General features: G+C 36.8%; 95 protein-coding genes, 18 tRNA genes, 1 rRNA gene and 2 riboswitches (1 of these 116 cut by a window edge). Of the genes, 5 read left to right on the forward strand and 109 right to left on the reverse strand.

The features are described from left to right. The 18 genes from ISU02_RS11430 to ISU02_RS11510 all read right to left on the reverse strand — a co-directional run. Positions 1-663, reverse strand: partial view of a RelA/SpoT family protein gene (locus tag ISU02_RS11430; protein ID WP_194701979.1) — the 5' end (the start) only. The gene continues 1,515 nt to the left of window position 1, outside the view; only the first 663 of its 2,178 coding nucleotides appear in the window; its start codon is at positions 661-663; its stop codon lies beyond the left edge, outside the window. 162 nt (positions 664-825) lie between these two features. Beyond that, positions 826-1,344: an adenine phosphoribosyltransferase gene (locus ISU02_RS11435; protein ID WP_194701980.1), complete on the reverse strand. Its 519-nt coding sequence runs from the start codon at positions 1,342-1,344 to the stop codon at positions 826-828. Positions 1,345-1,355: 11 nt separating this feature from the next. Continuing rightward, a complete protein-coding gene (gene recJ / locus ISU02_RS11440) occupies positions 1,356-3,680 on the reverse strand; it encodes a single-stranded-DNA-specific exonuclease RecJ (protein ID WP_194701981.1) in 2,325 nt (774 codons plus the stop codon). After that, entirely contained in the window at positions 3,681-4,103 is a 423-nt protein-coding gene (locus ISU02_RS11445) for a LapA family protein (protein ID WP_194701982.1), read from the reverse strand. A gap of 126 nt (positions 4,104-4,229) precedes the next feature. Continuing rightward, complete coding sequence (secF, locus tag ISU02_RS23935) at positions 4,230-5,120, reverse strand: protein translocase subunit SecF (protein ID WP_228727793.1); 891 nt, start codon at positions 5,118-5,120, stop codon at positions 4,230-4,232. 5 nt (positions 5,121-5,125) lie between these two features. Then, the gene (gene secD, locus ISU02_RS23940; protein WP_228727794.1) at positions 5,126-6,421 is read right to left on the reverse strand and encodes a protein translocase subunit SecD; all 1,296 of its coding nucleotides are present in this window, start codon (positions 6,419-6,421) and stop codon (positions 5,126-5,128) included. 12 nt (positions 6,422-6,433) lie between these two features. Beyond that, entirely contained in the window at positions 6,434-6,940 is a 507-nt protein-coding gene (locus ISU02_RS11455; RefSeq protein ID WP_194701983.1) for a gamma carbonic anhydrase family protein, read from the reverse strand. Continuing rightward, complete coding sequence (gene scfB / locus ISU02_RS11460; protein ID WP_194701984.1) at positions 6,937-8,301, reverse strand: thioether cross-link-forming SCIFF peptide maturase; 1,365 nt, start codon at positions 8,299-8,301, stop codon at positions 6,937-6,939. Before scfB ends, ISU02_RS11455 begins: the two co-directional genes overlap by 4 nt. Positions 8,302-8,376: 75 nt before the next feature. Then, entirely contained in the window at positions 8,377-8,517 is a 141-nt protein-coding gene (gene scfA / locus ISU02_RS11465; protein WP_069872587.1) for a six-cysteine ranthipeptide SCIFF, read from the reverse strand. A gap of 246 nt (positions 8,518-8,763) precedes the next feature. After that, positions 8,764-10,176, reverse strand: a complete 1,413-nt coding sequence (locus ISU02_RS11470) for a glycoside hydrolase family 1 protein (RefSeq protein WP_194701985.1) — start codon at positions 10,174-10,176, stop codon at positions 8,764-8,766. Continuing rightward, positions 10,177-12,066: a beta-glucoside-specific PTS transporter subunit IIABC gene (locus ISU02_RS11475; RefSeq protein WP_194701986.1), complete on the reverse strand. Its 1,890-nt coding sequence runs from the start codon at positions 12,064-12,066 to the stop codon at positions 10,177-10,179. Between the two features lie 89 nt (positions 12,067-12,155). After that, positions 12,156-12,989: a PRD domain-containing protein gene (locus tag ISU02_RS11480; protein WP_194701987.1), complete on the reverse strand. Its 834-nt coding sequence runs from the start codon at positions 12,987-12,989 to the stop codon at positions 12,156-12,158. Positions 12,990-13,272: 283 nt separating this feature from the next. Then, on the reverse strand, positions 13,273-13,809 hold the full coding sequence (locus tag ISU02_RS11485; protein WP_194701988.1) for a GNAT family N-acetyltransferase: 537 nt from the start codon (positions 13,807-13,809) through the stop codon (positions 13,273-13,275). 91 nt (positions 13,810-13,900) lie between these two features. After that, positions 13,901-14,701, reverse strand: coding sequence for a hypothetical protein (locus ISU02_RS11490; RefSeq protein WP_194701989.1), 801 nt, complete (start codon positions 14,699-14,701; stop codon positions 13,901-13,903). 61 nt (positions 14,702-14,762) lie between these two features. Continuing rightward, on the reverse strand, positions 14,763-15,725 hold the full coding sequence (locus ISU02_RS11495) for a hypothetical protein (protein WP_194701990.1): 963 nt from the start codon (positions 15,723-15,725) through the stop codon (positions 14,763-14,765). Between the two features lie 25 nt (positions 15,726-15,750). After that, on the reverse strand, positions 15,751-16,401 hold the full coding sequence (locus ISU02_RS11500) for a GntR family transcriptional regulator (protein ID WP_194701991.1): 651 nt from the start codon (positions 16,399-16,401) through the stop codon (positions 15,751-15,753). A 194-nt stretch (positions 16,402-16,595) separates the two neighbouring features. Next, positions 16,596-18,086, reverse strand: coding sequence for an alanine/glycine:cation symporter family protein (locus tag ISU02_RS11505; RefSeq protein WP_228727795.1), 1,491 nt, complete (start codon positions 18,084-18,086; stop codon positions 16,596-16,598). Positions 18,087-18,115: 29 nt separating this feature from the next. After that, on the reverse strand, positions 18,116-18,886 hold the full coding sequence (locus ISU02_RS11510) for a dimethylarginine dimethylaminohydrolase family protein (protein ID WP_194701993.1): 771 nt from the start codon (positions 18,884-18,886) through the stop codon (positions 18,116-18,118). A 274-nt stretch (positions 18,887-19,160) separates the two neighbouring features. Between ISU02_RS11510 and ISU02_RS11515 the strand changes: the two genes are divergently transcribed. After that, positions 19,161-19,472, forward strand: coding sequence for a helicase-related protein (locus tag ISU02_RS11515; protein ID WP_194702070.1), 312 nt, complete (start codon positions 19,161-19,163; stop codon positions 19,470-19,472). Positions 19,473-19,652: 180 nt separating this feature from the next. Here the strand turns inward: ISU02_RS11515 and ISU02_RS11520 are convergent, their stop codons facing one another. The 52 genes from ISU02_RS11520 to ISU02_RS11780 form a co-directional block, all read right to left on the reverse strand. Further along, positions 19,653-20,198: a DUF5673 domain-containing protein gene (locus ISU02_RS11520; RefSeq protein ID WP_194701994.1), complete on the reverse strand. Its 546-nt coding sequence runs from the start codon at positions 20,196-20,198 to the stop codon at positions 19,653-19,655. A gap of 61 nt (positions 20,199-20,259) precedes the next feature. Then, positions 20,260-21,084, reverse strand: a complete 825-nt coding sequence (locus ISU02_RS11525) for a hypothetical protein (protein WP_194701995.1) — start codon at positions 21,082-21,084, stop codon at positions 20,260-20,262. A gap of 24 nt (positions 21,085-21,108) precedes the next feature. Then, on the reverse strand, positions 21,109-21,588 hold the full coding sequence (locus ISU02_RS11530) for a cupin domain-containing protein (protein WP_194701996.1): 480 nt from the start codon (positions 21,586-21,588) through the stop codon (positions 21,109-21,111). Positions 21,589-21,616: 28 nt separating this feature from the next. Beyond that, positions 21,617-22,333, reverse strand: a complete 717-nt coding sequence (locus tag ISU02_RS11535) for an SDR family NAD(P)-dependent oxidoreductase (protein ID WP_194701997.1) — start codon at positions 22,331-22,333, stop codon at positions 21,617-21,619. Positions 22,334-22,451: 118 nt separating this feature from the next. Beyond that, positions 22,452-23,096 (reverse strand): hypothetical protein, encoded by a 645-nt coding sequence (locus ISU02_RS11540; protein WP_194701998.1) that lies wholly within the window; start codon positions 23,094-23,096, stop codon positions 22,452-22,454. 133 nt (positions 23,097-23,229) lie between these two features. Then, positions 23,230-23,706 carry a tetratricopeptide repeat protein gene (locus ISU02_RS11545; protein ID WP_194701999.1) on the reverse strand — a complete coding sequence of 159 codons (477 nt, stop codon included), beginning with the start codon at positions 23,704-23,706 and terminating at the stop codon, positions 23,230-23,232. A 35-nt stretch (positions 23,707-23,741) separates the two neighbouring features. After that, on the reverse strand, positions 23,742-24,521 hold the full coding sequence (locus ISU02_RS11550) for an aminoglycoside adenylyltransferase domain-containing protein (RefSeq protein ID WP_194702000.1): 780 nt from the start codon (positions 24,519-24,521) through the stop codon (positions 23,742-23,744). A gap of 64 nt (positions 24,522-24,585) precedes the next feature. Then, a complete protein-coding gene (locus ISU02_RS11555; RefSeq protein WP_194702001.1) occupies positions 24,586-25,140 on the reverse strand; it encodes a class I SAM-dependent methyltransferase in 555 nt (184 codons plus the stop codon). Between the two features lie 161 nt (positions 25,141-25,301). Beyond that, entirely contained in the window at positions 25,302-25,856 is a 555-nt protein-coding gene (locus tag ISU02_RS11565) for a Type 1 glutamine amidotransferase-like domain-containing protein (RefSeq protein ID WP_194702003.1), read from the reverse strand. Between the two features lie 72 nt (positions 25,857-25,928). Continuing rightward, positions 25,929-26,870: an aminoglycoside phosphotransferase family protein gene (locus ISU02_RS11570; RefSeq protein ID WP_194702004.1), complete on the reverse strand. Its 942-nt coding sequence runs from the start codon at positions 26,868-26,870 to the stop codon at positions 25,929-25,931. Positions 26,871-27,820: 950 nt separating this feature from the next. Further along, the gene (locus ISU02_RS11575) at positions 27,821-28,066 is read right to left on the reverse strand and encodes a hypothetical protein (protein WP_194702005.1); all 246 of its coding nucleotides are present in this window, start codon (positions 28,064-28,066) and stop codon (positions 27,821-27,823) included. Positions 28,067-28,425: 359 nt separating this feature from the next. Next, a complete protein-coding gene (gene yajC, locus ISU02_RS11580; RefSeq protein WP_194702006.1) occupies positions 28,426-28,737 on the reverse strand; it encodes a preprotein translocase subunit YajC in 312 nt (103 codons plus the stop codon). A 74-nt stretch (positions 28,738-28,811) separates the two neighbouring features. Continuing rightward, positions 28,812-29,942, reverse strand: a complete 1,131-nt coding sequence (tgt, locus tag ISU02_RS11585; protein ID WP_194702007.1) for a tRNA guanosine(34) transglycosylase Tgt — start codon at positions 29,940-29,942, stop codon at positions 28,812-28,814. Between the two features lie 58 nt (positions 29,943-30,000). After that, entirely contained in the window at positions 30,001-31,023 is a 1,023-nt protein-coding gene (gene queA, locus ISU02_RS11590) for a tRNA preQ1(34) S-adenosylmethionine ribosyltransferase-isomerase QueA (RefSeq protein ID WP_194702008.1), read from the reverse strand. Between the two features lie 327 nt (positions 31,024-31,350). After that, positions 31,351-33,156, reverse strand: a complete 1,806-nt coding sequence (locus tag ISU02_RS11595; RefSeq protein WP_194702009.1) for a SpoIID/LytB domain-containing protein — start codon at positions 33,154-33,156, stop codon at positions 31,351-31,353. A gap of 24 nt (positions 33,157-33,180) precedes the next feature. Beyond that, positions 33,181-34,212, reverse strand: coding sequence for a Holliday junction branch migration DNA helicase RuvB (gene ruvB / locus ISU02_RS11600; protein ID WP_194702071.1), 1,032 nt, complete (start codon positions 34,210-34,212; stop codon positions 33,181-33,183). 25 nt (positions 34,213-34,237) lie between these two features. Then, on the reverse strand, positions 34,238-34,837 hold the full coding sequence (gene ruvA / locus ISU02_RS11605; RefSeq protein ID WP_194702010.1) for a Holliday junction branch migration protein RuvA: 600 nt from the start codon (positions 34,835-34,837) through the stop codon (positions 34,238-34,240). Positions 34,838-34,862: 25 nt separating this feature from the next. Further along, positions 34,863-35,579, reverse strand: a complete 717-nt coding sequence (locus ISU02_RS11610) for a radical SAM protein (RefSeq protein ID WP_194702011.1) — start codon at positions 35,577-35,579, stop codon at positions 34,863-34,865. Between the two features lie 188 nt (positions 35,580-35,767). Next, the gene (locus ISU02_RS11615) at positions 35,768-36,274 is read right to left on the reverse strand and encodes a nitroreductase family protein (RefSeq protein WP_194702012.1); all 507 of its coding nucleotides are present in this window, start codon (positions 36,272-36,274) and stop codon (positions 35,768-35,770) included. A 124-nt stretch (positions 36,275-36,398) separates the two neighbouring features. After that, positions 36,399-37,937 (reverse strand): YjjI family glycine radical enzyme, encoded by a 1,539-nt coding sequence (locus ISU02_RS11620; RefSeq protein WP_228727796.1) that lies wholly within the window; start codon positions 37,935-37,937, stop codon positions 36,399-36,401. Between the two features lie 340 nt (positions 37,938-38,277). Beyond that, positions 38,278-38,535, reverse strand: coding sequence for a PspC domain-containing protein (locus tag ISU02_RS11625; protein ID WP_194702013.1), 258 nt, complete (start codon positions 38,533-38,535; stop codon positions 38,278-38,280). A gap of 108 nt (positions 38,536-38,643) precedes the next feature. Continuing rightward, positions 38,644-41,079, reverse strand: coding sequence for a homocysteine S-methyltransferase family protein (locus ISU02_RS11630; RefSeq protein ID WP_194702014.1), 2,436 nt, complete (start codon positions 41,077-41,079; stop codon positions 38,644-38,646). Then, a complete protein-coding gene (locus ISU02_RS24325) occupies positions 41,079-41,813 on the reverse strand; it encodes a vitamin B12 dependent-methionine synthase activation domain-containing protein (protein ID WP_194702015.1) in 735 nt (244 codons plus the stop codon). The genes ISU02_RS11630 and ISU02_RS24325 overlap by 1 nt, the downstream gene beginning before the upstream one ends. A 32-nt stretch (positions 41,814-41,845) precedes the next feature. Then, entirely contained in the window at positions 41,846-42,733 is an 888-nt protein-coding gene (gene metF, locus ISU02_RS11640; protein ID WP_194702016.1) for a methylenetetrahydrofolate reductase [NAD(P)H], read from the reverse strand. A 19-nt stretch (positions 42,734-42,752) separates the two neighbouring features. Then, positions 42,753-43,469 (reverse strand): UPF0280 family protein, encoded by a 717-nt coding sequence (locus tag ISU02_RS11645; RefSeq protein WP_194702017.1) that lies wholly within the window; start codon positions 43,467-43,469, stop codon positions 42,753-42,755. A gap of 41 nt (positions 43,470-43,510) precedes the next feature. Then, positions 43,511-43,681, reverse strand: a complete 171-nt coding sequence (locus ISU02_RS11650) for a 4Fe-4S binding protein (RefSeq protein ID WP_194702018.1) — start codon at positions 43,679-43,681, stop codon at positions 43,511-43,513. 76 nt (positions 43,682-43,757) lie between these two features. Beyond that, positions 43,758-44,909, reverse strand: a complete 1,152-nt coding sequence (locus ISU02_RS11655; protein WP_194702019.1) for a homocysteine biosynthesis protein — start codon at positions 44,907-44,909, stop codon at positions 43,758-43,760. An 83-nt stretch (positions 44,910-44,992) separates the two neighbouring features. After that, positions 44,993-45,100, reverse strand: a riboswitch (SAM riboswitch). A 169-nt stretch (positions 45,101-45,269) separates the two neighbouring features. Continuing rightward, the gene (locus ISU02_RS11660; RefSeq protein WP_194702020.1) at positions 45,270-46,478 is read right to left on the reverse strand and encodes an aspartate kinase; all 1,209 of its coding nucleotides are present in this window, start codon (positions 46,476-46,478) and stop codon (positions 45,270-45,272) included. Positions 46,479-46,595: 117 nt separating this feature from the next. Further along, a riboswitch (SAM riboswitch) is annotated at positions 46,596-46,705 on the reverse strand. 215 nt (positions 46,706-46,920) lie between these two features. Next, on the reverse strand, positions 46,921-47,070 hold the full coding sequence (locus ISU02_RS11665; protein WP_194702021.1) for a hypothetical protein: 150 nt from the start codon (positions 47,068-47,070) through the stop codon (positions 46,921-46,923). A gap of 69 nt (positions 47,071-47,139) precedes the next feature. After that, on the reverse strand, positions 47,140-49,017 hold the full coding sequence (locus ISU02_RS11670; RefSeq protein WP_323985038.1) for an ABC transporter ATP-binding protein: 1,878 nt from the start codon (positions 49,015-49,017) through the stop codon (positions 47,140-47,142). Positions 49,018-49,051: 34 nt separating this feature from the next. Then, a complete protein-coding gene (locus ISU02_RS11675) occupies positions 49,052-50,794 on the reverse strand; it encodes an ABC transporter ATP-binding protein (RefSeq protein WP_194702022.1) in 1,743 nt (580 codons plus the stop codon). A gap of 638 nt (positions 50,795-51,432) precedes the next feature. Further along, positions 51,433-52,086 (reverse strand): class II aldolase/adducin family protein, encoded by a 654-nt coding sequence (locus tag ISU02_RS11680; RefSeq protein WP_207736269.1) that lies wholly within the window; start codon positions 52,084-52,086, stop codon positions 51,433-51,435. A gap of 115 nt (positions 52,087-52,201) precedes the next feature. Continuing rightward, a complete protein-coding gene (locus ISU02_RS11685; protein ID WP_194702023.1) occupies positions 52,202-53,224 on the reverse strand; it encodes a protein-glutamate methylesterase/protein-glutamine glutaminase in 1,023 nt (340 codons plus the stop codon). A gap of 3 nt (positions 53,225-53,227) precedes the next feature. Beyond that, positions 53,228-54,040, reverse strand: a complete 813-nt coding sequence (locus ISU02_RS11690; protein ID WP_194702024.1) for a CheR family methyltransferase — start codon at positions 54,038-54,040, stop codon at positions 53,228-53,230. Between the two features lie 73 nt (positions 54,041-54,113). After that, complete coding sequence (locus ISU02_RS11695; RefSeq protein WP_194702025.1) at positions 54,114-56,936, reverse strand: methyl-accepting chemotaxis protein; 2,823 nt, start codon at positions 56,934-56,936, stop codon at positions 54,114-54,116. A gap of 14 nt (positions 56,937-56,950) precedes the next feature. Continuing rightward, positions 56,951-57,415: a chemotaxis protein CheW gene (locus ISU02_RS11700; protein WP_194702026.1), complete on the reverse strand. Its 465-nt coding sequence runs from the start codon at positions 57,413-57,415 to the stop codon at positions 56,951-56,953. A gap of 18 nt (positions 57,416-57,433) precedes the next feature. Continuing rightward, entirely contained in the window at positions 57,434-59,689 is a 2,256-nt protein-coding gene (locus ISU02_RS11705) for a chemotaxis protein CheA (RefSeq protein WP_194702027.1), read from the reverse strand. Between the two features lie 167 nt (positions 59,690-59,856). Beyond that, on the reverse strand, positions 59,857-60,534 hold the full coding sequence (locus ISU02_RS11710; protein ID WP_194702028.1) for a M48 family metallopeptidase: 678 nt from the start codon (positions 60,532-60,534) through the stop codon (positions 59,857-59,859). Positions 60,535-60,586: 52 nt separating this feature from the next. Further along, positions 60,587-61,288 carry a lysophospholipid acyltransferase family protein gene (locus ISU02_RS11715; protein WP_194702029.1) on the reverse strand — a complete coding sequence of 234 codons (702 nt, stop codon included), beginning with the start codon at positions 61,286-61,288 and terminating at the stop codon, positions 60,587-60,589. A 78-nt stretch (positions 61,289-61,366) separates the two neighbouring features. Beyond that, positions 61,367-62,233 (reverse strand): aldose 1-epimerase family protein, encoded by an 867-nt coding sequence (locus tag ISU02_RS11720; RefSeq protein ID WP_194702030.1) that lies wholly within the window; start codon positions 62,231-62,233, stop codon positions 61,367-61,369. A gap of 410 nt (positions 62,234-62,643) precedes the next feature. Then, positions 62,644-63,945, reverse strand: a complete 1,302-nt coding sequence (locus ISU02_RS11725) for a response regulator (RefSeq protein WP_194702031.1) — start codon at positions 63,943-63,945, stop codon at positions 62,644-62,646. 145 nt (positions 63,946-64,090) lie between these two features. Next, entirely contained in the window at positions 64,091-65,182 is a 1,092-nt protein-coding gene (locus ISU02_RS11730; protein ID WP_194702032.1) for an ABC transporter permease, read from the reverse strand. Beyond that, positions 65,169-65,972, reverse strand: coding sequence for an ABC transporter ATP-binding protein (locus tag ISU02_RS11735; protein WP_194702033.1), 804 nt, complete (start codon positions 65,970-65,972; stop codon positions 65,169-65,171). The genes ISU02_RS11730 and ISU02_RS11735 overlap by 14 nt, the downstream gene beginning before the upstream one ends. Further along, positions 65,969-66,988: an HlyD family secretion protein gene (locus ISU02_RS11740; RefSeq protein ID WP_194702034.1), complete on the reverse strand. Its 1,020-nt coding sequence runs from the start codon at positions 66,986-66,988 to the stop codon at positions 65,969-65,971. The genes ISU02_RS11735 and ISU02_RS11740 overlap by 4 nt, the downstream gene beginning before the upstream one ends. 25 nt (positions 66,989-67,013) lie before the next feature. Further along, positions 67,014-67,631 carry a TetR/AcrR family transcriptional regulator gene (locus ISU02_RS11745; RefSeq protein ID WP_194702035.1) on the reverse strand — a complete coding sequence of 206 codons (618 nt, stop codon included), beginning with the start codon at positions 67,629-67,631 and terminating at the stop codon, positions 67,014-67,016. A gap of 250 nt (positions 67,632-67,881) precedes the next feature. After that, positions 67,882-68,367, reverse strand: a complete 486-nt coding sequence (locus ISU02_RS11750) for a PTS sugar transporter subunit IIA (RefSeq protein WP_194702036.1) — start codon at positions 68,365-68,367, stop codon at positions 67,882-67,884. 103 nt (positions 68,368-68,470) lie between these two features. Further along, entirely contained in the window at positions 68,471-69,841 is a 1,371-nt protein-coding gene (gene nagE / locus ISU02_RS11755; RefSeq protein WP_194702037.1) for an N-acetylglucosamine-specific PTS transporter subunit IIBC, read from the reverse strand. 185 nt (positions 69,842-70,026) lie between these two features. Then, a complete protein-coding gene (locus ISU02_RS11760) occupies positions 70,027-70,860 on the reverse strand; it encodes a PRD domain-containing protein (protein ID WP_207736277.1) in 834 nt (277 codons plus the stop codon). Between the two features lie 162 nt (positions 70,861-71,022). After that, a complete protein-coding gene (locus tag ISU02_RS11765) occupies positions 71,023-71,238 on the reverse strand; it encodes a hypothetical protein (RefSeq protein ID WP_194702039.1) in 216 nt (71 codons plus the stop codon). A gap of 81 nt (positions 71,239-71,319) precedes the next feature. After that, complete coding sequence (locus ISU02_RS11770; RefSeq protein ID WP_323985039.1) at positions 71,320-72,069, reverse strand: TSUP family transporter; 750 nt, start codon at positions 72,067-72,069, stop codon at positions 71,320-71,322. 44 nt (positions 72,070-72,113) lie between these two features. Then, positions 72,114-73,292: a flagellin lysine-N-methylase gene (fliB, locus tag ISU02_RS11775; RefSeq protein ID WP_194702040.1), complete on the reverse strand. Its 1,179-nt coding sequence runs from the start codon at positions 73,290-73,292 to the stop codon at positions 72,114-72,116. Further along, complete coding sequence (locus ISU02_RS11780) at positions 73,292-74,434, reverse strand: metallophosphoesterase family protein (RefSeq protein WP_194702041.1); 1,143 nt, start codon at positions 74,432-74,434, stop codon at positions 73,292-73,294. Before ISU02_RS11780 ends, fliB begins: the two co-directional genes overlap by 1 nt. Before the next feature lie 89 nt (positions 74,435-74,523). Here ISU02_RS11780 and ISU02_RS11785 point away from each other — a divergent pair, with 89 nt between their 5' ends. Next, positions 74,524-74,904, forward strand: coding sequence for a bacteriohemerythrin (locus ISU02_RS11785; protein ID WP_194702042.1), 381 nt, complete (start codon positions 74,524-74,526; stop codon positions 74,902-74,904). Positions 74,905-74,930: 26 nt separating this feature from the next. On the opposite strand, the gene ISU02_RS11790 is transcribed toward ISU02_RS11785, so the two are convergent. The 17 genes from ISU02_RS11790 to hflX form a co-directional block, all read right to left on the reverse strand. Then, the gene (locus ISU02_RS11790; RefSeq protein WP_194702043.1) at positions 74,931-76,583 is read right to left on the reverse strand and encodes a glutamine--tRNA ligase/YqeY domain fusion protein; all 1,653 of its coding nucleotides are present in this window, start codon (positions 76,581-76,583) and stop codon (positions 74,931-74,933) included. Between the two features lie 526 nt (positions 76,584-77,109). Continuing rightward, positions 77,110-78,810, reverse strand: coding sequence for a GGDEF domain-containing protein (locus ISU02_RS24330; protein WP_194702044.1), 1,701 nt, complete (start codon positions 78,808-78,810; stop codon positions 77,110-77,112). A 148-nt stretch (positions 78,811-78,958) separates the two neighbouring features. Next, a complete protein-coding gene (locus ISU02_RS11800; RefSeq protein ID WP_194702045.1) occupies positions 78,959-79,561 on the reverse strand; it encodes a class I SAM-dependent methyltransferase in 603 nt (200 codons plus the stop codon). Positions 79,562-79,726: 165 nt separating this feature from the next. Next, a complete protein-coding gene (locus tag ISU02_RS11805) occupies positions 79,727-80,164 on the reverse strand; it encodes a J domain-containing protein (RefSeq protein ID WP_194702046.1) in 438 nt (145 codons plus the stop codon). 26 nt (positions 80,165-80,190) lie between these two features. Beyond that, positions 80,191-80,370 (reverse strand): hypothetical protein, encoded by a 180-nt coding sequence (locus tag ISU02_RS11810; protein ID WP_194702047.1) that lies wholly within the window; start codon positions 80,368-80,370, stop codon positions 80,191-80,193. A 52-nt stretch (positions 80,371-80,422) separates the two neighbouring features. Then, positions 80,423-81,256: a VanW family protein gene (locus ISU02_RS11815; protein WP_323985040.1), complete on the reverse strand. Its 834-nt coding sequence runs from the start codon at positions 81,254-81,256 to the stop codon at positions 80,423-80,425. A gap of 20 nt (positions 81,257-81,276) precedes the next feature. Beyond that, positions 81,277-81,894 (reverse strand): class I SAM-dependent DNA methyltransferase, encoded by a 618-nt coding sequence (locus ISU02_RS11820; protein ID WP_194702048.1) that lies wholly within the window; start codon positions 81,892-81,894, stop codon positions 81,277-81,279. A 949-nt stretch (positions 81,895-82,843) separates the two neighbouring features. After that, entirely contained in the window at positions 82,844-83,560 is a 717-nt protein-coding gene (locus tag ISU02_RS11825) for a YebC/PmpR family DNA-binding transcriptional regulator (RefSeq protein WP_194702049.1), read from the reverse strand. Positions 83,561-83,904: 344 nt separating this feature from the next. Further along, on the reverse strand, positions 83,905-84,603 hold the full coding sequence (locus ISU02_RS11830) for an HAD family hydrolase (RefSeq protein WP_194702050.1): 699 nt from the start codon (positions 84,601-84,603) through the stop codon (positions 83,905-83,907). Continuing rightward, the gene (locus ISU02_RS11835; RefSeq protein ID WP_194702051.1) at positions 84,581-86,032 is read right to left on the reverse strand and encodes a CehA/McbA family metallohydrolase; all 1,452 of its coding nucleotides are present in this window, start codon (positions 86,030-86,032) and stop codon (positions 84,581-84,583) included. Before ISU02_RS11835 ends, ISU02_RS11830 begins: the two co-directional genes overlap by 23 nt. Before the next feature lie 10 nt (positions 86,033-86,042). After that, positions 86,043-87,440 (reverse strand): extracellular solute-binding protein, encoded by a 1,398-nt coding sequence (locus ISU02_RS11840; RefSeq protein WP_194702052.1) that lies wholly within the window; start codon positions 87,438-87,440, stop codon positions 86,043-86,045. Positions 87,441-87,452: 12 nt separating this feature from the next. Continuing rightward, entirely contained in the window at positions 87,453-88,283 is an 831-nt protein-coding gene (locus ISU02_RS11845; protein ID WP_194702053.1) for a carbohydrate ABC transporter permease, read from the reverse strand. Between the two features lie 9 nt (positions 88,284-88,292). Continuing rightward, entirely contained in the window at positions 88,293-89,162 is an 870-nt protein-coding gene (locus ISU02_RS11850) for a carbohydrate ABC transporter permease (RefSeq protein WP_194702054.1), read from the reverse strand. A gap of 196 nt (positions 89,163-89,358) precedes the next feature. Further along, entirely contained in the window at positions 89,359-90,156 is a 798-nt protein-coding gene (locus ISU02_RS11855) for a DeoR/GlpR family DNA-binding transcription regulator (protein WP_194702055.1), read from the reverse strand. A 240-nt stretch (positions 90,157-90,396) separates the two neighbouring features. After that, positions 90,397-90,786 carry a CoA-binding protein gene (locus tag ISU02_RS11860; protein ID WP_194702056.1) on the reverse strand — a complete coding sequence of 130 codons (390 nt, stop codon included), beginning with the start codon at positions 90,784-90,786 and terminating at the stop codon, positions 90,397-90,399. Between the two features lie 43 nt (positions 90,787-90,829). Further along, complete coding sequence (locus tag ISU02_RS11865) at positions 90,830-91,474, reverse strand: YigZ family protein (RefSeq protein WP_194702057.1); 645 nt, start codon at positions 91,472-91,474, stop codon at positions 90,830-90,832. 5 nt (positions 91,475-91,479) lie between these two features. Beyond that, positions 91,480-92,760, reverse strand: a complete 1,281-nt coding sequence (gene hflX, locus ISU02_RS11870) for a GTPase HflX (RefSeq protein ID WP_194702058.1) — start codon at positions 92,758-92,760, stop codon at positions 91,480-91,482. Positions 92,761-92,925: 165 nt separating this feature from the next. Between hflX and ISU02_RS11875 the strand changes: the two genes are divergently transcribed. Further along, complete coding sequence (locus ISU02_RS11875; RefSeq protein ID WP_194702059.1) at positions 92,926-96,351, forward strand: transglycosylase domain-containing protein; 3,426 nt, start codon at positions 92,926-92,928, stop codon at positions 96,349-96,351. A 145-nt stretch (positions 96,352-96,496) separates the two neighbouring features. Here the strand turns inward: ISU02_RS11875 and thiI are convergent, their stop codons facing one another. Further along, complete coding sequence (gene thiI, locus ISU02_RS11880; RefSeq protein ID WP_194702060.1) at positions 96,497-97,681, reverse strand: tRNA uracil 4-sulfurtransferase ThiI; 1,185 nt, start codon at positions 97,679-97,681, stop codon at positions 96,497-96,499. 78 nt (positions 97,682-97,759) lie between these two features. Further along, on the reverse strand, positions 97,760-98,923 hold the full coding sequence (locus ISU02_RS11885) for a cysteine desulfurase family protein (RefSeq protein ID WP_207736278.1): 1,164 nt from the start codon (positions 98,921-98,923) through the stop codon (positions 97,760-97,762). 190 nt (positions 98,924-99,113) lie between these two features. Between ISU02_RS11885 and ISU02_RS11890 the strand changes: the two genes are divergently transcribed. Further along, positions 99,114-100,103 (forward strand): asparaginase, encoded by a 990-nt coding sequence (locus ISU02_RS11890; RefSeq protein ID WP_194702061.1) that lies wholly within the window; start codon positions 99,114-99,116, stop codon positions 100,101-100,103. Positions 100,104-100,359: 256 nt separating this feature from the next. Here ISU02_RS11890 and ISU02_RS11895 read toward each other — a convergent pair whose 3' ends face one another. Then, complete coding sequence (locus ISU02_RS11895; protein ID WP_194702062.1) at positions 100,360-101,418, reverse strand: HD-GYP domain-containing protein; 1,059 nt, start codon at positions 101,416-101,418, stop codon at positions 100,360-100,362. A 183-nt stretch (positions 101,419-101,601) separates the two neighbouring features. Between ISU02_RS11895 and ISU02_RS11900 the strand changes: the two genes are divergently transcribed. After that, positions 101,602-102,579, forward strand: a complete 978-nt coding sequence (locus tag ISU02_RS11900; RefSeq protein WP_194702063.1) for a ribonuclease H-like domain-containing protein — start codon at positions 101,602-101,604, stop codon at positions 102,577-102,579. Positions 102,580-102,903: 324 nt separating this feature from the next. Here the strand turns inward: ISU02_RS11900 and ISU02_RS11905 are convergent. From ISU02_RS11905 to rrf, 19 genes are all read right to left on the reverse strand, one after another. Next, positions 102,904-102,979 (reverse strand) — tRNA-Phe (locus ISU02_RS11905). Positions 102,980-102,986: 7 nt separating this feature from the next. Beyond that, positions 102,987-103,063: transfer RNA gene (locus ISU02_RS11910), tRNA-Ile, on the reverse strand. A 25-nt stretch (positions 103,064-103,088) separates the two neighbouring features. Beyond that, a tRNA-Pro gene (locus tag ISU02_RS11915) sits at positions 103,089-103,165 on the reverse strand. Between the two features lie 30 nt (positions 103,166-103,195). Next, positions 103,196-103,271, reverse strand: a tRNA-Trp gene (locus ISU02_RS11920). A 23-nt stretch (positions 103,272-103,294) separates the two neighbouring features. Beyond that, positions 103,295-103,371, reverse strand: a tRNA-Ile gene (locus ISU02_RS11925). A gap of 12 nt (positions 103,372-103,383) precedes the next feature. Continuing rightward, a tRNA-Ser gene (locus ISU02_RS11930) sits at positions 103,384-103,475 on the reverse strand. Positions 103,476-103,483: 8 nt separating this feature from the next. After that, positions 103,484-103,572: transfer RNA gene (locus tag ISU02_RS11935), tRNA-Ser, on the reverse strand. Positions 103,573-103,577: 5 nt separating this feature from the next. After that, positions 103,578-103,653 (reverse strand) — tRNA-Lys (locus tag ISU02_RS11940). A 9-nt stretch (positions 103,654-103,662) separates the two neighbouring features. Continuing rightward, a tRNA-Gln gene (locus ISU02_RS11945) sits at positions 103,663-103,737 on the reverse strand. 6 nt (positions 103,738-103,743) lie between these two features. Next, a tRNA-Val gene (locus ISU02_RS11950) sits at positions 103,744-103,819 on the reverse strand. Between the two features lie 60 nt (positions 103,820-103,879). Continuing rightward, positions 103,880-103,953 (reverse strand) — tRNA-Gly (locus ISU02_RS11955). A gap of 5 nt (positions 103,954-103,958) precedes the next feature. Continuing rightward, a tRNA-Tyr gene (locus ISU02_RS11960) sits at positions 103,959-104,043 on the reverse strand. A gap of 7 nt (positions 104,044-104,050) precedes the next feature. Next, positions 104,051-104,126 (reverse strand) — tRNA-Thr (locus ISU02_RS11965). A gap of 89 nt (positions 104,127-104,215) precedes the next feature. Beyond that, positions 104,216-104,292 (reverse strand) — tRNA-Asp (locus tag ISU02_RS11970). Positions 104,293-104,326: 34 nt separating this feature from the next. Beyond that, a tRNA-Glu gene (locus ISU02_RS11975) sits at positions 104,327-104,401 on the reverse strand. Positions 104,402-104,421: 20 nt separating this feature from the next. Beyond that, positions 104,422-104,498, reverse strand: a tRNA-Met gene (locus ISU02_RS11980). An 82-nt stretch (positions 104,499-104,580) separates the two neighbouring features. Continuing rightward, positions 104,581-104,669, reverse strand: a tRNA-Leu gene (locus ISU02_RS11985). A 4-nt stretch (positions 104,670-104,673) separates the two neighbouring features. After that, positions 104,674-104,748, reverse strand: a tRNA-Asn gene (locus ISU02_RS11990). Between the two features lie 5 nt (positions 104,749-104,753). Further along, positions 104,754-104,870, reverse strand: a 5S ribosomal RNA gene (gene rrf, locus ISU02_RS11995). Between the last annotated feature and the right edge of the window lie 315 nt (positions 104,871-105,185).

Below are 105,185 nucleotides of genomic sequence, written 5' to 3' on the forward strand. Positions count from 1 at the left end.
GTTGAGTTTAGCCAAGTAATCATTGATAATAGATTCGCGCTCTGTCCTCTTTTTATCCACTTTTTTAACCAGATCCAAGTATCCCTCGGGATCTAAATACTTCAAACTCAGATCTTCAAGTTCCCATTTGATTTTAAAAATCCCCAGTCTATTGGCAATGGGCGCAAATATTTCTAGAGTTTCTTCCGCTTTTTCCTTTTGCTTTTCAGGTGGCATATTGCCAAGTGTTCTTATATTATGAAGTCTATCTGCAAGTTTTATCAAGATCACTCTAATATCACTTGACATGGCCAGAAACATTTTCCTTAAATTCTCAACTTGTCGCTCTTGTTTTGTCTCATAATTGATGACAGCCAATTTAGTGACCCCATCTACCAACAGCGCCACATCATCACCAAATTCAGTTCTTACATCTTCAAGTTTCACCGTAGTATCTTCAACAGTGTCATGCAATAAAGCTGCAATAATCGTCTCTTCATCCATTTCAAGTTCAGCAAGAATCAGTGAAACGTTAGCAGGATGACTGAAAAAAGGCGTTGTTCCATCTTTACGCATCTGCCCTTCATGAGCGATTTCTCCATATTGATAAGCTTTTGCAATTCTATCCAAATTCACATAGGGCGCAAATTGTTTTACTCGCGTCAAATAGTCTTCTAAGTTCATAAGCACACCATTATTTCTTTCCTATAATTAAGCCATATTGGAACCTCGGTGAAACCCTTTTTGGCTCAAATTTTGTTGTCTATAATAATAGTTCGCATAGGCTTACCTTGCGAACTACTTATATATATTGTAACGATTACCGTTTAAATTTACAACTCTTTTTTATGACTCAAAAGGGATAACTGAAAATACTTCATAGCCCTCAAGTTTTTCTCTTCCATTTAAAAATTCTAATTCCATTAAAAATGCAAGTCCAACGACTTCGCCACCGAGTTTTTCAATGAGTTCGCAAGCAGCTTTGGCAGTGCCTCCAGTTGCAAGCAAATCATCCACGATCAAAACACGATCTCCAGCTTTAATCGCGTCTTTATGGACTTCTAAAGTGTCCACGCCATACTCAAGTTCATATTGATGTTTTATGGTTTCATATGGCAACTTACCAGGTTTTCTAATGGGTACGAATCCTTTCTTAGTCAATACAGACATTGGCGCTCCTAATAAAAATCCACGAGCCTCTGGACCAACTATGACATCATACTCAACCCCCTCCAGCATCTTAATACAAGCATCAATCGCCTGCGCGTAAGCCTGTCCATCTGCTAATAGTGTTGTAATATCTTTAAAACTGATACCTGCTTTTGGAAAATCCTCAACCACTCTAATTTTAGACTTAAAATCCATCTGACTGCCTCCTAATAATGCGCCTCTCTGTGAGGCCCCCATATTTTTTTATAAAGCGGTAAAGCTTCTAAATCAATCCGCTTTTCTGGTTTGGCTAAAACGCGAAGACTTACAATACCACTTTTCTCTGAATATTGAATCAAATTCATATCCATTAATAAATCCAAACAAATCAAGCACTTTGGCATGGTCAAATTCAACTGATGCGCTTTTTTCTTGAGCTCAAATTGAGTTAACGAACCTATATTTTTATAAAAATGCATCAAATCATTTCTGCTGGGAATGTGGATTGATAAATTCCAATTTTCTTCTAATACAATCGCAGCAGGTATTTGATTCATCGTACTTTCATAAGGCATGAACACAACATCCATATGGCCTTTCACGCACTCTTTAACATCGAGTTCATTGAAATGTAAAGCATATGCATAAAAATTGCGTTCAAAAAAATAATCTTTTAATCGAATCATTCCTTCAATAGAATACACAAAGAGTGTCTTATTTTCAGGGGCAAAGCATATTATATCAAAATCTGACTCACTTGTAAATTTACAGATATTCTTTTTGGGCGTGCCTGCTTCAATAAAATTAGAAACCGCTTTCATCATTTTAAGTTCTAACAATTCACTCATGGGCATATGGGCTTTGACTACATCCTTAACCATGAACTGAATAGTCTCAACACCCATGAAATGATTGATCTCTAAATTCAAAAGCAAATGCAGCTTATCTTGTTTTCTTAAGTAACGACTTAAATGTGCATTGTTAAAGGACAAGGCATCATATACCCTGACCCCATCATTGACAATCATTTTGAGATGAGTTTGTTCCTTACCGATGCATTTAAAGTCTTCCAATATCAAATTTTCAAATGTGAATTGAGGTTTTGGATTTGAAAGTCCAAAGGGCTTTAAAGCATCAATCTCTTCTATGAGCTTATGATTGACCATTTGTGGCTTAAGAATACCATCCGTTTTACGTCTTCGTGTGAGCATTTCAAAAGAAATGTTGGATTCACTGTATTCTAGAAGTCCCTGCTTAAGCAATGGCACATGATCTGCTTTCAAGGTCAAACCCGCTGCTTGTTCATGGCCTCCAAATTTCTCATACAACCCTTTAAACTGACTCAAAACCTCGAATATGCTGATACCATCGACACTTCTTGCAGACCCTTTTGCCAAACCATCTTCCATGTTGAGAATGACCACAGGTCTAGAAAATCGATCGCAAAGCTTAGAAGCAACAATACCTATAATGCCAGTATGCCAAGCCTTGCCCACCACAAGCAATATCTTTTCTCTTTCAAGATCAATATCCGTCTTTATAAAATTGAGGGCTTCTTCTAAAATCAGTTTTTCCCTTGATTGTCTTTCAGCATTGAGTTCACTTAAAGTTTTAGCAATGGACTCTGCTTTCTGAACATCATCCGTTAAGAGCATCTCCACAGCAATTTTGGGATCACCAATTCTACCCGATGCATTTATCCTCGGTGCCACAATAAAGCCAATATGTCCAGCATTGATTTCCTTTCCTTGAAGATTAGCTTCTTTGACAAGAGCTCTAATCCCTGGAATTTGAGATGACATCATCTGCTTAAGACCCAATTTAGCAAAAATTCGATTTTCATCTCTCAGTGGTACAATATCCGCAATGGTTCCAAGAGCAACAACGTCCATAACGGTGGGGGCAAATTCAATAAAAGCATCTCCCATAAGCGCTTGAATAAGTTTTAAAGCGACACCGCAGCCACAGAGCATCTCAAAGGGATAACCTTCGATTTTAGGATTCAGTATGGCCAATGCCTCCGGTAGTGTCTCTTGGCATTCATGGTGATCCGTGACAATGACATCTATGCCGAATGTTTTGGCATATTTCACTTCTTCAACAGCTGTGATGCCACTATCCACAGTTATAATCAATGAACCTTGCATCTCGTGAATCATTTCAATGCCCTTACGACTGATGCCGTAACCTTCGTCATGTCGATCGGGAATATAATAAGATACGTCCAATCCTATATATTTAAAATAACGACACATGACTGTGATACTTGTAATGCCATCTACATCATAATCCCCATAAATCCATATTTTTTCTTTTGCGCTAATAGCCTTTTTTATTCGATCGACAGCAACAGTCATATCTTTCAATAAAAATGGATCGTGCAAATTCTCTAGCTTTGGTGAAAAAAAAGTATTCGCTTGTTCAGCAGTGGTCATGCCACGATCCAACAACAACTTTGTAATAAGTGGTTCCGTATTAAAAATCTTGCTATATTGCTTTATATGGTCTTCTTCAATATTAATCGAATGCCATATTGAGTTTTGAAAAATCATTTAGTCACCGTTTTCTAAATTGTTATTTTGTGCAGTTTCATCATTCGGCATGGTTTCAACAGCAGGTGTATTTTCTCGAGCTCTTAAAGTTTCATTTGCCTTTAATTCATTAATCAAAGCTTCTTTTAGCGATACTTTTTCTTCAAGTTCCTTGATATAAGCTTCCTTTTGAATCAGTTTCTTTTCAAATTCTGTATTTTTTTTGTTCAATTCCTTCATTTGCTTATTGGTTCTTAATTTCTTAAATGCATCGAAGAACCAAATAATAAGCGCACCGATTAGAGCTGAAGCTATAATGACAATCGCCAGTGATAATTCTACTTTGGCAAAAAAGAAACTCACTGTAACAACAGATGCATTAAAAAGTGCAAAAGCTGCAATAACAATGGCAAAAATAAGTGTTAAAACGACATTTAATTGCATATAAACCTCCTTTACAAATATGTTTCGCTGTTTAAAAAAGCGTTATAATCAAACCCACCTGTTTAGTTGAAAGTTTTGATCATAACGCTTAAGATGACATTTGTTATCTACAGATATTCAATATGATTAATTAGCAGCATATGAGCCTTTACGTGCAATTTTATTTCTAACAATTGCCCATACAGGACTTGCAATAAAGATCGAAGAATAAGTACCTACAGCAATTCCTGTCATAAGTGGTAAAGCAAATTCCCTAATAGATTCAACACCTAAAAAGTAGAGCGCACCGATTACAAGTAAAGTCGTAAGCGAAGTATTGATAGATCTTGTGAGCGTCTGATTAATTGATTTATCTGCAACTTCAAAGTGAGATTTTCCTTTTGATCTTTTAACATTTTCTCTTACTCTGTCAAAGACAACAATGGTATCATTGATTGAGTAACCCACAATAGTCAATATCGCCGCAATAAAAGAGGAGTTTACAGTCAAATTGAAAATAGAATACACTGAAATTAAAATCAATATATCGTGAAGCAATGCCACAATTGCAGCCACGCCGAAAATCAACTCAAATCTAAACCAGATGTAGATGAGCATGAAAATCGCCGCAACACTTATTGCCATTAAAGCTCGGTTTCTAATCTCTGATCCAATAGCCGCACCAAACTGTTCTGCGCTTCTAAAATCAGAATCTTGTAAATTGTATTTTGTCTTTAGTACATTAAAAATTTGTGCTCGGTCTTCATTGGATAAAGATGACTTCGTCTTAATGATCACTTCATGTTTTTGCTCCCCAGCATGAACAATTTCTGGCGAGAGATCAAATTCTTTTATGGCATCACTTACTTCGCTGACGCTAACCGTCTGATTGAGGTTGATTTGCATCATTGTACCGCCAGTGAAATCTATCCCAAAATTAAGACCTCTTGTAAGCATCAAAACGAGGCCAATTAAGATGACAGCACCTGAAATGCCAAACCATAATTTATATTTTGGTGTAAATTTAATTTCTTTCATTTCAGCTACCCCCTTGATCCATAGAGTTTTTTACGATCTGTGAAACCAAGCGATAGTTTCAATAACGTTTTAGTGACGACAACTGCTGTGAACATACTTGAAACAATACCAATCATAAGTGTAACTGCAAAACCTTTGATTGGCCCTTCTCCAAATATAAATAGGATAACAGCTGCAATAAAAGTCGTGACATTTGAATCTATAATGGTTCTCATCGCTCTGTGGAAACCACCATCAATAGAAGCTCTAAGCGATTTTCCAACAAGCATTTCTTCTTTTAATCTCTCAAAGATAATGACGTTGGCATCCACCGCCATACCAAGAGATAAGACAATACCTGCAATCCCTGGCAATGTTAATGTTGCATTAAATCCGATCATGACATAAAGCACAATCGTTGCATAAAGGACGAGTGCTATAGATGCAATGATACCTGGTATACGGTAATATACAAGCATGAATAAAACCACTAGTATCAAACCAATCTTAGCAGCATTAATGGCTGATTTAAGTGAATCCAGTCCCAACGTCGGCCCAATTACAGAAGTTTGAATCTCTTCTAATTGAACGGGAAGTGCACCACCTCTAATGAGTGTTGCAAGTTCGTTTGCAGCTGCAAGTGTAAAACTGCCTTCAATGACTGCACTATTATCTGTCAAAACCTTCTTTACTGTTGGTGCAGAAATTACTTTCCCATCCAATAAAATCGCGATCTGTCCAATCTGAGTACCGTCATTTGTTGCCGCTCTTGTACCTTCTGTGAATAAATCTGTACCTGTAGAATCAAATTTTAAAGCTACTACCGGTTGATTGTATGAATTCGTTGAAACATACGCATCGTCAATGTTTTCGCCTGTTAAAACGGTTTCAGACTCGAACATATCACTTGTCATTCCTGAATAAGCTGGTGTATCACCAGTTACTCTGGCAAATTCAAGTTGCGCTGTTTTACCGATCATATTGATCGCTTCTTGAGCATTGCTCACACCCGGTAATTCTATCCTAATGCGTTTATCCCCTTGAATCGTAATAATAGGTTCTGTCAATCCAAGTTCATTAACACGTTTTCCAATAACTTGCTTTGTCTGTTCCATTGTCTTAATCAAATCTGTTCCTGTTTCGTCTGTCTTTGCTTCGTAAACGACCACGACGCCACCTTTGATATCAAGGCCTAATTTCATAGAATCATTTACTGATCCCAAAGTGTAACTGCCGATAGTTAACCCATTCATCGCCACAAATGCAAGACCTGCTATGAGTGCAACAACTAGGAAAAACAAGATCGTATTTTTTCCTTTCATCTAGCTTCCTCCCTATTTTGATTTATGATGTTGTGACAATTCCACATATTCTATGGCAGATTGCTTAATCTGTTCAATTTCTGCGTCCGTTAGGGTTCTCACGATTTTTCCCGGAGACCCCACGACTAATGAATTGCTTGGAATTCTCTTATTTGGTGGAATTAGAGCCCCAGCTCCAATGATGCAATTTCTTTCTACATAAGCACCATCTAGAACGATTGCTCCCATGCCAATCAATACATGATCTTCCAAAGTACAACCGTGTACGATTGCGCCATGACCGATTGAGACATACGGTCCAATCGAAACTGGAAAACCATGACTGGTGTGGATGACGACTTGATCTTGAACATTTGTATAATTTCCAATAAAAATGGGTTCGACGTCACCCCTAACTACTGTATTATACCAAATGTTCGCACTTTCTTCTACTATTACTTCTCCTATAATATCAGCACTTTCTGCTATGAAGCAACTCGGCTGAATTTGAGGTCTTTTGGATTTGAAATCTTTAATCATAACGTACCCTTTTCTTCATTTAATTTGCCATAAATGTATATGGAACATTCAATACGTTTTTTCTCCAGTTCACACCCTAAATCATAAGGCACATAAATGTCTTTATTAAAATTATAGGCATTCGCATGACAGCCGCCACTACAGTAAAATTTCGCCCAGCACTCGCGACATTTTTCTTTATTATAGACATGCGCATTTTTAAATTCATTTGTTAGGCCAAAGTCTAAAAGGCCTGCCATGACATTACCCATCTTAAAGTGCTCGTCTCCAACAAATTGATGACAAGGATAAATATCTCCCACAGGTGTAATGGCCAGATATTCAGAACCTGCACCACAACCGGATAGGCGTTTCACCACACAGGGTCCTTGTTTCATATCAATTGCAAAGTGGAAAAAAGAAAACTCTTTTTCAGTGCCTTTTCTTTCAATCAAAGCATCTGCAAGCTCATCGTATTGCTTGTTGATGAACTCTATATCTGCTTCAGAAAGTGCATAGTGATCATCAGGATGTGCTACAACAGGTTCTATCGATGTCGACTTAAATCCCAAATCCGCTAAGTGCAAAACATCTTTAGCAAAATCTTTATTGTACTTCGTAAAAGTCCCTCTCACATAATAAGATTTACCCTTACGGCTTTCCACTAATTTCTTGAACTTAGGGACGATCACATCATATGTACCGCCACCTGAAATTGTGTATCTCATCTTATCATTGACTTCTTTTCTGCCGTCAATGCTGAGGACGACATTTTCCATATGCTCATTCACATACGCCATAATTTCATCGTTGAGCAATACACCATTTGTAGTCAGTGTAAATCTAAAGCGTTTCTTGTGTGCTTCTTCTAAACTGCGACCATACTCAACCAATTGTTTAACCACCTCAAAATTCATAAGGGGTTCCCCACCAAAGAAATCCACTTCTAAGTTTCTCCGGTTACCCGAGTATTGAACGAGCAAGTCTAAAGCCTTTTTACCGACTTCAAAGGACATCATTGAACGATCGCCTTTAAAATCACCCTGAGACGCAAAACAATAAGCGCATCTTATGTTGCAATCATGCGCAATATGAAGACACATGGCTTTAATGACTGGACTTCTATTTTGAAATTCAATAGAATTGACATATTGGTCATCAGTAAACAGCATCTCTTGTTCTATTAACTCATCTATTTCATCAATTGTTTCCTTAATCATTTCTTCTGGATAGCGGTCCATCAAATTTTTAACGACGTTTACCGGAGATGTTTTGGGATAATATTCAAGTACATCAGATACGATTTCATCAACCACATGTACCGCACCACTATTCACATCAAGGACAAAGTGTAGATCGCCTTGCTTAAACTTATGAATCATTAAATCCTCCATTTCTAGAGCTCACCTAAAGGCATGAAGAAAAGCAGCTTCAAGCTGCTTTCTAAACTGAAGCTATTATTTATTTTCACATTCTTGATTTCCAACAGTACAAGAAGTTTTACAAGCTGATTGACAAGATGTTTGACATTCCCCGCAACCACCATGTGCAGCAGAACTTTTTAATGTGCCACTGTTTAATGTTTTAATATGTTTCATCTCATTTCCTCCTTAACGTTTCATTGACTTAATCTGTCAATTCTTAGTGAAAAGAAAACACAAATCATTATACCATACTTTTTTTAGGATGAAAAGCAGTAAAGTCGATGTTCAAAAAGTTGACGTTTTCCACAAGAATCGCCACCAATTAATTGGGCAGGTCCACCTGTAGAATTATTTTCCACTAAGTCTTCCTGCCCTTTTTATTGTACCTTTATTATGAGTATTTTGAAATTAGATTATAGACTATAGTTCTTGACCATTCGTTTTGATTACATCTTTATACCAATAAAAACTATCTTTTTTATACCTGTTCAAAGTGCCATTACCATAATCGTCCATATCTACATAGATAAAACCATATCTTTTTTTCATTTCACCAGTGCCAGCACTCACAAGGTCTATACAGCCCCAACTCGTGTACCCCATCACTGGGATGCCGTCAATTTCAATGGCTTTTTTTACTTCTTTTAAATGCGACTTAAAATAATCTATCCTATATGGATCATGAACAATCCCCTCTTCAAGGACATCAACTGCTCCCATACCATTTTCCACAACCATCACAGGAATTTGATAACGATCATAGAACAAATTAAGTGCATACCGCAAGCCGATAGGATCTATTTTCCAATCCCATTCTGTTGCTTCCAAATAGGGATTCAAATAACCTGTATCAAATGCATGCTTATGATTTGCCTCTAACGGCGTATTTTTGCCGCATACCAATGAAAAATAATAACTGAAAGATATAAAATCAACTTTACCACTTAACAGTATCTCACTGTCACCTTCTAAAATTGGCAGTTCAATACCTTTTCTTTCAAGTTCCTTTACCTTGTAGGCTGGGTAGTAACCTCTACATTGTACATCGCAATAAAACAGAGCATTATGCATATATTCCATATTTCGAATAACATCTTCTGGATCACAAGTATTGGGATAAGAAAAAACACCCCCGAACATCATGCCAATTTTATTATTAGAATCTATTTCATGTCCTAATTTAACTGCTTGAGCACTGGCAATGAATTGATGATATGCTGCAATCATTTTACTTTCTTCATCAGTGACTTTCAATCCAGCACATTTCCAAGTTGAAAAAGATATACAATTGATTTCATTAAAAGTGATCCAGTGCTTAACCTTGCCCTTATAGCGGTTAAAAATCGCTTTACAATAACGGAGATAGTCATCTACAACCTCGCGATTTAACCAAGATCCCTTATCGAGGAGACCCAAAGGCATTTCATAATGGCTAATGGTTACAAGAGGTTCAATTCCGTATTTCAAACATTCATCAAATACAAAATCATAGTGTGCCAACCCTGCCTCATTGGGTTCCGTTTCATTTCCAGTTGGAAATATTCTAGACCAAGCAATGGACATTCTATAACAAGTAAAACCCATTTCAGCAAAAAGAGCGATATCTTCTTTATATCTATGATAGTGATCAATGGCTTTATGGCTTGGATAATATTTTCCTTCTATAATGCCATCGGTTATTTCTCTTCTCACCTTATGGGAACCGTTTGTGATCACATCAGAGATACTTGGCATTTTACCACCTTCATTCCAAGCCCCTTCGCATTGATTTGCCGCTGTTGCTCCACCCCATAAGAAATCTTTTGGAAATCCGGAATCTGATTTATTCAACATTTATAGGTGTCCTCCTTCTATTACTGTCAATAAATTGTCTTGTGCATTTACGGTTTCAACATTCTCTTTCATAACATCCATATAATCTGTTGAATTTGTAACAACGATGATCACCGCTGAATCCACACTTCCGCTTTCCAATTTTTTTAAATCAAAATTGACCAGTACATCCCCTTTTTTAACACGATCACCTTTAGCTACTTTTGCTTTAAAAGTATCCTCAAGGCTTGCTGAATCAATGCCTATGTGAAGCAATAAATCTACGCCTTCTTTTGATTTAATCCCCACAGCATGTCCTGATGGAAAAACAAATTCGACTGTACCTTCTACTGGTGATACCAGTTGATTGCTTTCTGGTCTTATTGCAATGCCATCCCCCATTGATTTTGATGAAAAAACTTTATCCTTTAATTGTTCCAACGGTACTATACGACCGCTGACTGGCGCAACAAAGTTGACCGTTTCAATCGCACCGATTTTAAGCTTCTCGTTGATTGAAATCTCATCATTTTTTTCTTCAAATCCAATGAGATAAGTAAATATAAAACCACAGATTGCCGCAACTGCTGTTCCTATGATTATCCCCCAAAAACCTCTTCCGAAAGTGCCATTGGGTTCAATGTAAGACGGGATTCCAAATAAACTGTTCGCCGATATGAAATAACATTTGGTGTTAAATATTCCCAGTACAATACTGCCAACTGCCGCCCCTAAATTTGCTGCAATAAAGGGTTTTTTAAGTGGAATTGTGATGCCATAAATAGCTGGTTCTGTAATGGCGGCGACTAATATTTGAAAGAATGAGGCGATACTCAAATCTTTCATTTTCTCATTTTTAGTTTTAAAGAATACTGCTAATACTGCCCCGCCAGTTGCATAAGCTGCGATACTTGCAACTGGGTAAATATAATCATAACCATAGACCGATAAGTTATTGATACTAATTGGCAAGAGTCCTTTGTGTAAGCCAAACATAACAAGCGTTTGCCAGAAAAATCCAAGAACAGCTGAAGTCAACACGTTATTAATTTCAAAGAGATTTGTAATTACAAAACCAACTGCATTACAACCTAAAGTTACAATCGGTCCAAGTATAATTAAGCCAAGTAAAACAGATACCACAAGCACAATACAAGGTAAAAACAATTTTCTAATCAATTTAGGCAAAAATTTCTCAAAGGTCTTCGAAACTTTGCTTGCAAAATAAGTGGTTACGATCACAGGAATTACAGATGATGTATAATTCATCAACACAACCGGAATGTTCATAAATGTCAATTGTACTTTCGATTGCAATAGTGTTCCCTCAAATAAAATTCTTATAGGCTCATTCGAAACTGCCTTTACCAGATCAGGATACATGAAAGTTGCCCCAATTGCCAATCCAATAAACGGATCTATTCCAAACTTTTTAGCAGACGTATACCCTAAGAGAACTGGATAAAAATAGAAGATAGACATTCCAATTGCATTTAGTATGAGATAGGTACTTGAAGCTTTATCTAAAACATTGATTGCAACAGCAAGTGCAATTAAGCCTCTTAAAATACCACTTGCTGCTAATACACCCATTGTTGGTCCAAAAATGCTTGTGGTTAAATCCAAAAAGTTATTTGATTTTTTCGATGCCTTTGACGATTTTGATGATTCTCTATTGAGAAGTTCTTGAATAGCATCATAAACTTCAACAACCTTCTCACCAATGACCACTTGATATTGCCCACCGCTGTTTAATGCTGTAATAACACCTGGAAGTGCCTTTAACGCTTCCGTATTTGCTAACTCAGATTTTTCAATTCTAAATCTTAATCTGGTAGCACAATGCGTAACACTAAGAATATTTTCGCTTCCACCCACTAAATCAATAATTTTTTGAGCAAATTCTTTCATTTTAAATTTCTCCTTAATTTTAAGATTTATGTTTGGATATTGCCTTCTTTCAAAGTAACACTCCAATGTTTAATGTGTAATTCCAATATTTAATGTGTGATTTTTTGGATATGAATTGTCAAATAAATGAGTTCATCACAGTTAATCTTGTAATCATAGCTTTTTTGCAAATAACCATTAATTTTTTGTGCACATTCAAACGATTGTCTATAGTTCGTTTTGATCTGTTGAAAGAGAAAAGTATCTTCTGCCTCCTCGGAATACCCGTTGATCACTTTATTTACAAAATATTGCAAATGCACGATAAACCGATTGTATGAAATAGAATTTTCACTGAGTTCTATACCAAAATACATTCGCACAATATCAACAATTTCCTTGATAAGAGTCGTTTGTTTCATGGTCAAATCCATTGTTGCCAAAGAATTACTTCTTTCAGCATTTAAAAGATGCAATACAATTGAACTTGCTTCATCTTGATGTAACTTAACATCCATGCTCTTCTCAATCATTTCAACACATTGCAACCCAATAGAATAATATGCAGGATAAAGGTATTTAATTGCACTTGAAAGTGGATTTTTTACAAATATTCCATCCTTAGAACGATCAATAACGTAGTGAATGTGGTCAGCCAGTGACGGATAAATTGAATCGCCTACATCTATTTTCAAAGTGTCTCTTGCAAACTCAACCATTCTGAATATCAGGTCAATTTCTTCAGAAGTAAGCGTGTTGAATATATTTGCCACCTCCTTGAATTTTTCTTTCTCTTTCAACACAAATCGTTTGCATATTTTATCTGTGTTAATCTCATCCCCATACTTCTTTTTAAACCCAATTCCAGTACCTAAAACGACTGTTTCTTTACCACCTTCACAAACTAATACAACATTATTGTTAAATACTTGAACAATTCTCATAGTTCCCCCCTTTCTTAGCACAAAAAAATACCTAAGCGAAAAAATTATAACATTTGCTAGAAAAGTTATAATTAAAAGCTTAGGTATTGCCTATGTGATAGTAACAACCCTATTGATTATGACATCATTATAATAAACTTCAGCTGACAAGTCAACCCCTTTTATCTGGTCTTTATGATTTAAGCCGTAAAGACATAGACGTATTGAAATATCTGGTTTGAAACATTTATATGTCAGTGCACTGTTTAAGGCAGTTTTAATTTTTTATGATTCATATGATTTTTTATTTCACTTTAACGATCTTATGATCTAATATCTTGCCCATTACAAGGGTGTTTAAATAAGTGTTATTTCCAATAAAATGGTCTGCAATTTTCTTGCCTTCTATCTTAAAACCATATTTTTCATAAAGCTTTATCGCTCTAATATTTTCTTCTACAACTTCTAGTGAAAGTCTTTTCAACTCCGTTGATTCAGCCCATTTCAATAACTCAGTCATCAATTTAGAGCCGACTCCAGTCCCCCAGTAATTTTTATCTACACCGACGATGAGGTCCCCAACATGACTAATTCTAGCCAATTTACTTGAACTCGCTATCAAAAGCCCTACAACCGCTGCCTTATCTGCTGCAACTAGATATAACAACTTTGGATCACCCATCATGCTCTCAAATCTCTTTTCTTGTTCTAGAGCATTTTCATTAATTTCATCAAATTCCCGGAGCATGTATTGAGTTTGAACTGATAACTTTTTCATTAAAGAAATGATATGCTTTGAATCTTTTTTTTCAACTTTTCTAATCGTTATTTGTGAACTCATTTTGCCCTCCGTCTCATATTATATAAAATGTGCTTCTTTTGAAATCCTTTATTTGATTTATCAAGATATACATTGTAATTGCTCTATATTATTAAAAAAAGCAATCTAAATAAAGCCCCTTTGTAAAAGAACTAATACTTAATTTATTGGCTTTTTCATTTATGTAATCGCTCAATATTTTATATTCTGCTTTATCTATCCCCCCGCCAGAACTCTTTTTATCTTGAACAATATTGTCAAATGATGCATTCATATTTTCTAATGACTTTAAAATTGAAGACATTTTGGTTAGGTCTTTAAAAGTTATCGAGTTGGTATCTCCTTCGATAATACCAGTGGTTATATTTTCTAACGAACCTGCATTATGGTAATAATCCTTTGCATTTTGAAACATTTTCCTGATGTCCATTCGCATGCCATTGAGCTTATCTAAATCAATGCCATTGTATATCTTGGAATGTTCATTTTTAGGATCCGTCTTCACGCCTGCAAAATAGAATTTTTCGCAAATGGTGTTGGCAAACCATTCTGCACAAAATTTGAATTCCTTATCTAAGACAGAATAGTCACCCTCTTTTTCAGCATCAGACAAACTCCCCCCTGAAATGATATTTTTAATTTTATCATAACTATTAAAAACAGCTTTTATGGGATCATTCCCATTGACAAAAGCTTCATGAAGTGACGCAAGCATCTTGTGACGCATTTCAAATGCTCTATCCAATTTGATTTTAAATTCTTTTTCCGCCCCTACAGAATTATATTTTTTTATGCCGCCCTTATTGCCGGTTAAGATTCGATCAACTTCTTGGCGCTTATCAACATGATTAAATCTCAGTTTCTCTAAGTAATCCGCTGAAAACATTGAATTGTTTACATTTTTAATATTCATGATTCACTCTCCTTTATAATAGCTGTTAGAATCATCTCAAATTTTTGCGCACGCTAAAGGCTCATCTTAATTCTATAAAATCCTGCCATTCAGCCAATGAGGTGATCTTTTTATACCCAAGTCTTGAATCGTAAAAGTCAATATAGCCTTTCACAACACCATATTCATCTGATACTTTATGTTCTATTTCACTTAAGTGTTCTGGCAAAACGGGATGCGATGAAAGAAATTCCAGTTTTTGAGTCGTCAAATCATATGCCCAATAATCTCGTATTGAGGGTCTATACTCACTTTGGAATACATTTTTAAATCCAGCTTCTCCAAAATCGCTCTCATAATCGTATGTGAAACACACTGAATAAGCTAAATGAATCTTCGACTTACCATCAAAATCTGGATTAGCTATATAATGTACTCCAGCACGCCCTAAAGGCATCTGTTTAGGAAAGCAAAGCGCATCCCCTTCCAAAGGATACTCTGCAGCAATAGTGCCGTCTGGACGATACCAAATTTCATCGTATAGGGCTGTGCCTGTGCCGTGATTGGCCTCATGTTTAACCACAAGCCAATACTTCATACCATCACTTGTTTTTTCAATTCTGTATTCAGGTCTAAATCTTTCACTTTGACTGGCAAATCCATCGGCAATCCATTGGTTATCACACTTTGAAAACATAACATAAATAGCATTATGTCCCTTTTCAATTAATAAGATAGCGACTTTTTTGTCCCCAACCATTTCAACGCATATTTTTACATCTGTATAAATAGACTCATTATTTTCATTGAATGCCATTATCGGGTCGTAAACACCGTATGACTTTAGCAATGCTTCCACCTGTTCACCATCTACCCACACCCCCTCTCTATCGAGCGTTTCAAATTGATCTAATGGCGAAAAATACTCAGACGTATTGTCTTGAATACCTGTGGGCAATTTTGTGAACTGCTCTCTCTCAGTCATATTTCCAGAAGTGAAAAATCCGGTGAGTAGTATCATTAAAATTGCTTCAAAAATTTTCATCCTTTTACCTCAAACTTTAAATCATTTATTCAAGCATTTCCATAAATGCATATTTAGAATTCCAGTGAACATCTTGTATAAATGATCTGAGCTCAATGACATCCTTTGCTTGCATCAATTTTAGGATTTGAAAATGTTCCTCATTTGTTTTTCTTAATGCGTTTTGATATTCATCATAATCAGCACCTGTATAAGCTTGCTTAATAAACGCTTTCTTAAGATTTCCAATCATCTTGTTTAAATCTTCATTTCCACTGGCTTCAATGATCATTTGATGAAACTCATGTTGAAGTTGGTAATACCCCTCATAAGCTTGCGCCTCAATTAACTGGTCCATTTTTACAACCATTTGCTCTAATTGATCAAAATCAATTGAACGCTCTTTTCTAATGCATGTTGTAGCTGCCAATGCCTCTAATGCGCCTATAATTTCATAGATATTATGCACCCTTGATAATGAAATAGATTTAACCATAAAGCCTCTTCTTGGGAGTTGTTCTATATAACCGTCTAGAGTCAATTGTAATAAAGCCTCACGGACTGGGGTTCTTGAAACTTCCAGAGCTTCACATATTCTATTTTCATTAATTCTCTCTCCAGGCTTTAACGCCTCTTCTCTAATTTGATTTGAAATATACTCATAGACATGATCCTTTAAAGACCTATAATTTAACATTTAATCCCTCCTAATATATATATTGTATCTCTTTTTTATAGGTCTATCAATCGTAACCTTATAATGCGCTTATTATTATGCATTAAAAAACAATCCCTATGCTTTTATCGCTGTAGGGATTGTCTTAAGTGATTTGAAGCATTGTCAGACTAAACATGTCTGCCTCTAAGCTGGACGAAAACTAATGCTTTTAATCAGGACATAGCAAGCTCTTCTGGATCGCTAAGTAATTCTAAATCATCAGGCGTTGAATCTTCATAAAACAGCTTTGTTTTAGGATCAATTTTACCAAATCCTAAATACCTTGCTTTGTAATCATTCAAAAGTTCCACTACTTTAGGACTCAAAATAGCCAAAGCGACAACATTTGCAAATATCGGCAGTGCTGTGGACATATCTGAAAACAGCCATACGGTTGTACCTGGAAATGCAAAATAGACAGCAACGATTACCAACCCTAATCCAGGAAGTGGATATAACCATTTATAAACACTTAAACAAAAATCTTTGCGCTTGGATTCTCCTAGCAAATACCTTAAAACAACTTCCATTTGAGCATAGATGCCACTTGCTGTTGTGATGCCAAACAGGAATGTCCCTAATGCTAAAATAATTCTTCCAGAATTGCCAATACCCGTTTCAAAAGCGCTTAATGTTAATGCAGCACCAGATAATCCCGAGGACCACTCACCAGTTACCATAATAACCAATGCCGTTATTGAACAGATAAATAAAGTATCTACCATGACTTCAAAAATGCCCAAAACGCCTTGCTTTACAGGATGATCCACTTTTGCAGATGCATGGACCATTGGTGCAGAACCCCAACCAGCTTCGTTTGAAAAAACAGATCTAGCCATACCCGTTTTAATTGCATGGGCAAAAGCAGCACCGCCAAATCCACCGATTGCTGCAGTTCCTGTAAGGGCACTGCTGAATATCAAGCCAATACATGATGGAATTTGATTTGCAAATTTTACAATGATAAACAAACCTCCAAGCAAATAAAATACCACCATAAACGGTACTAAAGTCCCCGCTATTTTCCCGAGGCCTTTTAACCCTCCAGAAATCATAATATAGAGTATAATCGTAAAAACGATTGCCATGCCCATCATGCTCGTATTAAATGTACTGGATATCGCCTCAGCCACAGTGTAGATTTGAATATTGATAAAAAAACTGACCAAAAATCCAAATGCAAAGAGAGCACTCAAACTTTTAAACACTTTCTTTAACCCCAATTGTTTACCAATCCCTTTTTTCATGTAATAATTGGGACCACCATAAGTAGAACCATCTAAATTTTTAGATCTATAATGAACAGCAAGTGTGATTTCAGATAGTTTAATGATCATACCAAGCAAACCTACAATCCACATCCAAAATATGGCTCCGGGACCACCTATGGCTATAGCAGCTGCTACGCCACCTATATTACCCACGCCTACAGTTGCCCCAAGCGCCAAACTCATCGCCTGAAATGAACTGATAACACCCGATCCTTGATTCATTTTATTGGGTCTAAACTGTTTAAAAGCCTCGCCCATTGCGTGCTTTAAAAATCTAAATTGGAAGAATCCAGTTCTATATGTCAAGTATAATCCGATTGCTAAAATTGTAATGATCAATGGTGTCCCCCATAGAACCTCCCATACAATGTATTCAACCGTTGCTTGAGTCATCATTTACCCCCTTTTTTATCTACAGTTCATCAAAACCTAAGTGACAGACAACTTAATCCACCGTCCAATTTTCTATATTCTGATGTATCTACAATGAGCACTTCATAACCCCTTTCCTCAATTGCGGCTTGAGTTTTAGGATACCCTTCCGGTACAATTACTTTTCCATTCACCCAAATACAGTTACAAGAATAACTTTCATCATCTGAAATTTCAATTTTATTAAATTTTTCAAAAATTGGGCTTGTAATAAATTCACCCCCAACAAGCAAATTATTATTTTCTAAATAAGCTAATGCTGTTTTTAGATGTAACACTTCTGATAATGCAACTGCTTCACCCGTCATACCGTACTTATTTAAATGTGAAATGAGCTGGCTCGCCCCTTCTTTATTGGTTCTTTCTGAAATTCCGATATAGAAATGTTTTCCAACCATCATAACATCGCCACCATCTAAAGTCCCAGGAAATTCAATGTGATGTATGTTCTCTGCTTGAAAAAATGCTTCAATTGCAGGTTTGATTCCTATGATTTCACCATTTCTTGACTTTGCACCTGGATTTGTAATCACGGCACATTCAGAGGTACAAATTGCGACATCTTCTACAAAACATGAATCTGGGTATGCTTCCATCGCATCAAGCACTTTCACTTTGACACCACACTGCTTCAAGGTCTCAATATATGCATCATGTTGTTTTAATGCAAGTTCATAATCTGGTTTCCCAAGTTCTGGTGCTGAAGTAATGCCCTCAATCATAGATTTTGATGGTCTTCTTACAATACAATTCTTAAACATAGCCTTTTCCTCCTCAGGTGTTTCATAAACAAACACACTTTCTTTCTCATTTTTTTGTTTTTTGTCATTATGTTTTTTTATGTATATAATATATTATGTATTATATATTATATTTGAATTAATTGTATGATAATTCTGACAATTTGTCAACGCAAGATTTTTCCCATAAAAAAAAGCCACGTAAGTGGCTTATAAAAGGTATCTTTTAGTGTACTTCTTTACGACTTTACTCAATAGCCATTAATGAAACCCTACAAAGCTAAACGTTGCAAATATCAGATCTAAAGCCATTCAGGGTGATAAAAATCAATCTGAACGTCTTAAGGCTCTTGACCTCTTCAAAAATAAAGAGATAAGGGTTCTAGTTGCTACAGATGTTGCCGCAAGAGGGATTGATATAAAAAACATCTCGCTAGTCATCAATTTGGATATTCCAAACGTGCCTAAAACATTTATTCATAGAATTGGACGGACTGGAAGAGCTGGAAAAAGTGGTTTGGCGATCTCATTTTGCAGTGCTGAAGAAAAAGAATCGTTGCTAAATATCGAAAAATTGCAAGGCAAGGCCATAGAGATCAGCACTTGATGAATTCATGCCACTTGTAAGCGTATAAAAACGATTTGCTGTTCGCTTGAAAAACATCAAAATTAACTAAAACCCCAAATGCGCTATGGCTATAAGTAGATATGAGCATTTGAGGTTTTTTTGCAATTTTCTAGAATTTTTTGAAGTTATAACGGATTTATCGATACCCGTCACATTTTTTCAACGCATATCATAATGTACGGTTATTACATTTTTCTCTAGCAATTGATTTATATAGTCTTTGTTTTTAATATTGATATGGATTTGCAAATCCCATTCTTCCATGAAGAATACTGCAGGTCTTTTCTTTGCCGTTACAATCAGTTTTTCAATTTGCTTATTGTGTTTGTCTTCCCAATCATAGCCCACGATATCATGCCACGCCACAGCACAATTTGGAAAAAGAAGCCCTTTTTCACAGATCATAAACTTATTAAACGACTCAAATAATAGGAGTACTGCAATTCCCAAAAGGATTATGGCTGCAATAAAATAGCCCAGATCCTTTTCATACTTTAAATAAAAATTAAAATGAATCACCGCTAAGAAGAGGAAAGTTATAAATTTTATCCTATAATTAAAATCAAATGATACATCTTCAACAGACCTAACTTTTGCTTCTTGCCATTCTTTCCATTTCAATTTACGCAAATACGATTGATAAAGCAAGTGACCCAAAAGAAGGGTTAACGCAACAATGTAAATTATGAAAAATACCACGATCATTTTGATGCCTCTTTTCTATATTTCTATATAATGGTTTTAAATGCACATCACTTAAAGAAAATTAGTAATCATCTACTTGAGATTTATGTTCAGATTCAGATTCGGATTCAGATAATACTTTAGGCATCACTTCATCTTCTAATCTTTTCATGGTTTCCAAGGCTAACAATGTAGAAAAAGGCGCAATCAAAACTGTAGGAATTGCCTCTAATAACGACGCGCCTATTTGAATTAACGCACTTGCTTGATTCACTTTAAATATCAAAGAAATAGCAAGTATTGGTAATGTAACGATAAGTGGAATCAACATGATGAAAAACACTTTCATAAAGTTCCCTTTTACCAAATTCTTACTGTAAGCAAAGACTCTAGATTCATGTGGATAAAGTACTGCCGCAAATACGGAAAAACGAAAAACAGTTATAATATAGATCGAATATATACTCCCTATAACGACTAATAGCCCTCTGATAGACCATAAAATACTAAAAAGACCACCAAACTGCATCCCAATTATCACTAATACCATTGGGATAATGAGCATGAGGCCGAATAATATTGCAAAACCTATGTATCTCCATGTCACTGGCTTCGCCCTACCATAAGCAGCAGAAGCGCCTAAATCATCAGATGTTTTTGAAGCAATGATCAATGCAACTGACAGTCTCGACGTAAAGTAGATACTGACTATCGTTAACACTATAAATGCTACAAACACCCCATCTTTAATTGGTGAAAATGCCATAGTCTTAGCGACGATACCCGTTGCGTCAACAGAAACTGAAATGACAGAACTCAATAAGCTTATTAATATTAAGGTACGCCATTTTGCTTTGTAAGTTGCCACCGAAACCGTTACAACCTCTTTGATCTTAAATTTTTCCACATTAAGCCCCCGCTCTATTCGTTTTTATTCGCCATCATAATAATCTACTTGTGACTCATTTCTAAAAAAGGTACTGGACTGATTGTGCACGATGACGCCGACCTTGTCAGACTTAGGATAATGCACTAGGTCAGGTGAATTCGTCGTATCAAAATCAATATAGGTTAAGCACTCGTTCTCAGAAGTATTGACAATTCTATGTGCCCCCTCCTTCTTGGGCGGACAGACAATGATATCCCCTGCTTTTATTTTCTGCTCACCCTCTAATGTCTCTATTACACCAATCCCGCTTATTATGTAAAAAGCCTCTGTATTGACTTCATGAAAGTGAAAAGGGTAATTTGCCTTACGTGGTGGAATTTCGTATATAGCGATATAACATTGGCTAAATTCGCTACGCTTTGTAATTTCATACTTTGTATACTCGTAAAGTTCATGTTCTGCTTTGCGCTTTCCTTGCAATAAGGTCTTATTTGTAATTAGAATCTTGCTCTTTTCATCCATTTTGTCCTCCTGCTATAAATGATTACTATCACATTTTATAATAAATCCAATTTGGCATATGCTTCAAAACAAATGCTATAACTGCCCATCTTTTAGTTATATAAACGATTTCTTTTTTTTGTTTTATACTTTTATACATTTGTTTTGATGCCTTTTCAAGGGGTTGCACCCAAAATAAACCCTCCCCTTTTGCCATATCTGTATCTATCAAACCTGGTCTAATATCGGTTATTGTTATGTCTAACTCATCTTTTTTTGCTTTGCAGCGTATGCCCTCTAAATAATTTGAAATATATGCTTTGGATGCGTTATAACTCGTCGCTTGTCTGCTTCCCCTTATGGCGCCAACTGAAGAAATAACAACTAAATGTCCCTGCGTTTTTTCCTCAAAATATTTGTATGCTGTACCAATCATTGCTGTAACGCCTGAGACATTAACATCAATTGTTTGTTTCTCTTTATCCCAATCTAACGCATCATTTATATGACCACTTCCTGATGTGACAATCACTAAATCTACGCCATTCATATCAGTTATCAACTCTCTCAAATTAGCAATTGCTTCATCCTGCTTAGAAATATCTATATATTGCACATAAGATTTCGTCGGTAGTTCTTTTTGTAATTCAACCAAATTCTTTTCTCTTCTTGCCATCAGTCCTAAGTCATAATTATCTTCTGCAAGGATTTTTGCAAGTCCTCTACCAATCCCACTACTCGCGCCAATAATTATTGCTTTACTCACGTAATTTCTCCTCTCTAATCTAATTAGATTTGATATGCCTATAACGTCCTATAAACTGTGCTTTCAAAATGCTCAAATTTTAAGAGTTGAGCTTTTCCCCATCATAAAAGGCCTTTGGTCAAAAGTAAGTTCGTCCTGTAAAAATATACTTCACCACACCATCAACACAGACTAGAGTAAAAACGCCCGCTTCAAGCGGTTCACCCGGTGTAATCAGATTATCTAAGGTCGTATTATGTCTATAGAATTGACTTCCCAAATAAAATTCACAGTCATCTGATAGTTCAACACTTTCTAGTGCATTTGAATTATAATTTCTAAGTTCCAACTTTCTATGCCCATCTGCTTCAGATACTGCCAACAATTCTGAAGCGTATTTTATTTCAATACCTTCGCTGTATTTTAAAGTTTCTTCCAGTACGTGAACATAAATCTTTAATGATTCTAAATGAGCCTGTAAAGCCACTAGACTATTTTCTTGAAGTGAGTCCAGTAACCCTTTAAATTCACTTTCAGAAAATCTTTCACTGATTATGCCAATGTACTTTTGTGATAATTTTGAGCCTGCTTCAATCGTGTCCAGTTTATTTTGAAGGCTATCCAAAGTAGCATTTACATCATCAAGTGCTGTATTTTTATGATCAATATCACTTTCTAATACGCTCACCCTATTTTCCAACTGATTTATGCGGATCAAAAGAAAAACAAGCACCAGCGTCAAAAGCAATATTGGCAATATCATATGAACCTTTTTCACTCTCATATGTTGACCTCCCGTATATTGACCTCCCGATCTGGATAAATACCAATGCAAGTCAGTCTACAATAGCCTAATTTTAAATCGTTTCTTTTCATGATTAACATCTTTCGGCCAAGCTTTACATTAAGTTTTCATGTTAAAAAATTTCATTGAGCTTATCCGAGTAAAAATGGATTGCTTTCTTAAACTTGCTTATTTCTATATCTGATGATGTTTCAGCAATTAATTTCAGCAGTATCCCAACGGACTGTTCATGTTCATTGAGATTATAAAGTGTCATCGCTAAGAACACCGCCATCGCTTTATTATCATACATCTCTATGCCCTTTTGTAATATCTCTTTTGATTTCTCATATTCTCCAATGGTTCTATAGGTACTTCCCAATCCAATAATGGCCTCAATTTGATCTTCTGTAGACAATCCAATGGAAATGGCTTTTTCGTAAAAAGGAACGGCTTCCTTTTCTAATGTCATGACATCATAGCACCATGCCAGTTGATAGTTCACATCAGCATTTTCTGGATATTTCTTTAACATAGATTTTAAAATCAAGATCGCTGCCTCAACTTGTCCTTCTTCTCGCAATTTGATTGCATTATGTAACGCTTCCATTTTAACTCCTTTAGCTCAGTAACATGGTGCCAATTCTATTTTTTACTAATTTTAAATAATGTTGAATTTTCAATTTCAACAGTAAGTTCATCAAAATATGATTTTAATTTGTCCTCATCAACAGATTTTTTTGAATATTTCAAGGGTTCATAACATGATAACGCATTTTCAATGATCACTCTTTCTGCGCCACCAAATTCTTCTAATGCTTTTTTGCCGCCTTCTATTTTGGAATATATCTTCCCCTCTATCAAATAATACCTAAATCTCAATAAATTCAATAAATAATAGGTGCAATCAAGGTCAGTGTTTAAATGGATATCCTCCAAATCATTCATAATTGAATTAATGAAATCGAGCTCTTTAACTTCACCAATGATTTCATGAATTGGTTTTCCAAACAAAACAACGCCTCTTTCCTTTGTTACTTTCAAATGTGCAATCAAATCAGGATCAGTGCCCTTATCACACATGTATTTTTCATCTTTTTCGTATCTCTCTATATGGGCATTTGAAAAGTGAAAATCAAACTTTAACGGATGAATCATTTTTTTTACATCCTCTTCTAATATGATAGAAAGTTCAATTCCCTTTTGAGGGCCTCGTTTTGAAAGTTTTATCAATTCCTCGACAAATTGCCTTTTTGTTATATAACTCAATGGTTTTTTAACGACAATCAGCAAATCTATATCACTATACTCATAATAAAATGAATCCATTGCATATGACCCATGTATATAAATGCCAATCAAATTTTCTCTAATATAACTTTGGGAAAATTCTTTTAAATCTTCTAAAATATCTGTTATATTCATTTTCATAATCCTTTATCAAATCTTCTCACAGTTAGCGAATTAGAACCGTATTCAAATGCAATTGTTATTCTTGATTTATTACCATTGGTTTATAAGCATCTATTATTATGGATACCATCCCTAAACTTTCTTTTGTATTTCTTGTATCAAATCTATACGACCGCCCAATCTTTCCCTCTTCTTCATTCCAAGGTATATAGTGGAAATTATTATGCTCATCACAATATTCTAATAATAATACTGTAAACCCCGCTTTTTCAAAAACTTCTTTCAATTTTTTATAATCATACAAGATCTTATGCGTATATGCTGGATGATCTTTAGATCCTGGTCCCCCAACTTGAACCATGTTTTGATACCATTCATTTTTAAAATTCTTATCTGGTACAGCACATCTTATCCTGCCAAAAGGTTTTAAAAATGTATAACAGTTTTTTGCTGCTTTAATCCCATCTTCAAAACTCAAGTGTTCCCAAACATGTTCTGCTAATATTGAATCAATGCTTGATTTTTCAAAAAGGCTTTCCCAATTTTCAAAATTTAAAATATTCAATTCATCTTCTTGTGTTGAAATCCATCCTTCTACTTGAGTATTTCCTGCTCCAATTATTAATTTCATTACATAAATCCTTTCAGAATTGTTTTATGTCAATCGTTCCGAAGTAATCGATCTCGTTTAATGTTTTTATTATTTCTTCTAAAGCTCTAAAGGCCCTTAAAATAATCCCCAACGTATTCAGGCCTCCACTTGATCTATTGGTTTTTATTTCATCCGTGTTTTTATTCAATAATTTTATAAGCGTCATCAATAATTATAATCGCCTGCTTATCCGTTAGCTTTATTGAATGATTAACATCATCAATAAACTCACCACAATCTGTTCCAACCTCTGAATGAACTTCAATTCTTGATTTCAGATATCCGAGACTCTTACTTCGATGAGTCGATAAAGCAATACTGCCTGCACTAACGCCAATATAAATGCCGTTATTCTCAAAAAAAAGATCAAGCGATTCTCTAAAATTATATTTCTCCATATACTCAATTAAGTAATTCGTTTTTCCACCGGTTACATATATCACATCATAAAGCGAAATTTCATCTTTTGGAATCTCATTGTTTAAGTCTTCTCTTCTAATGTTACTTTCTAGAATGCCTAGATTAATTAATTCCGCTCTACATAATTCAATATAATCTTGATTATTAGATTCCAATGCTGCTCTTGGTATAAAAAGTACTTTTATCTCTTGAATTTCTTTAGAAATCATCTCTTTGAATATTCTTTCTATATTTTTGTTATCAAATCCAGTAGATGTTAATATTAATCTTCTCAATTCATTCTCCTTGTTTATTTATTATATTATCATTAAAAAAATCAATTCCCACGCTGAGTTATTAGGGGGATATTATCGATATTGACACATGTATGCCTGTAGCTTATCTAAAATATCTAGGTATTTAACCTTCTCAACAATATCTGCACCACTCTCAACACACCAGCAAATAGCCATTGTGCCCTCAATATAAAGAAGTTCGCTTAGTACTTTTCTCGATATATTCAATTTTTGACTAAAAATATCAAAAACGACAGCCATCGTTTCATCAATTTTCAACTTATTTTCCTCATCCCAAAATTCATTCAACATGTACCTGGGAATATCAAAGATTGGATGCCCTATCACACCCTTTGGGTCGATTACCTTGTAACTGTTCTCTGACTTTAGGATATTATAATAATGAAAATCACCATGTAATAGGCGTTGATTCGAATATTTATGCGATAAAATCTTATATAATTCTTTCGCTCTTTTCATATGAAATGCAACTTCATGCCAATTTTCTTCTTGGCTAATGTAATCCGTTATTCGATATATCCAATCTTTATACGATTTAAATAACTTGTGGTCCACTTCGTCACATTGGCAATTATCAGTGTCCTTTTCATAATGTAACTGATTATATAAATCACAAAAAACATCTAACCTATGTTCAATTTTCTTCTCTTTTATAAGTTCTGTCCCTGGCAATATATTTTCTTCTAATAAAACTCTATTGTCACGATCAATATCAATCAATTTACACATTCTACTGCCTTTAAAATATCTTAAAGCATTAACTTCACTAGTGAATTCATCCAAATTGGGGGCAAACTTCATTACAATTGGCCCATAGTTTTTTGAAAATCCTTTGAACACCAAATTTGCGGAAAATGATTCAACTAATTCCAAGGCGTCAATACGCCATTTGACTATAAATGCGTCTATGGATTCGGAAATATCATTATAAAATTTTTCGCCAAATCTATCCCTAATTCGTGTAATGTCGTCTTTCTTAAATATATAATTCATGAATCTCCTCCACGTCTTTAACCTTTCAAAACGTTTGTAGGTAAAACACTTCCCTAAAGTCCTCTATGATTTCCTATGCGCCTTTATTTTAAAGCATTAACAGGAGTCGCGCAGACCTTGACTCGTAAGGACTGTAATATCAGAGCGATTTAGGTCATCGGCGTGTTCGGCGATGGATAATACGAAATCTATCCATAACCACTATTATAACTAATACATTACCGCCTCTCAAATTACCCATGTTTACTGGTTTGTAGTTCGTCTATATTTTTGGTATATACTTTAAATTTTTTGATGCAATAAATCATCTTGTCGTTTTACAAATGGTTTATTCCAAAACAATGCTAATGTACCATTATTCTTTAGTATCTTTAATGCCATTGTATAGGCTGTATCTTCAGGAATCCAATGAAATGCTGTTGAAGAGTAAAGAACATCAATACTATTGACCAGTACCAATTCCAACTTCTATTGTTTTTTTATTTTGATTAAGTTTGGAATATTGGTGACAAACGCACAGTGAGAATTGGCGCAATCATTGCTGCCTTTCGCAACGATTGTGATGATAGGTGATTTAGGAAATAGGCGTGGTTGATGTTGGCGTTTTTCAATATTCTTGTTAGAAAATTATTACTCCTAATATTGATAATGAACATAATATGCCTAAACCGATTACTATCCAGTTCTTTTTAATCTCCAGTATGTAATTTATTGTTAATAAAATTGAGCAACCTAACAACGAATAGGGTAAAAGCCATGAATTCTCGGTGATAGTAACTACAAAGCTAATTACAATCAATATTATAAAGCCTGCTAACATTATTTTTTTATGAATCTTATCCATTTAGCCGCCTCTCTGATTTACAAATTTTGTTTCTCATTCTCATGTAGATAATATATTTATCCTTTATTAAACGCTTTCATCTAACGACTCTGTTCGCGCCCCCATATTAACCACGTCTCTTATTAGACAAAATCTCTTCTTCCGTATAAATCCGAACATTTTCAAGTCCCAATTTCTTTAAAATGGCATCCATTTCAGGCTTAGATAATGCCTCAGCGTTTCGACCTTTTTCTTCTGTCGCTTTTTTGACTTCTTCTATAATCAGTTTCATTTCTTCTGGTGTTGGTATCCGCTCATTGGGATCAACACCGAGGATTTTATCGACATCTTCTCTTGTTAAAAATTGCTTCACAGACAGCCTCCTTAAAATGATTTTATTTTATAACCCTATCCTTTACATTATATCATTCTGTTTCCAATTTTCAGAATACTTTTCCATACTTCCCATGAAAATTTTAGCATATTAGTTTATACTTTCTTTTATGTTTATATATAAATCCCCAAAACACTCCTTTTGAAATCCTACTTTTTACACAACTATCGCCACCTCACCGCCTCTATATTCGAAGGTACAATCCGCAGACCCAAAGGGTCGAGGACGCTTGCACCGAAGAGTGTATAGGTTGTGTGGTGGCGATCATCCAATTAATTTCATAAAATAGAAAAGACCTCTTCATCTCCCTTTCAGGAAACGAAAAAGCCTTATAATTTCTATTCTTCAGTAGAAGTAGTCTGTTCAATTTCAGCAACAGGTGCATCAGCAGAATGCTCAACCGTAGAAATTGCCCATTTTTTAAAAGTTAATTTCGTTTTAGCGGCACCTATTTCTAGAACCACATCATCTTCTTTAACATTTAAAATTCTGCCGGAGATGCCACCAATTGTAACAACTTCATCCCCTTGCTTTAAGTTACTTCTTAATTCTTGCAATTGCTTGTTTTTCTTATTTTGTGGTCTTATCATTAAGAAATACATCAAACCAAAGAAAAACGCAATATAAGCTACCAAACCTAAAGTTCCCATTATGCCACTCCTTCAAAACAGTTTTTTATCTATTTATTATTATAACAGAATTTAAAATATTTAAAAGGGAAATCCTAGTCTTCTTTCTTTTCCTCACCATAATACCTTGCAAAAAATTCATCTCTAAAATCTCCAAGACGATCTTCCATAATGGCCTCTCTCACATTTTTCATGAGATTGAGCAAGAAATGCAAGTTATGCGTGGACAACAAACGTGATGATAAAATCTCATCAGCTTTATAAAGATGTCTAATGTAAGCTCTGGTGTAGTTTTTACAAGCATAACAGTCACATTCAGGATCAAGTGGCGTGAAATCTCTTGTATACTTGGCATTTTTTATGACTACTTTTCCCTGTGAAGTCATTGCCAAACCATTGCGTGCTATACGCGTAGGCAATACACAGTCGAACATATCAATACCTCTTATACTGCCCTCAATAAGTGCATCTGGACTGCCAACACCCATTAAATATCTCGGTTTATCTTTCGGTAAAAGCGGTGTTGTGTAATCCAACACTTCATACATGAGCTCTTTGGGTTCGCCAACGCTCAACCCGCCAATGGAGTATCCGGGAAAATCAAGTGCCACAAGTTCTCTAGCACTTTGCTCTCTTAAATCTCTATACATCCCCCCTTGTACAATGCCAAATAGGGCTTGATTCTCTGTGTTCGTATGTGCCGCTTTACAGCGCACTGCCCACCGTGTGGTTCTTTCAAGAGATTTTTTAACATACTCCCACTCTGCTGGAAACGGCGCACATTCGTCAAAAGCCATGATAATATCAGCGCCAAGTGCTGTTTCAATCTCCATGACTTTCTCAGGCGTTAAGAAATGTCTACTGCCATCTATATGCGATTGAAATTGCACACCTTCTTCAGTGATTTTTCTAAGGTCTCCTAAACTGAATACTTGAAAACCACCGCTATCCGTCAATATAGGTCTATCCCAGTTCATAAACTTATGGAGACCCCCTGCTTCTCTGACGAGATCATGACCTGGTCTTAAGTACAAATGATACGTGTTCGATAAGATAATTTGAGCATTCATGTCCTTAAGTTCTTCGGGTGCCATTGCCTTTACAGTTGCCTGAGTGCCCACTGGCATAAAAATCGGAGTATCTATAACGCCATGAGGGGTGTGCAAACGGCCTAACCTTGCACCTGTTTGCTTGCATTCTTTTATCAATTCATATCTAATCGCCATTTTTCACGCATCCTTTATTCATTCGTATTGGGGTAAACTGTCATATATTTTTCTTTTTCTACAAAATCAGCATGGCATCGCCAAAGCTAAAAAAACGATATTGCTCTTTCACGGCAATTTCATAAGCCTCTAAAACCTTTTCCTTACTAGAAAGGGCACTGACCAACATGATAAGAGTGGATTCTGGCAAATGAAAATTGGTAATAAGGCCATCTATCACCTTGAATTCATAGCCTGGGTAGATAAAAATTTCCGTCCAACCACTGGCTTCTATCAGTTTACCATGCTCATTTGCAATGGTTTCAATCGTCCTTGTGGATGTGGTCCCAACAGAGATCACACGTCCGCCATTTGCTTTAGTCCGATTGATGATCTCAGCATTTTCAGCATCTAGCATATAATACTCTGAATGCATCTTATGATTCAATACATCATCTACTTTAACCGGTCTAAAAGTGCCAAGCCCCACATGTAGTGTTACATAAGCAATTTGGATACCTTGCGCTTGTAGCGCACTCATAAGCTCTTCTGTAAAATGAAGTCCCGCTGTGGGTGCCGCCGCTGATCCATCATACTTTGCATAAACTGTGTTATAGCGCTTTGGATCATCCAATTTGGCAGTGATATAAGGCGGTAATGGCATGTTTCCAAGCTCATCTAAGATGGCCTCAAAAATACCTTCATAAGTAAATTCTATAATCCTTGACCCCTCATCACCCATAGCCACCACTTCACAAGTCAATTGGCCTTCTCCAAAAGTAAAAACAGTCCCAATTTTTGCTTTTTTACCGGGTTTAACCAAGGTCTCCCAGCGTCTTTCACTGAGACGTTTTAAAAGCAGAAATTCAACCACTGCTCCTGTGTCCTTTGTGCCAAATAATCTAGCTGGAATGACCTTCGTGTTATTTAGCACCAAGCAATCACCGGGTTTTAAATAATCTTGAATATCCTTGAATATTTTATGATGGAGCTCACCTGTTTCACGATCAAGTACCATCAACCTAGATGCCGACCGATTTTCAAGTGGCACTTGAGCAATTAATGTTTCTGGTAAATCAAAATAAAAATCTTTTGTCTTCATATTTATAGCCTCAAATCGTCTTATCTTTTATCAAATTATCTTTTATCAAATTATCTTTTATCAAATTATCTTTTATCAAATTATCTTTTATCAATCTATTTTATCTGATGCACTATTGTTTGTTCATCACTTTAATCAAACATAGATGATTGTATCTAAAATTGCCTTAAGATGCAATAGTAAAAATCTCCAATCTTAAATTATAGTCAGAGTGGCAGAATCTCATTTTACATGAACCCTTCGCCATATGCTTTACCATATACTTCCCGCAAATGATATCAAGCGGTAAAAAGTTGCTCAACTTTTAGCGCTTAATACTCTAACCCATTATTGGATGGCTCTAACGTGAGTTCCCGGATAATAGTGTTCTAAGATTTGATCATAAGTAAATCCCATCTCCGCCATTTTCTTAGCCCCCCATTGACTCATGCCTAGCCCGTGCCCGTAACCTCTACCATAGAAAGTCACCTTGCCAGTGACCAGGTTCATATTATTCTCCATGAGAAATTGAGGGCCGGAAGGCAAGATCGATGCTTGGGATTGGTTCGACACCGTTTGAGTGGATTCAGGCACCGTATTCGCCACATTCGTCACATTCGTCACAACACTGCTCACAGCATTGCCATCATGTGCGGCACTGCCACTTACTGTCTCTAAGCCTTGATTTGTTATGGCCTGGAGGCCATCCAAAGCCACTTCTTCAGTGCCGTTTGAAGTTGCCACCACAATCGTCTGCCTCTGTGTCGTGCCACCTCTTGAAACGGCCACAGAAGATCTCGGCACAGATGAATCCACATATTGATAGTCCGTAAAGGTTGGATTAAAGCTAAAGCTCATACTCTTTAAAACCGTATACCCGAGGACACTTCTTGCTTTTTCCTTAAGAAGTGTTGCCGTCCCCGAAGTTCCGACAAAATCCAGCTTGGTCACACGACCATGACTGGTGCGCTCCTGTATGCGTATACCCGTTAAGGTGCCAATCTGATAACCTGCTGCACTTAATTTTTGTTGTATTTCAGAAGTGCTCAGTTCCAGTGTCCAAGTGGCATTTGGAGCATTTAGAGAATAGCCGTCCACAACGCCTTGAATATAAGGCAGATCGCCTGACCAAATCTGACCAATGTCATCTGTTTCACCACCACTGTTCGAATGGTAGTAGCAAGATGCCAAGGTATCTTGATAATATAAGCCCACACCTGCGGTCATATCCACAGCTTGATTACTGGTTGGTTTTTCCACAGAATAGCCTCCATAGACTTGACAATCCGTAGTTGCACAGACGTCAAATCCAAATGCGTCATGCTTCCCTCCTGACGTATACACGAAATTACTGGCTGTGATCGCCTGCGCTTTAAGCGCTTCAAGTGGCCAATCACCGCTCATCTCTTTTGGCAAGACGCCATAGAGATACTCTGGCATGGTCACACGATTAATCACTGTGAAATCACTGCCAGATTGTCTCAAAATTCTTATTGAATTGCGATATTTAACGTTTTTGAGTTCAAAAACAGACGTTTTTAATGCATAAATCCCCTCGGAAGTATCATAGGCCATAAGCGGCATATCCCCTGAATAGATCATAACCCTGCTCTTATTGGGTTCAATAATAGAAAGACTTGCGTTTGGAAACAATGCTTGATAACCAGCTATACTGGCGTTTGCAGAAGCTCTATCGACAAAACTCCCCACTGCTAATTGCCATCCTTTTTCGCAATTAATGTAAACTTCTGAACTCACTGCCTTATAGGTCATGTAATCATTGATCAAGGCATCATAACTGGGTGCACTCTGTCCGATGCCCACATGGTAGCCCCCTTTTACAGAACCATTTTGATAGTAATCTGAATAAGATTCGTCTAAAACACCTTGTTCACTATAAAAACCATCTTTATAAAAAGTCAGAGTGGCATAGTTTGATAAATCTACTAACATATTAAAATATAGATCCTGATAGAAGCCAAAAGCAAACCCTTCATCAGCAGATATCCCCACCGGATAAGTGTTGTTCGCACCATAAATAAGCCCCACATCAACCCAGTTTTTAACCGTTGACATGCTCATCCCCACAGACCCATTCAGACATAAAACGAAGATTATAATTGTAAAGATCACACTTTTAGACGTTCTCGTCATTATTGCCTCCATCACGATTTCATATTAATCAAAAGTCACTTCCATTTGTTCCACATTGAGTACCATTTGATATCCCAAATGTGTTCTCGCCTTGTTCGTCACAACGCGCCCTCTAGGCGTCCTGTTGATAAATCCAATTTGCATCAAATAAGGTTCATACACATCTTCAATTGTATTGGCTTCTTCACCGGTGGCCGCTGCAAGCGTTTCCACACCAACGGGACCGCCATCGAAGTTTTCGATCATATTGATAATAATCTTTCGATCCACAGCATCAAGGCCCAGTGCATCCACTTCTAAAAGATCCAGTGCCGCTTTAGCGATTGCTTTAGTCACCACACCAGTGCCCTTTACTTGTGCATAATCTCTGACTCTTTTCAAAAGCCTGTTGACAATACGCGGTGTCCCTCGACTTCTCATGGCCATTTCTTCACAGGCATTGTCATCAATTTCTATGTTGAGCACCTTGGCAGAACGCTTAATAATCTGGCTCAATTCTTCAACATTGTAGAGATCCAGTTTGCAAATAACACCAAAACGATCTCTAAGTGGTGACGTCAACTGTCCTGCACGCGTAGTGGCGCCCACTAGAGTAAATTTAGGCAGATCAAGTCTCACCGAGCGTGCTCCAGGGCCTTTCCCTATGACGATATCTATGGCGAAATCCTCCATTGCTGGGTAGAGCACTTCTTCAACATGTCTTGGCAATCGATGAATTTCATCGATAAAGAGCACATCGCCCTCTTTCATACTGGTGAGTATGGCTGCGAGATCGCCTGGTCTCTCAATCGCTGGCCCGGAAGTGATTTTCACATCAACCCCCATCTCATTTGCAATGATACAGGATAAAGTGGTCTTACCAAGCCCTGGAGGTCCATACAAGAGCACATGATCCAAAGATTCATCTCTCATCTTCGCCGCTTGAATGAATATATTCAATTTTTCTTTTGTCTTCTCTTGCCCCACGTACTCAATCATTTGCTTAGGTCGTATATGATTTTCACCTAACACATCTTCTTCTACGAGCTTAGGGGTGATAAATCGCTCCATTTCCATGTCCAACTGAAGCTCCCTTCTATTTCTATTGTGTCATCAACTTTTTAAGTGCAGCTTTGAGAATCTCTTCTACAGTCATACCGCTGATATCCATAAGCTTTAAGACAGATTGAGCTTCGTTTCTGGTATAGCCAAGCGTCATAAGTGCCTCTAATGCATCAGACTCGACGCCTCCTGTAATCACATGAGTTTCTATCTGAGTATCCGCACTGATCAGCATGGACTTACCAACCTTATCTTTTAATTCCAGTATGATGCGCTCTGCTGTTTTCTTCCCAACACCATGAGCCGCAGTCATGGCTTTAACATCATTCGAAGCGATAATAGCTGCCACCGAAATATAATTGAGTGAAGACAATATACCAATGCCCACTTTGGTGCCTACACCACTTACTGAAGTCAAAAGTCTAAACATGTGAAGCTCTTCTTTTGTGCTGAACCCCACAAGCGAAATGGCATCTTCTCTGACAATCATCTCTGTATGGATGATGATCTCCTCGCCGACAACATCAAAATCTGAAATCGAATTTGCCGATGTAAAGACACGATAACCCATTCCATTATTCTCCACTACAATGTGATCTACATCTATATGGTAAAGTTTTCCCTTAATAAAATCTATCATTTTCCACTCCTGTGTTGTGATGATTTTATATCAACACAATATTTTTAAAACCCTTTTGGATCGCATAATTTTCAATCGAACGCATATAAGCTGTACTTGGCGGTTTGAGCTTTTTGCCCTCACCTTTTACCCCATGATTTCTAAAAGCAATTAATTTGTACCTGAGGTTGCAACCCTCATGTGCGCTGAGCCAATCTATCAGAGCTTGATCATCCACGAACTCTGGAATAATAACCGTTCGTATTTCATACAATTTGCTTATAGCGTTCAAATAGATAAAGTTTTCAAGTACACGTTTATTATCGAGACCCGTCAGAGTCTTGTGTATTTTTGAATCCAAGGCCTTTAAATCCAACATAAAACCATCTACATGAGCCTCTAACGTTTTTAAATGCGCCAAAGACATGTGACCATTTGTATCGATTAAGATGTGAATGCCCTCTGCTTTAAGTAAACGGCACACAGCAATTAAGAACTCCATTTGCAAGGTACATTCTCCGCCAGAAAAAGTCACCCCAGAAATATAATCCTTAAAAGGTAAAATCATATCCACAAGTGCTTCTGGTGAATACGTATGAACCTCTGAGGCCTCTTCAGCCGTCAAAAGCTTGACCGACTTAATCGTCTCTGGATTATGACAGTATAGGCAGTTGAACTGGCACCCTTGTAAAAAGACCACAAAGCGGTTCCCAGGACCATCCACTGCTGAATTTTTAATCATATTTCTTATATAACCGATCATATCTACCTCTCTCCTATTATATAAGTGTCTTCTTCTTTATTCAAGCTATAGTGGCATTAAGCTTTTGTTTCAAATTTGGGTGTACCACCAAAAGGTAGCACACTGCACTCAAGAAATAAAAAATGCTAAAACAGAACTGCAAATCTGCTTTAGCATCTTGATTTTTTATCGATAGAGCAAATGAATTCTCACCACCCATTTCGGTGAACTTTCTCAGGATCATATCGATCACTTGGGGCTTTTTTCTCATCAGGATGTCCCACTGCGATAAACCCCATGGGCTTAATATGCTCTGGTAGATTCAAAGTCTTTTCAAGTACTGCCATACGGTCTTCATTTGGATAAACACCAATCCAACACGCGCCAAGTTCAAGTTCTTCTATGCGAATGAGCATATTTTGAATGGCTGCCGCACAGTCACCTATCCAGTATCCCTCATGTTCTTCCTTGTTTAAATCGCCACAGACCAATATCCCAAGACCTGCATGGATCAGCGGCATAGAAAAACGATGAACTTCTTTAAACGCATTTAAGATATTCATATCATCCACAACGACAAACTCCCACAGTTGCGTATTTTTAGCGGTAGGCGAAGCAAATCCAGCCTTTAGAATCTCATCTAGCAATGCCTCAGATAGTTTTTCACCTGTGAATTTGCGAATGCTTCTTCTTGTTAACGATGCACTATTTGCCATTTTAACCTCTCTTTCATCTAAACAGGATATCATTGTCCGCATGTACATATAGTATGGTACTTTCTTATCTAATTGCATCTATTTATCTTTTCTTCATAGCCTATGTCACTTGACACGACATCCGTTAGTTCGACTCGTCTCTAACCTTGCGTTCATAGACTCTAGCATTGTCCACAGCACCTTTTCCAAGCACTACGGTATCTCTCAACACCATTTCACCACGACTTAATTTCTCAATCTCAGATTTTTTGACAAGATAACCTGTAATTCGGATGACATCTGCATCATCACCATAAAAAGAGATGTATCTCATGCCATTTTTAAATGCCCCATTGATGAGATTGAGCACATACTCAGGATTTTTCGCTACGGTTTGATCGAATGTAAAAATATCACCTACGCCTGATGGGAAGTATTTATGAAACTTCTGTGCATTGAAGATGTGTTCATAAATAGGCGGCTCTTCTCCAATTGGAATTCTAACACCTGGTGAAATACCTATATCGGTGTCAATACCCACTTGAGCATGTAGCAAGTAATGCCCATTTGTAGCTTTTAAATGTGGATTATCGTATTTATTGACTTCTGCTTGTAGTATTTCCATAATTTGAAGTCCGAGCGCTTCCGCTTTTTCAGAGTGACCAAATCTTTCACCTTCAGGCATAAAATGGTTCACTGCCTCTGCAAGCCCCACCATACCGAACATCGCCGTAAAGTTTTCATAATTTATAAGCCCCTCTTTTGACAAGAAATGATGTCCAAAGAAACCCACTTCTTCAACGATAAAGCGAATGCGTTCATCCATATATTGAATCATCTGAGCTACTACATCCGGTAAAAGCTCTTTTAAAAACACGTCTAAATCCGTGGTTTTCTCTGCAAGTCTTGAAAGCACAAGTCTCGCAAGCGTATACGAACCGCCCCCTATAGGTAAACCGTTATAGCAACTCACAATGGCATAATTTTCGCCAAATTCTGATGCAAACATATCGTGATTCGCAAAACTAGGTTTCGCGGTGATCATGCTCGTCTTCACGGCGTCAATGGCAAATTCCACTGCCGTTTCAGCATTGTATTTTAAAGTGATGTTGGGAATAGAATCTTGAAGCTCACGTTCAGCCCTTAAAATCATATAACCTGTTTGCGTCGCCTTCGGTCCTATATTGGCATGACAAAATGAATCTGTAATCGTGCGATCGATATAGATCAAAAATCTCTTGATGGCTTCATATGCTGCTTCATCTGAGACATAATTCGGATCGTCTTTTTCTAGCCCTATATAGGGTTCAAGCAGCAAATCGATGTTTCCAATGTAAACTGGAAAAGTCGTAATAGAAGGTACATGTCTGTAGAGTATTTGCAAATTGTTAATCGCATCGTAAAGCGAATTTGCCGGCTCTAATTTTAGAAAAGCACTCCCCTGCTTCATGAATTTTTCATAATCAGGCACAATATATCTCGGTCTGTAAGGTGCACCGCCTTCAAACAGATCGCAAATTATACCTGCATCTCTATAAGTTTTTATAACACTGGACATTTCTAAAACAGCCAATGCATTTTCAGCATGTTTTGCAAGCGTGTTCACTTTCATTTCGTATGTGAGAATGTCACTTGTGATCGTATCGTATATCTCTCTCTGCATAGGTGTCATATTTTTTTGCATTTTTTTCACCTCTTAACCCTTTAAGTCCTCATTTTTACAAGTTTTAAATCATATCATTGAAACGACCTTACTTTATAGATCGCAAAGGCCCTCACTTATATTATACTTCTAACGAAGCAATTTAACCACCTTTTACGCTTGGAAAATTTCATACGTTTTTGACATCATTTCATTAAGGTAATCCCTTTATGACGTTTTTAGCTCAAATTCTCAAATCTGCGTTCATATGCTTTTGAATAAAACGAGAAGCAAAAGAAGCATGAATCTCATATGCCAACAAAACACAAAAAACGCCTGCCAAAAGCAAAACTGCTCTTGTAGACGTTTTTTAAACTTGAACTCAATATCTATCACGGTCATCATATTCATCATCGTCATCAACATACTCTTCAAAATAAACACTGTCCGGATCATACTCTGGCAAAATAATTGCCATGATAAAATATATGATCACTGGCGATCCTACTCCAAAAAATATCGCTAATACCCAAATCAATCGAATAATAGATACATCCACTCCAAAATATTCTGACAACCCAGCACAGACGCCGGAAACATGACCTCTACTCTTAATCTTACACAATTGCCTTCCAGCCATATCGTTCACTCCTAACTCTCTTTGAGATTTTTTCTTAAATAAATCATATTCCAAAAACCGTCTCAAATCAAGTGATTTAGTGTATTCTAACGTTTTTCTAACTAAACACTAACTTTTTATATCGAAAAACGTATTGGCAATCCAAGCCGTCTCACGAGCATCTTTTGCATAAAAATCGGCATGAATCATTTTAGCATATTCAGGATTTAATACAGCGCCTCCCACACAGATTTTAATCTCGGCATCATGCGCTTTAAGTACTCTAATCGTTTTAGCCATGCTCTCAACTGTGGAAGTCATGAGCGCACTGAGTCCTACAAACTTGACATCATGTTCTATACACGCTTTTAGAACAACCTCAGGCGGTACATCTTTACCCAAATCTATAACATCGTATCCATAATTTTGAAGGATCACTTTAACAATATTCTTGCCAATATCATGGACATCATGGTGTACTGTGGCCAAAACGATCTTACCTCTGCTCAGAGAAGGGCCTTCTTCATTTTTGAGTTCTGATTTTAACCGCTCAAATGCCTGCTGAACGGTCTCTGCAGATTGTATCAACTGAGGTAAAAAGATCTTCCCACTCTCAAAAGATTGCCCCACTTCATTCAAAGTTGGAATGATAATTTGATCCACAATTTCCATAGGCTTTAGGGTTTCTAAAAGCAATTCCGTATTCTGAACGGCTAAATCCTTTAACCCATTTAAAATCACTTGTTTTAGATCAAGTGTACTCGACTTTGGTTTTGGATTTGGATTGTTCGTAGGAACAACTTTGGAATGCTTTTCAATGTAGATCTCAGACCTCACATCATTGTTCACAAGGACATTATAGGCATCTATTGCAGCCATCATCTCCTCATTCCCAGGATTTAAAATAGGAGCATCTAAACCGCTAAACAACGCCATCGTCAAGAAAGTTTTATTGATCAATTCTCTCTTAGGCAATCCAAAGGAGACATTGCTGACACCCAATACGGTTTTAACGCCTAATTTGCGTTTTACAAGCTGAATTGCCTTTAATGTTTCTATGACATCTTCTTGTTGAGCTGATGCAGTCAGCGCCAAACAATCTATGAGTACGTTTTCCCTTGGTATACCCATAGATTCAGCACGATGGACAATTTTTTCAGCAATTGCAAAACGATCTTCGGCTTTGCTCGGAATGCCTTCATCGTCTAGAGTTAATCCAAGCACACAGGCGCCATATCTCTTTACGATAGGCAATATCGCATCTAAACTATCTTCCTTCCCACTGACTGAGTTAATCAGGGGCTTGCCATTATAAGATCTGGCTGCCGCTTCAATGCAGGCCACGCTGGAAGAATCGATCTGAATCGGCACATCCAAAATAGCTTGAATTTCTTTTATGAACTCAGGCATCAACTTGGCTTCATCCAATTCTGGAAGGCCAATATTTAAATCTAAGATGGACGCACCTTGCTCAACTTGGCTGATGGCCTCTCTTAAAATGTAATCCTTTTCTCCATTTCGAAGCGCTTCTTTTAAGCGCTTTTTACCCGTTGGATTTAGACGTTCACCAATGACCACGGGATTATCGCCCAAAGTAACCGTTTTTGCAAAAGAAGATACTTTGGTGACACTTTTGCGCTCACGTTTTACGCGTTCAGGTGCATTTGCCACAATATCTGTAAGCGTTGCAATATAAGAATCATCTGTCCCACAACAACCACCAATTATGGTAACGCCTTTAGCCACAATCGTCTTCATAATCTCTGCATATTTATTCGCATTTGTATCATAAACCGTGATCTCATCAATCTGTTTTGGAAGTCCTGCATTGGGCTGAATCACAATAGGTTTATGAGTTAATGACAGCACGCGATCAATTAGAGGTAGCATCTCCGCAGGCCCAAACGAGCAGTTAAATCCAAGTGCATCCACTTCTAATGCTTCCAGCAAAGTGACCATGGATGCCACATCGGTACCTGTAAAAGTTCTGCCCGTTTGTTCAAATGACATGGTTGCAATAATTGGTAGCTTCGAATGCTCTTTACAAGCTAAAATCGCACACTTTAACTCCAACAAATCGGTTTGCGTTTCTATAATAAAGAGATCACAACCGGCCTCAACACCTGCAATAACTTGTTCTTTATAGATTTCATAGGCTTCATCAAACGGTAAAGTGCCCATGGGTTCCAATAACTGACCAATCGGTCCAAGATCCAGTGCTACATATTTGGGATTAGCCGTTTGTTCCGATTTAGAACACCCCTGATGCTTTTCATGAAAAGTGTCAATGGCTTTATGCGCAAGTGAAACCGCCTGCCAAACAACCTCTGACACTGTTTTACCACTGTTCTTTAACTTGAGGCGATTAGCTCCAAAAGTATTTGTGGAAATAATATCTGCACCGGCTTCTAAGTATTTCATATGAATATCCTCAACCAGTTCAGCCCTTGTAAAATTTAACATTTCCGGCAGTTCACCCAATTTGAGACCACTTTTCTGAAGATAAGTTCCCATTGCACCGTCAATGATTAAATACCCTTTTTCAATTTTATGCTTTAAACTCATTATCTTTCCCCCACTCGATATTGACATGATTTCAGCTTACACTGGAAACACTTGTGTTCGCAAATAAGTGTTGCCTCTTTAAAAGGCATCTTAGAAGTGCCCAGAATAAAAACGACTGATTTTTGCGGTTGCATTAAAAAATGCTCACTCACATGTATTCCAGTTTTCTTTGTCATTTGAATCAAATCTGAAAACGTACTCAATGTACTGAGCTCTAAATCGCCATATCCCGGACTATATCTATTGGTATGGTATAAACGGTCATCTAGACGAAGGTCCTGTTCGACAAGTCTATCTTGTATATAATCACAGCATGCTTCTATGACAACAGAGGCACAGGCATCAAAGATCACACCTTTAGTGGCATCAGAATTCATATAGTATTGAATTTTTCTATCTAGAAAAAGACCCAGCGTAACGCCCACCACATGAATCTGATGCGACTGCCCTAGTAATCTCATGAGATCTTTAGATTTAAAAGATTGATCAGCTTGAGCGATTATTTTGATTTCATCTTTTTCCAAATCTCTTTCAATATCAAACTTTTGACTCGCATAAATGGGTTTTGAATACTGAAGGCATTCGCTTAAAACATCATCAATCATGTTAAGCCAATATTCTGATCTCGAAGATGTCTCGGAACGATCATTGAGATACCTAAAAATTTCCTTTTTGTTGACATACGCTTTTATACGTTCGACTTCAAGAATCCCTTCCAAATTATTTTGATTCACGCATACCACCTTCTCATAAAGTCCGATTTTGTTTACTGTCCACTCGATCTCAAAACGGATACGATGTTTTCAATATTGCTTACAAGTTTCTTGGCCACCTCTGGCTTATTCATAACATAGAGATGGACACCATCCACACCTGTGGAAAGCAGATCTATAAGTTGCTCAGAAGCATATGCAATTCCAGCGTCTTGAAGTGCTTTGGGATTATGCTCGTACCTTGCTAATATTTTTTTAAATTTATCCGGCAGTGTTGCACCACTTAATTCTACCATTCTTTCAATCTGTTTTCTATTTAAAACGGGCATTATACCTGCTGTTATTGGAATATCAATATCTAAACTTCTAGCTTCATTTCTAAAATCATAAAACTTTTCATTGTCAAAGAAAAGCTGTGTCACCAGAAAATCCGCGCCTTTTGAAACTTTATGCTTGAGATTGATCAAATCCACAGTTCTGCTTCTGGCCTCCACGTGACCTTCTGGATAGCATGCAGCGCCGATGCAAAAGGGTCTTGTATCATGAATGTACTCGATGAGATCTGAGGCGTATTTAAAAGCTCTCGAATTGGCTTCATGGCTCACATTTAAATCCCCTCTAAGGGCTAAGATATTTTCAATATCATGCTGTTCATACTTATCAAAGATATCATCGAGGTCCTTTTTAGAGGACGAAACACACGTAAGATGCGCCAAGGACTCTATTTTATATTTCTGTTTAATCATCGATGCCATTAATAAGGTATCATCACTTCTTTCTGTTCCAGCAGCACCATATGTCACACTGATATAGTCTGGATTCAGTTTAGCGAGTTCGTCTATCGTCTTATAGACCGTGTTCACGTCCCCATCACGTTTTGGAGGAAATATTTCAAACGAGATGACAGGTTTTTTTTGTTCAAATATCTGATTTATTTTCATAAATTCTCTCCTAATCTAATTAGCATAATTCTATTTTGCCCCAAAGGCCTATTTGATCATCCACAATGATCACAACGCCTAAAACACCTTCGATTGCTCTTGCAAATTCAATGCCCTCAGCAATATGTTCTTTCGTTTGGATTCTGTTGCCTGTTGCTGTTGCCACTGCATCTGCAAGCAATACATCTTCAGAAATAATTACCACTGCATCTGCGTTGCCAAAACTCAGCGAATGACCGATCTTACCGGCTGAAGTGCATATGCCAATGCCTTCTGGACAAGGCGGCAGTTTTAAAGATAGTTTATTTGAAAAAGGCGAATTTCCAGCAAAAATTCTAATTTTTTTTTCTGTAAAACTCTTCAAAAAAATATCGCCACCGTTTTCAATCATCACTTCACGACAGGATTCAAGCAACTTCTTGCCCACATAATAGGAAATGCCCCCAGCAACTGTTGCCATCGGTCCAACACCTGCCTTTTCAGATGCTTGATGCATGTGCCGAATCAAAGTCGAAGCCGTTTTTAAACACACTTGTGGTTCTAAACCCCCTATGAATCCAGGTTTTAATTGTGCATACTGCTCAATCTCTTTTCTATAATATGTCGTCCATCTATAAGCCTCCTCGGAAAGCATTTGATCTGTATAGATCATAAGATCCGATTCAAAAATGGTCACTGTGTAGGCAAATAATCCTCTTGCATTCATTTCCTGTCGATAGACACGTTCTTGATACATGCTAGACCTCTTTTTCTATTGTCAAGTGTTAAACTTACGACTCAACTCAGCGCTCTCGTTGGACATCCAGCAACACAGGCCTTACAGTTTACACAGAGTGCTTCCGACACTTTTAAAATCCATTCTTCATTGAGTTTAAGTGCATTATAGTCACATAATCCTGTGCAAACACCACAGTTGATACACTTCTCTTCTTTTAAATTAATACACATATATGTCCCTCCAAACCATCATTTTTTTTGCATTTTCATGAGCCTGCTCTATAAGCCGTTTGGACCTCAAGTACAACTACTTGATTTTAAGGCCTTTAACAATACCAGTTGTCGGCAACATTTCAACAGGTTTTTGAAGATAAAACGCGCCCTTTTGAATTTGAGATTTTAAAAGTGCTGCAATTTCTCTTGATTTCTTCAGTGACGTTATTGATGCTGTTTTGACCATCTTGCCGTTTATTTGAATTTTGCCGCTTCTAAGCTCTTCGTAGTTTACACTTCTAACGACTGCTTTATTGCCATCTGCCAGACCATAATCCACAACATTTGTCGTGATGTCCTCATTGGTGATCCCTACCGACTTCATCATATCTTCGTCTAAAATTGGAATTGGAATCCCTATACCAAGGAAGAGTGAGACACCGTAACCTTCAAAGACAGCAGGGCTGATATATTGAGTATCCATGTCTTTTAAATCACCTATTACAGCCAATGTACCTGCTGGCTTTATAGGTACACCATTTTCATCGCGCTCTGCACTAGAATTGAACTGAGTCCCTCTCCAAGACACATAGCCCTGAGCACCTGCGAGAAAAATTCGGGTTCCAATGCCAATGGTCCTGTAGGTTGGATCATTCAGAAGCGGACTCAATGCGCCTGAAGTACAGTAAGTCACATTGCCATATTCGGGTTTTAAAACACCCATGTATGTTTTCACCATTTGGTTCGACGAATTCGTTGCCGCGTTATAATTTTGATAAGCGTTTCTCGGATTAAATAAATAGGCCTCATTGAGGTCATCTAGTGTGATCTCCGTTTTAATCTCTTTTCTTGGGTAACAATCAGAGGGATTTGCAGTGGCCTCCAAAGTAACAGGCTTGCCATCGATTAGGTCACAAATCACATGTGCGCCCCCGTATTCATAACCTCTGTCTTTTGACCACTCCGTTGCGCCAATATACGTATCCACAGCTGCAATGCCTGAATAAGACTCCACTTGATTTAAATAGGTCTTCTGCATTCTTATTGGCGGTGAAGCATGTCCAAAGTTTAAAAAAGCGCCACTTGAGCACATAGGTCCAAAGGTAGCTGTGGTGACCACGTCCACATATTCTGCCGCTTCTTTTGTGCCTTTTTCGCGGATAATATCAATTACTTCTTCAGCCGTAACCACAACGGCTTCACCGTTCTTTATTTTTTCATTGATTTGCTCATACGTTTTTGCCATTATTTGTGCCATCCTTTACTTGTTATTTTAAAAAAAAATGTCATTCATTAGAAATGAACGACATTTAGGTACAACAAGTACTGCTTTTATCTTTCATTTCTTACGAAATGCAGGAATTAGCACCACACATCAAATGGGATGTAGGTTGCCGGGCGTCATTGAGCCAGTCTCTCAGCCACTCTTGATAAATTCAAGGATATTCAGTTTTATATAAGGCATACATTTATGATATTTCTGCCTTCAATATTTAGTTTTTTATGATTTTAGCACATTTGCACTAGTGTTACAACTACTTTATTAAAATTGGCAAATTTTTTTCCATAAAGCTGAAGGTGTCTTCAGCAGATTTAAGGTTAAAATTTAGAGTTGAAACTCATTATGAATTGCAATAACAGCCTTTTGGTAATCACTTTCTCTGATAATGCACGAAATATTGATATCCGATGTGGATACCATATCAATCTCTACACCTTCATTTGCAAGACATCTAAAAACTCTCGACGCTACGCCAGCAGCTGACTTCATACCTACCCCAATGATACAGACTTTAGCCACTTTCTCATTGCCAAATACAGCCTGTGCCTTAACTTCTTTTCCAATGCGATTTGCAAGCTCCAACGCTGAATCAAATTCATCTTCTGAAACCGTATATGAAATGGTTAAATTATCTTTATCCACATAATTTTGTGTGATAACATCTACATTGATATTGTTATTAGCAATTTCTTCAAAAATATAAGCAATATTTTGCGACGTATGTGGTACATTCGCCAATGTTATTTTTGCATTATTTGTTGTGTGCGCTACGCCTCTAACCAGTACATCTTCCATGTTTTCATCCTCCTCAGTAACATAAGTGCCAATCGTGTCTGTAAATGATGATCTCAAGTGGATTGGCAAATGATTTTTTGCAGCGAGTTCAACACTCCTGAGATGTAACACTTTAGCGCCTGAACCTGCCATCTCCAACATTTCTTCAAAAGAAATTTTTGAAATCTTATGTGCATTTGGAACAATCCTAGGATCTGCAGTATAAACGCCATCAACATCTGTATAAATTTCGATCTCTGATGCATTAAGCGCTACACCTATTGCCACTGCCGAAGTATCTGAACCACCTCTTCCAAGTGTCGTAATTTCAAAATTTCTCGTTACACCTTGAAATCCCGCTATGATTACTACTTTATTCTGATCGAGTGCTTCTGTAATTTTTTTGGTTTCAATCGCTTCTATTTTAGCTTTATTGTGATTGTCATCTGTAAAGATGCCCACTTGCGAGCTCGTGAATGAAATGGCCTCTTCACCTAAGTCCTTTATGGCCATCGCCAAAAGTGAAATCGAAATTTGTTCACCTGTGGCAAGAATCATGTCTAGTTCTCTTCCAGAAGGCTTTTCCGTTACTTCTTTAGCTCGTTTCACAAGCTCATCGGTCATGCCAGCAGGTGCAGAAACAACAACGACTACTTTATTCCCTTTCTTTTTAGTTCTAACCACCTTATTTGCAACATTTTTTACGCATTTGGCATTTGCCATAGAAGTCCCACCATATTTTTGAACAATAATATTCATGAAAAACCTCCTTTCATAAATTTCTGGTTAACAGTATTTAAATCCATTTACTTACATACAAAAAAATCATATAAAAAAATCGCATTCAAATCGAAGGCGATAAAGATCATAAATCTCTTCTTATCTATCACTTCATAAAGAAATGCAGGAATTAGCACCACGCATCGAATGGGATGCAGGTTGCTGGACGTCATTGAGCCTGTTCTCTCAGCCACTCTTGATAAGGTATTCAATTATAGAACAAAATATAAATGGTTTTAACTCAATAGCAATGTTAACACAATTCCATTGCCCTTTCAAGTAAAAATGTCAATAATATCATGTCTTTTTTTGAAAACATTACAAGTCTATGCGTTCAATAGAGCCCATTTGATAGTGCATTTAATCCGATTTAAACAGAAAAGAAGATCCGACAAGTTTCTGCCAGATCTTCTCTTTCATTCTATAGTTTTTCTATTTTTCGAAATGATTTACTTTGCTTTGATCTATTTCTAAATTCACTTTTGAGATACAATTGCCATTCAAGACTCTGATTTATGCGTTCTTTTTTAGGCGATACGAAATCATTCATTATATAATATTGCTGCATCATAATCGATACTTCCTTTCTTCATAAAAACATTGATTTATTGAACACTTTAATGGGTTAAACATTCTACCATCAAGCACTCTTTTCTGATTCTTTCTCTTCTCTATTTTGTGTAATCTTTTTTGAGGTTTTTTCATTTAAAATTTCCATTTCACCCTCTTCAATAAACTGATTTGTATAGAGTTCATAGTAATGACCCTTTTCTGTCATCAGTTCTTGATGGGTGCCTTGCTCTATGACGACGCCTTTTTCAAGTACCAAAATGCGATCTGCATTTCGAATCGTTGACAATCTATGCGCAACAATAAAACTTGTTCTATTTTCTAATATACGGTCAATAGCATATTGAATTTTAGCTTCTGTCTCTGTATCAATAGAGGACGTCGCCTCGTCTAAAAAGAATATCCTCGGTGCTGATAAAATGGCTCTTGCAAAGGATACGAGCTGTTTCTCACCAGTAGAGAGCAATGCACCGCCTTCACCCACTTCAGATTCATAACCTTTTTCAAGCTTACTTATGAACCCATGAGCATTTACAATTTTAGCGGCATTTACGATTTCTTCATCCGTTGCATCTAACTTGCCATAGCGGATATTCTCCTTTATGGTACCACTAAACAAGTGCGGTGCCTGTAAGACATATCCAATATTCGCATGAAGCCAATTTTGTGATCTCAACTTGTAATCCACGCCATCTATTAAAATTTCTCCACTTGTGGGTTCATAAAACCTACAAGCCAAATTGACGATTGTACTTTTCCCTGAACCTGTTTCGCCAACAAGCGCCACAGTCTCTCCCTGATTTACTTTCAAATTAAAATCTTTGAGAATGTATTCACCTTTCTTATAGAAAAAGTCTACATTTTTAAACTCAATTTGACCTTTTAAAGGTTCCCAGTTCTCCGTCTTTTGATGGTAATGGTCACCGTATTTGGCGAGCACCTCCTCAGATTCAAGGATATCCTCTTCTTCATTGATGAGATTCATAACGCGTTCTGCAGCCGCCTGAGCACTGATCATTTCCGTATAGATTCTAGCAAGTTCTAATACAGGATCAAAGAATTGACGTGCATAGGTGATAAACAACACTAAGGTCCCATAAGTGATTGTAGAGTTCATTACGAATATGCTTCCAAAATAAAGTGTTAACACCATCCCAATTGCAGAGATAAAAAGTGCCACAGGTAAATAACCCGCTGAAAAAGTGGCCGCCCTAATGGACGTGCGCTTCATATCTTGTGTTACAACGCCAAATTCTCTGCTATTGAGATCCTCTCTGACAAGCGTTTTAGTCGTTTTTGCGCCCACTATGCCTTCATTGAAGAGTCCTGTAATTTTGGAGTTTATTTTTCTAACATTTCTATAGGCCACCAACATCTTTTTTTCGAATAACACGCTTATAAATGCCAATATAGGAACTGTCACTAACGTCACAAGCGCCAACTTAACATTGACAATGAGCATGACGATGGAGATGCCAAACATCATTGCAAGCCCCCAAATCATATCCACAAGTCCCCAGGCAACCGTTTCTGAAATCTTAGTTGCATCTGAAGTTGTCCTTGCGATCATCCAGCCGATTGCATTTCGATCATAATAGCTAAACGACAATTTTTGCAATTTTTCAAAACAGTCTTTTCGCATTTTATAAACCAAATTCATTTCGATTTTCCCTGCATGTCGGATAAATGAAAATATAATTATAGAGAGTAAAAGGGCTAAAGCTAAATACATCACACCCACTTTACCAAGACCTTGGGCATTTCCAGGTATCACATAATGATCAATTGCATACTGTGTTAAGAGTGGAAAGGATATATCCACGCAAGCAAGTGATACCATAAAAACGCATAGAATTATAAAATCTCTTTTAAACTCAGAGAAATACTGAATCAGTGCTTTCCATATTTTATTATCATATTTCAATTTCATTTCTTTGTTGTTTTCCACTAAGATGCCCCCTTTTATTAACTAACTGCTTTTATTAGCTAACCATTTTTTGCAAATCCCAAATCCGTCTATAAAGGCCCTCATCCTCCACAAGTTGGCGATGAGTTCCTTTTTGTATGATCTTCCCATCGTCTAGGACAATGATGATATCTGCTTCCGATAAGGTTGAGATTCTATGGCTGATAATCATAGTTGTTATTTCTTTGTTGCGTTCATTAAGTGCTCGTCTAATGCGCATATCTGTTTCTGTATCCACTGCGCTCAATGAATCGTCAAAGATCAATATACGCTTATCTGGATCAATTATAGTTCTTGAAATAGCAATTCTTTGTTTTTGTCCACCAGATAGAGAAACCCCTTTTTCGCCAATGACAGTTTCATAGCCTTCTCTAAATGTGAGAATATTTTCATGAATAGAGGCTGTTTGTGCCGCCATGTAGATGTCTTGATCTTTGAAATCATTTCGTATGATGCCAATGTTCTCTTTAAGTGTCTTTGCATAGAGATAGGGTTCTTGTAAAATAAGGCCTATTTTTTGGCGAATCCACTGTTTTTTTATGGTCTTGAGTTCAATACCATCTATTTTTATACTGCCCTCATACTCATATAATCTCTGTAAAAGATGCACTAATGTTGACTTGCCTGAGCCTGTTGAACCCAAAATGCCCAGTGTTTGCCCCATAGGTAAATCAAAAGATATATTTTGAAGCGCTACTTTGCCATCTGGATAACTAAAGGAAACATTCTCAAACTGAATATGTCCCAAAACTTGTGCTTCAACTTCATGCGGCTGATCTTCTTCAACTGCTTCGTTTAAAATTTCTTCCACACGTGTAATTGAAACAGTTGTTTTTCCAAGCTCACTTAACATTCTTCCCGATTGTTTTACTGGCCAGAGCAGCATGGATTCGTAAGTGATAAAAGCCACCATGGTACCAATACTAATTTCACCTGAAATCACCATTGTAGAGCCCACAACCAATACAATGCCACTTTGGATAAGCGTTAACAAATCCGAGGATGACCAGAAGACGGCAAGGACCTCAATCAAACGATAAGTTACTTTACAATACTCAGTGTTCACTTTTTCAAATTTATCAATTTCGTATTTTTCTCTACCAAAAGCACGTACAACTCTGACGCCCGATAGATTTTCCTGCAATACGGTTGTCAATACACTTTCTGCTTCATCCGATTTTTTAAAGCGCTTCTGAACCTTTGTGAAAAAAATATAGGAAAAGGCAAATAGAACAGGAATTAGTGCAATGGCGTAGATCGTCAATTTTAGATTCAAGCGCATCATAATGACCACTGATAGTAGGATCATAAAGATGATTCTACCCAGATCCACAATCTGAACGCCTAGAAATTTCCTAATAGTTTCCACATCAGATGTACATCTTTGAATCATGTCACCAGTTTCTTTTTTGGTGTGAGATTCATAAGACATGTATTGAATTTGTCTATATAAATTATTCTTTATATTTTCTGCAATGTGTTCCGCCGCATAGTTTGATAAATAACCCTTGAGAAATAAAAACACACCTCTTATCAGTCCAATACCTATAACCATCCACACGACACTCATTAGATTCTTGCCAAACGCATCCATCAGGAATTGCAAATTACCTGCTGGCTCATCTCCTATAATTGAATCAATCGCATATTTTATCAAAATAGGTGTCGCCAGTTGCATCACTGTTGCTATGACGATTGAAAGTACAGCCATCAAAAAAATACTCCTGTAACCTTTCAAATATTTGAATATATTTTTCATAATTTCGACCTCCTAACTTTATTGTTTCTAAGTAATAAATTTCTATAAAGTCCGATAATTTCCTTAAATGGTAAAGAAAAAGACCATGCAAGCATGGTCTTTTAAGAGTGAACCCATATTCACTCACATATTTATAATCAGCCACTCTCCTTATTACAGAGAACAAACATGTTTATAGACATAAAAAAACCACAGACTTTTTTGCCTGTGGTTAATCATTCTAAATGATAAATCTCTTAAAATTTCTTATAAGCGATTCCCGCAGGCTACAGAATTATTAAATTGAATTGAGGGCGCACTGATGGCGTAGATACGATTAAATGCTGATTTTCTGTTTAGTACGATGTTCGTTAAAATAATCATTTTGTAACCTCCCTTTTTTATTTTTGTTGATTTATTGTGGCAACCTCGGCTGACCACAAAATAATGATATAACAATTTTTATGGGCTCGCAATACTTTTTTTACACCTGTAACAGTCTTGTAATGTCATTACAGATACTTGTCATTTTAATTTTCACCTTGAAATATACTCAAACGGTTTCAATTAAAGCATTTCAAATTAAAACATGATCTGAGTATTATATTATTTTATAACAACTTTGTAATATTAAAACATGTAAACTGGCATAAAAAGCACTATTTCTGTCCATATTTGTTAACATAAAAATCACGCATATAGCGGCAATCACGCTCTGATAATTCTACTGGACCGCCAATACATTGTGTCAAAAGAGTGACATGTGCTGATTTTTCACATACATGTGTGATTTTTAAAGCTTCTTTCAAATCTTTTCCCACTGCAATCAACCCATGATTTGCCAAGATGACAGCGTTTCTATCCTTTAAGGCTTTAACCGCTTCTACACCAAGCTCCAGAGAACCCGGCAATCTATATTCTGAAACGCGAACGTTGCCACCGACGATTTCTATTAGATCATCCGTTACAGCAGGGATTGGTTTTCTTGCCACAGCCATAGCTGTGCAGTATGTAGAATGTGTATGAATTATTGCAAGGACATCTGGCCTGTTCTTATATATTTCCAGATGCAATGGTAACTCAATTGAAGGTGTCATATCACCATCTATCAAATTTCCCTCTAAATCAATAATAGGAACATTTTCAGATTTAATTTTCTCGTAATCCACACCACTGGGCGTAATTGCTACCAGATCTTCATTGGGAATACGAACACTGATGTTTCCCCAGGAACCAATAACCAAGGATAATCTGGAAATCAACAACCCAGTATCGATGATTTCTTTTCTCGTCATCTGATGTTTAAGTGACATTTTTCCTCCTATGTGCATCCATTTAAATTAATATACATTATACCATATTCTCAACTTATTATGATAGTCATAATGCATTTTTTAAGTGCACATGGTCTGCCAAACAATAAATTTTCTAGATCAGCGCCAATATTTTTTTATGAATTTCAGTGATTGGCAATTGATAATCGACGGCACCAATATCATACGCTACTTTGGGCATACCGTAGACAATACAAGTCTTCTCATCTTGACCTATTGTTTTCGCCCCATTTTGCTTCATATTTAAAAGACCTTTGGCACCATCTTGTCCCATGCCTGTCAATATAATACCAATCGCCTGTTTGCCATAGAATTGGGCAACGGACTCAAAGAGCACATCCACAGAAGGAATATGCCCGTTTCTCTTGTCGCCTTCAAAAAGCTTCACGGTCATCTTGCGTCCCTGCCTATGAAGCCTCATTTGAAGTCCTCCTGGCGCTATTAATGCGATGCCATCTTGAACTTCATCACCGTCTTCTGCCTCTTTAACAATCATTCTACAAGCTGAATTTAATCTTTGGGCATACATTTTTGTAAAGACAGGGGGCATATGTTGAACAATAACAATCCCTGGAACATCTGCGGGCAATTTATGCAGTATCTCAAAAAGCGCCTCTGTGCCACCTGTGGATGCACCCACTGCAATGATCCTATTCGTTTGTCTCTGATGATCCTTACTTTCTTCATTAGACTTTCTAATAATGCGCTTTAAACCGCTCACATTTGCAATGGACGCGATTTTCACTTTAATAATTAACTCGTTAATAAAAAGATCCAGCGCATTTTCAGAAGTTGAGCTTGGCTTATTTACAAATTCCACAGCACCATACTTTAAGGCATCAAATACCATATTGTCAAGCGATGACATCACCACTACTGGAAGCGGATATTGAGGCATTAGCCTCTTTAAAAATTCTATGCCATCCATTTTAGGCATTTGAACATCCAATATCATTACATCCGGTTCATAGATCAAAATTTTATCGCGCGCATCATAGGGATCCATAGCCGTAGCAACGACTTCAATTCCCGCATCTTTTTCAAGTTTATTTTTTAATGTTTCCCGAAATAAAAGGGAATCATCTACAATGAGCACACGGATTTTTCTTTGTGACATACACTACTCCTTTTTGTAGATTGCAGGTTGAATATATTTAAAGCCCTGTGAGCGGTCTTCAATTGTCTCAGAATGCCCAATAAATAGATAGCCTCCTGGCATTAGAGCATTGTAGAATTTATTGATGAGCTCTTTTTTGGATTCTTTATCAAAGTATATCATGACATTGCGACAAAATATAATATGGAATTTTTTTTTAAATGGAAACGCATTCATTAAATTGAACTTTCTAAAAATCACTTCATTTTTGATATTGCTCTTCACTAAAAATTTTTCATCATTTAGTTTTAAGAAATAACGTTCACGTATTTTTTTATCCAGTTTTTCAACTTGAGGACTTTCATACTCTCCTCTATTAGCGGATTCTAGGACTTTTAGAGAAATATCTGTGGCAAGCACTTTACTATCCCATAGCGTTTTATTTTTACCTAAGTACGCCTCAAGCGTCATCACAATGGAATATGCCTCTTCACCACTTGAACACCCTGCTGACCAAATCCTGATATCTCGTGTCTGTTGTTCTTTAAGTACAATTTCTGGAAGTGCAATTTCTTTTAAGAAATTAAAGTGTTTTTCCTCTCTAAAAAAATAAGTGTGATTAGTTGTGATTTTATTGATAAATTCAGATATTTCTTTTCCTGTTTTATCTGCCTCAATAATATCAAAATAGCTGCTGAAATTTTTAAAACCTCTTACTTCAAGTATATGCGAAAACCGGCTCTCCACAAGTGTCTTTTTCTTTTCTGTTAACAAAATGCCATAGTTCTTATAAACAAAATCTTGAATACGTCTAAATTCACGGTCTTCTATATTCATATTCACCTCAATTTTTATAAAAGAGGTGCTCTTTCAAGCAACCCCTTTCATAATAGTCTATGTGTGGCACAAATCAATACTTGCCAAATTCACCGTCGTCTAAATTGATGATCTTTTCCTTAGGCAAAATTTTAGGAGCCTCTTGACTAACGACTTGTTTCATTTTCTTTTGTCCCTTATTTCCCACTAGGATAAATTTCGAAATCATGTCTCTAAGCATCTCTGCTTGTGCAGACATTTCCTCACTTGCTGCAGCACTTTCCTCAGCTGTAGCTGTATTATTTTGAGTAACATCTGATACTTGGTTGACCCCTTCGTTGATTTGAGCAATCGCTGTTGCTTGTTCATTGGAGGCATTGGCAATATTAGAAACCAATTCCGCTACTTTAGTTACACCTTCAACGATTTCATTTAAGGCCACAGCAGTATTATTCGCTATCTCTGTACCACTTGTGACTTTGCTAATTGAATTTTCAATTAAATCCGTTGTCTCTTTAGCTGCATTGGCACTTCTAGCTGCTAGATTTCTGACTTCTTCAGCCACCACTGCAAATCCTTTGCCATGTTCGCCAGCTCTTGCCGCCTCCACAGCTGCATTGAGTGCCAATATATTGGTTTGAAAAGCAATTTCATCAATTACTTTGATAATTTTGGAGATGTTGTTTGAAGAATCGTTAATATCTTTCATAGCTGTAATCATTTCATTCATTCTGGAGTTACCAACAATGGCACCATCTTTAGCGGTCACTGATAAATCATTGGCTTTATTAGCTGAAACGGCATTCTCTTTTGTCTGTTCTGCAACTTGCGTGATTGCCGCTGTTATTTCCTCAATGGCACTGGCTTGCTCTGTTGAACCTTGGGATAGACTTTGTGAAGATGCACTCACTTGATTTGCACCCGTATTAACTTGTTCAGCTGCGATGCCAATTTCGCCGAGTACTGAATTGAAAGACTCTAAAATGGTTTCAAGTGCCATTTTAATCTTAATGAAGTCCCCTTTAAAATCAATTCTGACATTTACAGTAAAGTCCCCATCACTCATTCTTGCAAGGACATGGGCAATTTCATTGATATAACTTACCAGTGAGTCAATCGTTGTATTCAAAGCATTTTTAATGGCCGCATGATCTCCCTTATAGTCGCCTTTAACTCTTATACCTAGGTTGCCTTCCGCAACCTCAGCAAGTACAGTTGCCGATTCGCGTACTGGTTCAATAACGGCATCCAAAGTCTCATTTACACCCATTATAATTTTCTTATAGTCACCTAAATGACGTGTTTCATCAGCTCGATAGTTTAAGTCACCTTTTTTAGCCGCTTCTATAAGCGTATTGGTATCTTTAACGAGGCCGCTGATACCATCCAAACATTTATTGATACTCACTTTAATATTGTTAAAGTCACCATAGTAAGTATCTGTAATCTTTTCAGGGATGATCCCATTTCCTATGTCAGTAATGTAATCATTCGTAAAGTTAATTGGAACGACGAAGGCTTCAATAAGCTGATTAATGCCTAAAATCAAATCATTCCAAACGCCTGTTAACATGCCCTCTTTACCTCTTTTATTAAGTTCTCCCTTTAGAACCGCTTGTGTCAACATGTCCGTTTCATTAAGGAGGAGATTCAAGCTTTCAACAGCACGCTTTAAGTTCAAATTGAGTACATCTTTATCCGATTTAATATTGACTTCAATATTGCGATCACCCTCTGCAATGAGTCTTGCGATTTCAGCTTGTGCTTTAATGTTGTCAACCATATCAATAAAGGCAACCGTCATAACACCTACTTCATCTTTACTATTTGCCACGAGTTCTACTTCTACATCTCCAGTTGCAAGTGTCTGTGCGGCAAATGTCACTTGATTGATGCCTTTGACTAAACTTTTAACTATGTAGATATTAAATACAATACCCGTAATGAGTGCAAATACAAAACCGTATAGAAGTACTTGGGTTGTTGCGTTAACCGCTTTAATGGTTTCAATCGCTCCCGTTTTTGTCTCTTGCATCCCCTCTTGAGCAATACTTGCAGCTACAGCTGTCAAATTATTACCTATTTCCAACCTCTTTTCTCCAACAGATTTGAGCTCATCGAAGAGATTGGCAATGATGCTCATATTAGATTTATATGTGCCAGTGGCTGTTTTTATGCGTTCAAGTTGCTGTATATTATTCTCTTGCATCGTTATCTTTTCAATTTCATCTATAACTAATGAAATGTTATCAAAATCATTAAGAATTGATCTAATTTCTGCTGCATCTCTACTTGCAATGCCCTTTTGATTTTTTACTCTGATGTTATTGTTTAAATTGAGAATTTCCGTGATCATTTCTATCTTCCTGTTTCTATCCAATAATTTTTCTTCAGGATCATTGTTGCTAATTTGATCATGTAACTTGTTTATCTGGTCATTATAGTATTTTGTTGCTTCATCCACAGAGACGATTGCAGCACTATCCAATAAATCTTTGGATTCTTCCATTTTTTTATAAGCAAGATGCGTTTGTTCAATAAGGGCATTGTACGCATTATAGGCTTGTAAACCTTCCTCATATGACGCTTTTATTTCTTCCGCATTTTTACTCTGAATAAAGTCATCTAATGTAGCTAAATCTGATTTAGCCGCTTCCATTCCCAAAACTGCTTCGTCATAGTAAGTTTGCTCTCCAGATAGGCCGTAGGCTCTACTGTTTAACATGACATTGTTTATATTTTGATTGAAATTTGTCGCAATTTCCAAAACAACTAGATAATTATCCTGCATAGATTCTGCTTGATTTTTCTGTAACCCTAAATTATAAATCGTATAACCTATCACTAACGAAATAATTAAAATCATCGTTCCAATCCCAATAATAATCTTAGACCCAATTTTTCTATTTTTAAGCATCCCAATCTTCCTTTCTACTCAAACAAAAGTTTCTCAATATCCATGAGTGTTACCATATGATCATTGCTCTTTGTAATGCCTTGGACAAATCGGCTTTTTTTATCAAAACTTTTTTGAGATGTAATCTGTTCTTTTTCAACAGATACCACTTCAAGTACGGTGTCCACTATGACACCCACTGTGTATTCTTCAAAATTCATAACAATAATACATGTACGATCGTCATAATCTCTAAGTTTTTTTCCAAATCTAGCTCTTATCTCAATCACAGGTATGATCTGACCTCTCAGATTAATAACACCTTTGACATAGGAATCTTGTTGCGGCACTAGCGTTATTTCTTGAATTCGATTGATATCCACAATAAAATTTATATCGAATCCATAAACTTCCTTGTCCACTTGAAAGGTCAAATATTTGATTATCTCCTTTGGAATATTTTTATATTCTCCGGTATCTTCGACTTTTCTGTTTTTCATCTCATGTTCCCCCCTCCCTTAATTTACGAGACTGTCAGGATCCAATATCAGGCTGATTCTACCATCACCCAGTAGTGCGAAACCCGTCATGCCATCGATTGTCTTTAAGTACTTGGGAGCACTTTTTACAACGAGTTGCTGTTCTCCTAAAATAGCATCTGCAAAAAATACTTTTTCTTTACCATTTTCTTCTATCATAATGAGAATGCCCTCATTAAAATTTGTGATTTCTGTTTCAATGCCATATTTCTCATGCAATCTTAAAATTGGAAAAACTTGTCCCCTGACCATAACGAGCTCATTGCCATCAGGATCTTGTGTAATATCACTCTCTTTGGCTATAAATGACTCTCTAATTGAAATAATAGGAATAGAAAATATGGTCTTACCCACCTGCATCATCATGCCATTTATAATAGCCAGTGTCAGTGGAATTTTTATAGCAAACTCTGTGCCTATGCCAAGCTCTGAGCTCACAATAACACTGCCACCTAGTTTTTTTATATTTCTGGCCACAACATCCAGTCCAACACCCCTACCTGAAAATTCTGTGACTTGATCCTTTGTTGAAAATCCAGGCTCAAAGAGCATCTCATAAACTTCACGATCTTGATACTCTGATCTTTGCCTCGTCAGCAGGTTCCTTTCCTCACATTTATCCAAGATTTTTTCTCGATCTAACCCCTTTCCATCATCTTTTACGATAATCCACACATCACCACCAGAATGCTTTGCTTCTAAAACAATAGTCCCCTTCTCTGGTTTCCCCATATCAATGCGTTCCTCTGTGGATTCTAACCCATGATCCATAGAATTTCTTATGATATGCATCAGAGGATCTGTGATATTTTCAATGACGTTTTTATCAACCTCTGTGGTTTCGCCAATAATGATCAGATCAACTTCTTTTCCAACTTTCTTCTTCATGTCTCGAACAATACGCGTCATTTTCTGAAAAGTTAACGTCAACGGAACCATGCGCATGCTCATAACAGTGTCTTGTAGTTCATTCATGATAATTCTAAATTGACGCGCCGCTTTTTCAAAATTTTCTAGATGTAGATTTTGAATTTCTGGATTCCGCGTAACCATGGACTCGGAAACAACTAATTCTCCCACTAAATCCATCAGTTTATCCACTCGGGTAACATCTACGCTAATAAAACTTTGTTTAGCTACTTTCTTACTTTCAACATCCGTTTTAACTTCATTTGATTTCGTTGTTTTTATAACTTTCTTTTCTCGATTAATTTCTTGATTCAAATGACTGATTTCTTGATTTAAAGGATCTGTTGCTTGGTTTTTTACGTCCCCCTCATCGGTTTCCACAGTCTCTGAATCAGATTCAATTGCAGTTTCGCCTGAAGTGTTTTTATCGAGTTCATCGTCTGGCGTGTCATTTGTTTCAGTTTCATTCTCCAATATTGATTCTTCGAATATGCCTGCTTCAATATTTTTGTATGCTTTTGAAAATATCTGTTCATCAATTTCCAAAAGATCATATGTTTTGAGAAAGCTAACGCCACTTACTACTTCTTGCATTTCCTCAATGCTCATTTCACTCTTTAGATAAATTCTAAATCCATTCTCTACAATATGGTCTGCTGCCCCCGGATCTCCGGTAATATCTACGGGTATATGTATCAAACCATTAACTTTATCTTTAATGCTGTGAACAAAAGTAAAAGCGCGGATATTTTCCATACCGCATCCATCTTCATATGCCATTTTTAATCTAAAATAGTTAAATGGATTTGATTCATCAGATTTTAGATTCCCTTCTGAATTTTCAACTTTTTTAGGAGATATATAATATTGTGGTTTAATGTTACTCTCATCAGAAGCGCTATATTGTTCTCTATCATTCATAAATTTAAGTGATTCTAGATAGGTAACAATTTCATCTCTAAGTTCATTGGCTTCACCATCGGGCTGTAGATCTTGCCCCAATTTCTTCACTTCTTCTTTTACAAAATCGATCATGGCAAGTGTCAAATCTGTTATGCGAGAGGGATTATACTTGATTGCTTTATTATTTCTTAAAAAATCAAACAAATCTTCTAGTCTATGTGCAATTACTGCTATGCCTTCATACATCATCATCATAGAATTGCCTTTGATGGTATGCATGATTCTAAAAATTTCATCAATTGCGAAATCGAGACTTTCCTCTTTTTCAGATGCCATCATCAATTGCTCAAGCCGATCAATAAGTTGTGTTGTCTCATATACATACATTTCTATCATCGGCTCATTTTGATTATAATCACTCATTAACATACCTCCTTCTGGCGTGTCGATTCATTAAATAAATCAGCACCCCCATGAGTTACTATCGTTGTATATGATACCAACTTTAGGATATTTTTAAACGCTACTTTCCATTTTTATATTACAAAAAATTAAAAAAGCCCTACTCGGGGCCTGATTTTGTGGTAATTTTAGTTTAATTTTAAATTAAAGGTATTTATATTTAACCATTTCTTGCGTTCAGCGTACAAGGGATAATATCTTTCAACAACTTCCCAAAACCGTTTAGAATGATTCAATTCTTTAAGATGCGCTAATTCATGTACAATGATGTAATCTACAATTTCTTTTGGCAGTAAAACAAGGTTTAGAGAAAAATTAAGATTGCCTTTAGAACTACAGCTCCCCCATCGCGATCTCATAAGCTTAATTCGAATTTCATTTGGATTAAGCTGCATCTCATCGGACCACATTTTCACGCGAACAATCAAATAATTTTTTAAGAATACTCTCAATAGTTTTATAATTTCCTGTTTTATCGCTTCAGCTTCATGTGCAACTGTAGAGCGAATCATAATGCGTTTATGCACTTGATCCAAATAAGAATTTACACTATCAGATATTGTAATCCTATAATCTTCATACCAAATTGGAACTGTCGAACCGATTTCAAAATTCAAAGGCGGCCACAATAGGGCATTGGTTTTCATCCATTCTACTTTGCGATCTATCCAGTCTGCCTTGTCCTCTAAAATGGCCTTAATCATTTGACTTGTATATCGCTTGGGGGCTTTAACCGTTACAGAACCATCCCTTTCCACTCTAATTTCACAAGTCTTACGGTTTGATTTTACAACATTAATCTTCATATTGCCTCATATTCATTCTATTCACCTCATAAAATTTAAACCTTTTACCCGCCTACAGTTGACTCATGATGGTTGATTTAACCGTTTCAGCAAGCGCCACTGTTTCCTTATTCATCTCTCTATTGATCTCAATTGGCTCGGATATAATCACTTCAACAGTAGCAGGTTTTATGAGCATTGATCCCTTTTTCATAATATTTTTTGAATTTTTTATGGTTACAGGCACAATGGGTACACCCGATTTAGTTGCAAGTTTTAACCCACCGGGTTTAAAAGATTTAACTTCTCCATCTGGACTTCTTGTTCCTTCTGGAAATATGACCAGTGATTGTCCTTCTTTTAAAAAAGTTACACCTTGGCTAATCCCTTTTACTTGTTGCCTGATATCACTTCGATCCATAAAAATACATTTCATATGTTTCATCCAATCACGTACAAAAGGCATCTTTAAAAGTTCAATCTTGGCGATAAAACCTTTTGTCTTTGGCAAATATGAAATCGCCAACGGAATATCAAAGTTGCTTTGATGATTGCACACATAGAGCACAGCAGTATCCTTCGGAATATTTTCAAGACCTGTTATCTCGACTTTACATCCAGCTAATTTGAGCAGCTGAGTCGTCCACTGTCTTGCCTTTTGATCTGCAAACTCTACTTTTTCATCTTCTGTCATTTTATTTGCCTTAAAAAGAGCGGGCATCAATCCAATTAAGCTTATCCAAAAATAGGCAAACCATACAATTGTTCTTATCATCTTTTTCTCCATTTTGTCAGATCGTTTTTTATGAATATTTTGTTTTTATGAATAGCGTTATTAAATAGGTAATCCTTATTAAATCAGCGTTATACTGTAGTCGCATTCAAATTCAGTTTGGCCATCAAGTTTGATAATGCCCTGCTTTTCTTTTAGATTTTGTGAAGTGCCTTCAAAATCTGCGATGCCATGCCAAGGTTCAATACAAACAAAAGGTGCCTTTGGAGACCATATGCCAATATAAGGATAGTTACAACATTCGAACTTCAGTATATCGCCTTCTCCATCTGAATTCAATATAAATCCATTAATATGTTCTCCTTTAAAAATCAAAGCATCTTCCTCAAATAATTTTGGCGTAAGTCTTAATCTACCGGCCTCAAGAGCAATATCTCTATAACCATCCACAATCAAACCACTGTTGAGTGCTATTTTCAAACTCTCTAGAGAAGCTTCTTCCGTCTGCATTTCAATCCTCAAAAAGCTCTTTTCCGAATTCAGGTCACAGTTGAATGCAGGATGTGCCCCTATGGAAAAAAACATCTCTTTCGACATCATATTTTTAACACAGTAGTGAATCTGTAGACTATTTTTATTGATTTTATAGGTTACTGCCAATTCAAATTGAAAAGGATATTTTGACATTAATTCTGCATTTTCCCGTAAAATCAATGTCGCTTGATCGTCTGTACACGCTTCCAAAACAAAGACGTGATCTCTTGCAAAACCATGTCTAGGCAGTTCATATTTAACATCTTCATAGATATATTGTCCATCTTTCAGACTGCCCACAATGGGAAATAAAATAGGGGCCTGCCTCCCCCAATACTGTTTATCCCCTTGCCAAAGCAATTCTTTATTTTTTTTAACATCAAATAAGCTCGTGAGTTCGGCGCCTTTTATCGCTACTTTAACGTTGATATATTCGTTTTTTAATTCAATCAATTTTTAACCTCATTTCGTTTAAAAAAATATTTTTTGGGTATAAAGAAACTAGAGCAAAATCAATGAAAATTGATGTCGCAAAGCTGAAGGGTCTAAATTTTTTGAAGTTGTAAACGCATTCATTATAGGTGCAAGTTCAAGTTTAATTTAAATTCAACTTGAGCTTATAAAACTTATAAAATGAGAAGGCGTTCCTACAAGTTAAAAAACATGATAGCCAGCTACCTCTAAAACTTTTCGGTTAAAAAGGCAAAATCAGTAAAAACTGATGACGCAAAACTAAAGGGCCTAAACTATAAATCATTAAATTTTAAAGGGTATCCACAAACCATTTTAAATTTAATAACACGATTTATAACAGGGTAGCCAGCGACCAGGAAAAGTTTTTCTGTTTTTTGGTTTTTATCACTCTACTTTTCAGACTCTACTTTGTGCTCTAAATTAAAAGGAATTTTTATTGTGAAGGTTGCACCTTCATTTTTTATGCTCTCAACCGATATTTCGCCTTGATGTTTATTGACAATAATATCATGTGAAATACTAAGTCCAAGGCCAGTCCCTTGTCCCACAGGCTTAGTTGTAAAAAATGGATTAAAGATCTTGTTGATAAATTCCGAGTCAATCCCACCACCATTATCCTTTATGATCATATAACCATACTTTTCATCACATAATGTGGACAATTCCACTACACCTAAATTCCCATGATTTTTTGCTTTAATCGCATGTGATGCATTTACAAGCATGTTCACCAAAACTTGCTCAATTTGCCCTTTGTTGCAATAGAGCAACTTACAGTCAGAGTAATGTTTTATAATGGTTGCAGAATACTTAATTTCATTATTGACAATAAGCAACGCTTCATCGATTAAAACATTCATATCTACATACTCATAAACATCTTCATCTGAAATCCTGGCAAAATTACGCATGGTCATCACTATTTTAGCCACACGTTTTAAACCTGTTTCAGAGTCGATCAACACATCTTCAAAATCCTCGAAAATGAAATCCAAGTCTCTATCTTTCCAAAGTCTCTCCATTTTACTTATAGCTTCAGCGTAATCTTCCGCTCTTTCTATTGAACTCATCTCTCTGCTCATTGAAATAAATTCTGAAATTGAATTAACATAGTCCTTTGCAGTGGATAAATTGCTCATAACAAAGGCCAATGGATTGTTGATTTCATGTGCTATTCCTGCTGCAAGTTCACCAATTGCCACCATTTTTTCCTTTTGAACGAGATAATATTGTGCTTCTTTTAGCGCCTTATTGGTTGCCATGAGTTCTGCATTTTGCTTTTCCATTTGAATTGCAGCGCATTTAATCTGATAGTCATTTTGAATCTCTCTTATAACCGCTTTTACTCGAGAGACAAATTCAAGCTCATTAAAAGGTTTTCTTATATAATCTGTAGCGCCATAATCAAAACATTTCTTCAATGTCTGAGTGTCTTCAATTGTCGTTAGCATGATGATTTTAGGCAAGTCTACACAGTTATTATCCATCAGTTTTTCAAGAACTTCTATACCGGAATACTTTGGCATAATAATATCCAGCAAGACCAAATCACATTTGGACGCCATTATAAACGTCAAAGCTTCTTCACCATTAGAAGCAAAAAAGATCTCGCCCTCTATATGGTTTGCAATGAGTGTATCCCTTGCAATTGCTTGATTGATTCTACTATCATCCACTATAAGGATTCTCATATTTCACCTGCTTATCTCCACTAGGTCTCTCTACAACGTGCCTCCTTATTATTATACCAAATTTTGAGTGGATAAATCAAAGAACATAGAGAAAGCTTTCCCCACGTCCTTTAAACTTTGTTTAATATGCTGACATTCAAATTTGCTACTCTAAATGTTGCTTGAATCTAACAGATGCCAAAGTCAGTAAAATCAATGAAAACCCGAGCAAGAAAAGCGCCTGCTGATATATAATTTCAAGACCTACGCCTTTTACGATAATCCCTCGTAAAATTTCCAGAAAATAAGTCAAAGGGATCAAGTATCCTGCGTAAAAAATAGGCAACGGCATTGCCTCTCTAGGAAAGACAAACCCACTGAGCAGTACACTTGGCAATATAATAAGCAATGTCATTTGCATGGCTTGAAGCTGATTTTTAGAGATTGTTGATATCATCATACCTATGGCTAAGGAACAGAAAATAAAAGCATTTCCCAAAATCATTAATAGCATAAAACTACCCATCAAAGGTATTTTAAAGTAAAGAATCCCTATGCCAAGCGTAATGAGAAAGTCTATATTGCCAACGACAATATAGGGAATCATCTTGCCTAAAATGAGTTCGTGTGCTCTAATAGGGGATACCATCAGCTGTTCTATCGTTCCCTTTTCTCTTTCTCTAACCAAAGAAAATGAAGTCAACATCACTGTGATATTCTGCATGATCAATCCAATAAGTCCAGGAATCGTAAAGATCGTACTCTTCATAGAGGGGTTATACCACACATTCGTTGAGAGATAAATACCTTGTTCCATACGCTGTTTCATTGTAAAGGCCTTACTGAGTAAGTTAGCACTTTGAAGCGCGGTTCTCGCAACTGTGGGATCTGAACCATCCACAATTAATTCCACCTCACAATTGCCTGTGGCAGTCAAATTTTTTGAAAAACCCGTGGGAATAATTAAAGCCGTTTTAATACGCCCTTTTTCAACTAAGCGCTGTAACTCAGAGGTATCACTTACATCCGTATAGAGTTGAAAATAGTCGCTGGTGATAAAAGATCTGACAAATTCTCTACTTTCAAAAGTTTGATCACCATCTAAAACGCCAATATATATTTGATCCACCTCAGTGTTAACCGCATATCCAAAAATGAGCATAAAGAATAGGGGCATCATGATAAGCATTGCCACACTGGCTGGATCGCGCCTGATGTGAATGAATTCTTTTATGATAATATGCTTAAATCGATTCATCTTTTGCCTCCTTTTCCTTGATAAATCTCAAGTTGTCAAAAGAATGCTTTATGCTTGTATGCGTTACCTCTTCAACCAATTCTATAAAAACATCTTCAAGATTATTCGCATTATGAGTTTTAATAAGCGCTTTTGGAACACCTTCAATTAATTTTCGACCACTGAAGATAAACCCGACTCGATCACAACTTTGAGCTTCATCCATGTAATGTGTTGTGACCAATATGGTGATTCCCTGCCTAGATAATTCAAAGAGCATCTCCCAAAACAATCTTCTGGATACTGGGTCGACGCCTGCTGTGGGTTCATCTAAAATGAGTAACTTGGGCTTATGAATAATAGCGCATCCAAGTGCCAATCGTTGTTTCCATCCCCCAGACAAATGTCCTGTAAGTTGATGTTCTCTGCCATTAAGGCCTGCCATTTCAACAATTTGAACAATTCTTTCCTTGATCTCATTTTTGCTCAATCCATAGATATTAGCAAAAAAGGTGATATTCTCTATAACGGTTAAATCCTCATACAAGCTAAATTTTTGTGACATATAACCTATACCATTTTTTATGAGATTGCTGTGCTTGTAAACATCATAGCCCAGAACACGCCCTGTCCCGCCACTGGGTTTAATAACACCGCATATCATCTTAATTGTCGTTGATTTGCCCGCACCATTCGGTCCCAGCAATCCATAGATTTCGCCTTTCTCTATACTCAACGATACTTCCTTAACTGCTTTCAAATCACCATAGTCTTTTTGAATTTTGTCCAAAATAATAATGGGTTCATTCATTCTATTACACCTGCCTCAAGTTCAACATCTACCATCATGCCGCTATGAAGTTCAGCACGTTCTTCGAGATTCGCTTTCACTTTAAAAACAAGGCTTTGTCGGTCTGCTTTTGTCGAAATATTTTTAGGCGTAAACTGTGCATAATTTGATATTTCAGTAATTTGGGCCCCAACGGTCTCACCAGAACCATCCAGTGTGAGTTTAATCTGCTCACCGAGCTCAATTCTAGAAAAATCCGCTTCTGACACGTAAAATTGCACATAAAGGCTATCTTCCTCGAGCAAATCCGCTAAAACAGTACCTGTGGATAAGATTTCATTTTCATTAAAGTACATATGTCGTACAATACCATTGGATGGTGCAAGTATACGCGTTTCTTCTATTTTTTTCTCTATGCTTTGAAGTGAAATTTCAGAGAGCTTTAAATCAGATTTGGCAATTTCTATTGTGTGCAAGTTCGTCCCTGCCAGCAAATCATCATAAGTCAGATTGACCTTCTCATACTCTTTCTTTAAAATATTTAGATCTGTCAGAGCACGTTGATATGACAAATTAAGCTGATCCACTTGATCTGTACTGATAGCGTTGTTTTCCAGCAACTTTTTAGCATCTTCCAGCGCCTCTTGCTTTATTTTTAAATCATCTGTAGCCAGTCCAATTTTTAATTTGAGACTCTCTTGCTGTATCATAAGTTGTTCGAATTCATTTGCATCTGCCCCTTCTATTAAAAGATCCAGCTTATTTTGCTTCATGGCAATTTCAGATACAATTTTATCCCTTTGAAATACCAACTCACTGTCATCGACAACTGCAATTAGGTCTCCTTTGGCAACAGTTTGGCCTTCTTTTACCTCAATTTCCATGATTTTTCCACTTGTCTGTGACATTGCCTTCGTGATATTGCGCTCTATAAACCCTGTGTATATAGGTTCCAAATCTGATTCGCCTGTACTGGTGTAAAACCATACACTGCCCAAAATAACAACTACCATCCCTATAAAAATTCGCTTCTTCATGATAGACTCCTTTTCTACTCTATATTTATGAGTTGAGCATTATACCCTTCATCAAAATCCTTTTGACTTGCAACATTTCTCTTTTGATTTCAACTTCATCAAAGGGTTGATTCATAATGACTCTTTTGAGAACACTACTAAATAAGCCTGATGCTATCATTCTTAAAATAATTTCATCATCAAGCTCGGGATCAATGAGTCCAAGGTCTCTTTGAACTTTCATAAATACTCTAAAATCCTTAAAAATAGGATTTACAACTTGATCTAATACAAGGTCTCTCAAATCCGTGTGATACTGCACCTCAGTCAACATAACTTTCAACAAGGCATGATTTTTTAAAATGAGCTGAATTCGATCTTCTATGATCATGTCAAATACTTCATCCAGTGATTTATCTGCGCTACTTGTTAAAATTCTCTGTATGGGTTTGTAGGCAAGTTCTCTTCCTAAAACTTCAATTGCCTTATTGACAATAGCTGTTAAAAGGCCCTTCTTCGTTTTATAATATTTAAAAATAATGGCTTCACTTATATCGGCCAAAATTGCAATTTCACTTGTCTTCGTTGCATTATAGCCTTTTTCAGAAATAATTTGCACTGCAGCATTTAATATTTGTTTCTCCGTTTCTTCACGTTTACCCATTTAAAACCTCCCTCTTTACAAAAGTGAGTAAGTACTTACTTTCTTACTAATTATACACCTTTCTCCCCGGGAGTCAATAAAAAAAAAAGCGACAATTCAAACGCATCCTATCAATGATAAGTTAAAAAAGCATTATGACGCAAATCTCTTACTTGCCTTAAAGCTTAATTTATCTTATAACAGAATGTTTTTAAATTGCCGCGCTTAAACGCTATTGACTTATACTTGTTCCCTTTAAACAACATGTTTTTTATTTTAATGTGATTTTGCAAACAACATCGCCTTTTTTCAAAATACCATAATGAACCTTAATCGTCTTAATGGACTGCATTTCTGTAAAAACAACAGGTGTAATCGTTTCTTTATTCAACGCTGTTATTATGTCACTATTAAAATTTAAAAGTGCTTGCCCTGTTTTTATAGTACATGGCGGTTCTAATAATCTTTCAAACCCTTCACCTTTTAGCTCAACTGTATCGATACCCACATGAATGATCATTTCAACCCCTTCTTTAGATTGAATTCCAATGGCATGATTTGTTGGAAATATTTGAATCAATTCTCCATCACAAGGGCTACAAATTGTATTAATACCTGCCTTTGGCAAAATTGCAAAACCATCTCCAAGCATTTTTTGAGAAAATACGTGATCGGGGACCGTCTTTAAATCGACCACCTCACCTTCAAATGGCATCTCAATACGAACCGATTTTGAATTTTTTAAAAAATTAAACATCTGACACCGCCTTCTTTGTGCTCAATACATATTTATTGTTGTCCTATCATATCATGAAATCCTTCAAAGAGACTATCTCTTTGAAGGATTTATTTTACATAGGCTACCCTAAAATTTGTTTCATTTCTTCCGCAATAAGTTCTGCTTTTGTACCTACTATAACTTGAATATTTGTATTACTTGGTTTTATTGAACCTGATGCACCCAGCTTTTTAAGCGCTTCTTCATCTACTTTGTCATTCGTTTTGAGCGTCATTCTGAGACGTGTTATACAAGCATCCACTTCTATAATATTTTCTTTTCCCCCCAATGCATTGACATAACCAAATGCGACATTGGAAATACCCAGTTCTTCAATGAGCTCATCATTGCCACTTTCATTTTCACCCCTACCAGGCGTTTGCAAGTCAAGCTTCTTAATGACAAATACGAACACCACATAGTAAATTGCGCCAAATATCAATCCTACTGGAATCAATAAAAACGCCTTTGTTGCCAATCCAAAGTTTAAGAAATAATCGATCGCACCCGCTGAAAATCCAAAACCATGTAAAATGCCAAGGCTTGAAACAACTGCCAAGGAAATACCTGTTAAGACAGCATGCACAAAATATAAGACTGGTGCAAGGAACATAAACATAAATTCGATTGGTTCAGTAATCCCAGTCAAAAAGGAAGTAAATGCAACTGAAAATAGCATGCCACCAACTGCTGCTCTGTTTTCTTTCTTTGCAGTCGTATACATAGCAAGTGCCACTGCAGGAAGACCAAACATCATTACTGGGTAGAAACCTGCCATAAATGTACCTGCAGTTGGATCGCCAGCAAAAAATCTGCTCAAATCACCCGTTGCACCGCCGTATTCACCAAATATAAACCATAAGAATGAGTTGAGCACATGATGTAATCCGACTGGAATCAACAATCTGTTGAGGAATCCGAATACGCCTGCACCAAGCGCACCTGCACTTATAATCCAAGTGCCAAGCGAATCAATACCCAACTGAATTGGCGGCCAAATGTAACCGAATAAAACCCCAAGCACCAAAGCGCAAAGAGATGTGACAATTGGAACAAATCGCTTACCGCCAAAGAATCCCAACCAATCTGGCAATTTAATATCATGGAATTTGTTATAGAGTACACCTGCCATAATACCTGCGATCATACCCGCTAAAACCCCCATGTTAATTTTAGGATTTATTGCAGTTGTAACGTCTTTAATGACAAGATATCCAATTGCACCAGCAAGTCCTGCGGCCCCTTGATTACTTTTAGCAAGTCCAAATCCAACCCCAATTGCAAATAAAAGTGCTAAATTGTTAAAAAGTGCGCCACCAGCCGCTGAGATAATCGGAATATTAAAGACATCTGGCTGACCAAGTCTCAGTAAGAGTGCTGCAACGGGTAATGCTGCAACTGGTGTCATCAATGCTTTTCCGACTCTTTGAACGTTTCCAAAACCTTTGTTCATGAAAAATTCCTCCCTTTCAAAAAATAAGATAAATGCCATATATATCACAACCTTTTCACATATGTGCCAAGGTCATAATAATCCATAATATAATCCCTGTCATATACTATCCAATAAAAAAGGCATGAGACAAAAAGCAATGCTCTCATTGCTCTTTGACTCATGCCTGAATAAACAGTAACACGTCAGCTTCTTCTTATGCGATCAATGTGAAGGGTCATATAGACCATCTCATTTTTGGAGACTTTCTTATTTAAAGATTTTTCAATATATTCAACCATTTTCTCTGAAACGGCAAATGCTTCTGGAAATTGTATCTTCACCGTATCCCCCAAGGGATTCTCTATGGCTTCACCCTTTTCAATTCGATCAAGGCAATACCATAAATGGCTCACCAGCCGATCATAAATCAAAGTACCCATTTGCATTTTTTTTGCCAGCTTCTTTTCAATGATTTCAATTAAAGATTTGATAATCCGCGTATTCTTAACAGTATCTTTCACGTCCTTTTTATGTCTTGCTGCATGTATATGAAGTGCAATAAAGCCCACTTCACTCTCTGGAATTTCAATTTGAACCGAATGACTAATCATCTGCTGCGCTTTTAATCCCATCTTATACTCCTCTGAATACAGCATTTTTATTTCATAGAGAAAGGGATTGCTAATGTCTAGTCCATTTTTAATGCGCTCAAGCGCAAAACTTATATGGTCCGATAGAACTAAAAATAACTTTTGACTTATTTGTCCAAATTCTTTTTCAGCTTCAGACACAATTTCAGCACAAACACCTAACACAGCACTGTCAATTCCTTTGAGTAAGCTCAAATAGTGTTCTTTATACTTTTCGTCATAGGTTCTAAAGGTTCTATCAATCTCATGATCTTCTAGGAAAATCGTTTGTCCAGCTTTTCGATTAAAACCAAGTCCTTTTCCAATTAAGATGACTTCTTGATCAGAATCATGTTCATTCGCCAATATTACATTATGATTCATGGGTTTTATAATCCTATACTCCACAAGCTCCCCCTAAAACACCCAAATACAAAAACAAAAAAGCACGAACGCTAATGAATACTCTCATTAAGGTTCATGCCTGATTTAACAGTAACATACCATTTCTAATGTTTGATTTAAAAAAATAATATCACCATCAAGAACTTGTGTCAACGCTTTTTTTGATCACAAGCCCCAATGATTTTGAGTTTCACGGTCTTCTTCTGCTTCTACAAAGAACACAATCGTCTCTTTTTCAAAATCAAATGCACGCCCTATGATAATATAAAGTTTGCCTTCTACCAACAAATGATCTTCTTCCATCACCTGATACGGGTCCAACTTAAACTGATCTCTATTTAAAATTTTTAGAACCTCTTTAGCCACAATTTTTACAATCATAAAACCTCCATTAATGCCGTCACATATCCTTTAGAAAAGTATATACCCTCAATTAAATATTTACAACACATCTATTGCGATTTATACAAACATTTCAACCGCCATTTTGGCAACCAGTGTAAAAGATACGATGACAAAGATGGGTTTGATAAATTTAGAGCCCTTGGTCACCGCTAAATGCGTGCCTACTCTGGCCCCTATCATCATGGAAATTGCCATGGGCACTGCATAGTATAACACCACTTTCCCATTGATTAAAAACAAAAATAACGCGGATAAATTACTTGCTAAATTAAGTACTTTTCCATTAGCAGCTGCCTTTTTAAAATCAAAACCAAAGAGTTTTATTAGCGAAAATATTAAAAAGGAACCTGTACCCGGACCAAAAAAACCATCATAAAAGCCAATTAAAATGGCTACCAATCTTCCTTTCATGTAGGTTAATCCCGAGGGCTCTTTATAATGATCTACAAGGCCTAAATTTTTATTAACAAGTGTATAGATGCCAATAATAGCAACCAGAAAAATAATCATCGCCTTCAAGAAATCTGGATTAAGACCCAAGACAACATTGACGCCTATAGCGGATCCAATCAGTGAAAAAGGCACTAATCTTATAAGCATTTTTTTGTTGAGATTTCCCGACTTAAAATAATGATAAGCACTGCTGATTGCGCCTGTACTGGATGCAAATTTGTTAGTGCCAAGTGCTAGATGTGTTGGAATTCCTGTAGCAAGCAATGCTGGAACACTTATGAGCCCACCACCTCCTACCATTGAATCCACAAGTGCTGCAAAAAAACCAGCTAAACAAATAATAAATAACGTCACAATATCCTCCCATGTAATATCCGTTAATCTCTAAGTCAATACCTTTAAAGCAAAATCTTTTTAACGGATTTCATATTGTCTATTTTCATGTATTCAAACCATTCAGTCAGATCTAACATAAATGTTTTGTGGTGCTCAATAGCTTTGGAAAAGACTTGAAAATAATCTAATATGAGTTCATCTGTCAATCCTTTATGGGCTATTGCAATACCTAAAAGCTGTCGTTTCATCATTTGATATCTACACAGCATCAAAAGGTAGGCATGGAATATCCACTCTGCCTCAGTAAAGGGAAAGAGTGATTTAAACATGTGATTCACAAAATAATTTTCAAATATATAACCTCTATTTTCAAAATATGAGTCATAGTATTGATGCTTTAAAGCTCTCAAATTTAAGTCTCTATCCTTTAACACTTTTTCGGATTCTTTATAATGATGTAAAAATCGTTCAGAAACAATCGTCGATTTTGGGTCCAATATATCTAAAATTTGTTTTGATCGTTTAATCATATTGTTGCTAAGCGCATCCAAGTCATATTTTGAAACATTTTTTTTCCGACATTGATTCATCAGATTTGTAATCTCATCTTTGTTGCGTGCTTGAGTTAAACCATATACAAACTGTCCAATAATTTCAAAGCGCTCTTCTAAACTGAAAGCACCATCCTGCATGATATCCAAACAAATCCATCTAATTTTTTGAAGTTGTTCTGCAGGTTTACCCTTAAATGCCTTCAACTTTGTATTCACATCGTAACTGATCATCACTTGGCGTTTATCCGCCCATTCAGCAGTTTCAAATTGAACGCCCTTAGAGTTAAACAAAACACTCTTTGCGATTTCTGGGCATGATATGGAGGCTGAAACTTCTAATCTATTATTGATTCGATTGTATATCCTAGGGTACTGGGCGCAAACATTTGACAAGTATGCCTCTCCATATTTGCTTTGAATTTTACAAAGCTTTGTATCGTCTAAAAAAGGGCATCTTTTATTCTCCATTAAGGAAACAACTGCAAAATTCACAGTGCAGTCATGCTCCGCCATATTGACGTGTATAAAATCCTTAATGAGCGTTTCTAAAGGATTCCCCTTTATTTTTTGATATTTTTCAAAAGTCTGCTCATCGATATCAACATCCCAACCAATGCAACAGTTGTCCACACAAGGAGAGCCGATACACTTAAAAGCTTCCATATAATCGGGTCTTAAAATTTTCATCAGTTTCCCCCCCTATTCGCTCTGACTTTTTCTAAGCAAGCAGAGGGAATCCAACCATATTCATGATTATATTTTATGAACGCATAATTGCCATAGTTGCCAATAAATCGAACGCAATCCCCTGCTTCAAGGTAATGCAACTTAAATATATAGTCCTCTGTACAGTACGTTTTGTCTTCTATTTTTTGTATGAACTCATTTTTGACAAAACCAATCTCACCTGTGGATTTTTTTAAACAGAGAGAAAATTCAGGTAAAGCTTCAATGACTTCTATTGCATTGTCATTCCACATAATCTTAAAGGGCTTACCCGCCATTAAGTGAGGCTCAATACTTGTTAGGCTACACTGCTTGACTCTGATCTCCTCAAGATCATCTGAAAAAAATGTCTTGTATTCATAAGCATCTCCTCTTTTCTCAATGACAAGAGCATTGACTTGACCATGCCACTTTACACTATAACCACCGTCAATATTTAAAATTTGTTTTTCAAAATCAAGAATTGGGTTTGCAAGTAAACGTTGATCTAAATAATTCAATACTGGCCAATGTCCCACCACAACAATTTTATCTAAACGATGCTCCGATTCATAAAAAGCAGGATATGATAAAAGTGTTTTTTTGTCTATACTACTTTCCGATTCTATACCTGCATGAACAAAGATAAAAGGCGGTGCGCATAATCCCCAAGGCAAAGCTTCTAAAAAATCCAGCTCACTGGCATAGTGTTCTTGAAGTACGCTTTGGACCTCATTTGGATCAAAAGATTCAGTTCTGATATCAATGCAACAAGCTTTATCATATAAATCACTGATAAGTGACGGATAATTAACCTTATCTAGATAAGTTTGTATCATACTTTGTCTTTCAGGATTTGTAATCATCTGATGCACAAAAGATTCACAATTTCCAGAAAGGATAAATGTATTGGGTCTTCTTTGAAGTAACATAGCACGGTAAAGCATTTCTATATTTTGCGGTCCTTTTTCTATAAAATCGCCCAAGATAATGAGCAAATCTTCGTCCTGTAATTTTATCTGGTCCAGTAGTGCATCAAGATGCACTAGGCCACCATGAATATCGCTGATTACAATAATTCTCTCACACTCACCCAATGTTATATTTATTAGTCTTTCACTCATATTTGCCTCACACTTTAGTTAATCCAAGTTGATTATAGCACAATTGTACTGGGTATAATACAACATCATATAAATTCAAGGAGGTTTTTATGTCACTACATTGGCGCGATGAATTCTCAATAGATCATTCAGAAATTGACAATCAACATAAGATCTTATTTAAGCTGCTCAATAATTTAGAAGAGTCTACTTATTCCACAGATTTTGAAGATATTATTCCCAGCACATTAGAAGAACTAAAAAATTATGTTGAAATACATTTTGAAACAGAAGAAAAATACATGGCCGAAAAGGAATATCCAGGGCTTCAAGAACATCATCAAATTCATGAAGATTTGAAAAAACGTGTTTACGAAGAAATCAAGTTAAACCACGATGAAGGTTATAGCACCATAAAAGTCATGCACCTCTACAATTTTTTAAAGAAATGGATTGAAGAACACATCCTGATTGAAGACCATAAATTTTAGTAAATGCCAGTGTGATTATAGTGATTTTAAAATGAACTCTTCAAGGGTACAATTCTATTTATTTTATAAAATTTGTATCCTTCTTTTTGTGTTACTTCATCTATCGTAAAATAGCCATGTCTCATGAACTGAAATTTATCTTCTGATTCGGCGCTTTCCAAAGCTTTCTCCACTAAACAATTGTTCAAAATAATATGAGAATTCGGGTTGATTTTCTCATGCCACGAAAGCGATTTGTCCCGTGCAATCTCATCATCTTCAAATAATCTGTCAAACAAGTGAATTTCCGCTTTTATATTTTCGGTTGCATGTACCCAGTGTATTGTCCCTTTTACTTTGCGTCCACTGAAGCCACTACCACTTTTTGTCTCTACATCATATGTGCAGAGCAGCTCCACAGGATTTCCCGCCTCATCCACACGTACATCATTGCACTTTATAAAATAAGCCCCTTTAAGTCGCACTTCACCTCCAAGTGTCAGTCTTTTAAAGCCTTTTATAGGCGATAGCATAAAATCATCTCCTTCGATGAATAAATGCTTTCCAAAAGGCACTTGACGCATTCCAAGAATCTCATTTGAGGCGTTGTTATCTATTGCCAACCATTCCAACTTATCATCGGGATAATTTGTAATCGTCACCTTGATTGGATTTAAAACACACATCAAACTTGGCACTCTTTCTTTTAAATCTTTTCTAAGACAATGATCCAACATTGAAATATCCACTGTACTTTGGTCTTTTGAAACGCCTAAACTGTGTATAAAGTCACTAATGGCTTCCTTGGTATACCCTCTTCGTCTCAATCCTTTAATCGTTGGCATTCTAGGATCATCCCATCCACTGACGTATTTGCCATAGACCAACTCTTTTAGATATCGTTTACTGGTGACTACGCCAGTCATATTCATACGACCAAACTCTCGTTGTCTAGGAGGTTCTGCAATTTCGAGCGTTTCAAGTACCCACTCGTAGAGGGGTCTGTGATTTCTAAATTCAATTGAGCAAAGAGAATGCGTCACACCTTCATAGGCATCTTGCAAGGGATGTGCGTAGTCATACATGGGATAAATGCACCATTTGTCACCTGTTCTATAATGTGATTCATGAAGAATTCGATAAATCACTGGATCTCTCATGTTTATATTTGGAGAAGCCATATCTATCTTTGCTCTTAAAGTTTTACTGCCATCTGGATAAACACCTGCTTTCATTTCTTCCAATAATTTTAGATTCTCTTCAATTGTTCTTTCCCTATAGGGGCTGTTCGTACCTGCTTCTATAAGTGTGCCTCTCATATCTCTGAGCTCATCTTGAGATAAATCACATACATAGGCCTTTCCAAGTTTTATTAATTTTACAGCGCAATCATAGAAAAAATCGGAATAATCTGAACCGAAGAAAATTCGCTCTTCATCAATCCATCCCATCCATTTCATATCCTCTATAATGGCATTTACGAACTCCATGTCTTCTTTAAGTGGATTGGTATCATCAAATCTCAAGTTAAATTTACCGCCAAACTTATGAGCTGCAAAATAGCTGAAATGGATGGCATATAAACTGCCAATATGAAGATATCCATTGGGTTCAGGTGGAAATCTCGTGCATATTGGTCTCGTGTACTCACCATTTAGAATATCTTCTGCCATCATCTTGTGAATATAATTATCGTTCATCCTATACCTCCTAAAATATAAAATCAAAAAATAAAAAAACATCCATTCCCGAGTCTTTAAACTCGAGGACGAATGTTATATCGCGTTGCCACCTCTATTCGTTGATCCCTCACAGAATCAACCTCATCAAGTACGCCAAATGGGGATACTCTAGCTCTATAACAGGAGCACCTGTCGTAACATCACAGAACAATGTCGCATAAATAACGCTAACCTTTTATTGTTCAGATCCATACGCAGCTCAGAGGCTTGTTTCTTTAATCTCGTCAATATTCACTTTCAGCATACGTGAACTCTCTTGGATTGCCTTGATTACTTACTCTTCTCTTCGTAGCTTTTAAATTGCTTATTTTTTTAACTGCTCATTCTAATTTTACTTAGAATAGCATATGATGATTTGAACGTCAACTGCCACTTGTAAATATTAAAAAAATATCATTTATTTTAAATCCGCATTTCTAAAACGCATCAAATACAAGTGATTGCCTTTGCCAAATTTCATGATGTTCCATTAGCAGTCATGACTTTAAATTGTGCTCTTTTGGGACTTAAAGGCTCTTTTCTGTTCGTACATAGCTTGATCCACTCTATGGAAAAAAGTACTAAAATCCATGTTGGTTTCCAGATCTGAATATGAAAAAACATCGTGTCCAACAGCTATACTTAAATTATAGCGTTGTCGATCTTCAACTTTTTCAAGTAAATTGTTGAGTTGAGCTGTGGCAGATTTATATTTTTCTAGATCTATATCCTTCAGTAGACATGCAAACTCATCTCCCCCTAATCGATAGCACTTTCCCAATCCCGAAAAAGCGGTTTGAATCGAATCATATGTCCACTTGATAATGAGATCACCTTCACTGTGTCCAAATGTGTCGTTAATATTCTTGAGGTTGTTGATATCTAAAAGGACTACCCTGAATATATTTCCAGAAACTCTGCCCAACAATTCATCTAAATCGCGCTCAAATGCAGCACGATTATTGCCTCCGGTTAGAATATCCCTGTAGGCCATCTTCTCTAGCAATTTAGATTCATTTTTTAACACCAATAAATTATTAAAGTATTTGATGCTCTCCATGAATTGAAAAAACATAAAGACGCCGAAACCCAATTTGCTATACAGAATTAATAAGTCAAATTTTTTACTAAAAAAAACGCTGATTTCTAAAAAGCCTGTCACAATTAATACACTTAGATGCATAAGATACATACTTGCTTTTTTATTTTTCAAAACAAAACTCTCGTAGATCATCAAACTGAGAACCCATGAAATTAAGCATCCAATTGCGAGGAGAGTGATAGGTGTTGTCGAAATAAAAGGACCGATTCCAGTCATTTGAAATAAAATAGCCAAAAAAAACATTTTATAGAATATACTGACAATGATCTTGATGGTTTTTTCATGTTTAGATAAGACGACAATACCTAAGTATTTAGTAAGCGCAATTGTGAAAAGCGGTAACATCAAATAGCTTATGCCTCCAAGAATAAATCTATTCCCAGTTATCAGCTGTAACACTCGCATTTCAGAAATCATCCATATGCTAGATGAAATTGAAAACAACCCCAAATAGAACAATCGATGATCACCTATTCGGCTTAAAACAATAGATGCAATAACTGCCAATACCCCTGTAATCAACATTGTAATGGCAACAATCAACCCAGTTATATTTCTATTTACAACATCATAAATCAGAGCTTCTTTTTTACCATAAAAAAGTGGATTAAGCAAACCTGAAAAAGTATCTATTCTTGTTCTAAATTCAATACTCAATTCTCTACCAGCCATGTTGTCCGGCAGTTCTACAAAATGCCACATGCTAACCTCAGGAAATACCAATCTTCCCTCATTTATACGATTACTTTGATAGATTACTTTATGGTCAGCAACTACAGTAACATCTTGCATAGATGCACGTATTCTAAGAGACATGCCCTCTGGGAATGCCTCATCCAAAATTTTTTTCACTTTAAATACTGCATCATTGTCAACGTCTTTAATCGTATAGGGCAAATTAACATGTTCTATTTTCTGCTTATCCGTCAAAACTTGCCAGTCCATATTTAAATCATACACCGGGCCCTTGGCAATCGATAAATCCTTCTCTGGAGAAAGACTTGCGATGAAAATAATGAAGGTAAAAGTCAATAAAAAAGTAATATATGGTTTTGCTTTTTTTAATTTTTGTACGCTTTCTAAAAACGCTTTCCTAGATTCCACAATGACTCCTGATTTATTTAATCTTAGATGTATGATTTATTGTTTGATGCCTCTGTAACAGTTTGATACACCACTAACATACTCCTGTATCCGTTTTCTAAGTTCAAACTGCTTTCCTATAAGCGATTACCCCATTTTGAACTTTACGTTAGGACGGACTTGCTATCCCACCATAAAAAACATCACTTATTACAAAATGATGTTCTTTAATTGAGTAACCACTTTGATTTAATGCAGATTCAAAGTCTCTATTGAGGTGACATCCATTTGCAATTGTTTTCCAAGCCGGAGTCAAAAAGTTCATAACAGGTGCTTTAATAGGTGACTTAGACAATACATGCTCAATAAAAATAAACGTTCCACTTGGTTTTAAAACGCGCTTTATTTCTGATAATCCTTTGAGAACATCTGGTACCGAACAAAAAATAAGCGTTGAAACCACCGTATCGAAAGTATTATCTTCAAAAGGCAAATTTTCAACATTCAGTTGCATCACTTTCACATTTCCGTCTGGCACCTTTTCCAATAGAAGATCTAATTTTTCCCGGATCTTAGACTCGATTTTTTCAGTTTCATCAAGATCGGATGCAATCAAATGAGACACTTTGTAAACATCATAGTACAAGAGATTGGCGCCACTGCCAACACCAAGTTCTAGGCAGTTTCCACTTGCCTTTGAAATCAATTGCATTCTCATTTCTTTTAATCCACTGTTTTCAAATGGGGCCATAAATAAATCATATATATTCACATGCTCATCCTTTCTTTGACAACTTTCTTTGACAACTTTCTCTGTCAACTCTCATAAGAATATCCGATTCCATTAATCCTATAGAATAACGCCAAGATAAAAATGGATCAAGAAATGGCAGAATAAGCCCACTATTCATAAGCCCATACACCTGCCATCACTTTATCAAAATTTCTCTTTTAACTTTTCATAAGCATCTAAGATTTCAATAAAAATACTGGAATCGCCACCTTTGTCAGGATGATGCAACTTGGCGAGCTCTTTAAAGCGTTTTTTGATCTCTTCTTCCGTGGCATGCACATTTAACCCCAATGCCTCTAAATGAATTGGATCAAATAACTGCGTCAGTGGAAGTCCATTCTCTTTATAATACTGGTGATATACAGCGAAAAAAAAACATGTAAAGACTTCTTTTCGATCCTCATGCGACATGTCTAATAAAACGGTTACAGGATAAGTCACTTGATTCGATTTAAGATCTGATGAAAAAAACTGATTCCAAATTAATGCCACGCCCTCTGGTCTTGGTCTATAACTAAATCTAATGGCGATCTCTTGCTTCTTTAATTGCCTCAATTTTTTCACAAGTTCCATCCTATTCATTAAGTCCCCCCCATAGATTTTAAGTTCTACTCATCTTTAGCTGAAATGGATTTCAAATCATCCTCAATTATTTCCAATCGTTTTTCAAGCTTTTTATACTTTTTATATACAAAATATGGAATTCCAATAAAAAGTGCTAATATTAACACTATATTGAGTAATTGAAAAATAAATGTCCAACTTATTGCCACTAATCCAAGTCTCAACGGCTTGCCTCCATTCTCATTATAAAATTAACAGGTTATATAAAATAAACAATTATTCTAGAGTATTGTCACCCGATTCTAAAAGCGGCTCATACATCATGAGCGCATGATTTTCACATACGTGCTCATCTATAATTTTATCATCATTCATACTTTTTACAACTCTTCTTATTTCATTGTGTCTGACATATGCACCCCAAAATTGAAGTGTGAATTTATGATTTCTCTCATAAATATTGTATTTAAAATACTGAGGCCTATTGGATAAAATAATGCCCACCAAACAATCATTCTCTATAAAAAGCCTAATTTGATAATCTTCATCGGTATCGTTTAAAATGCGCAAATCCCTGTAATTATAAACACAAGTGGCGCCGCTTCCAAAAGGTTGCGTCCTGTTGGCATCCGGAAAGACATCAAAACTATGACGATGCCTTTCTGTAACTGTAAGTGGCGTATGTAATGTCATCCAGTAAATTAGATTGGAGAGCTGACAAAGTCCGCCACCAACACCTGCTTTAAAGCTGCCATAGTGCAAGATCATGCCATCTTTATAGCCTTTTGAAGCAGTGGGATTACCGATCAATTTCCAATAAGAAAAAGTCTCTCCAGGTTTGATGATAATCCCATCAATTTGTCTAATCGCAATTTTCAAATTATTGACTTTGTTATCTTGCAACCACATATCGACATTTTTTAAGGGTCGATATAATGGCGTTTGATGCTTGATAATGCAAAAATCCAAATTTATCTTTGAGTTCTGTTTTGCAAATTTATGATGGTGAATAAACCATTCTATATAACGTCTATAAGTGTAATACTTACGTCCCAAAAAAGCCCTGAGTTTCGATCTGTATATGGGCTTCAGATGTTCAAATTGATCCACCTCAGTCCCTCCTATGTCAATTACTTAACTGCATTTAAAATAAAGAGTGAATAGGGTACATCACCCTTTCGAGTTGCCTTCACGCCAGAATAAAAGTTTTCTGATGCGATATTCTTAAACCCATACGTTTTTAATTTATCCGCAAGCTCTTGTTGACCAAAACCGTCATGACCATGAAAATCTTCATGACCTCCATGAAAATGTCCATCTTCTTTATTGATTTCAACAATGCATATTTCACCGTTCTCATTGAGGTGTTCATATAAAACAGAAAGAATATGATCCACATCTGGAATATGATGCAATACCATAGAACAGTAAATCACATCAAACTTTTCTTCTAGAGGCTGACATGTCAAATCCATTTTTATCGCTTGTATATGCGTTACTGATTCAGAATCCAAAGCATTTATTTTATTCTGAACGATCTCAATCATGCCTTCAGACGAATCAATCAATAAAAGTTTATCAAAATGTGATTTCAGATTGAAGCTCACTAGTGCTGTGCCACAACCGAACTCAAGACCAGAAACATAATGTTCTGATTTAAACTTTGATTTTATAGCCTCGGCAATTTTTTGACCTCTCTCAATATTCTTTTCGTCATCCCATTTTTTCGCAAGTTGATCAAAATTCATTTTTTCCTCCATTTTTAATAATCCTATTATGCCAATACTCTAAAAAATGTATTCCACTTTAGCTTTTTAGACTATACATGGTGATTTTTTCAGACTTCCGGATTGCATGGCCCCATCTATAAGCAATATGCATTCGCACTGTAAATGCATTTTCATTTTAATTCAATTATACAATAATAAAAATGAGCTTACTATAACTATATATAACAAATTCAATGGCTCACTTCTATCCATACCCACTTATAGTTCAGTTATCAATTTACTCGACGTTATAATTGGGCATTTACTTTCGCTTTATTCAAGCTTTCATATCGTTGTATATGAAAAACAGTGCGATCAAACCTTCATGCTGCCTTCTTATTCATGCGGTCTTCTTACTACTTTTAATATATATCCTAAAACACATCATTAAGACTCATTTCAACATAAAAACACCTTCAGTCATTTGTTTAAACAATCTGCTGAAGGTGTTCGGTATTCCTTTCGTCGCTCGAACGCATCTGCTTTGCTGTTGCTGCCTCTCGCTCTATAAGACAAAAGGTTGTTTTTTTCACTGTGTGAAAAACCAGTCGCTCGAACGCATCTGCTTTGCAGTTGCTGCCTCTCGCTCTATAAGACAAAAGGTTGTTTTTTTCACTGTGTGAAAAACCAGTCGCTCGAACGCATCTGCTTTGCAGTTGCTGCCTCTCGCTCTATAAGACAAAAGGTTGTTTTTTTTCACTGTGTGAAAAACCAGTCGCTCGAACGCATCTGCTTTGCTGTTGCTGCCTCTCGCTCTATAAGACAAAAGGTTGTTTTTTTCACTGTGTGAAAAACCAGTCGCTCGAACGCATCTGCTTTGCTGTTGCTGCCTCTCGCTCTATAAGACAAAAGGTTGTTTTTTTCACTGTGTGAAAAACCAGTCGCTCAAACGCATCTGCTTTGCAGTTGCTGCCTCTCGCTCCTTAACTTATTCTTCCCAGTTGTGATACACGTTTTGGACGTCGTCGTTGTCTTCCATGAGATCGATGAGTTTTTGCATGTTTTTGATGTCGTCTTCACTGGTGAGTGCTGTCATGGTTTGTGGTAGATAACGAAGCTCTGCCATGCTGAATTCATAGCCTTGTCCAGCTATTGCATCACGTACATCCGCGAAATCACCGATTTCTGTGTAGATTTCATAGTGATCTTCTTCAACCGAAAAATCTTCACAACCTGCTTCAATTGCTGCCATTTCTATCTCTTCATCATCCATGCCCTCTTTTTTATCGATAACAAGGACACCTTTGCGATCAAACATGAAAGACACACAACCATTAGTGCCAAGATTGCCTTTACCTTTTGAAAAATAACTTCTGACATCTGCTGCAGTTCTATTTGTATTATCCGTAAGACATTCCACAAGCACAGCCACACCACCTGGACCATAACCTTCATAAGTCAACTCAGTAAATACTGCACCATCGCCATCACCGACGCCTTTTTTAACCGCTCGATCAATGTTATCATTTGGCATATTTGCCGCTTTTGCTTTTTCAATTGCAGATTTTAGTGCTGCATTGTATTCTGGATCTCCGCCACCTTCTTTAGCAGCCACCATAATATATCTTCCTAATTTTGTAAACTCTTTTGCCTTTTTAGCATCTTGTTTACCTTTTCTTTGAATAATCGTTCCTATTCTTCCCAAAGTAATCTCTCCTAATCTCTTTATTAGCTATCCTTAATCATAGCATATCTTTACTGATTTTTAAAGCTATAATTGGTGTGAAAAATTACTTGCGAAGTCCTCATACAGACGTTTCTGTCCCGATTATATCATTAATAAGACTCTGGCTGTTCAAATGATTCATCTCATAAAATTTTGTTTACTGCACTCATTCTGATCAAGTGTCAAAGAATAGTCTCATAAGTCACTGTCTACGAAAAATTATAATCTCAATAAAGGGAACGCCATTTTCTCAGCATTCCCCTTATCCCATGTATGTCTAACACCTCTCTGTATTCAGTTTATGCTTATTTTAGAATCAAATTCTAAAGCTTAAAGATTTCGATAATCTCGCTGATGTGATCACATAATTTCACATCAGCAGGCACGCTTGATTCAAGTTTACTATGCGTAGATCTTATGCCCACAAAATGACCTCCAAATGATCTTGAAAACTCATAATCTGTGATACTGTCGCCCACAACAAGGACTTCCTCTGGTTTTAAACCAAACTGTCCACAAAAAACCTCTCCTATCTCAATATGAGGTTTAGGCGTCATAATGCCATCGTCCGCACCGATAAAATCAAAATAATTTAAAATGCTCACTTTTTCTAAACTCTTTAAACAAGAACTTAACGTATCTGAAGTGGCAATGCCAAGAAGATACACTTTTTCTGAAAGATATTTCAAAGTCTCAACAGTCCCCGTTAGCAACTCCACATCCACATGATCATCCAACGTCACTTGCTCAAACACCTCCATAATTTCTAAAAAAGCTATTGACTCTTCCTTATTAGAGAGTTGAGACCAAATGGTGGCAATCTCTGTAGTCGCAAGGTATTGAATCGCACTTTCTTTTTCAAATCCTTCAGCTCTATAACCTGCGTGTTTTTTAAATGCGCCCAAATCAGAAGCATATCCCAATTCTTTCAATCGCTCAAATACAATCTTTAAAATACCATGCCATGTTTTTTCAAATTCAATCAGTGTGCCATCTTTATCAAATAGTATGCCCTTTATCATCTTCAGAAAATGCCTCCATTAAAGTCCCTAATGAACCGGACCTTTTATTTCTTTCTGTGGAATACACTGGATTGACGTAGGCGACGACGTCGCCATTCATATCATAAATACCAAATCTAATCCAACTGTTTGCCAGCTCTAGAGAAACGGGTTGCTCTAAACTCATCGTAGCATGCTCTCGAGTTAATATGCCCTTTTGAATACATCTGCCATTGTAGATAAAGCGTCCTTCAAATTTTTCTGGAGCATCCACATCTCCATGCCACTTTAAAGATACCTCATACTGATCTAGGGTGCCCTTATAACCATCTCCCGGATTTATCAGTCCTGTCATAATATTCAAATCAAGTGACACCCACCTAGATACATAGCAACGTCCATTCCTCAGTCCGTCTTTTAAATTTTGGATGGATAAGCCATCGCAGAATACATAAGTTGATGGATCGCCATAAATACTTGGAGTCGATGCATTTTCATAATACTCCCACGTATAATTGTGTGCATCGCTACCGCCTACACCAAATAGAGTATAACCCTCTTCCCATATCCAATCTAGAAATGCGACTGCTTGTCGATTCGCCTTAGGTGCGTCCACATAAGTTGGATCACAAATAACCTCTAAAGTATCCATCTCTAAAATCGAATTTTCTTTTTCCTCATATGCCCACGGTTTCATGAAGGGATGATTGACCGATATAATGGCGGTTTCCCTATATGTTTTCACCCCTTTGAGAAGTATGTTTTCAGGTGTTTCGAGCAATGGTGACAACACATCAGCTGTATCAACACCCCAAATATTCACATGTCCGTTTGGCAACGTCAATTCAAAAGATGGCATGATCAACATTTGACTTTGCCTATGTCCAAAGGGCATTCGATTGTGTTCCGTAAGTGCCATAAAATCCAGTTTTGATTTTTCAAGTACATTTATTGCCTCATGAGGTGTCATCTTGCCATCAGAAAATGTTGTGTGCCCATGCAAGTCCCCACGATAATATCTGGACTCAGGATTTACAATTTTATCAGGGTCTAAATCTCTTGACGGACCAAACCATACCTTTTCGATATAAAACGACTCATCCAATACAGCTTGAATGACATCTGTCTCTATTCTCACCGTACAGACGCACATTGTCTCAGGTTCTTGTGCTTGAAGTACGATGAATTCGAATTTATATTCGCCCTCAAGGGGCTCATGCATCATCGCATTCATTGTCGCCATTTCTTTCCCAAATTGAATTGCTGTGGGAAAGGCATAATGTCCGTGAACGATCTCTCCTATAAACTCTCCTAAAGGGTTATAAATCCGCACATAGAGATGACAGCTCCCCACTAAAGTAGAATGAATCGTCACGCTTCGACCAGGCGCTTTAATGTCAACATATTGAGTTGTGTATAATGTTTTTATGGGTTGTTCAAATTTAATCATATCTTCCACACTACTTATTTATTTTATCCAGCTCTTTTTGAGCTTTCTCAGCTGCAACATCAAGCGCTTCTTTGGCAGACATATTTTCAATTTCAACTTTGTCCACGGCCTCTTTAAGTGCGTTGATTATACTCCCACCTGTAGGATCAATGAATTCTGGCACTGCATATAAATCAATTTGCTTGAGTGCCGCATCAGCATCTGGGTTTGAAGCTAGGTATTCCTTATAACTTGACAAATCCAGCACGGATTTTCTCACCGCTGCATAACCTGTTGCAATGGCAAACTTAGCGGTATTGTCTGTTGAAGTTGCAAAAGTAACAAAATCAGCTGCCCCTTTTTTCTGATCTTCTGTCAGATTAGAATCGTTTGGGATAAAGTACATTAAACTGCTGAAATAAGGTGCTGGATCATTGGACCCCCAACCCGGTTGATGCACCACAGCAAATTCATTTTTATAACCTTCTGTATTCGCCTTTTTAACGGCTTCCAAAGCAATCACGTAATCCCCTGGTGAACCCGTATATCCTAAAGACTTTCCGTAAACCCAGTCGTCCATAGTTTTATACCAGTATTCCCAGCCTTGTCCACCAGAGTGAATTTTCATAATTTTATCATCGTGAAGCCAAACGCGAACTTGCTCTAAAACATTCACCCATTCAGCGGAATTAATCAAAACGGTCTTACCATCTTCTGATAAAAAATGAGCGCCATTGGATCTTGCCATGTCTGCAATGTTGCCTGTACCCCACATAGGTTCCCATACATAGCTAATCTTATCCTTGTTTGTATCTTTGCCTATGATGTCGGCACGCATATCTGCTATTGATTGCCAAGATTTGAGATCTGCCACAGTTTTACCCGCTTCTTTTAAAACCGCTTTGTTTACATAAAGGACTTGTGACGTGCCATATGCTGGTGCTACCATTAATTTTCCATCCATTGTTGCGGCCTTTAAAAAACCGCCCACAATATCTTTCTTGTCATATGAGCTCGGCATATAATCTTCAAAAGGAGATACCAATCCCTTTGAAGCAAATAAATTGTAAGATCCACCTGCCACTAGTGCCGGTACCTGATCGGCCGCATATGCTGCTTGAAGCTTTTCATCAATTTCTGAATAACTTCCAACCACTACTGGTTTAATCACATATTGCGTTTGAGAAGCATTGTAATCCGCAATGATCTCGTTCAATCCATCTCCAAGTGAACCACCAAGCGCATGCCAAAATTCAATAGATACAGGTTCTTTTGTAGTATCCGTTTCTGAACTTGTCGATGCTTCAACTGGTGTCTTCACAGCTTGTTCTTCTGATTGTCCTTCTGATTTTTTCTCCATCACTGCATTTGTGCCACATCCACTTAACAATAATGTCAAGGTAAGTGTAATTGTCAATAATCGTTTCATCTCTTTTTCCTCCTATTTTGTACCGCTGTCCTCTTTAATCCCTGTTAAAAACCACTTTTGAGTCAATATGAAAATCACTATAATGGGCAAAATCGCCATTGTGCTTGCCAGCATGATTTGTGACCAGTTCATGCCATAGGCGCCATCTTGTATAAAAAATTGCCTCAACCCTTGTGAAATGAGGTATTTGTCTTGACTCTTGAGCATAATACTTGGCCACATGTAGCTATTGTATTGCTGTACAAAAGTTAAAACAAAGACCGTATAAATTGCTGATTTATTTAAAGGAAAAATCACATGCCGTATGATTTCCATATGACTTGCGCCATCTATCCTCGCTGCCTCCACATAGCTTCGATCTGTCTTGAGCAATGACTGTCTGAGCCAGAAAACCGCAAAGACACTTGCGAGATTTGAAAAAATCAATCCAGTTAAAGTATCCACGAGTTTCATCTTTGCAAGGATCACAAATGCCGGTACATAGGTAACAGCACTGGGCAACATATAAGTGCCGAGAACAATCCAAAAAAGTATTTTCATCCCTTTACTGTTCATAAAAACGATGGCATAACTGAACATAAGTGCTATCCAAATCATCAACGCACTTCCCACAATCCCTACGAAAATACTGTTGAAAGCATAGTTTTCAAAATGAAGTGTTTCAAGATTTGCAAGCATTTCGCCAAAGTTAAACTGGTTAGGCAAAATTTTATAGGGCTCTTGCCAAATTTCGTTATTGGTCTTAAATATTCCAAAGATCATCCAAATAAAAGGGAAGGCAAAAATTAGGGATACAAACATCAGAAACACGTGCCTAATGCCTTTTAATAAATTTACGCTCATCCTTTCCTCCTAGTCATAATGGACATGTTTCTTAGAAAACCATGTGCTGATAAGAGACAACACCACAATAATCAATAAAATAACCATTGCAACGGCATTGGCTTCTCCCATGTTGTAATTTTGAAAAGCCTTTTGATAATACAAATATAAAAGCGTGGTTGTACTACCACCTGGTCCGCCTTGTGTCATAATCTGTATTTGATCGTACACCTGTATAGAGGCAATTAAGTTGATAATCCCCAAAAAGAATGTTGTCGGCGAAATCAATGGCAATGTAATGTGTAAAAACTTATTAAATGTGCTACAGCCATCTAGCGTTGCCGCTTCATAAGTGCTTTCTGGAACTCTTTCCAGAGCACCGAGATAGAAGAGCATCGTCCATCCAACAGATTTCCAAACTGTAAATATGACCACAGCTAACATTGCCGTGTCTGAGCTCTTTAACCATTCAAGTGGCGCTATAGAGAATAACCCTAAAAAATAGTTTAACAGGCCTTTTTCGGGTTCGAAAATCCATGACCACACCAACGACACTGCCACGGTGGGGGTAATCCAAGGTGAAAAAACTACCAATTGATAAACTCTACAGCCTTTAAAGTTCTTGTATAGAAGCAACGCAAGACTGAGGCCAATCATCATTGTTGGCAGAATAGAACCTATTGCAAAAACAAATGTATTCCATAAGGCCCTAAAAAAATCGGAATCATTAAAAATATAACGATAATTGTCTAATCCTACAAAATCAAATGCAGGTGATATATAATCCCAGTCTGTGAAGCTGATCCCGAATGCCATAATCAGCGGTATGATCCAAAATAAAAACAAAGGGATCATAAAAAAAATCGTATACACAAATTGTGCTCTAGGGTTTGGTTTCATCTAAAACTCCTTTCGAGCCTAGACTAACAGTCCACCGTAAAGAAAAAGAAAAAGCCAAGTTAAGAGCCTGTTAAATCTGCTCTTTTCTTGGCTTTTTAAAATAAAATTTTGTGTTTTCTTGGTTTTCAATGCACTTCTAAAAGAAAATGCTCTAGGAATGGCCTAAAGCATCATTTAAGGATAGAGCTTTATTGTATTATACAACATAAAAATTGACGCCTCTTTTTTCCAATGCGGATTGCCATTTATCATCAAATAATTTAGTTGTAATCAAATAGTCTAATTCTTCAAGCTCAAATGCTCTGAAATGAGCTATAAATCCAAATTTGGACTGATCGGATAAAAGCATTTTAAAGCGCGCTCTCTTTTTTACACTTTGCATAATTGCAAAAGTCACATCATCCGTATTAGTGACTCCCCCTTTAAGATCAATCGCATCACAGGAGAATATCATTTTATCAAAATGCATCTGTTCAATTGAATGATCAAAGATTGGCCCATATGTCGTCATGAGGGACTGATTGACATCTCCTCCGATGAAAATGAAAGCACTCTCGGATGCCTTAAAGTGTTTTTCATAGCCTTCAACCACGTATTTCATCAACAGGGCAATTGAGGGCGTCACCAAAGTGATACCTCTTCGATTGTCCAGATAGTTCAGAAGGTATGAAACCGTTGAGCCGCCATCTACATAGATCATATCACCATCTTTTAAAAATGCCACAGCTTTGCGGCACAACTTTTTCTTTTCGTCAATTCTCAAATGTTGTTTATACTGATAGTGATATTGTTCATGGTAGGCTATTTCCTGTTCCTTCTTCAGCCCTCCGTGTACCCTTGTCAAATCATAATTTAGATTCAAATAATCGAAATCTTGCCGAATGGTTTCTTTACTCACGTCGAATAAGTCTGCCATATCATTTAAAAAAATCTGCCCCTCTTTATCCACGAGCCTTAAAAGTTCTCTTCTTCTCTTATCCACCTTGCTTGCCACTTGTAATCTCCAATCTCATGATATCTTTCTCCTAGAGTAGATTATCATTTCTTTGTTAAATACAAATGAAATTTATTCAATTTTTTTCATATTTTCTTTTTGCTTTTTCATTGCATCTTATGGTATCTACGTAATAAGCTCTAAACCCGCAGAGTTATGTTGCGCTCTAGTTTATAAAGTTCATCCATAATTTTAAGATCGCTTTAAACAATCGCTAATATGACCTATTTAAAGTAGGCTCTATAATCGATCAAGCTCTACCAAAACACAATTCAAATAAACCGTATTGATCCCTGCTGCTTCTGACTGATCTATCATTTCCACAGTGAAAGTATCCGGTTGAAACCATATGTTTTCAATCCCAAGTTCAATCACTTCTTCAAGTGATTTTTGAGCGAATTTAGGTGCTACTACCACATCTACACAATCCACTTTCTTAGGTAAATCGCTTAAAGACGCATAGCAAACATCTCCGTCTACCTCTTTATAATTGGGATTAACTGCATAGACTTCATAACCAAAACGCTTTAATTTTTTGTAGATCTTATTGCCATATTTCGAAGCATTATCTGTAGCTCCAACAACTGCCCATACTTTCTTATCTAGCATTTGCTTAATTTGTTCATCCATAATATTTTCTCCTTTATATTTGATTTCACTGTTGTCAATGCAGTCATACGATTTCCCCATTATAAAGTGTTAAATAGCAAGGCTCCAAAATTTTAATTTCGACGTTGCTAGAGGTCAAATCAATTAATCTTTCAGATAACTGCTCTTGTTCTCCTTCAATAACGTAAAGTAATATGACTACATGGTCACTGAATTGCGTGTCTTCTAATACAACATTGTCCATAAGCATTAACGCATTTTGAATTTTGCCATGCATTGGATATGCTAAGGTTAACTCTACTTTTCTATAGACTGCCTTATTCACAATTTTTGCTTGCTCAATCGCTTTCTGCGCGGCTTCCGTATAGGCTCTAACGAGGCCTCCCGTTCCAAGTTTTATGCCTCCAAAATAGCGCGTAATTACGATGCACAAGTTTGTAATACCTTCCCTTTTCAACATTTCTAAAACAGGAACGCCTGCAGTGCCAGAGGGTTCACCGTCATCAGAATATCTCTGAGTGCTCATATCATCGCCAAGCAAATAAACGGGCACATTATGAGTCGCAGTGTAATGTTTCTTTTTAATGCGTTCAATGAAAAGAACTGCTTCTTCTTCTGATTCTATTGGCATTGCATAGCCAATAAATTTTGATTTTTGAATGCTGATTTCGATTTCACTTTCACCCAAAATCGTCTTGTATGGTTTCATTTACCCTACTCCTCGATTTTTAAATAATGTTTGTATTTGTTGTAATCAGCTTCTGAAACTTCTGTCTCTATATAAGTTCCCATCTCCAAGTGATCGATTTTATCAACTTTATAAGTCTCACAAATATATGAAGCCGCTTTGCCATCTGTATATGGAATCACAAAAATGACCTTTTTCATATGGCTAAAAAGATGCGTTTTAATTTTTTCAACAAGTAAAGCTATATTTTCGCCTGTTTTAGCAGAAATATGAACTGACTCTTCCAAATCGCCAATGACTTTATCAGGTACCAAATCCATTTTATTAAATACCGTGATCATCTCTTTATCCCCAGCGTGGAGTTCATTTAGAACTTGTTTTGTGACTTCCATTTGCATTTTATAGGAATCATTTGATGCATCCACAACATGCAAGAGTATATCCGCCCCTAAAGCTTCTTCAAGGGTCGCTTTAAAGGCGTCAATGATGCTATGAGGCAGTTTAGAAACAAAGCCAACTGTATCTGTTAGAATAAACTCTTTTTTATCTTCTAGTACAATTCGCCTTGCAAATGTGTCTAGCGTTGCAAAGAGCATATCCTTTTCAAACACTTGCTTATCCGGCTCACCTTCAATGGAATGATTGATAAAATAATTTAAGATTGAAGATTTACCTGCATTTGTATAGCCTACTAAGGCCACCACAGGCACCTCCATTTTCTTTCTCAACTTTCTTTGGACGGTTCTATTCTTTTCAGATTCTTTAATCTGTTTTCTAATTTCATCAATGCGCTCATTGATTCTTCTACGGTCTATCTCTAGTTTTTGCTCTCCTGGGCCTCTTGTGCCAATTCCACCCCCAGTACGAGAAAGCGAAGCGCCAAGTCCAGTGAGTCGTGAGGCTCTATAACGCAATTGCGCAAGCTCAACTTGAAGCTTCGCAATTTTAGTCTGTGCCCTAACTGCAAATATATCCAGAATAAGTGCCGTTCGATCAATAACAGTGGTTTCAAGTAAATTCTCTAAATTCCTAATTTGAGCACCCGATAACTCATCATTAAAGATGACGATATTGGATTCTGTATCCTGAATGGCCATCTTGACTTCTTCTACTTTACCAGCACCTATAAAAGTGGCCGCTTCAATGGATGCCTTATTCTGAATGATAATATCTGCCACTTCTGCACCCGCAGCAAGTGTAAGTTCCGCAAGCTCGTTCATAGACTCTCTAATGTCAAATTCATCTTTTAGGCCCTGGTAAAGCCCTACTAAAACAGCACGTTGCGTTAATATCTGATTTTCTTCCATAAATATATCACCTACTTTTCATAAGGTAATTATACTATAAAACAATAATATTACAAAAAGATTATTTAAGAGTTAATTAATTTAACACCCTGATTTAAATATGTTATAATACATTGAGAATTTCCGTGAGGAAATGTGTCATTTTAGAGCATTGGAGGTCTTTAAATGGAAAGTAATAAAACGGCTTCTCCTAAAAAGAATGCAAGTCAGAAAAGAAAAAAGAAAAAATCAAGTGGTACGTTTTTAAATATACTCAAAGTATTTCTAATTCTTATGATCGTTGGTGGTTTACTTGGATCGGGAGTTGTTTATTTCTATGTGAAAAACGTGCTGAAAGATATCAAGGCAATTGATCCAACTTTAATTGAAAAAGCACTTACTGAAAATTCCATAATTGTAGATGGTGAAGGCCGTGTTTTGGAACAGATACAAAACAAAAATGGCCTTCGTACAGTTGTCCGATATAATGATATAAGCAAAAATCTTATTAATGCTTTTGTCGCTGTGGAAGATAAAACATTCTGGGAACACAATGGCTTTAATATTGTGCGTCTGTTCGGGGCTGTAAAAGATACCATATTGACGGGTAAGCGCCTCGGTGGTACAAGTACAATTACGCAACAGCTCGCTAGAAATATCTATTTGACAAATGAGCGTAATCTTGAGCGTAAAATTAAAGAAGCCTATTATGCGATTGAAATTGAAAAATATCTAAAGAAGGAACAGATCATTGAGGGTTATCTCAATCTCATTTATTTGGGGTCTGGATCATATGGTGTTGAAGCGGCTGCGCAAACCTATTTCTCAAAGAGCGCAAAAGATTTAGATCTTGTGGAAGCCGCTATGCTTGCCGGTGTTCCAAAAGAACCTGAAAGATATCAACCCATGATTAAAAAGAATAGAGATAAGGTTAAACCTGGCGACTATGTCATAGACGATTCTGATCCATTGTATACCATTATCTATAATCCGGGATGCGAAGACCGTTACAAACTTATTCTTTCTCTGATGAAGATCAATGGTTATATCTCTGAAGAAGAGTATCAAGTTGCAAAGAATACAGATTTGAGAACAAAGCTCCATCCAACTAAATCAACCTCAACTGAAATATCTTCCTATTTTTCAGATATGGTCAAAGACGAGGTGATTAAAGATTTAATTGCCGCCTATGGTTATACCTATGATGAAGCTTCAAACTTGCTTTATACAAAGGGGCTAGTGATCCATTCCACCATTGATTTTGATATGCAAAAGATTCTTGAAAGCAATTACGATGCAGATAATTTTACCTCTTATTTTGGTGAATCCACTTATGCTGCTGTCAAAGCGTTTCAAAGTAAGTATAATCTCTCTGCTGACGGCATCGCTGGACAAGGCACCATTGCTAAAATTGGTGAAGTCACCGGCATGGATACCTCTGTATTTACTCAGAATCTCTACAAAAAAGGCTCTGATGGCGAAGAAGTTATCTTGCTAAAAAAAGCGCTTTACGGACAGGGCTTTTTACAAAACAATGAAAACTTTCCGAAAGTAACAGTTACTTTTAATAAAGAAGGAAATATCATTTCTGAAGAGACTAAAAATACAATTCTTTACAAGCAAAGCAATTTTATCAATGCCGAAAAACAGTTGATGATTCCATCTAGCGATTATAAATTTGATGATCAAGGCAACCTTGTCTTGCTTAGAAACAAACGTTTGAGTTTCTACGCGCATTCAAAAGATGATCAGCTTACAAGTATTCAAGTTGTTGTGAAAAACACATTCACCTACAACGAAGAAGCAAGTGGCAAAAGTAGTGGCAAGAAAAATATTGAAGGGCTCTATACCTATGAAGGCCGAGATGTGTCCATTCCAAATGAGTATAAATCCTTCGATGCTGATAAAAATGTCGTTGTAGATAAAGCCTTTTTATCAAAGGAACCTGACTTTTTCAAAATTGATGGCAACCAAACATTGCTCATTGATAAGAAAAATTATTATGTAAGTGATACAGGCATCATTCAGCCACAATCTGCCATGGTGATCATTGACTATCATACAGGCCAACTTAAGGCCATCGTCGGCGGCCGTAATATTTCTGGTCAAAAGATATACAACCGTGCTATAAATCCAAGACAGCCCGGCTCTTCGATAAAACCACTGTCTATTTATACACCTGCTATTGATTCTCTTAAATATACTGTGGCAACTCCGATTGATGATCGTCCACTTTATTTAAATGACAATCCCTCAATCAGATGGCCTTATAACTGGTATGAACATTCGAGCACTTATCCTAAACACTGGGGCCTTGTAACGCTGAGAAAGAGTATGCAATATTCAATTAACACAGTGGCGACTTTCATTGCAAACGACCTCGGTGTGGAAACTTGTATTTCATATTTGCAAAAGTTTGGTATTACTTCATTGGTTACTGAAGGCGGCACAAGTGACATGAACCTCTCTTCTGTTTCTATGGGGGGAATGACTCAAGGGGTTTCTCCTCTTGAAATGACAAATGCTTATGGTGCAATTGCCAACAAAGGTGTTTTAACAGAACTGATCACTTATACCTCTGTAGAAAACAACAAAGGTGAAACCATACTTGAAAATAATCAAACTAAAGACGTGGTTGTGGATGAAAACGTAGCTTATATTGTTCAAAATATGATGGAATCCACTGTAACATCTGGAATTGCATCTTCTGCAAGAATTTCACCCAATAACAGTACCATTCCTGTGGCAGGTAAGACAGGTACGACATCCAATAAAATGGATGCATGGTTCATTGGCTTTACACCTTATTACGTTGCAGGTGTGTGGTTTGGCAATGACGTTAACATGCCACTTGATCAAGGGTCAGGCATTTCCGCTCTATTCTGGAAAACAGTCATGAGCGAAATTCATGCTGATTTGGAACCTAAAAAGTTTGAACGGCCAAGCGATATTGTCACAAGTAAGGTCGATACCATGTCTGGGAAACTCCCTACGGATTTATCTTATATGGACCCTAGAAATACGGTTATCAGCGAAATTTTCATCAAAGGAACTGAGCCGACAGAAGAGGATGACGTGCACGTTGCAGGCTCTATTTGCCTAGAAAGTGGAAAACTTGCAACCCCTAATTGTCCTACTACCCTTGTGGAAAATAGAGTATTTGTCAAACGACCTATACCATATGTTCCTGAAGAAAACCTAGATAATAGGGGCAACCCAATTATTTTAGGAGACTGGATTTATGAACTGCCCACAGAGGAGTGTGATATTCACAACAGTACAATCATAGATACTTTTGATTATAGTAATTATGAAGGCGTCACACCTACAATCAAATTTGCCGATGGCAGTACAGTGGTTCAAAGGCCGTTCTTTATTGAGCTCAATGATGGTCAAAAAGTATTGTTGCCTATTGATACCAAAATTTTGACTGACAACTCAATTTTGTTCCCTGATGGCTCCACAATTCCAGCATATATGATTAAGTTTATTCCTTCTTTTACAGCAGAAGATCTCGATCGTATGAACACAACGCCTAGTATAAAAGACGCAATTCAAGGTGTTGACGATAATAGCAATGTTAGCGAAGACAATTTAAATACAAATAATTAGACTCAACTTAATTTTCATAACGTAAAGAACGACCTTATTCAAGTTTGATAATTCTTGAATGAGGTCGTTTTTATTTGTACTTGGATATTTTATTCTCACGTATAGGATCAGCTTCTTATAACATAAAATTATATGCGCTTAAATGCTATTCTCGAAGTTCACCTCTGGAAATAATATAAGTTTCTCTTTGATCAATTGCCTGAGCGATGAGTGCTTCTCCATTTAAAAGATTTTCAGAGTAGATGATCTTATCCACTTTGGGTTTCGTCACAACTCGATCTGGTAAAAATACAGTACAGCAATCTTCATAAGGTAAAATCGAAATATCAAAAGTATCCAGTTGTTTGGCAATCTTGATGATGTCCACCTTATCATAGGCAATTAGTGGTCTTAAAATAGGCATATCCACAGCGTTATTAGTCACTGTCAGCCCTTCCATAGTCTGGCTCGCAACTTGTCCTATATTTTCCCCAGTAATAAGGCAACCACAGCCATATGTCAATGCTAATTGCTCCGCAATTTTCATCATAAAGCGTCTGGATAATATGGTCATTTCTTCTGAGGGACACTTCTCGTTAATAGCTTTTTGAATCTCCAATATATTGATACTGTGTATTTTTAAATTTCGGGTATACTTTGTCAATTTTTTCCCCAAATCAATTACCTTTTCAAGCGCACGATCACTGGTAAAAGGATATGAGTGAAAATGAACAGCTTCTAACTCAACGCCCCTTTTCCCCATTAAATAGCCTGCCACTGGGCTGTCTATGCCTCCTGATAATAACAACATGCCTTTACCTGCAGTGCCATAGGGCATGCCACCAGGACCCGGTATGCGTTCACAATATATATAGGTATTTTCTCGGATTTCGAGCGTTAAAGTAATCTGAGGATTATTGACATCCACTTTTAAACCCTCAACATTTGATAGAATATAGCCACCAACTTTCTGACATATATCCGGCGATTTCATCGGGAATCCTTTATTGGCACGTTTGGTTTCCACTTTAAAAGTAGTGGCGCCTGTTAAAGTCATTTGCCTCTTAACTTCAGCCAGACCTTCTCTTTTCATGAGCTCGAAGTCATTATCAATTTTGTGCGCTATACTTATGGAAACAACACCAAAAATCTTAGTAACCGCATCAATAACTTCATCATGATCTTTAGCTTCATACTCTACATATGCTCTGCCATGACGGTCTAAAACATAGGCATCAGCAATATGCTTTATAGCCCATTTGATGTTTTGAATAAACTTCTTTTCAAAATAACGTCTATTCATTCCCTTAAGTCCAATTTCACCGTATCTTATTAGAATAATTTCTCGCATTTTATTTCCTCTCTGTTGAAACCCTATTTCCATAAATCATGACATTTGTTTCGCCATTCTTTTCAACACTTTATTCTTTTAACGTCTTTTAATAATGCTTCTCAGCGCTTTTACTTCCTTACAAATGATTTCAGAGGCTTTGAGAATCTCTTCTACAGTATTCTGTTTAGAAAAACTGATTCTAATGGCCCCATCCAATCGCTCATCTTCATGAAACATTGCTTTTAAAACGTGAGAATAGCTTTTCTTTTTAGAAGAGCATGCCGAGCCCGTGGAAACATAAATCGAGTTCATTTCAAGAGTATGAAGTAATACTTCACCTTTGATCCCTCTAAAAGAGACATTGAGAATATAGGGGCTTACTCTATCTCCAATAGAGCCGTTAACTTCAAAATCATCACAGTTTTCTTGTAAATATTCAATCATTTTGGATTTTAAAATTTTAACATGTTCTAAATGCTTTTCCAAATCTTTAAATGCGCCCTCTGTTGCTGCACCAATTGAGGCAATGCCATAAATATTCTCCGTTCCAGGGCGCAGACCCTTTTCTTGTCCACCTCCGTAAACCAAGGGGATCAAGGATATGCCCTCGCGCACATAGAGGCCGCCACTGCCCTTAAGGCCGTTAATCTTATGAGCACTAAAGGACATTAAATCTATATATGATTTCTTGACATCCAATCTTATTTTTCCAAAACTTTGTACAGCATCCACATGATAGACAATTTTAGTGTTGTTAGCCCGATTGTAATTGTGAATAATCTCCCCAATTTCCTCGATCGGCTGAATCGTACCAATCTCATTATTGACATGCATCATAGTGACGAGTACAGTCTCTGGATTTAGGGCGCTTTTAAACTCATCTAGGTCTAGAATGCCCTCTGTATTGACTTTTACATAATAGGCATCAAATCCTTTTTTAGACATCTCTTCAACACAATTTAAAACAGATGGGTGCTCAAAAACTGATGTGATGATCCGTCCCTTCTTGCTTTTAGGGACAGCACCTTGAATTGCAAAATTATTTGCTTCAGTGCCACCACTTGTAAATAGGATCTCTTTCTCATTTACATTGAGTGCCTTCGAAATTTGAGTACGGCTTTTCTTAATATACTTCTCACTGTTAACACCCAATCTATGAAGTGATGAAGGATTTCCAAAATCGGTATACATCAATTTTAAAATCAACTCTTTTTGAGCTTCATCTACTGGTGTAGTTGCACTGTGATCTAAATAAATCATAATATTCACTCCCTTACAGACAATATAGAATTTTATATTATGAATCACAAAAAGTAAAGCATTTCATTAAATATTCTATTTTTTTAAAACAAATAGAAGTGTATACTTTTTCTTATTGCTTTTATAAACTTCTATAATATTATATAATAATTTTGAATTCAAATTAAGTAATTTATTTTTGGAGGCATTCATGAGAAAAAAAGTTGCTGTGGTATTCACAGGAGGCACGATTTCAATGAAAGTTGACGAGAGGCTAGCTGCAGCCGTTCCTGCCCTCTCCAATGAAGAAATTATGTCTATGGTTACAAATATTGATAAAGTTGCAGATATTGAAGTTATTGACTTTGGCAGTTATCCAAGTCCACACATGTCACCCACGCTCATTCGTGAACTTTCAAAAATTGTCAAAGACCTTATTAAAAGAAGCGATATTGATGGGATCGTCATTACACATGGTACTGATTCTCTTGAAGAAACTGCTTACTACTTAGATCTAAACATCAACCCGACAAAACCAATTGTTATGGTTGCCGCTATGCGCAATAATTCTGAATTGGGCTATGATGGCGCTAGCAATTTATCATCTGCTATTTGTACTGCAGTTTCTAACGACTCTATCAATAAAGGTGTTCTCATTGTACTCAACAACGAAGTAAATTCAGCCAGAGAAGTAACAAAAACACATACATTATCGCTTGATACGTTTAAATCATTAGAATTTGGACCACTTGGAATTGTTGACAATGATGAAGTCCTTTTTTACAGAAACATCATGAAACACGAGCACATTGAAACCGATCAAATTGAAACGTCAATTGAGCTCATTAAAACATGCGTCGGCTCTGACTCTAACTATATGAAATTTGCCATTGATCACGGTGCAAAAGGATTTGTTATTGAAGCCATGGGACGAGGCAATGTACCACCTGAAATGATTTCAGGTATAGAACTGGCAATCTCCAAAAATATACCCGTTGTAATCGTCTCTAGATGCCCCTCTGGACGTGTTTTGGATTCTTATGGATATCTCGGTGGCGGTAAAAACTTAAGAGATTTAGGTGCTATTTTCGGTGGAAATTTAAATGGTCAAAAAGCACGCATTAAGTTAATGCTTGCGCTTGGAAAGACAAAAGATTTAAATGAAATTAAGTCCATTTTTGAATCTACATTCTATAAGTAAATATTAACCGAAGACAGCTCTTCATAAAATATTTGATTAAATCGTATAAAATGACTCCTTTGAACTATAGGGAGTCATTTTTTCTTTACGATGCCTGATTGATCTAAATTTTCGCCCATATTAAAACAGATATCAAAAATAACTTTCGATATCTGTTTGATTTCAAATCGGACTATTTAATACCATTATATTACGCTACAAGGTATCACGCCACAACATTAATTTTCACGGTCTGTTTCTAATCCAATATTATTGTTTATGAAATTACTTCTTCTATCTCTATGGAATAATCCATGGATAAATCAACAAATGCATTAGACACTTTAATCAATGGTCTATTCAATGCATATTTATTGATATAAACGACTTCTCCCTCTCTTCCATCAGATAATCTGACACGATTATTTACAAAGTACGCCGCTATATTGCTTAAAAAAACTTCTGCAATCTTAGGGTCCAGCCCTCTAAAGCTCTCATCTTTTATAATTGTAAACGCCTTAAACGAAGAAACACTCTTTTTATAGATTTTATCGGATGTAATTGCATCAAAAACATCGGCAACTGCAACAATCCTCGCTAAATAAGGTGTCTGTTCTTCTCTTAATCCACTTGGATATCCGCTCCCATCACTTCTTTCATGATGAAATAGTATCGCCGCTAAAACCTCTTTTGGAATCGTTGGATTATTCTTTAAGCTTTCATACCCAAATCGAGAGTGCATTTTCAGTTGCTCAAATTCTTCTTCTCTCAATCGTTCTGATTTAAACAACAATTCTTGAGAGACTTGTGTCTTCCCAATATCGTGAAAAAGGCCTGAGAGAGCAGCCATATAGATCATTTCCTTATCAAGTGTTAACCATTTACAAATCATTGCGCTAAGCATTGCTACATTAACGGCATGCGTAAAATGATAATTTTCATTAATTGTAATTATCCTCAAACTTCCTAAAATATCATTATCAGAAATTAAGGTATCTGTTAACGCTATTAAGTCCTCTTTAACAACACTTGCATCAAAATCAAAATGCCTATTTTGAATTTCAAAATAGAGTGCCTTAAATTGTGACAATACATTACCATAAGCATCATTTAATTCTTGAAGCTTGTTACCCATTGTAATTCTATGACTTTCTCGGGAGATGGCCTCATCAATTTCATCAATGTAAACAAAAAAAATACCATGCTTTCTGAAATAGTCTAAATGCTTTTCAGCGATTTCAGTCCCTTGTGACAAAATAATATTACCAAGATCATTATAGATATCTTTTGATAAACACATCCCTAGAGTTAGTTCTTCTATTGCAATTTCTCTCATAATAGCCCCCCACTCAATGATCTCAACATAATCTTATCACATATTATTATTGAGTGCCATAATTTTCAGTCTTCTTTCAACAAAATGAATACAAATATGTGACAAATAGTTCTCGAGAACCATAGTCAGTTAAACTTGAGAATATGCTATAATAGTATACAAGAACTATTTTCGGAGGACACAATGAAAATAATAGAAAAAAAATTTGAAAAAGATTATAGTTATGTCACGACACTTTTTAGCAATAAAAACGTCGCTTTTATTGACATCGAAACAGATGGCTTGAGTCATAAAAATAAAATTGTCTTAATTGGCATGGTTATTTTTTCTACTCAAGCTGAAGAAGGCATCGTAATTCAATTGTTCAATGACGATTATCAATCAGAACGCGATATTTTGACACATTTATTTACATTACTTGAAGCACATAAAATCCAATATTTTATAAGCTTTAATGGCGATTCTTTTGATTTTCCTTTTATGAATGCAAGATTAAAGGCACTAAAATTAAATCGTATGCTCAATAAAAAATTCAATATTGATTTGTTGAGAGTCGTAAGGAAAAACAAAGCGCATTTTCCTTTTGAGAAATATACATTAAAGTCACTCGAAAAATTTGTTGGCATTGAAAGATCTGATACCATTAGTGGTAAAGATAGCGTGGTGCTTTATCACAGTTATATCGAAAGCAAAAATCCTAAACTCGAAGAAATTATATTGCTTCATAATTATGATGATATTATTAATATGGTGCCTTTGCTCCACATCTATCAAAAAATCAAATTTGATGCTCTTTATATGGAGTGTGATCTTGCAGGCAAGCCATATTTTTTACTTTCCTGCGAGCTTAAAAACGACATTTGTAGAATTTTACTGGGTCACCCTTATAAAACGCCACGTATAGAATGTTACTATGAATCTTTGGGTTCAACCTTTGATCAAAAAATCGAATATACGGCAATTTCATTTGAAATAAAGCAACTAAAAGCAAATGATTCCAATACTACTCTTACTGTTGTGAATACGCATTCTGTTTTTAATCTTGATTTCTCTTCATTAAATCAAACCAGCAAAGAAGCTTACTTAATTGCGGTCGACAACCATCTTTATTGGGAGCATATTGTCGATGTTATAAAACAAATTCATCATATGTATGTATAAGCAGCATTTAGATCATCTCTCGATACCTCTAATCCATTTTCGCCGATGATTTTACCGAATGAAACCTCAGAAACAAGCAAGAATAAGGGATTTATTGAATCTCCACCCCAACTATTGACATAGAACCGTTATTTTAAGAAAAGCGCTTTTATTACAGTCTATCCTAGATAGTGATCTGTAAAAAAGCGCTTGTGTTATACTTATTTCTATTTTAAATCAAGAGTCCATATTGATATTCAATTATTCCGTACCGTTACCAATCTCAAATTGTTATCAATTCCAAAAAATAAAAAAAGAACTCTTAAGTTCAAATTTTAAACTGCTTGGTGCCCGGAGGCGGAATCGAACCACCGACACGGGGATTTTCAGTCCCCTGCTCTACCGACTGAGCTATCCGGGCAAAATTGTGGTGGGCATAAGTGGACTCGAACCACCGACCTCACGCTTATCAGGCGTGCGCTCTAACCAGCTGAGCTATACGCCCACAATTTTTAGACTAAAGTCTACAATGGTCGGGGTGGCAGGATTTGAACCCGCGGCCCTTTGGTCCCAAACCAAATGCGCTACCAAACTGCGCTACACCCCGATATTTTTTATATTTAGTTTTAATGAAACTTGGCAGGGGTGACAGGGTTCGAACCTACGACACGCGGTTTTGGAGACCGCTGCTCTACCAACTGAGCTACACCCCTAAGATGTTTATACTTATAAAATATGGTGGGCCTTCAGGGACTCGAACCCCGGACCGTCCGGTTATGAGCCGGGCGCTCTAACCAGCTGAGCTAAAGGCCCCTTTAAATTTAATGGCGGAGAAGGAGGGATTTGAACCCTCGCGCCCCTTATCAAGACCTACTCCCTTAGCAGGGGAGCCTCTTCAGCCACTTGAGTACTTCTCCATTAAATTTGGCGGAGAGGGTGGGATTCGAACCCACGTGGGCTTTCACCCTAACGGTTTTCAAGACCGCCCCGTTATGACCGCTTCGGTACCTCTCCATATTTGGTGATCCATCCGCGACTCGAACGCGGGACACCCTGATTAAAAGTCAGATGCTCTACCGACTGAGCTAATGGACCATATTAAGTTGGCTGGGGATACAGGATTTGAACCTGTGCATAACGGAGTCAAAGTCCGGTGCCTTACCGCTTGGCGAATCCCCAAAGTAATGGTGGGAGTTATAGGGCTCGAACCTATGACCCTCTGCTTGTAAGGCAGATGCTCTCCCAGCTGAGCTAAACTCCCATGGGTTATCGTTTTGCAGGTAATGACCTGCGCCTTGTGATTCAATCACTAAAATGTTTCTGGAGCGGGTGAAGAGAATCGAACTCTCACAACCAGCTTGGAAGGCTGGGGCTCTACCATTGAGCTACACCCGCAAGTATGGTGGAGGGAGAAGGATTCGAACCTTCGAAATCGCTGATAACGGATTTACAGTCCGTCCCCTTTGGCCACTCGGGAACCCCTCCGGAAATGTGGAGCCGGTGATGGGACTCGAACCCGCGACCTACTGATTACAAGTCAGTTGCTCTACCAATTGAGCTACACCGGCATCTAATTACTTTACATCAATACACCTGCTGGTGCAATATAAACAACTTACTTGATCTTGTTTATTAAAACTTAAGTTAAATTGTTTAGTGGCGACCTAGAACGGACTCGAACCGTCGACCTCCAGCGTGACAGGCTGGCGTTCTAACCAACTGAACTACTAGGCCGCAATATTCACTTTATAGTTGTGAACAAAACTAATGGTGACCCCTAGGGGAATCGAACCCCTGTTACCGCCGTGAAAGGGCGGTGTCTTGACCGCTTGACCAAGGGGCCATGATCTAGTTCAATAAAAATGGTAGCGGCGAGTGGACTCGAACCACCGACCTTTCGGGTATGAACCGAACGCTCTAGCCAACTAAGCTACGCCGCCATGTACTACTTTGTGTTATTGTTGACAATTCAAACAACTGATTATACAACAACCATCTACATAACTTCATATGAATGAAGTTTGGTGCCGAAGACCGGAATCGAACCGGTACGATCGGTAAGGATCGCAGGATTTTAAGTCCTGTGCGTCTGCCAGTTCCGCCACTTCGGCTAAATGGCTCCAAGGGAGGGATTCGAACCCTCAGCCTATCGGTTAACAGCCGAGTGCTCCACCATTGAGCTACCTTGGAACATAAACCAGCAACGTTCTACTCTCCCAGGCAGCTGCCCGCCAAGTACCATCGACGCTGGAGGACTTTACTTCTGTGTTCGGTATGGGAACAGGTGTAGCCCCTCCGCCTTCATCACTGGATTCACATTTTGTTACATAAGCAAGAATAATATTATCATATTTTATTGTTTATGTCAACAGATATTTTTTTGAGTTGTTATGTGTGCCAACACGCTTTTTACATTTAGTGCATAAAAACAGTGTCAGCTAGAATTCTCGCAAGTGAGAATTCACACGAGTTGCATCTATCAAAGATAGATTGCAGACTTACACACTCAAAATTGCATATATCAGATCAACCGTTTTGTTGCGTGGTCTTAAACCTTATACTGTGTTTGCACGTGGACACTAGGGTTCTCGGCGTTTACTTCGTAAAAGCCTGCCACCTTCTGTGTT

The sequence above is a fragment of the Fusibacter ferrireducens genome (genome assembly GCF_015352425.1).
Lineage (GTDB): Bacteria > Bacillota > Clostridia > Peptostreptococcales > Acidaminobacteraceae > Fusibacter_A > Fusibacter_A ferrireducens.

What these genes read in the sequence shown, in the direction of transcription:
- ISU02_RS11435 (WP_194701980.1), bottom strand. Translation starts at nt 1,344, where the DNA reads ATGGATTTTAAGTCTAAAATTAGAGTGGTTGAGGATTTTCCAAAAGCA.
- recJ (WP_194701981.1), bottom strand. Translation starts at nt 3,680, where the DNA reads ATGATTTTTCAAAACTCAATATGGCATTCGATTAATATTGAAGAAGAC.
- ISU02_RS11445 (WP_194701982.1), bottom strand. Translation starts at nt 4,103, where the DNA reads ATGCAATTAAATGTCGTTTTAACACTTATTTTTGCCATTGTTATTGCA.
- secF (WP_228727793.1), bottom strand. Translation starts at nt 5,120, where the DNA reads ATGAAAGAAATTAAATTTACACCAAAATATAAATTATGGTTTGGCATT.
- secD (WP_228727794.1), bottom strand. Translation starts at nt 6,421, where the DNA reads ATGAAAGGAAAAAATACGATCTTGTTTTTCCTAGTTGTTGCACTCATA.
- ISU02_RS11455 (WP_194701983.1), bottom strand. Translation starts at nt 6,940, where the DNA reads ATGATTAAAGATTTCAAATCCAAAAGACCTCAAATTCAGCCGAGTTGC.
- scfB (WP_194701984.1), bottom strand. Translation starts at nt 8,301, where the DNA reads ATGATTCATAAGTTTAAGCAAGGCGATCTACACTTTGTCCTTGATGTG.
- scfA (WP_069872587.1), bottom strand. Translation starts at nt 8,517, where the DNA reads ATGAAACATATTAAAACATTAAACAGTGGCACATTAAAAAGTTCTGCT.
- ISU02_RS11470 (WP_194701985.1), bottom strand. Translation starts at nt 10,176, where the DNA reads ATGTTGAATAAATCAGATTCCGGATTTCCAAAAGATTTCTTATGGGGT.
- ISU02_RS11475 (WP_194701986.1), bottom strand. Translation starts at nt 12,066, where the DNA reads ATGAAAGAATTTGCTCAAAAAATTATTGATTTAGTGGGTGGAAGCGAA.
- ISU02_RS11480 (WP_194701987.1), bottom strand. Translation starts at nt 12,989, where the DNA reads ATGAGAATTGTTCAAGTATTTAACAATAATGTTGTATTAGTTTGTGAA.
- ISU02_RS11485 (WP_194701988.1), bottom strand. Translation starts at nt 13,809, where the DNA reads ATGAGTTCACAAATAACGATTAGAAAAGTTGAAAAAAAAGATTCAAAG.
- ISU02_RS11490 (WP_194701989.1), bottom strand. Translation starts at nt 14,701, where the DNA reads ATGAATATTAAAAATGTAAACAATTCAATGTTTTCAGCGGATTACTTA.
- ISU02_RS11495 (WP_194701990.1), bottom strand. Translation starts at nt 15,725, where the DNA reads ATGAAAATTTTTGAAGCAATTTTAATGATACTACTCACCGGATTTTTC.
- ISU02_RS11500 (WP_194701991.1), bottom strand. Translation starts at nt 16,401, where the DNA reads ATGTTAAATTATAGGTCTTTAAAGGATCATGTCTATGAGTATATTTCA.
- ISU02_RS11505 (WP_228727795.1), bottom strand. Translation starts at nt 18,086, where the DNA reads ATGACTCAAGCAACGGTTGAATACATTGTATGGGAGGTTCTATGGGGG.
- ISU02_RS11510 (WP_194701993.1), bottom strand. Translation starts at nt 18,886, where the DNA reads ATGTTTAAGAATTGTATTGTAAGAAGACCATCAAAATCTATGATTGAG.
- ISU02_RS11520 (WP_194701994.1), bottom strand. Translation starts at nt 20,198, where the DNA reads ATGATCGTGGTATTTTTCATAATTTACATTGTTGCGTTAACCCTTCTT.
- ISU02_RS11530 (WP_194701996.1), bottom strand. Translation starts at nt 21,588, where the DNA reads ATGGATGAAAAGAGCAAGATTCTAATTACAAATAAGACCTTATTGCAA.
- ISU02_RS11540 (WP_194701998.1), bottom strand. Translation starts at nt 23,096, where the DNA reads ATGAGAGTGAAAAAGGTTCATATGATATTGCCAATATTGCTTTTGACG.
- ISU02_RS11545 (WP_194701999.1), bottom strand. Translation starts at nt 23,706, where the DNA reads ATGGAAGCGTTACATAATGCAATCAAATTGCGAGAAGAAGGACAAGTT.
- ISU02_RS11550 (WP_194702000.1), bottom strand. Translation starts at nt 24,521, where the DNA reads ATGAATATAACAGATATTTTAGAAGATTTAAAAGAATTTTCCCAAAGT.
- ISU02_RS11555 (WP_194702001.1), bottom strand. Translation starts at nt 25,140, where the DNA reads ATGAAATTAATAATTGGAGCAGGAAATACTCAAGTAGAAGGATGGATT.
- ISU02_RS11570 (WP_194702004.1), bottom strand. Translation starts at nt 26,870, where the DNA reads ATGAATTATATATTTAAGAAAGACGACATTACACGAATTAGGGATAGA.
- yajC (WP_194702006.1), bottom strand. Translation starts at nt 28,737, where the DNA reads ATGGGAACTTTAGGTTTGGTAGCTTATATTGCGTTTTTCTTTGGTTTG.
- tgt (WP_194702007.1), bottom strand. Translation starts at nt 29,942, where the DNA reads ATGGCGATTAGATATGAATTGATAAAAGAATGCAAGCAAACAGGTGCA.
- queA (WP_194702008.1), bottom strand. Translation starts at nt 31,023, where the DNA reads ATGAAGACAAAAGATTTTTATTTTGATTTACCAGAAACATTAATTGCT.
- ISU02_RS11595 (WP_194702009.1), bottom strand. Translation starts at nt 33,156, where the DNA reads ATGACGAGAACGTCTAAAAGTGTGATCTTTACAATTATAATCTTCGTT.
- ruvB (WP_194702071.1), bottom strand. Translation starts at nt 34,212, where the DNA reads ATGGAAATGGAGCGATTTATCACCCCTAAGCTCGTAGAAGAAGATGTG.
- ruvA (WP_194702010.1), bottom strand. Translation starts at nt 34,837, where the DNA reads ATGATAGATTTTATTAAGGGAAAACTTTACCATATAGATGTAGATCAC.
- ISU02_RS11610 (WP_194702011.1), bottom strand. Translation starts at nt 35,579, where the DNA reads ATGATCGGTTATATAAGAAATATGATTAAAAATTCAGCAGTGGATGGT.
- ISU02_RS11615 (WP_194702012.1), bottom strand. Translation starts at nt 36,274, where the DNA reads ATGGCAAATAGTGCATCGTTAACAAGAAGAAGCATTCGCAAATTCACA.
- ISU02_RS11620 (WP_228727796.1), bottom strand. Translation starts at nt 37,937, where the DNA reads ATGCAAAAAAATATGACACCTATGCAGAGAGAGATATACGATACGATC.
- ISU02_RS11625 (WP_194702013.1), bottom strand. Translation starts at nt 38,535, where the DNA reads ATGGCTGGAAGGCAATTGTGTAAGATTAAGAGTAGAGGTCATGTTTCC.
- ISU02_RS11630 (WP_194702014.1), bottom strand. Translation starts at nt 41,079, where the DNA reads ATGAGTTTAAAGCATAAAATTGAAAAAGGGTATTTAATCATTGACGGT.
- metF (WP_194702016.1), bottom strand. Translation starts at nt 42,733, where the DNA reads ATGAAAATAAATCAGATATTTGAACAAAAAAAACCTGTCATCTCGTTT.
- ISU02_RS11645 (WP_194702017.1), bottom strand. Translation starts at nt 43,469, where the DNA reads ATGTATCAAGAACGTGTCTATCGACAGGAAATGAATGCAAGAGGATTA.
- ISU02_RS11650 (WP_194702018.1), bottom strand. Translation starts at nt 43,681, where the DNA reads ATGTGTATTAATTTAAAAGAAGAGAAGTGTATCAACTGTGGTGTTTGC.
- ISU02_RS11655 (WP_194702019.1), bottom strand. Translation starts at nt 44,909, where the DNA reads ATGGCAAAAACGTATGAGCAAATCAATGAAAAAATAAAGAACGGTGAA.
- ISU02_RS11660 (WP_194702020.1), bottom strand. Translation starts at nt 46,478, where the DNA reads ATGAATATTATTGTTCAAAAATATGGTGGGACTTCTATGGCAAATGCC.
- ISU02_RS11665 (WP_194702021.1), bottom strand. Translation starts at nt 47,070, where the DNA reads ATGATGCAGCAATATTATATAATGAATGATTTCGTATCGCCTAAAAAA.
- ISU02_RS11675 (WP_194702022.1), bottom strand. Translation starts at nt 50,794, where the DNA reads ATGAAAAATATATTCAAATATTTGAAAGGTTACAGGAGTATTTTTTTG.
- ISU02_RS11680 (WP_207736269.1), bottom strand. Translation starts at nt 52,086, where the DNA reads ATGTCACTTAAACATCAGATGACGAGAAAAGAAATCATCGATACTGGG.
- ISU02_RS11685 (WP_194702023.1), bottom strand. Translation starts at nt 53,224, where the DNA reads ATGTCACAAAGAAAAATCCGTGTGCTCATTGTAGATGATTCCCTTTTA.
- ISU02_RS11690 (WP_194702024.1), bottom strand. Translation starts at nt 54,040, where the DNA reads ATGAATATAGAAGACCGTGAATTTAGACGTATTCAAGATTTTGTTTAT.
- ISU02_RS11695 (WP_194702025.1), bottom strand. Translation starts at nt 56,936, where the DNA reads ATGCTTAAAAATAGAAAAATTGGGTCTAAGATTATTATTGGGATTGGA.
- ISU02_RS11700 (WP_194702026.1), bottom strand. Translation starts at nt 57,415, where the DNA reads ATGAAAAACAGAAAAGTCGAAGATACCGGAGAATATAAAAATATTCCA.
- ISU02_RS11705 (WP_194702027.1), bottom strand. Translation starts at nt 59,689, where the DNA reads ATGAGTGATTATAATCAAAATGAGCCGATGATAGAAATGTATGTATAT.
- ISU02_RS11710 (WP_194702028.1), bottom strand. Translation starts at nt 60,534, where the DNA reads ATGAAGATTAATGTTGTAAAATCAAACCGTAAGACTTGTGAAATTAGA.
- ISU02_RS11715 (WP_194702029.1), bottom strand. Translation starts at nt 61,288, where the DNA reads ATGATAAGAACAATTGTATGGTTTGCCTATTTTTGGATAAGCTTAATT.
- ISU02_RS11725 (WP_194702031.1), bottom strand. Translation starts at nt 63,945, where the DNA reads ATGAGAATCCTTATAGTGGATGATAGTAGAATCAATCAAGCAATTGCA.
- ISU02_RS11730 (WP_194702032.1), bottom strand. Translation starts at nt 65,182, where the DNA reads ATGAATCGATTTAAGCATATTATCATAAAAGAATTCATTCACATCAGG.
- ISU02_RS11735 (WP_194702033.1), bottom strand. Translation starts at nt 65,972, where the DNA reads ATGAATGAACCCATTATTATTTTGGACAAAATTCAAAAAGACTATGGT.
- ISU02_RS11740 (WP_194702034.1), bottom strand. Translation starts at nt 66,988, where the DNA reads ATGAAGAAGCGAATTTTTATAGGGATGGTAGTTGTTATTTTGGGCAGT.
- ISU02_RS11745 (WP_194702035.1), bottom strand. Translation starts at nt 67,631, where the DNA reads ATGGGTAAACGTGAAGAAACGGAGAAACAAATATTAAATGCTGCAGTG.
- ISU02_RS11750 (WP_194702036.1), bottom strand. Translation starts at nt 68,367, where the DNA reads ATGTTTAATTTTTTAAAAAATTCAAAATCGGTTCGTATTGAGATGCCA.
- nagE (WP_194702037.1), bottom strand. Translation starts at nt 69,841, where the DNA reads ATGAACAAAGGTTTTGGAAACGTTCAAAGAGTCGGAAAAGCATTGATG.
- ISU02_RS11765 (WP_194702039.1), bottom strand. Translation starts at nt 71,238, where the DNA reads ATGATTGTAAAAATTGTGGCTAAAGAGGTTCTAAAAATTTTAAATAGA.
- fliB (WP_194702040.1), bottom strand. Translation starts at nt 73,292, where the DNA reads ATGAAAATTTTAAGACCCGATTATATGGAAGCTTTTAAGTGTATCGGC.
- ISU02_RS11780 (WP_194702041.1), bottom strand. Translation starts at nt 74,434, where the DNA reads ATGAGTGAAAGACTAATAAATATAACATTGGGTGAGTGTGAGAGAATT.
- ISU02_RS11785 (WP_194702042.1), top strand. Translation starts at nt 74,524, where the DNA reads ATGTCACTACATTGGCGCGATGAATTCTCAATAGATCATTCAGAAATT.
- ISU02_RS11790 (WP_194702043.1), bottom strand. Translation starts at nt 76,583, where the DNA reads ATGAACGATAATTATATTCACAAGATGATGGCAGAAGATATTCTAAAT.
- ISU02_RS11805 (WP_194702046.1), bottom strand. Translation starts at nt 80,164, where the DNA reads ATGAATAGGATGGAACTTGTGAAAAAATTGAGGCAATTAAAGAAGCAA.
- ISU02_RS11820 (WP_194702048.1), bottom strand. Translation starts at nt 81,894, where the DNA reads ATGAATTTTGATCAACTTGCGAAAAAATGGGATGACGAAAAGAATATT.
- ISU02_RS11830 (WP_194702050.1), bottom strand. Translation starts at nt 84,603, where the DNA reads ATGATAAAGGGCATACTATTTGATAAAGATGGCACACTGATTGAATTT.
- ISU02_RS11835 (WP_194702051.1), bottom strand. Translation starts at nt 86,032, where the DNA reads ATGATTAAATTTGAACAACCCATAAAAACATTATACACAACTCAATAT.
- ISU02_RS11840 (WP_194702052.1), bottom strand. Translation starts at nt 87,440, where the DNA reads ATGAAACGATTATTGACAATTACACTTACCTTGACATTATTGTTAAGT.
- ISU02_RS11845 (WP_194702053.1), bottom strand. Translation starts at nt 88,283, where the DNA reads ATGAGCGTAAATTTATTAAAAGGCATTAGGCACGTGTTTCTGATGTTT.
- ISU02_RS11850 (WP_194702054.1), bottom strand. Translation starts at nt 89,162, where the DNA reads ATGAAACCAAACCCTAGAGCACAATTTGTGTATACGATTTTTTTTATG.
- ISU02_RS11860 (WP_194702056.1), bottom strand. Translation starts at nt 90,786, where the DNA reads ATGGATGAACAAATTAAGCAAATGCTAGATAAGAAAGTATGGGCAGTT.
- ISU02_RS11865 (WP_194702057.1), bottom strand. Translation starts at nt 91,474, where the DNA reads ATGAAACCATACAAGACGATTTTGGGTGAAAGTGAAATCGAAATCAGC.
- hflX (WP_194702058.1), bottom strand. Translation starts at nt 92,760, where the DNA reads ATGGAAGAAAATCAGATATTAACGCAACGTGCTGTTTTAGTAGGGCTT.
- ISU02_RS11875 (WP_194702059.1), top strand. Translation starts at nt 92,926, where the DNA reads ATGGAAAGTAATAAAACGGCTTCTCCTAAAAAGAATGCAAGTCAGAAA.
- thiI (WP_194702060.1), bottom strand. Translation starts at nt 97,681, where the DNA reads ATGCGAGAAATTATTCTAATAAGATACGGTGAAATTGGACTTAAGGGA.
- ISU02_RS11885 (WP_207736278.1), bottom strand. Translation starts at nt 98,923, where the DNA reads ATGATTTATTTAGATCACAGTGCAACTACACCAGTAGATGAAGCTCAA.
- ISU02_RS11890 (WP_194702061.1), top strand. Translation starts at nt 99,114, where the DNA reads ATGAGAAAAAAAGTTGCTGTGGTATTCACAGGAGGCACGATTTCAATG.
- ISU02_RS11895 (WP_194702062.1), bottom strand. Translation starts at nt 101,418, where the DNA reads ATGAGAGAAATTGCAATAGAAGAACTAACTCTAGGGATGTGTTTATCA.
- ISU02_RS11900 (WP_194702063.1), top strand. Translation starts at nt 101,602, where the DNA reads ATGAAAATAATAGAAAAAAAATTTGAAAAAGATTATAGTTATGTCACG.